This is a genomic window from Nocardia thraciensis (assembly GCF_054782435.1).
Genome location: NZ_BAAGSM010000014.1, coordinates 1 through 111,250 on the forward strand (window position 1 = coordinate 1; position 111,250 = coordinate 111,250).

The window sequence follows — 111,250 nt, forward strand, 5'->3', positions numbered from 1 at the left end:
CGCCGCACTCACCTGCTACAAGAAACTCACGAAGGCGAAATCAGCGACATGAGACACGGTCTTAGAGGACGGCGATCTGGTATGCGGACAAGTGCTAGAAGGCAGTGGTCGGGTGGTACAGATGTGCCGCGGTATCGGCCGTCGGACTCTTCTTCGCGGTCTGGCCGTTCGCGCCACCGCGTGTCCCACGCTGCCAGCAGTTGCTCTGGGTGACCCGGGCAAGCAATTGACGCATAGCTCGCAGTTTTGCCAGCGGCTCGGACCACTGGCGGGCTAACGTGCCCAAAGCGTCAATCGGCAGATGATACAAACAGCTGTCCCGTACAAGCGGAAACGGGGAATCGAATGGGACGGATCTACAATCCAATCCCCACCAGGTAGTTCTCCACATCGCGCTTCTTGCCCAGATTCGCGGGCCAGTCGTATGAGCCATCGCTGAGCCTCGCCACTACTGCGTTATGAAGCTCAGCGAATGGTTTCTGCCAGGGGGTTCGTTGCTGTGATATCTCCTTGAGCGCTTCGACCAGCTTGTCGATCAGGATTCTATTTTCAATATTCCAGTCTGGGCGATGCCTCATCAAGTCGTCCGGAGCGTTTGCATTATTCGCCCGGTATGAAACCTCGCGCCATGCGGTTAGATGCAATGAATGAACCTCGATTGCACGTCTCCGACTCTTGAGATACGCGTCCAAGTTAGTATCGATGGCCAGACTGCCAAAACTTCTGTGCATAAATACATCGGTGGGGAATCGACTACTCGACAGCGTGTAGAACTCCATCAAGGACCGTGCATGCACGTGAATGCTGTCCTGGATCATTGTGCCAACTTCGGGCAGTAGTTTGTTCGCATTGCCTTTGGCCGCCTCCGTACCTCCAGCGCCAACGGCGCTCCAGGCATAACCGGCCGTTGCCAAGCACCGGTAGTCGTAGATTACATGCAGAAAGGCGTCCTTGGGGTCTATTGCCATGTTCACATTATAGCCTTATCATACTTGCAAACCGGAACTCATTGGCGCACACTTCTGAAGAAGCTAATTGGAGCAACTACATATGAAATAATTCTACACACCGGCAACGAGGAGCCTCTACCACCTGGACGGTCCAGCACTTGCGGCAATTCCCCATCTCTATAGTGGAGTCATTGATACCGATGACGCTGTTCAGGCTGACGAGGATTTAGTCGAAGATGAAGTGATCCACAGAGATGGCCAAACATTAACCTTGTCTGAAATATACGCAGAAGCTCGACAGGTATTGTCTCAACCAGCATCCACAGACTCACCCATCTAGATTTTCGGCTCTTACAACCAGGCATGTCGGCATCACAATCTCAGCGCCTCCGCACTATTACGCGCTTACGCCCTTGCGCTATCCCGGTTCCATTTCCCCGTGCCCACAGAACGAGATTCGCAGCGATTCTGTCGTTATGTGTAATTGACCCTTCGGCAACGGCGAAACCGCGCAGCGCTTCGTCACGTTGGGCTACAATTGACAGCTTTTCTGCAAGCGGCGCCAGAAATGACTTCCACATGGTGTTTCGGAGTAGCAAGACGTGGTCGCGGAACCGCTCCACAAGTGCTTCTTCATCACTCGGTCCTATTGAAGTTTCGATCAGGAGCCGCAAAGCCCGCACATCGGGCTGAGCGTCGTAACAAACGACCGCATGGACATCCTCGAATCGGGGACCACGCCGATGCGCCACATGATCGTGACGCCACTCCAGAATCTCGTTGTGAAAATCGGATATGTGTGGATCGCCAGTTGCAGCGAATAGCGCCTCAAGGTCGATCTTACGCTTCTTATCGCCTTGCCCTACACGCACGTAACTGATGACAGCAGACTCCCAAAACGCTCTGCGAATAAAGGCAGTCGCTAGCGAGGCAGGAGTGCTGCGCCGTGCTTCGAGCGCTTGGCCCGACTGAATGAGATCAAACCAGGCAGAACCCCACTTGCGGAGCCTGTTGGCCTCGACAGTGGTCAGCGCTACATGTAACTCCTCGGACTCCATAGTTTTACATCCCAGCACATGCATGCCCCCGCCGCTACTCAATTTTGACACCACTGACGAGCGGGATGGCGGTATGTACGGATCACACACGAGGATCATCGCAGATCGCCGAAGAACCGGCCGTGAAAGTATTGATCCGAATGCGGATCACTTATTCGGCGGCCACGCTGCTGTATGCAGCACGCGAAATCCACTCGACGGTTTGGAGGTCGGGTTGTGGTGGAGACTCGGATCTCATTGCTACCATAAGGCATAACGCAGATATCATCAATCAAAGATAGTTCGCAGCAGATACTCAGCTGGTCAGCGACGGACCCGAGCGCCAAGAATCCGATGCGAGCAGTGAACACATTTTGTACTCGACGGATACGCGACGGTTGGGCTTGATACGCCATCACCTACTCAACCATCAGGTCCAAGCAATAAGTTATTCAATGACGTCGCTACGATTCTTCACTATGTCGGCTCCGCCGGTTCGGTGGGCCTGCGGCGACTACTTCATCCAGCCAGGCCAAGATCCGCGGCTTCGGTATTGTCCCGCAGCGCATCGCGCAGGCGGATCAACAGGCCGCCAGTCTGGTGGTAGTGATACGCCTGGTAGACCGAAGCCCATCTGCCGTACCGGGACGGCAGATGCGACCAAGGCACTGGGTGGGCGAACTTGAATCGGAGGGCATCGAGTGTGCGGCGCTTGCTATCCAGTTCGCGAGCACTGCGATCGCGGAGGCCGTGTCGGCTGCGGACATGTCCGAAGAACGGCACGAGGAGCCGCCACTCCGCATCGGTCAGGTCGGTGTGTGCTGGCCCGACGACGTACTCCCACGCGAACAGCAACTCGGCTGGCGTCAGCCTGCGGACAAGATCGTCAGCATTCGGTTGGCGGGTAGCGCCGGAGAGCATAGTGACCGGGAGCAGTTCGAAGTGGTTGGTCGCCCTGGCGAGCCCCTGCCAGTCAACGTTATCGCCGTGGGCTTCCAGCCAGGTTTCGGCGTCGAGGCGATCGTCCTCGCTCGGCCATTCCTCAAGACGACCGATCAGATCATGGAGCGTGGGGACGGCCGAGACGGCAGCGCGGCGGACGTCAAAGGCAATCTCCCACGGCTCCAAATCGGCAATGAGGCCGTCGACCGCGGCAGGTCGTTGACTCGGTTCGATCGGCCGCGCGGCATCGTCGAGGAACAATTGGTCGAGCACGGCGTCCGGACAGTGACGCAGTAGGTAGTCCTTGACTGCTTCCCGAAGTTCCGGCGTCCACGCCTGTACATCGAAGCCGACATCGCCCTCGTTGGCGACATTGTATCGGTAGATGTTGCCGAATTGTGGGTCGAGATGTCGTGCGAGGAGTTCGTATCTGGAGTATTCGTTGTCCATTCGTCTTTATTTTGACCGGATTTGGGAACCCGGTCAAGCTTTACCTTTGCGCGTGATGTTCGAGAAGGGACACAAGTGCCTCTTTGGCGGGTGCTTGTGCATCCTTCCCTATGGTTCTGTTTTAACTCTCTTCGTAGTTTCCATCAATAGGCTTTGCGAAGAAAGAGGCGTAGTTTCGTCACGACGCTTGTGTGACGTATTATCTACATTCCCTATTGATGTTCAACAGAGGTAATTATATAATTCAGACAGTAAACGGAGATCACATGTATGCCGCCAGCATCATCGAACTACAAAGCAACATCTATTGAAGCGAAGACCGTTCCAGAATTGGAGCAACACCTTCGGGGCATCAATCTCGATCAACGCCACATCACCGACGACGACCTCGGTGCGGACATCGACACTCGCGCCCTCTGGGCGGCAGATACCCTGCTGCACTACGCCAAGCGGGTTGGCGATACCCAGGAAATTGATACTGCCCTAGTTGACCTTGTCGCTGATCTACAGCACCTCACGCACGCACTAGGCAAAGACTTTCAAGCCATCCTCGCCGCGGCAGACCGACACGTCGAAGCCGAAGCAGCGGACGAGCGGTAGGGATTATCCGCTCCGGATTCCTCGGCGCGCGGAAAGCCGCCAGCGTTCCCGCGTGCCGGTTGAGCACCTGGTCGAGCGGCGTTCTAAACTGACCGCTCCGGCATTTCTGATGAAGACGAGGGGCGATACACATGGCGAAGAAGGTTACCGTCGAACTGATCGACGACTACGACGGCAAATCCAAGGCTGAGGAGACGGTGCGCTTCGGCGTCGACGGCGTTGAATACGAGATCGACTTGTCGATGAAGAACGCAGGCAAACTGCGTGAGGCGTTCGAGCAATGGACAGGTCCCGCCCGCAAGGTTGGTCGAATCCCGAGGGGCAAGAGCAAGATTAGCGGCCGCACCTCAGCCGACAAGGAGCAGACTGGCGCGATCCGGGATTGGGCCCGGAAGAACGGCTACGACGTGTCCAGCCGCGGCCGCATCTCGGCGGACGTCGTGGAGGCGTACAACAAGGCGAGCTAGCTGACCGTGACGCCAGGATTCCGCCCGGCGTGAAACAGCCGGCGGGATCGAGAGCCAGCCTGCTGGAGTCCGGCGCGAAGGGGTACCCGACTCCAGCAGGCTGGTTGCCCAGCACGGCGGAACTTCTTCGGTCCGGCCGTCAGGTATTCGGAGCGGGCAGACGCTTGGTTTGGCCGATTTCTACAGCTTCGTAAGTCCCTGGCCCGCCTTCACCACCAGGCCGATCTCCACCGCCCACCGCACCGCGGCCGGGATGGTGTCGATCTTCGGCTCGAACGCGTCCAGCTGGTCGACGGGCACCCAGGCGCAGTCCGAGTACTCGTCGTTCAGCTCGATGTCGCCGCCTGTGTACTCGGCGTAGAAGTGCGGCAGAATCATGCTGTTGCCGTCCTTCTTTTTGAACAGGACATTGTACGACAGGTCTTCGGCGATCGAGATCATGGCAGCTTTGCCGATCTCTTCTTCCTTTTCGCGGCGGATGGCATCGAGGATACTGCCGTCTGTGGTTTCCATCTTGCCGCCAATAAGCGAATAGACGCCGTCATAGTCGGCTTCGCCCTTACGGCGGGCCAGCAGAACGCTATTGGTTGCGGGGTCGACCACGACCAGCTTTTGGCAGTATTGGAAATGGGTGGTATCGCTCATGTTTCTCCTTGTGCAGTGAGGGGCTGTAGTTCTTTCGGCTGCGCGTCGCGGCTGCCGTCGACATACACCGTGACGCCGCTCATGTTGGCTTTGTAGCCCGCGCAGTAGACGTCGCGCACGTTGTCGGCCGTGGAGCCGATCGGCAGGTTGATCGTCTTAGAAATGGCCTCGTCGGTGTATTGCTGCAAGCTGGCTGCCATCGCTATATGCCCCGCCGGGCTAATTTCAGATGCAGAAGCCAAGATGTCATGAACTGGCTGTGAATGCGTCGAGGGGTCCGCGTAAATGGATTCCCGGTACCCATTTCGAACGATGCGCTCCAGCGCGGCACGCACCTCCATGTTCGCCGAGAAGGTATCGAAATGCGGCTCGATACCCGTCGAGGCGTCGATCACCAGCGCGCTGCGGCCGGTCGGCGGCAGGGCGATGGTCGACACGTGGCGCAGCATCCCTGTCGCCGCAACATGTTGAGACAGCTGGCGCCAGGCTGTGGCTGGTACCGTGCCCGATTCGAGCTGCCCGTACAGCCGCTCAAGATGCCCCGGCGTTTCCCGGTGACGGTTGCCGATCAGGCTGGTGCGCATGGCGTCGAACGGCCCGCGCTGTTCGGCCAGGCGCACCGACTCCTCCTTCGACGTGAAGTTGATGAAGGACAGTATGTCCGCCATCAGCGTGCGGGCCGCTTCGGAGTCGTACGGCAGGCCCGCCGCGCTGAGCGCGTCGGCCAGGCCGCAGAGGCCAATGCCGATCTTGCGCTTCTGGGCCAAGACGTGGCGAGCCCGCGGGCCCGCGAGCGTCCGCTGGCTGACCTCAAGGCTGTTGTCCAGGGCGCGGGTCAGCAGCCGGGTGGTGTCCGCCAGCTTCGGCGTGTCGATCGCCGCCTGCCCGAACCTGGCGGTGGCGACGAACTTTCGGATGTTGAGGTAGCCGAACTGGCAGGTCTCGCCCGCGATCAGGCCAACCTCGGCGCACGGCGCGGTCGTGGTGTACGCGCCCATGCCGGGCAAGGGGTTTCGGGCGTTCATCCGGTCGAGGAACACGATGCCCGGATCGGCGCAGGCCGCAGCGGTACTGCACAGCGTGTCGAACAGCTGGCGGGCATCGACCTGGCGGCCGTCGCGAAGTTCAACCTGCCCGCCGCGTTCCATCGCCTCCATGAAGCCGCGGTCGAGGTCAACCGAGATGTTGAACTTCCAATCGATGCCGTCCGACGCCGCGTCGACCTTGGCATGGATGAACTCATTGATCTTCGGATGGCGCACGCTCAGGATCGCCATGTTGCCGACCGGCCGATCCTCCCGGCCGCCCTCAGCGCTCTCCACCGCCACATCGTTGAGGAAACGCAGCGTGGCGACCGGGTCGTCGGTCTCATCGAGATTGAAGCCGGTGCCCATGCCTTGCTCGTGCAGCCGGATGATTTCGTCCTTGAGCTGCCGCGACCGGGCAGGATCGAAGTCGACGGTCGGCACCGTGCAGGCGGTGAGCGGCCGGTCCGGGTAGCGGCCAGCGTTGGTCATGACGGGCGTGCTCATCACGATCTCTGCGGCTGTGAGGGCCGAACCGAAAGCCTCAGCGAACTGCGCACCCGTCCGCCGATCTGAGAACTGCGTCTCCTGTCGAGCAAGCGTGTCCGTGACGCGCCGCACCATCGCGTCCGGCGTCTCCTCGACGCCAATGATTCTGCCTCTTCGAAGGACGTGCTCGGCCCGTGTGGACGGTACAAATTGCGGCATGGGGAGTGCTCATTCCTGCTGGTTCGCGACAGCACGAAACAGGAGCCTGGTCAGAACACCAGGCACCCGAGGAGCGCTGACTCGTTACTGAATTACCTAGGCGCGGCGGCGACCGGCGGTGTCGCCTGCCAGCGCTGAAGCTGTGTCGCACTGGCGAATTCGTCGGTGCTGCCGAGCACCTGGGCCTCAACCAGGTCGACGCCGAACGCGTCGGTGGACGCTTCGGTGACGGCGGCAATCATGGCCCTGGCGGTGTCGGCGATGGACTTCTTGTCGTCGACCGTCGTCCATCGCCCTACTGCCGGCACTTCGATCAGCCACCGGCTGCCGCAACAATGCACCCGGACGAGATACTGGCTCAGCGACATACGCTCCCCTCGCTCCGTGATGGGGCAGCTCGGCGCCAGGGACAAGCAAGCCAATTGCGCTGTCCCGAGCGGGCTTTCACCTGACGCCGAACTACTGCCTGTCGACGCTAAGACGGCTCGGTTCCGGGAAGCCAGCGTCTTGCACGGTCTTGCTCGGATTCGGCCAAAACTTCGGCGAGCGAGCAAGCTGGAGATAGCATCGGCCTACCGCGTGCCAGCGGCGACACACCATCTGGACAGGGGGCCTCCACCATGGATGACCTGACATTTCTGGGCAAAGCCGGTTCGCTCAACAAGGACTGCCCGACCGTCTACGCCACCGATCATGAGACGTTCGTGATCCAGGGCTGGCAGACCGACGAACCCGACACCATCGAAATCCCACACGTTCTTCTCGGGTTCATCGAGCAGGGAAGCTATGTCGGCGCGGTGCTGACCGACACCGGCCGGGGTACCTTCACACTGTCGGGTCGGGTGATCGCCGATCCGGAAACGCTCGGCCGGTTGGAGCTGGCCGAGGACGAGATGGCGATCGAAGTACCGGCGCTAGAGAGGACGTTCTTCGGTGCAGCTGCTGCCCGGTGACGAGTGGACCGACCTGTTTCAGCGGTGCACCGGCGAGGCGTTCCACCTGGAGGTCCGCGACGCCTACGCCGTGCCCGCTGAATCCGAACACTTCAGGCGGTTCCTCGACGGCGAGCCCGACGACTACGTGACCTTCCAACAGCCGTGGCTGACCCTGATGCGCGACGTCATCGCGAAAGGTGTTGCGGTACGGCGGATTCGGGTCGTGAGCGTGCCGCACAGCGACTACCACCGTTGGGTGCTGGTGGCGACGGCACCGTCAGTCGAAGCCGGTGAAGACATCCGGTACGTCCCGCGGCACGTGGCGGGCGAAGTGCCGCCCGACGACTGGTGGCTGTTCGACGACGAGCTGCTCGCCTTCAACCTGGTCGACACGAATGGCAAGCCAGCCGGGCTGGCCGTCACCACCGATCCGCAGCTCGTCGGTCACTGCCGCAGCGTGAAGCAGCGCCTGTGGGAGCTGGCGACCCCGTATGCCGACTACGCCGCGAACGCTGCCACGCACGCCGGTCAGTGACGGACTCGGTTCAACAAGCACGTGAAGCACTCGGCCTGCGGCTCAGGGAGATCCGGCGGGCGGCCGGGCTGAACGGTCGCCAGCTCGCCAGCCTGGCCGGCTGGCACGAGTCCAAGGTGTCGAAGATCGAATACGGCAAGATCAAGCCGTCCGACGCCGATCTGCGGGCCTATTGCACCCACACCGGCGCCCTCGACCAGCTGCCGGATCTGGCAGCGACCCTGCACCACATCGAGGCCGCCTACCTGGAATGGCGGCGCATCCTCAATACCGGCACCAAGCGCGTCCAGAACGAAACCGTCAAGCTGGCGCAGCAGACGAAGCTGATGCGTCTCTACCAGCCGATCATGGTGCCGGGCATCCTCCAGACAGCGGATTACGCCGCCACCGTTCTGCGCAAGAGCATCGACTTCTTCCACATCCCGGATGACCTGGAGCAAGGCGTCGCCAAACGGCTTGAGCGGCAACAAGTTCTCTACCACGGCAAGCGCCAGTTCCGAATCATCATGGGGGAGCAGGCACTGCACACCACCGTCGGCGGCGGCGACGTCATGGCCGGGCAACTGGACCGACTGATCGCCGTGATCGGATTGCCCCGCGTCCTGGTGGGTATCGTGCCTGCTGACGCCGAACTGACCATGGCCACAACCAATTTCGTCATCTACGACAACCGCATGGTTCTGGTCGAAGCGATTACGGCGGAGCTGACCATCACCCAGCCGCGAGAAATCGCGCAGTACGCCGAGGTGTTCGACACCCTCGCGCGCAGAGCGGTCTTCGGCGAGACTGCCCGCACCCTGATCGCCAAAGCGCTGGAACAGCGACGGTCACGACCCACTGGTGGACCGTGACCGCCCGTCACCAGTGATCAGGTGCTGGCCACCAGCTCCAGAAACTCGCGCACTTCGGGCACCGCCCGGTGCGGCCGCACGTCCTGCACGATGCTGTCGATGGTGGATTGCAGCCGCGTCGACGTCATGCTGGAGATCTGTTCGAAGTGGTCGATCAAGAGTTGGCAGCCCGTAGCGATCTCGCCCCCCTGAATATCGTTCTCGGCCAGCTTGATACGCCAACCGACGTTCTCCCGTGGCCAGGCAGCCGTGCCATCGACCGCCTCTTGCAGGTAGGCCGTCGCCGCACGGTGGTCGCCGATCCGCATGTATGACCATCCGGTCATGCCAGCCAACGCGGCCGGTGGCAGGTACACCCAGTCCGGGTCATGACCGCGCCCCGATTCGTAAGCGCGGTGCGCCCGGCTAATGGCGTTCACCATCGCACTGCTATCGCCTGTCGCGCTGTGGGCGCCCGCCTCGTAGATCGCGCCCACAGCGCGCAGCCTCGGGCCGCCATCACGGCGAGCAGCATTTTGCGCGGCCTCAGCGAGGTTGACGCCATCCACTGGACGTGCCTCTTTCGAAGGCTTGGATGGGCCGAAGCCGCCCTGAAAGCTCTGCATGCTGGCGTTGAGCAGGGCATGCGACGCGGCGATCCCGTCGTTCGCAGCTGCCGCCGTTTGGGCGGCTTCGGCGTAGTAACGCCGGGCCCGATCCAAATGGCCCGCATCGAAGTGCACCCACCCCGCCGCGGTCATCATTTCTGCAGCGGCGCTGGTGAGTGCCTGCCCAGCCGCTTCGGTGTAGCTGCCACTGTCGAGCAGCTGCTCGACGTAGCGCACTTCGTTGGCGGCCAGGCGGCACAGCCGGTCGCCACCAACGAGCAGATCGAGTTCGTGAATTTGGTTGGTACTGGCGGTAATCTCGGCAACCTCGGTGGCCCCGACATGGACGCTTCCGGTTGCTGAAGTTGCTGTAGCTGTGTGTCCCACGGTTCCTGCCGCCGTAGCAGTTCCGACCCCGAGGGCGCTGGCTCGTAGGAAATTGCGACGATTCACGTCCGCCTCCTCGTCCGACTCCACCACCAGTATGGCAAGCGGAACGCGAAGTGCCTTGGCGATACGGCGCAGCACCCGCACATCATGGATGGCGGCACCATCGTGTTCGAGCTGCGAAATGACCGGCTGCGTGTACCCGAGGATCGCGCCCAATTCAGCTTGCGTCATCCCGAGCGATTTCCGGATCCGGCGGATGACCTCGCCAGTTGTCATGTGCATGCTGCTGTCCCTGCTTCTTCAAGTGAACGTGCATTTGCAAGATCGTCTGGCCGCTCGGGACACGTTGCCAGGCAAAGGGTTTGGCCCTTTCTGGCACTTTATACGGTTTTCCGCATATTTCAGAGGTTTCGCGTATATGCGCCGGTAAAAGGCCTAAACCCCGCCTTACCGTCAAAGCCGCGCCCGCCATCGGGGCGCGCCTCCCCCTCGGCAGGCGCGCCGGTGGCCCTGACGAACCGAGGTCCCACCATGCACTCCCTGGCCATGCACCAGACCATCGCCCTGACCCAACAAGAAACCCATCTGGCGCCGGAGACGCCGTTCACCGTTGAGCGGGCCCACACCGTCATGCAGTTCCACGTGGCCTGCCGGGCGACGAAATGCCCGCGCAAGGCCGCCGCGCTCCAAGTTCTCGCCGATGCCGACCGCCTGGTGCCGTCGACGACCCACCCGCGGTGAGCGACATGAACGACCAGGCGGACCACGGCGTGCCAGAGGATGCGCCGTCCGGCACCAACGACTGCACGGCGGGCCCAGCCGATGCCGTAAGGAGGTCGGAGCCCGAACCCGGTGCGGCTCAGCCGATCCCGGAATGGGCGCCGCCCGAACCGTTGCCCTCCAGTGAGATGTTCCTGGCGACCTTCGCAGGCGCCCAGCCGGTAACGGCAGGCGACATCCTGAATCCGGCCTACGGCATGGTCGAGTGCCAGCGGGACTACCGGTTGGCCGTCGAGGTGCTGGCGGATACGGAGGCGGCCTACGGCGAATTGCAGGCCGCCGCCAAGACCCTGGTGTTGACGCAAGCGGACCTCGACATGCTGACGATCGTCATTGACGATGCCGTGCTGGCGCGGATTGCCTTGCAGCGCAAGGCATTGGCGCTGGCATCGTCGTCGATCCAGGCTCCGCTCGACCAGCCCCCGGAGGTGCCCACGCATACCGAGTCCGTTGGGGAGATCGCGGCCAAGCTGGCGGAGCTGTGGGAGCGGGCTGTCAGCAAGGGCGCGGATCCACAGGCCACGGCCACGGCCGAGGCGCACGAGTTGGCCGTGCTGTGCGACGGGTACGACTGCCTGGCCGCGGAGATCGAATCCGGCCAGCGAACGCTGCCGGGGATGTGATCCGGCATGCGGCCCGTCACCCCGCCTCGGCCTCCGCGGCGTCTCCGGCACATCCACATCGAGTCCGGCGCGTTGAAACTGGATTTCCAGGCTCCGGCCGAGCAGGCGCAACACGTTGCCGACGAGTTGGCGGGTGCCTTCGCCGACATGGAGCTGCGCGTCACAGTGGACGACGACGTACGGCCGGATCTACCGCCGTTGCCGTGCAGCGAGCTGTGGGACTGAGGCCCGGCCGGGCCCGCGCGCTTTTGTACAACCTTGTTTCTTCCCAACATATTTCGTGCGTTGCTGGCAACGCCACCTCCTGAAGGGATGCCCCATCCATGCCTGACGACCAGCAGGCCCCGTCCACCGACCGCCCTGTCCACCACGTCTTCTACGGCGCCGACCCAGAGCGACCCTTGGCCTTCACGCTGCCGCCGGTGGAGGCGACGCCGGAGACGCCGTTGCCGGATGCCGGAGCGTTTCTGCGAGTGTGCGCCGGGACAGAAGAACCGGGCACGGCCCTGTTCCGAGTGGCAGTGCAACTGGTCGGCAGCTGGCGGTATGTCCATGAGCAGCGGCCAAAGGACCCGAAGGATCTGGCCCAGCTCAACGAACAGCTCAACCTGACCACCTGGCTCATCGACCGTGAGGCGGGTGGTCACACCAAAGCTGTTGTGTACCAAGCAGATGCGCCACTGAGCCCCTCGAGGTACGGGCAGTGGGTGTCGTGGTTGGTCTGGAAGTACGTGCTGTATGCGCTGCGGCAGAACGATCCGAAGCACAGCGAGCGGGATGCCGCCGAACTCGGCTGGTGCATCGAATCGTTCAACGAGCTGGTGACGGCGGTACGGGATGGGCGGCTGCGGTTGCCACCGGAACAGGGGTCGGAGGGAGACGGGACGGAGTTTCCGCCGAGGCGGGTGTGGCCGGAGAGTCCGAACGGGAATGCCCGAGCGAATGGTTCGGCCCCGGCCGGTGGCTAGGCGATGCCGCCGCTGGTCTGGCTGGTGTGGTCCGCCTCGGTGGCTTTCGCCGCCGCGCTGGGCTTCCGCGTCGGGGTGTGGTGGCAGCGCATCCACCAGCCCGGCCAGCACGCCTTCCTCCCCGGTCAGCGTCACCGTGACGAAGCACGCACGGCTGCCGAGTCCCACGGCGGCGGGACGGAAGAGCCGACCGACCCGATCCCGCGACCGCCGGCCGCGCCCGGTGCTCACCGCTGGCCGAGCGGCGACGCCGACACCGAGGTCCTGCCCAAGCTCCAGGACATCCGGCCGCCGACGCGGCCGACGCCGATCCGCAAGCCGCCGTGGGTCGATCGCCCGCGGCGGCCGAGACATCGGCGGTGACGGTGATGCTGGTGTCCGAGCGGCCCGCCGAGCTACATCCGCTGACCCGCCTGACGACCTCGCTGCTGGCTTCCGCGCTGCGCCAGGCACTTCCGGCCACGGCGCTGCAGCACCTTCCCAGACTTCCTCGCCCAAGAGAGCCCATGCCATGAGCAGCAACAGCTTTGTCTCGGCGGACAGCCCGCTGGCCGAGCACATGTGCCAGGTGCAGCTGCTGGAACTGACGCGAACGCGGGCGTTCGAACTGCGCTACGCGCACCGCCATCACCATCCGGACGAGTGCCTCGTCCACCTGGCGGTGGCGATGTTCCTGCTGGACGTGGCGGACTGATTCGCGCCCGGTGCCCAGCCATCCCTATCTTCCACACCGAGACGAGAGCCCCATGTCTATGGCTGACTATCCCTGCCGCCTGATCCTGGTGCTGTACGCCACCGGCACCTACACGCTGGCGCATCTGGAAGCCACCATGGCCGACCTCGGCCTCACCTCGCGACGCACCGTCAAACCCCTCACCGACAGCACCCTCCACGAAAGACTGTCCGACCCTTACTACCTCGGGTACGTCGTCTACAAGGGCGAGATCTACCAAGGCCGCCACGAACCCATCGTCGGACAAGAACTGTTCGACCAAGTCCAAGACGTCCTCAACGCCCGAAGCGCCGCAGGCCAACGCGACCGCGTCCACCAGCACCACCTCAAAGGCGGACTGTTCTGCGGCCGCTGCCACCGCACCGGACGCACTGCCCGACTCATCTACACCGAAGTCACCGGCCGCGGCGGCCGATACGGATACTTCGTCTGCCGAGGCCGCCAAGAAGGACTCTGCGATCTGCCCTACCTGCGCGCCGAAGCCGTCGAAGACGCCATCGTCGAGTACTACCGCGAACTCCAACTACCCGACACCTTCATCACCGACGTCCGCGCACTCCTGGAAACCACACTCGGCAACGAACAAGCCGCCACCCGCACCATGCACCAAAGCCTCCAACGCAAGCTCAAAGAACTCGACACCCACGAAAACCGGCTGCTCGACCTCGCCACCCTCGACACCATGCCCACCGCCAAGATCCGCGCCAAACTCCTCCACATCTCCGCCGAACGCGAACGAGTCAACGCCCGACTCGCCACCACCGGAGCCGAACTCGGCATCGGCGCCGGAGTCCTCCGCGACGCCCTACACCTGCTCACCAACCCTTACCAGCTCTACGCCGACGCCAAGAACCCCGCACGCCGCCACCTCAACCAGACATTCTTCGAACGTTTCTACCTCGATGACACCCGAGTCGTCGAAGACCAGAAGACACCCCTGTTCCAGGAACTGGCCGAAGCCAAAGCCGTCCACCAGCAACGACAGACCACCACCGGAACCGGAATCGGCAAGATCAACGAACGTGCCAACCACACCAGGACACCCAGCCACAGAAACGCGAGAAGCCCCCGCGATGCGGAGGCTTCCAGTGTTCACCCAAAGTCGCCCACCTTGGCTGGCGTTCTTACGGACGCCGGTTCAAGTAAGGCAGCTATGGTCGGGGTGACAGGATTTGAACCTGCGACCACCCGCTCCCAAAGCGGGTGCGCTACCAAGCTGCGCTACACCCCGTTGCGGGGCGGTAGACGGCCCCTGCCGGAGCGGGCGACGGGAATCGAACCCGCACCATCAGCTTGGAAGGCTGAGGTTCTACCATTGAACTACGCCCGCACGCATACGACATCAATGGGATCGCCACTATGTCGTCTGCGCCTAGGACTGTACCGAACCTCGCTTCGGAAACGCCAATCGACGGCCCCGGGTGTCCCCGGTAGGCCGCCGCACCGGACACCCCTACGCCACGGCGTGGCGGCGCGCCGATCGCGCGGGCCGGTCTCGGCGCCGCTTCTCGGGCGGTGACGGTTCGCTCCGATTCCACTGCACACGGCGTGGCGGCGCGAACACGCTGAACACGCCGCCCGCGACACGCGGACAAAGGTGTAACACCGGCCGCTCTGCACCGATCTCACAACCGATCGCCATTCGCGAGATATCGGAACAGGTTGTAAAACACCATATTTCGGTGTCGAGTGGCTTGCTAGGATCCTTTTTGCCGGACGGGGGTTTCTGGAAAGGGGGCGGTGAGCGTGCATCGAGCAAGGTGTAGCGGACCGCATAGCAGTAAGCACGATCCGGAGGGCGTGACCGGCTGGGGAGCCGGCACTGACGGCGTTCGTGTGAGGTGAGCATCGATGCCCGCCGAACTCGAGACGCAGGCCATCGCGGCCACCACCCGGGACTGGGTCCGCGCCGTCTACAGCGGCAGCGGCCTGACCGTTTCACCGGAACATCTGGAACGGGTTTTCGCCGGGATCATCGACGAACTGCTGGATCTGGCAGGCTCGGAACCGTTTCCGGTCCCGGCCGCCCGGGCCATCGGCCGCCGGCTGGCCGAGACGCCGTTCGATCGCACCCGCATGCTGGCGCCGGCCACCCGCGCGCTGCTGGGCTTCGCCCCGGGTGAACCGGGCGCCCTGGTAGCGACCCGGTGGCCGTTCGTGGCCAGCCACGCCATCGACGCCTACGCCGAGGCGCTGCAGCAGCGGGCCCTGGCCCAGCAGGAGCGCAGCCTGACCGAGGCGGTGTCGGTGCGGGTGCAGGAGATCGCCGCGCTGCAGCACCGGCTGCGCCACGAGGCCACCCACGACGCGCTCACCGACCTGGCCAATCGGTCGCTGCTGCAGGAGCGGGTCCGGCTGATGGCGACCGACCGCTCCCGGGGAGTCGGGCTGCTGCTGATCGACCTGGACGACTTCAAGCAGATCAACGACGGCCACGGCCACGCGGTCGGCGACGAGGTGCTGGTGGAGATCTCCCGTCGGCTCCGCGCGACCTGCCCGGGAGACACGGTGGTCTGCCGATACGGGGGCGACGAGTTCGTCCTCGCGCTGCCCGCTGGCCGAAATACGCTGGGCGAGTTGGCGATGCGGATCCTGGGCACCCTGCAGAATCCGGTGCCCACCAGTTGCGGACCGGTGCCGGTATCGGCCAGCGTGGGCACCGCGTACTGCCCGCCCGGTCGCTCCTGCGACTTCTCCGACCTGTTGCGCAGCGCGGACCGGGCGATGTACTCGGCGAAGACGGCGGGCAAGCGCAGGTTCGCGCTGTCGGAACTCGACGACGAGGAGCCCGAGCCCGGCGGGTACGCACCCGCCAGGCTGGCCGACCTGGACGACTACGACACCACGCTGGCGGGCTGAGCCACCCGGGAGCGGCGCTCCGCGGCGCCCGATCGGCACGCCGGCGTCCGCGTACGCTGGTCGATGTGACAACGCTTCTGATCCTCGTGGTGCTCGTACTGGCGGTGTTTCTCGCCGTGACGTACTTCGGTCGCAACGCGCAACGCAACCGGCAGGCCACGCAGCTCGCCGATGCCAAGGCCGAGGCCCGCCGCCTCACCGAGCGCCTCGGCGGGCAGGTCTACAACCTGGTCGGCAGCAACGACGCGTCCAAACAGGCCCTGGCCGACGCGGGAGAGCGGCTGAACGCGGCCGGTTCACAGATCGACCAGGCCACGACGGTCGCGCAGGCCCGCCTGGCGAAGGAGACCGCGGTGGAGGGCCTGTACTACGTGCGGGCGGCCCGCACCGCGATGAACCTGGACCCGGGTCCGCCGGTGCCCGAACTCGACGGCCAGCGCTCGGCGGGCCAGGTCACCGAGGACCGCACGGTGGACTTCGAGGGCCGCCGGATCGAGGCGTCCCCGTCACCGTCGCCGCGGACGCCCAACTACTACCCCGGCGGCCGCGTCGCCGGGCGCCCCGTGCCCGCGGGCTGGTACTCCGAGCCGTGGTGGAAGACGGCGCTGGTGGCGGGCGCCTGGGGTATCGGTTCGGTGCTGCTGTTCGACGCCCTGTTCAGCGGCATGTCCGGGGTGGCGTACGGGGCCGCGGGATTCGAGAACGGTTACGGCGAAGGCTATGACGCGGGCTTGCAGGCCGGGCAGGACAGCGGCGATGCGGGTGGCGGCGACCAAGTCGGCGGCGATCCGGGCGGATTCGACGGCGGCGGCGGATTCGATATGGGCGGCGGATTCGACGGCGGCGGATTCTGAGCTGTCACCGACCCGAGCATCCGGCGGCTGAGGGCTACGGCGGCTGCTGAACCCGACAACTTCTCAGCCCGGCGGTCGGCAACCGCGACTTCCGACCTCCCGATGCTCCGCCGGATCAGCCGGGCTGACAGGTGGGGCACCAGAACAGGTTTCGGCCCTCCAGCACCGCGTGCAGCACCGTCGAACCGCAGACGCGACAGGGCTCCCCCGCGCGCCGGTAGACATAGGTGCGGGGTTTGCCGTCGGCGTATGACGGTGCGCCACGGTCGTGTTCGCGGCGCACGACCACGATCTTGCCGCGCCGCACCCCGACCCGCATGAGCTCGACCAGATCGGCCCACAGCTCGCCCCACTCGTCCGCGGTCAGGTCGCGGCCGCGGCGCTGCGGCGAGATACCGTGCCGGAACAGCAGTTCCGCGCGATAGACATTGCCGACGCCCGCGACCACGGCCTGATCCATCAGCAGCGCGGCCAGTGGCCGGGAAGAGCGCCGGATGCGCTCCCAGGCCCGGTCCGGATCGGCGTTGCGGCGCAACGGGTCCGGGCCCAGCCGCGCGGTCAGGGCAGACACCTCCGGATCGTGCAGCACCTCGCACGCGGTGGGACCGCGCAGGTCGGTGCCGTACGCCTCGGCGGTCCGGCCGCCGCCGACCATCCGCATCCGCACCTGCCCCACCGGATCACCCAGCGGCCCGGTCGATTCGGTGAACGTACCGTAGAGGCCCAGGTGCACGTGCACGACCAGCCCCGAGTCGTAGTGGTGCAGAAGGTGTTTGCCCCACGCCTCGGCCCGCACCAGAACGCGCCCGTCCACCAGCGCGGCACCGTCGGCGAAACGCCCCTGCGGGCTCGACACCCGCACGATTCCCCCGGCGAAACGTTTCTGATGCAGCTTCGCCAGCCGATGCAGCGTATGACCTTCCGGCATCTACTGTTTCCACCTCATCGAACGATATCGGCGCCGAGCCGAACCGGCCCGCGCTCAGCTGGGGACCGCGGGGGCCTCGCCGGTCTTCTCGTACTCGGCGAGAATGTCGATGCGGCGCTGGTGGCGGGCCTCGCCGGACCACGGGGTGGCCAGGAAGGCATCGACGATGGCGAGCGCGTCCTCGGTGCTGTGCATGCGGCCGCCGATGCCCATGAGCTGGGCGTTGTTGTGCTCGCGCGCCAAGCGGGCGGTCTCGACGCTCCAGGCCAGCGCGCAGCGGGCGCCGGGCACCTTGTTGGCGGCGATCTGCTCGCCGTTCCCGCTGCCGCCGAGCACGATGCCGAGGCTGCCCGGATCGGCGACGACGCGGCGCGCGGCATCGATGCAGAACGCGGGATAGTCGTCCGCGGCGTCGTACTCGCGGGCACCGCAGTCGACGACCTCGTGGCCCGCTCGCTGCAGGTGGTCCTTGACGTCGTTCTTCAGTTCGAAACCGGCATGGTCGGCACCCAGGTATACGCGCATGGCACGCATTGTGTCAGGCGCTCGGGGGCCGTTTCGCCCGGGGCCGAGGCATGCGCGCGGGCGGCGACAGCAGGGCGAGCGATCACTGCCTAGGGTTGCAGCTATGCAGCCCGAGGACAGAACGTCGCCTCCGACAGCGCATTCGGCGCCCGCGGCGGGCCCGCCCGACCGCGGTCTCACCGATATCCCCGACTGGAATCCGCAGGACGGACCGCCCGGCTGGGCGCCGCAGACGCCGTATTCGCCACCGCATCCGCCGGTGGTCCAGCAGATCCGCGGGCTGTCGCCGTTCGGCATGCCCGCCCGGCACAGCTGGGAGATTCCGCTGCTGGTGATCGTCATCGTGGTCACCGTCCTCGGCTATCTGCTCAGCCTGCTGCTGTTGTTGGTCGGCCGGATCAACGACTACATGCTCCTCCTGCTGGCCGCGCCGCTGCTGCTGTACCTCGGCCGCGGCCTGAACTACGCGATGCAGCGGGTCAACGCGGTGCAGATGTCGCCCACCCAGTTTCCCGAGGGTTATCGGATGGTGGTGGAGGCGGCGCAGCGCTTCGGGATGGCCACCGTCCCCGACGCCTTCGTCCTGATGGGCAGCGGTCAGATCAACGCCTTCGCCTCCGGGCACGGGTTCCGCCGCTACGTCGTCGTATACAGCGACATGTTCGAGGTGGGTGGGCGGGCCCGCGACCCCGACGCGCTGGCGTTCATCGTCGGCCACGAGGTCGGGCACATCGCGGCCGGGCACGTGTCCTACTGGCGGCAGCTGGGTATGTTCCTGGTGCCGTTCCTGCCGATCCTCGGCAATTCGCTGATCCGCAGCCAGGAGTACACCGCAGACAATCACGGCTACTGCAACCGGCACCTCGGCGCACCCGGGGCGATGCGGGTCCTGGCGGGCGGCAAATGGCTGCACCCGCTGGTCGGGTTCGACGAGATGGCCGACCGGGCGGCGCGGGAGAAGGGCTTCTTCGTCTGGATCGCCAATGCCATGTCCTCGCATCCGGTGCTGACCTGGCGCATGTGGGCCCTGCGCGACCGCAGCAGGCACGGCAAGCTGTTCTGGCGCCCGAGCGCCCCCGTCCCGCCGGGCAACCAGGGCCCGCCGCCGAGCTACCCGCCGATGAGCGGTCCGGGCTACACCCAGGGCCCACTGCCCGGCGGGCAGAGCTATCAGCCAGGCGCCCCGGGACAACCGCCGAGCGGGCAGGGCTACCAGCCAGGCGCACCCGGACAACCATCCAGCACACAGGACAAGTAGCAAGAAGTTTCGCCTGGGCGGTCGGTGCCCCGGGGTGCACCCGGGGCGTCGGCCCGCGACCTCAGTCGAATTCGGGGTCCTCGGTGCGGGTGCGCTTGAGTTCGAAGAAGTGCGGGTAGGAGGCGAGGGCTACCGCGCCGTCCCAGACCTTGCCCGCATCCTCACCGCGCGGGATGCGCGACAGCACCGGGCCGAAGAAGGCGACGTCGTTGATGTGGATGGTGGGCGTGCCGACGTCCTTGCCGACCTTGTCCATCCCGGCATGGTGGCTCTCGCGCAGGGCCGCGTCGTACTCGGTGCTGTCGGCCGCCGCGGCCAGCTCGGCGGGCAGGCCCAGCTCGGCCAGGGATTCGGCGATGACCACGGCCAGCCGCTCGCCCCGGTCCTCCTGCGGGTACTCGTCGCGGCGATTGTGGATGCGGGTGCCCATCGCGGTGTAGAGCGGGGCGAGCACCTTCTCGCCGTGCTGCTGGGCGGCGGCGATCGCCACCCGGACCGGCCCCCACGCGGACTTCATCAGCTCCACGTAGATCTCCGGCAGGTCGTCGCGGTCCTCGTTCAGCACCGCCAGGCTCATCACGTGGAAGCGGGTCTCGATATCGCGGACCTTCTCGACCTCGAGGATCCAGCGGGAGGTGATCCAGCACCACGGGCACAGCGGGTCGAACCAGAAGTCCACGCGGTCCCTGGCGCCGGACGGGGTGGTCGTCATATCGCTCACGTCGGAGTCCTCTCGGGAGGTCGGGGCAGCACCGCGTCGCGCAGGTGCCGTCGACACTCATCAACGACGGAAACTTCCGGATATTTCCCGACCCGGCCCGCCGCGGGCAGTAGGGTCGGAAATGACCTGGCCGCCGTTGTACGGAGGTTCTCATGAGCACAGATTCCAGGTTCGTCATCGTCGGCGGCGGGCTGGCCGCGGCCAAGCTCGCGGAGGCGTTGCGCGGCAACGATTTCGACGGCAGGCTCACGCTGATCAGCGCGGAGGAGCAGCTGCCCTACGAGCGGCCGCCGCTGTCGAAGGAACATCTGCTGGGCAAGCAGGCGCTGGCCGACTTCACCATCGATCCCGCCCAGTGGTATCGCGACCACCACGTCGAGATCATGCTCGGCACCACCGTGACCGCGATCGACCGAGCCTCGAAAACCGTTGCCCTGCCGGATGGTTCGACACTGCCCTACGACAAGCTGGCGCTGGCTACGGGATCGCGGCCGCGGCGCCTGCCGATCCCCGGCGCCGACGCCCAGGGCGTATACGAACTGCGCACCATCGAGCAGTCCGACGCCCTGATCGCACTGTTCGGCTCGGCTCGGCGCCTGGCGGTGATCGGTGCGGGCTGGATCGGCCTGGAGGTGACGGCGGCCGCTCGCGCCGCCGGTGTCGAGGTGACGGTGCTGGAGACCGAGCAGGCGCCGCTGCAGGCCGCGCTCGGGACCGAGATGGGCAAGGTATTCGCCGAGCTGCACCGCGCGCACGGCGTCGACCTGCGCTGCGGGGTCCGGGTCGCCGAGATCACCACCTCCGGCGGCAGGGCGACGGGGGTCCGGCTCGAGGACGACACGGTCGTCGAGGCCGACGCGGTGCTGCAATCGGTGGGCGCGCGGCCGAATATCGAGCTGGCCGCCGACGCGGGCCTCGCCGTGGCGAGCGGCGTGCTGGTGGACGAGAGCCTGGCGACCGGCGATCCGGATATCGTCGCGGTCGGCGACATCTCCGATCAGCAGCATCCGGTACTCGGGCAGCGCATCCGGGTCGAGCACTGGGCGAATGCGCTCAACCAACCGGCGGTGGCGGCGCTCACGATGCTCGGCAAGCCCGCCGCTTACGACCGGCTGCCGTACTTCTTCACCGACCAGTACGACCTGGGGATGGAGTACACCGGCTACGTCGCGCCGGGCGCGGCGGCGACCGTCGTGGTGCGCGGTGATACCGGCAAGCGCGAATTCGTGGCATTCTGGCTGGATTCCGGGAATCGGGTGCTGGCGGGCATGAACGTCAACATCTGGGATGTCACCGATCGGATCAAGCAGCTGATCACGGCCGGAGATCCGGTCGACCCGCAGCGCCTGGCCGACGCCTCGGCGCCGCTGTGAGCCGCCGACCGGCCGCACGATCGCCGTCTACGAGAACGACGAGATCAACACCCGCGCGCTGGCGGAGATGTTCCGGCACATCGTCGCGACCAATCGCGCGGGCGGATGGCGAAAGGTCAAGGCGCGGAACTGATCGTGGTGGACCCCGGCCAGGTGTTCCCCGTGATCAGTTCGTAGGCCTCCATGTACTTCCGCCGGGTGGCGGCGACGATGTCGGCGGGGATCTCGGGGCCCGGGGGTTCCTTGTCCCAGCCGGTCGAGGTCGCCCAGTCGCGCACGAACTGCTTGTCGAAGGAGTGCTGCGGGCGGCCCGGCTCCCATTCGGCGGCGGGCCAGTAGCGCGAGGAGTCGGAGGTCAGCACCTCGTCGCCGAGGGTGAGAACGTCACCGTCCCAGCCGAATTCGACCTTCGTATCGGCGATGATCACGCCGCGCTCGGCGGCGTAGGCGGCGCCGCGGGAGTACACATCGAGGGTGAGATCGCGCAGGCGCTCGGCGACCGCGCGGCCCTCCTGCCGCACCACGTCGTTGAAGGTGATCGGCTCGTCGTGCCCCTCGGACGCCTTGGTGGTGGGCGTGAAGATCGGCTCGGGCAACCTGTCGCCCTCGCGCAGCCCCGGCGGCAGCGCGATACCGGATACCGAGCCGGTGCGCTCGTACTCCTTCAGGCCCGAACCGGACAGGTACCCGCGGGCGATGCACTCGACCTGCACCATCTTCAGCGGCTTGACGCGCACCGCGCGCCCGGCGAATTCATCCGGCACATCCGTGGTCGACAGCACATGGTTGGGTACATCCGAGAAATACTCGAACCACCAGTTCGACAGCTGGGTCAGCAGCGCACCCTTGTCCGGAATCGGCGTGGACAGCACCACGTCGTAGACCGACACGCGGTCGGAGGCGACCAGGAGCAGCGACCCGCCGTCCTCGTACAGATCGCGCACCTTGCCGGAGTGGATGTGCTTCAACTGTCCTCCTCGTGACTGCGGGACGGCGGCGTGACCGACGCACAGCTTACCGACGTGGCATTGTGGGTTTGGCACAGCTCTCCGAACAGCGAAGGAGTCTCCTTGTCCGCACCGAACCTCACCCGCGAACAGGCGGTCGCGCGCGCCGCGACGATCAGCGTGGAGAACTATCGCGTCGAGCTCGACCTGACCGGTCAGCCCACGAGCACCGAGGCGGTAGCGGCGGAGACATTCCATTCGCGGTCCACTGTGACGTTCACGGCCACGCCCGGATCGCAGACGTTCGTCGACATCGTCGCGGCCGGGGTGCGATCGGCGGTGCTGAACGGCGTGGCGCTGGAGATCGGCGAGTACGACGAGTCCGAGGGGCTCACGCTGACCGGGCTCGCCGAGCACAACGAGCTGACCGTGGAGGCAGACTGTGCGTACTCACACACCGGCGAGGGCCTGCACCGCTTCGTCGACCCGACCGACGACAAGGTCTATTTGTACTCGCAGTTCGAAACCGCGGACGCCAAGCGGATGTTCGCCTGCTTCGACCAGCCCGACCTCAAGGCGACCTACGACATCACCGTCACCGCCCCGGAGGACTGGGAGGTCATCTCCAACGGCGCCGCGGTCGAAACACACCAGACCGGCACAGTGGTCCGGCACGTGTTCGACACCACGCCGCGCATGAGCACCTACCTGGTGGCGCTCATCGCGGGCCCGTACGCGAAGTGGACCGACACCTACACCGACGATCACGGCAGCATCCCGCTGGGCATCTACTGCCGGGCCTCGCTCGCCGAATTCATGGACGCGGAGCGGCTTTTCACCGAGACCAAGCAGGGCTTCGGCTTCTATCACCGCAATTTCGGCGTGCCGTACGCCTTCGGCAAGTACGACCAGCTGTTCGTGCCCGAATTCAACGCGGGCGCAATGGAGAACGCGGGCGCGGTCACCTTCCTCGAGGACTACGTGTTCCGCTCCAAGGTGACGCGCGCGTCCTATGAGCGCCGCTGCGAGACGGTGCTGCACGAGATGGCGCACATGTGGTTCGGCGACCTGGTCACCATGAAGTGGTGGGACGACCTATGGCTGAACGAGTCGTTCGCCACCTTCGCCTCGGTGCTGGCCATGACCTCGGCCACCGAATACTCCAGCGCCTGGACCACTTTCGCGAATGTGGAGAAGTCGTGGGCGTACCGGCAGGACCAGCTGCCGTCCACCCATCCCATCGCCGCCGACATCCCCGATCTGGCCGCGGTCGAGGTCAACTTCGACGGAATCACCTACGCCAAGGGCGCTTCGGTGCTCAAGCAGTTGGTGGCCTATGTCGGCCTGGAGCCGTTCCTGGCGGGCCTGCGCGACTACTTCGCCCAGCACGCCTACGGCAACGCTACCTTCGACGACCTGGTGGGTGCGCTCGAAAAGTCCTCCGGCCGTGACCTTTCCGACTGGGGCGCGCAGTGGCTCAAGACCACCGGGCTCAACACCCTGCGCCCGGACTTCGACGTGGACGCCGACGGGAAGTTCACCCGGTTCGCGGTGGTCCAGGAGGGCGCGGCGCCCGGCGCGGGCGAACGGCGCGTGCACCGGCTGGCCGTCGGCGTCTATGACGACCAGGACGGAAAGCTGGTGCGCACCAAGCGAGTCGAACTGGATCTCGACGCCGCGGAGAGCACCGAGGTGCCCGATCTCGTCGGTGTCGCGCGCGGCAAGCTGGTGCTGATCAACGACGACGACCTCACCTACTGCTCGCTGCGGCTGGATCCGGATTCGCTGGACACGGTGACGGCGCGCATCGCGGATATCGCCGAATCGCTGCCGCGCACGCTGTGCTGGTCGGCGGCGTGGGAGATGACCCGGCAGGCCGAGATGCGGGCCCGCGACTTCGTCGCGCTGGTGCAGCGCGGTATCGGCGCGGAGACCGAAATCGGTGTGGTGCAACGGATTCTGATGCAGGCCCACACCGCGCTGGCCAGCTACGCCGAGCCGGAGTGGGCCGCGCGGAACGGCTGGCCGGAATTCGCCGATCGCCTGCTGGAGCTGGCGCGCGCCGCGGCGCCGGGTTCGGATCACCAGCTGGCGTTCGTCAACGCCCTGACCGGCGCGCGGCTGTCGCCACAGCATGTCGAGGTGCTGGCTGCGCTGTACGAGAGCGGCGACCCGGACCGGGTGGGCCTCGCGGGCCTGGTGGTGGACACCGACCTGCGCTGGCGGCTGGTGCAGGCGCTGGCCAAGTCGGGGGCGATCGACGCCGACGACGACGCCACCCCGGTGATCGACGCCGAGCTGGATCGCGATCCCACCGCCGCCGGTCGCCGTCAGGCCGCCGCCGCGACCGCCGCCCGGCCGCAGGCGCCGGTGAAGCAGATCGCCTGGGAGACGGTGATGAACGACGATTCGGTCCCCAACATCACCGCCCGCGCCATCGTCGGCGGATTCGCCCCGGCTGGCCAGGCGGACCTGCTGGCTCCCTACGTCGAGCGCTATTTCGCCGATGTCCCCGCCGTGTGGGAGCGCCGCTCCAGCGAGGTCGCCCAGACCGTCGTCGTCGGCCTCTACCCGCACTGGGCCATCAGTGAGGAGGCGGTCGCCATCGCCGACAAATTCCTCGACGCCGACCACCCACCAGCCCTGCGCCGCCTGGTCACCGAGGGCAAGGCGGGCATCGAACGGTCCCTGCGCGCCAGGGCTTTCGACGCCGAATAACGTCTCGTCGGGGCCAAGGGGAAGGGCGTGCCCTTCAGGCGCTCTCCTCCCCTGGCCCGTCGAGCGGGCGCCCGGTGGCCCGGAGCAGGTGGTCGATGACCGGGCCCCGGACCTCTTGCGCGCCCTCGCCGTAGGTCCAGTCCGCATCGGTGGCCGTCAGCCGCATCCCGCGAACCCGTTGCGGCGCACCGTAGAACCGGCTGCCCAGCACCTGATCGAGCGCGACGACCACCCGCTCGGGCGGAGAGTGGAGGGTGCGGCCGACCGGGCGGGCGATGTCCTGGCCGTGAACGATGATGTCCACCAGCAGATCCGCCACGCCCGCCCCCGGCGCGCGGCGGTGCAGGTCGGCCCCTTCGCGCAGTTGGGCGATCAGCTCGGCGGGGGTGAAGCGCGCGGCGCGCTCGGTGGCCTGCACGGCGGTCATCCGGTTCCAGTCGAGCCTGGCGCGCACGATTCCGGCGATGGTGCCCCACAGCGTATCCCGGTTGGACATGGTGACGTGGGCGAGGACCTCGTGCACCGTCCAGCCGTCACACAGCGATCGCCGCGACCACTCGGATTCGGGCAGGCCGTCGAGATAGTCGGCGAGAGCGAGCCGTTCGGCGCACACCCACGTCCGGATCAGGTCTGGGTCCATGGTCGATCTCCCGGTCGTAGTCACACCGATACCGACGAGTCGGCCCCGCGAAACTCATCGCACCCGCCCGGCTCGCTGCTGTGGGCAGATCTGCTCACAGCAGCGCGGGGCGGATTTCGGGGGTGCGGTCGGGCACCGTGGGGTCATGGCTGACGACAACAAGACCCCGCTTTTCAGCTGGCGCGCCCGCGAGCAACTGCTCAGCCGCCGCGTCCTGGTGCTCGACGGGGGGCTCGACGACGACAACGGCACCCTGCTGGCGACGCAGCTGCTGACCTTGGCCGCCGAGGATCCCGACTCCGGCATCTCGCTGTGGATCCACTCCCCCGGCGGGTCGGTGCCGTCGATGCTCGCGATCCGCGACGTGATGCGGCTGGTGCCCTGCGACGTCTCGACGCTGGCACTCGGATTGGCCTGCAGCGCAGGACAATTCCTGCTCTCCGCGGGCGCCCGTGGCAAGCGGTTCGCGCTGCCGCACGCGCGGATCCTCATGCATCAGGGCTCGGCCGGTATCGGCGGCAGCGCCGGTGAGGTCGAGGTGCAGGCCGACGATCTGCGGCACACCGTCAACACCGTGCTCGGCCTGATCGCCGAGGACACCGGGCAGCCGTTCGAACGGGTCTACGAGGATTCGCTGCACGACCGCTGGTTCACGGCGGAACAGGCACGGGAGTACGGCTTCATCGACGGCATCGTCGACTCGTTCCACCAGGTGATCCCGGAGCGGCAGCGCGTGGGGATCACGGCATGAGCGGACAGGTCCGGAGGCGGCAACGGAGCGTAACCACGCACAGCCCCGCTGATGCCGCAAGACGACGCATGAGCATCCATTTCTCGCGCTTTCAGGAGGCCGCGGCATGACCAGCTACACGATTCCCAATGTCATCGCGCGGGATCCGCGCGGCGAGCGGATCATGGACGTCTACTCGCACCTGCTCACCGAGCGGATCGTCTACCTCGGCACCCCGATCGATTCCGGTGTCGCCAACGCGCTCATCGCGCAACTGCTGCACCTGGACGCCGAGAGCGCGGGCCAGGAGATCAACCTCTACATCAACAGCGAGGGCGGTGACCTGCCCGCCATGCTCGCCGTGTACGACACCATGCAGCACATCTCGTCGCCGGTGGCGACGACCTGCGTCGGCCAGGCCATCGGCGTGAGCGCGGTGTTGCTCGCGGGTGGCGCGCAGGGCCGCCGCAGCGCGCTGGGCCACGCCCGGATCGTCTTGCACCAGCCCGCCGCCAGCGGCCGGGGCGCCATCCCGGACCTGATCATCCAGGCCGACGAACTGGTGCGGATGCGCGCCGAGATCGAGGCCATCCTGTCCGAGCACACGGGTCAGGAGGTGGAAACGCTGCGGCACGACACCGACCGGGACCGAGTGTTCACCGCCCAGGCCGCGATCGACTACGGCCTGGTCGACAAGATCCTCGGGGCGCGCGGCTGACCCGTCGCGGCGGTATCGGAGGCGAATATCCTGTCGTACCCCGGCGATAGCCTGTGTGGTGTGGACGAGATCGACGGTGTGGAGATCATCGCCTTCGCGACTGCCGAGGCGTTCGACGAGTGGCTGGCCGAGCACCACACGCGCCGGGAGGGTGTGTGGATCAAGGCCGCCAAGAAGTCGTCCGGCCTGGCGACGATCACCTCGGACGAGATGGTCGACGCCGGGCTGTGCTACGGCTGGATCTCCGGGCAGCGGCGCGCGCTGGACGAGCGGTACTACCTGCAGAAGTACGTGCCGCGCCGTTCCCGGAGCCTCTGGTCGCAGGTGAACGTGGACAAGGTCGCGATGCTGATGTCCGCCGGGCGAATGCGCGAGCCGGGCCTGGCCGAGGTGCGCAAGGCGCAAGAGGACGGCCGGTGGGCGGCGGCTTACAAGTCGCAGAAAACGGCGACCGTACCGCCCGACCTAGCCACGGCACTGCGGTGCGCCCCGCAGGCCGCGGCCGCCTTCGAGGCACTGGACAAGACCGGACGCTACCGGGTGATCCTGCCGCTCCTACAGGCCCGCACGCCCGAGGCCAGGCAAACCCGGCTCAGCCAGGCCCTACGGGAGTTGATGGACGCGGCCACCCGATAGGGTCGTAGCGGTCGAGCAGCTCGAAAGAGATTGGCGCACCATGGAATCGGCGAACCCTCGAGCCGTCAGCGCCATGAGCACAGGGCCGCGCGGGCATCCTGGGGCGGGCCGATGCGGTGTGAACGCGCCAAGGTTGGCGCGCCGTGGAACCCGGCGAACGCTCAGGCCGCCAGGGCCATGAGCGTCGGGCCCGTGCCGCGCTCGGGCGCGGGACGGCCCGGGGCGTCGGCGCGGGTGAGGTCGAGCCGACGACGACGCTTCCCGGCCACCTCGATGAGGTCCGCGGGAACCGGCCCGCGTGCCCCCACGAACATGGTCGGCACGGCGCTGCGGCGCTGGGCGGCCGACCGGGCCAGGGCCAGCCGACGCTGGCGGCGCAATTCGCCGGCGACCTGCTCGGTGAGTCCGCCGAGCGAGGTGCCGAGCGCACCCGCCAGCGCGGCGATCATCTCGCTGGACGGCTCCTTGCGGCCGCGCTCCACCTCGGACAGGTACTGCGGCGAAACCCCCGCGCGCCCGGCGGTTTCCGCCAGCGTCTCGCTCTGGTCCTGCCGCAGCGAGCGCAACCGCTCCCCCAGCACCTCGCGCCACAGCGGCTCCCGAACCGTTTCGTCCGGCGCCTCGGGCGACCGGTCGTCGCGTCCGCCGGGGATCGAATGAAGTCGCGGCTGCTCGGTCATACCCCGAGCGTAAGGTCCGCCCACGCCATCGCGCCCCCTGATTCCGCTCAGAGCGTAATCAGCTGGGGCGGCCGATGGCGGCTGCCATCACGCGCACGGCCGAGACCAGGCCGTCGATCAGCTCGCCCTGCCGCATCGAGCTGAGCGCGGCCGTGACCCCGAGCTGGCAGATGCGATCGTTGACCCGGTCGGCGACCTCACGTCCGGAGCGGACCTCGACGGCCCGGTCGTTCGGCGAGACGGCGATGAGCACCGAACGCTCCGCTTCAGGGGTGTGCGGGAAGAGCGCGTCGGCGCCGCTCGCGGGCTCCGGGCGCAGGTCGCCGATGTACACCGTGAAGCGCACCTTGGTCGAGCGCGTGGCCTCGGTGAGCGTGTTGTCCATGATCAGCCGCTCGGTGTCGCTGAACGGCGCCTCCTTGAACACGTCGCCGGACTCGTGCACGCCGGAGACGCGCCCGCTGCTGGTGACGGCGTATCCGCGCGGCAGGTCGGCCTCGACCACCGCGGGCCAGTTAGAACTTGCCACTTGCCCGGCCTCCGATCAGATCCGACGCGGCGGATGCGATCGCCGCATGACTGCCATGCGATCCCGCGGAAATGTCGTGACCGAACTTGGTCACCTCGTCCGTCGCGCTCCACAGCACCGGGTCGGCGGTCCACTTGTCACCGAGGTTGTAGTGGACCGGCTTCTCCCCGGGCAGCGGCTTACCGAGATACGACAATCCGGCGATCACCGCGTAGATCACCAGCGGGATGCCGACGAAGATCAGCACTGTCTCGAGAATGCTCACAGCCCAACGGTAGACGATCCGCCCGACCGGATCGCAGACCGGTGAACGTGTCGCGGATCCCTCACACCAGCCAGGCTGCGGCATTCACCGGCAGCCGGTTGCCCACGAGCGGAGCACTGGACAGCAGCACCTCCCCAGGCGGCAGCGGAATCGGCTCGTCGGAGGCGTTGAGCGCGCAGACCAGGCCGCCCGACCGCCGGAAGGCCAGGCACCCCGGCGGGCTGCCGTACCAGTCGAGTTCGTCACCGGCGAACTCCGCACGCTCGGCTCGCAGGTCGATGGCCGCCCGGTACAGCGACAGCGTCGAGTCCAGCCGTTCGAGCTGCGCCTCCACGGTGTGATCGGACCATTCCGGCGGAATCGGCAACCACGGTGTGCCCGTGGTGAATCCGAACGGCGGCCGCTGGCCCTCCCACGGCAACGGCACCCGGCAGCCGTCGCGGCCGCGCTCGGTGTGCCCGGACCGCTCCCAGGCCGGATCCTGCAGCACCTCGTCGGGCAGGTCGTCCACATCGGGCAGCCCCAGCTCGGACCCGTTGTAGACGAAAACCGCTCCCGGAAGCGCCAATTCGAGCAGGATCATCGCCCGCGCCCGATCCACCCCGGCGCTGCCGCCGCCGTACCGGGTGACCTCGCGCTCGACGTCGTGATTGGACAGCGTCCAGGTGGCGCTGGCACCGACCGCCGTCACCGAGGTCAGCGAATTATCCACGGCGGCACGGATCTTCGCGGCGTCGAAGGGGGTCTCGGCGAGGCGGAAGTTGAAGGCGAGATGCAGTTCGTCGGGGCGCACGTATTCGCCGAAGCGGGTGTTGTCCTCCACCCACACCTCACCGATCGACACCGCGTCCGGGTACTCGTCGAACACCTTGCGCAGGCGGCGGTGGATCTCGTGCACGCCGGGGTTGTTGAAGCGCGGATCGTCGTCGTCGTGTTTGAGCATCCGAATGTCGACGCGTGCCATATCGGGCAGCCCGGGCGGCTTGGCCATGCCGTGCGCCACATCGATGCGGAAGCCGTCGACCCCGCGGTCGAGCCAGAAGCGCAGCGTCTGCTCGAAGTCGGCGGCGACCTCCGGATCGTCCCAGTTCAGGTCGGGCTGTTCGGGGGCGAAGAGGTGCAGGTACCACTGGCCCGGGGTGCCGTCGGGCTCGGTCACGCGGGTCCAGGCCGGACCGCCGAAGATGCTCGGCCAGTTGTTGGGCGGCTCGGCGCCGCCGGGGCCGCGGCCGTCGCGGAAGTGGTAGCGCGCGCGTTCGGGGCTGTCGGGCCCGGCGGCCAGTGCGGCGGCGAACCACGGATGCCGGTCGCTGGTGTGATTGGGCACCAGATCCATGGTGATCTTGATTTCCCGGTCGTGCGCCTCGGCGATCAACTCGTCGAACATGGCGAGATCGCCGAATACCGGGTCGATATCGCGCGGATCGCTGACGTCGTAGCCGCCGTCGACCATCGGCGAGCGCATCACCGGGCAGATCCACAGCGCGTCGACCCCGAGCAACTCCAGGTAACCGAGTCGATCCCGCAGGCCGCCGAGATCGCCGACGCCGTCGCCGGTCGAATCCGCGAACGAGCGCGGATAGATCTGGTAGAAGACCGCCGATCGCCACCACGGCACGGCCGCGGGGTCGGTGGACGCGGCCCGCTCCCCGGGGGATGAAGGTGTCACAACGGCTAATAGTGCCAAAGATTTCCGGTTAAAGCCGCCCCTCGACGGGCGTGTTGGCGAGAACTAGCTAACCTTCAGCAGGAATCGGACATCCTCCGGTCCGGGCGCGGTTTTGCGCCATGACCTCAGAACGGCGAATTGACCAGCGAATTCGCCGCCATCTCCAGGTAATCGAGCAGCGCGCGCCGGTGCTCGTCGTCGAGCACCTCCGGTTCGAGCTCGGCGACGGCGATCCGCATGCACCGCAGCCAGGCGTCGCGCTCGATCGGGCCGATGCGGAAGGGCATGTGCCGCATCCGCAGTCGCGGGTGCCCGCGCTCGTCGGAATAGGTGCGCGGCCCGCCCCAGTACTGCTCGAGGAACATGCGCAGCCGACGCTCCGCCGGGCCCAGATCCTCCTCGGGATAGAGCGGGCGGAGCACCTCGTCGCGGGCCACCTCCCGATAGAAGGCCGCCACCAAGCGCCGGAACGTCTCCGCGCCGCCGACCGCCTCGTAGAAAGATGTCGCCGTCTGCTCTCCGGAAGTCATAACACCGCCAGCATATCCGCGCCCCGTCCCGCTTCCCACCCGCCGCCGCCCGCCGACAAGCCGACCCGACATTCACATACCGCCCCCGGGTGTAACCCGGCGTTCACGAACACCACAGCAGGAATGTGTCAAATCAGCTGGCAATGGTGGCGGTTCCATGGTCAACTGATTGGCAGTGTCTGACTCGATACCACACGAACCGGACAAATCGAATTCGGGGTTTCCATGAAGCAGCGGCACGGCGCCCGGTCACACGAGGCGCGGACACACCGACAACTCCAGCCCGCCGACGTCCACAATCGTGGGTCGGGGGCTTCTCCGCTGCATGTCCTGTCCGATAAACGTTCCGCTCCCGGTGCGTATCCGCACCGCACCGTCGAACCCGTTCCGAGCGTCGCCACCTGGGTGAAGCGCCGGGTGTTGCTTCTGAACGCCACCTACGAGCCGCTCACCGCACTGTCCGCGCGCCGCGCCGTCGTGCTCCTGATCTGCGACAAGGCCGACGCCGTCCACCACAATCCCGACGGACCCGTGGTCCACTCCGCGGGCGCGTCTGTCGCCCTGCCCTCGGTGATCCGCCTGCGCAACTACGTCCGCGTGCCCTATCGCGCCCGGGTCCCGATGACCCGCGCGGCGCTGATGCACCGCGACCGCTACCGCTGCGCGTACTGCGGCGGCAAGGCCGAGACCATCGACCACGTGATCCCGCGCAGCCGCGGCGGGCCGCACACCTGGGAGAACTGCGTCGCCTCCTGCGCCCCCTGCAACCACCGCAAGGCCGACAAACTGCTGGCCGAGCTGGGCTGGACCCTGCACCACCCGATGGTCGCTCCGAAGGGTCCACACTGGCGCCTGCTGTCGACCACCTCCGACCTGGATCCGGTGTGGTTGCAGTACCTCGGCGAGGGCGCGGCGTAGGCGAGCGCCCCGCGATTCGGCGCATCCAGCAGCGAAACCAGTTGTCCCGCGCGCCCAGCCAGCTGTGCACGGCGCCAAGCCAGATGCCCACCGCGCGCCCAGCCAGGTGCTCGCCGCGCGCCAGGGCCCGGACGACCTGCTCCACAACGTTTTTCGTGACTAGTCGAAACAACATTGCACGATCGATCGACATGAGCACAACTTCTCGGCTCTCCGGCATCGGCCACCAATAGAGAGCATTGCTCTTGACAGGGGTTCGGTGGCCGGGCATGCTTGTCCGCAGGTTGAGAGCACCGCTCTCTATAGCGAGAGGAGCACACAGATGTCCGAGATACATGTTGTCACCGGAGCGGGGCCCGTCGGCACCACCGTCGCCGAGCAACTCGCTGCCGCGGGGAAGAGCGTCCGCATACTGACGCGGTCCGGGAGCGGTCCCGAGCACCCCCTGATCGAGCGTCGGCGCGTGGATGTCACTCGGCGCGAACAGCTTTCGGCGGCCGTCGACGGCGCGGCAGCGGTCTACCACTGCACACACGGGTCGAAGTACGCCGCGCGCACCTGGTGGGCCGAGTTGCCCGCGGCCGAGCAGATCGTGCTCGAGGTAGCCGGACAGGCCGGAGCCGTGGTCGTATTCCCGGAGAGCCTGTACTCCTACGGCCCGGTGACCCGACCGATGACCGAAACCATGCCTCGCACAGCAGATTTCGGTAAACCCGCCGTGCGGGTCGCGCTGCTGCGGGCGCGTGAGGCGTCACCGACGCCGACGGTCAGCGTCGCGGCCTCGGACTTCATCGGCCCGCACGTGCGGATGTCGCACGCCGGAGAGCGCATGGTCCCGAATATCCTGGCGGGCAAGACCATTCAGATCTTCGGCAAGCCCGACGTGCCACACTCGTTCACCTACATGCCCGACCTCGCCGCGGCGATGATCTCCGCCGCGGCGGACCGCACGTTGTGGAACTCCTTCCTGCACGCCCCGACCGCCCCCGCGGTGACGATGCGCGAACTCGTCGCCACCCTGGCGGCGGCAGCGGGGGTGCGCACACCGAAGGTTTTGGCGCTCCCCGGCTGGGTCCTCCGCACGGCCGGGCTCACCAACGGCATGATGCGCGAGCTGGCCGAGATGAACTACCAGTTCGAGCGCCCTTTCGAACTGGACTCCTCGGCCAGCGAGCACAGGCTCGGCCTGCACCCGACACCGCTGGACGAGGTGGCCCGCGGCACCGTTGCATGGTGGAAATCCGTTGTTGCCCAGGGAAATAACCAGCTCGCCGCATAAGCGACGCACCGGCGACAGCGTGGACGGCGGCGTAGCCATAAACCTCGGAATACAGGATTCCGGCCAAAGCAACCCGGAAATGAAGGGCGAACCATCACGCCGGAAATGAGGAGCGACCATCGCCCCGGATGCGAAGTGGGCAACGACCGCCCCGGATCGAAGGGGCGACCACCACCCCGAAAACAAAGAGCCAACACTCACCCCGGAAACGAACAGGCGACCACCACCCCGAAAACAAAGAGGCAACACTCACCCTGGAAACGAAGAGGCGACCACCACCCAGGAAGCGAACAGGCGACCGCTGCCCCGAGAGAGAAGGTGGGCCCTTCACCCGGGAGCAGAGGGCGACCATCGTGCCGGGAGTGGAAGGTGGACCGTGTTGGGATGACGGAAGGGCATGTGCGGCACCGGGAATCAAGCGGCCACCGGGGCACGGAGTCTGTGGCTGAGGCCGGGGCAAGGTTCCGGCCTTGCGTATTCCGAGGCCGGAAGACGTCATCCGGCTCAGAGGTGTTCGCTGGCCTGGATGGCCCAGGTGCCGGGCTCGAGGGCCTCGAAGATGTGCGGGCGGTCGCCCGGGTAGCAGATGTAGTCGCCGGGGCCGAGTTCGACCGGATCGGCGGCCGGGCCGACCAGGGCACGCCCGGCGGCGAGGATCAGATGCTCGACCTCACCGCGCGAATGGGGTTCGGATCGGCGCGGCTGACCGGGCTCGGCGGAGATCCGGTAGATGTCGCGGCGGGCGTTCGGCGGACTGGCCGCCAGCAGCGCCACCTGGTAGTCGGCTTGCGAGGAGGCCAACACCGGCCCCTCGCCCGCACGGATCACCTGCACCCGCGGGCGCGGCGGGTCGAGCAGGCGGGAGAACGGGATCCCCAGCGCCACGCACAGCGCCCACAGCGTCTCGATGCTCGGATTGCCGACGCCCGATTCCAATTGGGACAGTGTCGATTTCGCAACACCCGCGCGGCGCGCAACCTCGGTGAGCGACAGACCGACACGACCCCGCTCGCGGCGGAGGGCAGCGGCGATGGCCTCCTGCGGGGGCGCGGACTGGGCGGCGTCGGGCTCGGTCATGATGGCTTCAGACAGTACCTCGCGGCGAGATTGACGAGCCTACCCGATAGCGTTCAATATAGTAGTCGTGCGTTCGATATGGCGAACACTCGATCGGAGTGACCTCACCGGTATTGCGACCATCTGCCTGGCGGTCGTGGCCATCGGCGTGTCCTACGGCGCCTCGACCGTGACCTCCGGCATGCCCGCGTGGCTGCCACTGCTCCTCAGCGTCCTGGTGCTGGCCGGGGGCGCGGAATTCCTGTTCGTCGGGATCATCGCCGCCGGTGGCGGCCCGGTCGCCGCGGTGCTGGCCGGGCTGGTTGTCAACGCCCGCCACCTACCGTACGGATTGGCGGTGCCCGATGTGGTGGGCACCGGATGGCGTCGGCTGATCGGCACGCACGTCATGAACGACGAGTCGGTGGCGCTGGCCCTGGCCGAATCCGACCGCGACCGTCGCCGCGCCGCCTTCTGGCTGTGCGGACTCGGAGTCCTGCTGGCCTGGCCGCTGGGCGCCGTGCTCGGGGTCGCGATCGGCGCCGCGGTCCCCGACCCGAACCGGTTCGGCCTCGACGCGGTGTTCCCCGCGGTCTTAGTGGCGCTGGCCCTGCCCGCGATCCGCGGCGACCGGGCAACCCGGCAAGCGGCACTGGTGGGCGCGGCGGTGGCGGCGGGGACCACGCCCTTCCTCGGCGCCGGACTCCCGGTCCTGCTGGCCCTGCCCGCTGTGCTCCTCGCCCTGGGCCGCACCGGGGATACGACCGCCGATGCCGGACCGGACCGCGCGGACGCAGAGCCTTTTCGAGACGAGAGATCATGAACACCACCCTGATCGCAGGTGCGCTCGTCCTGGCGGTGGGCACCTATGCCATCCGCTTCGCGGGCCCGGTCCTGCGCCGCCGCATCACCTTTCCCCCGCGCGTCACCCAGTTGCTCGAGGTGGGCTCGGTGGTCCTGCTGGTCGCCCTCGCGGTCACCGAACTCGTCCCCGCCGGACACCGAGCCGGATTCGCCCTCCCCGCGGGCGTTCTCGTCGCCGTCGTCCTCGCCTGGCGCCGCGCCCCGCTGATCTTCGTCGCCTTCTCCGCAGCGGTCACCACCGCCCTGCTCCGCCTCCTCGGCGCCGCCTGAGCCGGTCAACCGGAGGCTCGGCCATGGTCTCGGCCTACACACGGCGGGGCCGATGCGGCACCGAGCCGGTATTGGTGCGGTTTTTGGCGCTTGACGTGTAATGCGTCGACGATTGCTCATGAACGACTGAGAGCGCTACCAACTCCGACGCACCTCGGCCTTGGGACCGGCCACCAAGCTCCTCGCGGGCACATCGTCGGACACGACCGCTCCCGCGGCGACCACCGCGTCATGGCCGATGCTGACGCCGGGCAGGATCGTCGCCCCGGCGCCGATCCACACGTTCTCCGCCACGTCGATCGGCGCACCGGTGAGGAATCGGCGCCGCTCCTCGGGATCCACCGGGTGGCCGACGGTGATGAAGGTGGCCTGCGGGCCGATCATCACGCCCCTGCCCAACCGGATCCCGGCGTAGTCCAGGAAGGTGCACCCCTGATTGATGAATACGCGCTCGGCCAGGTCCAGGCGAAGTCCGTGATCGGTGTAGAAGGGCGGGTAGATCGTGACGCCCGCCGGAAGCGGACGACCCAGGATCTGTTCGAACAGCGCCGCCTTACCCGGCTCGTCGTCGAAGGGCAGAACGTTGAGCCGGGAGGTCAACGCGGTGACCGCCACGACCCGTTCGTGCATCGCGGTGAACTCGGCGCCGAGAACCCGTTCGCCCTGGGCCAGGAGTTCGGCATCGTGAATCAGCATGAAGTTGTCGCTCGCCATCCCGTCATCCTTGCGCTCACCGGCCGCGCGGTGCTCAGCGGGGCATGAGGGGCATGCCGGGACCACGGCGTCGGGCGACCGAGCCGTAGCGGGCGTCGAGGCGCAGCCAGGTGCGCGCGGTGCGGACGCGGACGATCTCGGTAGGGGCGATACGGCGGGCGTCGGCCTTCTCGCCGGAGTGCGGGATGAAATCCATGGCGGTGAGGGTGAATACGACCCGCATCGGAACCTCGACCCGTTCATCGCCGCCGGTGACCGTGAGCACGGTCTGGTCCAGCAGCGAGACCGGCGGGCCGAGGCCGCTGCCGTGTTCGGCGGCCACCTCCTGGCCGCGTTCGGCGAGTTCTACCAGGCTGCGTGCGGGGACGTCGTCGACATGCACGAAGCCGGTCGTGGGAGGCAGCGCGGTACGCCACGAGGAATCCATCGAAAAGCCCAGGTCGATCGGGCCACCGGCGTCCGGGCCGGTCAGCCCGGACAGGAGCGTGTCTCCACCCACGGTCACATCGTCGACACCCAGCTCGGCGACCACCGTCCGGACCGCCAACACTTCGAAACCCGTTGCCGCCCAGGCCGATACATAACGATCGCCACGGCGCCGCAACCGGATCACGGCCGCCGGATCCAGCCGCGTCGCCCGTGCGGTGAAGGTCGCCAGATTCTCCCGTTCGGCCGGGTCGGGCACCCGCAGCGCCCGCTGATCGGAATGTTCGAACCCCGGCATCATCGCCCCGCCACCCACACCTTCCGCACCGCGCCCAACAGTCGCCATCGAGGGTGCCATCGTCGCAGACGTCACCCCCCACCGCCACGCACCGCCCATCGGCGACACCAACCCACTCGGTGAGTCAGGCGGCTTCGCAGCAAGGACCATTACTCCGACACCCTTAGCGCAGGCACTGGCGTCCGGTCAGTCGGACGCCCACGGATCGAGTACTCACGCGAGGGCCGTCACCAGGCACCAGTGGCGCCGATACTCGCGGCTCCGGGGGCGGTCAGTCGGCTTCGCAGTGGACCAAGCACCCTCCCCGCTGGACGAAGCACCTGCGGCCGAGGCCACTCGGTCGGCTTCCACTGAGCCGAGTATGGCTTCCGGGGTGTCAGTCGGCCTTCCATTGGGCCAGGTAATCGCGTTCGGGGGCGGTTAGGCGGCGTAAGCGCTGGGTGTCGATGTCGAAGGCGGCCAGTTGGGTGCTGGCGATCACCGCGGGAGGCGAGTCGAGGGCGGCGCCGTTCGCGCGCACCTCGTAGCCGATGGTGAAGTCGACCGCGCGCAGCTGATCGATCCACATCGCGATGTCCAGTGGTGTGTCCTCGTGGCGGAGCTGGCTCCGGTAGCGCACGTGCAGATCGGCGAGTACGCATCCGGAGCGCAATCCGGAGGTGGGACGGTCATCGAACAGCCACGGAATCCGCGCCTCCTCGAGCAACGTCACCATCCGGGCGTGGTTGATGTGTTGAAAGACGTCCATATCCGACCAGCGGACGTCGACCTTGGCATGAAAACGCTTGGGCAGCACGGTTGTACCGGTCGTTCTCGCGAGCCCGTTCACCGAACCGACACTCGTCACACTAACCTCCGATCGGATTGCCGTTCCGCCGCGACACTGCCTCCGGAACCGATTCAGCTATCCAGTATGCCGGGTACAGCAGGTGGCGCCGGATCGGGTCACGACTGCGCCAGTGGCGTCATGCCCGATCCGGGCCGGTCAGCGGGGTATCGGAGGGCTTTCTGTGAGTTGGCACAGCGGCCGCGTCGCCCCCTACCGGCCCCTACCGGCCCCTATCGGGGACCGGTAGGGGGATCGATAGGGGGCGGGCCTGGGGACCGGTGAAAGTCCGACAGGAGGTCGGAGACGCTTGGGGATCGATAAGGTGGTCGGGAGGTGGTTGGAGATCTGTGCGTATTCAGCGGACCTCGGCTTGGGCGCCTACGCCGCTGACCATGCTGCGGACCTGGCGGGCTGCTACCGACAGGGTTGCCAGGTCGTGGGTGCCGGATTCGAACAGCTCCGCCAGGGCGGCGCGGGCGCGGCCCAGGCGGGACTGGTTCTTCGACTCCCAGTAGGCGATCTTCTCTTCGGCCGTCTCCTCCGGATCGCCGCCGGACAGCACGTCCAGCGTCAGTGAGCGCAGTGAGCCGTACATGTCGTCGCGCAGCGCCAGTCGGGCCAGCGCGTGCCAGCGGTCGCCGCGCTCGAGGTGGCTGACCGCCTGCAGCAGCCAGTCGATCTTCAGGTGCTCGTTGAGCGCGTAGTACAGCGCGCCGACCTCCTCACCACTGCGGTCGGTGATGTCAGCGATATCCACGACATCCATCAGCGGGAACAGGTTGAGCAGCCCGAACACCTCGGTCGCGAGTGCCTCGGGAACGCCGCGGTCGATATGTTTCGCCGACTGCTCCTCGAGCGAATCGACGTGGTGCCCGCGCAGCCAGCCCGGCACCTTCGGCGCCAGCTCCCGCACCGCCCCGCTGTACCGATGGATTTCGGCACCGACCGCGATCGGCTGCGGTCGGTTGCTCAGCAGCCAGCGCGAGGCCCGGTCGAGGGTGCGTTTGGTCTCCAGCTCCAGATCGTCCTTCACCGCGGTGGAGATGTCGGCCGCGCGGATGCGGCTCCAGATCGACGACAGGTCGAAGATCTCGTTGGCCGCGGCGAACGCCCGCACGGCGTCGGTGGCGCTGGCACCGATCTCCTCGTTGAGCCGATGCGCGTAGGTGATCCCGCCGAGATCCACCATCTCGTTGATCACCATGGTGGTGACGATCTCGCGGCGCAGCCGATGCCGCTTGATCGCGGCGCCGAACCGCTCGCGCAGCGGCGTTGGGAAGTACCTCGGCAGCCGGGCCGAGAAGTACGCGCTGTCGGGCAGATCCGAATCGAGCAGATCGGTTTTCAGCGACAGCTTGGCGTGCGCCATCAGATTCGCCAGCTCCGGCGAGGTGAGCCCGGCACCGGCCTCGGAGCGCCGCTTGATCTCCGGATCCGACGGCAGCGCCTCCAACTCGCGGTCCAGCCCGCGGCGGGATTCGAGGTCGGCGATCAGGCGCTTCTGCACGTTCAGCATCCGCGGCGCCTCGGCCCGCGACATACCCATCAGGAAATTCTGCGAGACGTTGTCCTGCAGCACCATGTCCGAGACCTCGTCGGTCATCGAGGCCAGCAACGCATTGCGTTCGGCGGCGGGGAGTTCACCGGCGGAGACCACCCCGTCGATCAGCACTTTGATGTTGACCTCGTGGTCGGAGCAGTCGACACCCGCCGAGTTGTCCAGGGCGTCGGTGTTGCACTTACCGCCGCTGCGGCAGAACTCGATACGGCCCAGCGCGGTGAGGCCGAGGTTGCCGCCCTCCCCGATCACCTTGACCCGCAGACTGTTCGCATCGACCCGCACCGCGTCGTTGGACTTGTCGCCCACCTCGGCGTTCGATTCCGACGACGCCTTGATGTAGGTGCCGATGCCACCGTTCCACAGCAGCCCGACCGGCGCCCGCAGTATCGCCCGGATCAGCTCCGGCGGCGACAGCGACGTGACGTCGTCGTCCAGCCCGAGAGCGGCCCGGGCCTGCGGGCTGATCGGCACCGACTTGACGGTCCGATCCCACACTCCGCCGCCCGTGCTGATCAGCGACGTGTCGTAATCCCGCCACGAGGAGCGCGGCAGCGCGAACATACGCTCCCGCTCCGCAAACGACTGCGCCGCATCCGGATTCGGATCCAGGAAGATATGCCTATGGTCGAACGCGGCCACCAACCGAATGTGCTCCGACAACAACATCCCGTTACCGAACACATCACCCGACATATCACCGACACCCACCACAGTGAACTCCTGCGACTGCGTATCGACATCCATCTCGGCGAAATGCCGCTTCACCGACTCCCAAGCACCCTTGGCCGTGATCCCCATCGCCTTGTGGTCATAACCCACCGAACCACCCGACGCGAACGCATCACCGAGCCAGAACCCATACGACCTCGCCACCTCATTGGCGATATCGGAGAACGTCGCGGTCCCCTTGTCGGCAGCAACCACGAGATAGGTGTCGTCACCATCGCGACGGACCACTCGTGCGGGCGGCAACACCTGACCCGTCGCCTGATCCACGTTATCGGTCACATCCAGCAGGCCGGAAATAAACGTGCGATAGCACGCAACACCCTCCGCCTGCAGCGCCTGACGATCCGCCGCCGGATCACCGGTCGTCGCAGGCGGATGCTTCACCACGAATCCACCCTTGGCACCCACCGGCACGATCACCGCATTCTTCACCGCCTGCGCCTTCACCAAACCCAGGATCTCGGTACGGAAATCCTCCAGCCGATCCGACCACCGCAACCCGCCGCGCGCCACCGGACCGAACCGCAGATGCACACCCTCCACCCGAGGCGAATACACGAAGATCTCGAATTGCGGCCGCGGCTTGGGCAATTCGTCGATCTCACCCGGCTCGACCTTCAGCGACAGGTACTCGCGCGACGCGCCGTGCTCGTCGGTCCGGTAGTAGTTGGTGCGCAGCGTCGCCCGCATCAGGCTCAGAATGGCGCGCAGGATGCGGTCGGCATCCAGGCTCACCACCTCGTTGATGCGCTCGGCGACCGCGGCCTCCAGTTCCGCCGCGCGGTCGGGCGAGGCCGAATCCGGATCGAACAGCGCCGCGAAGAGGTCCACGAACAGCCGCGACGCATCGGGCGAAACCAGGAGCACCCGGGCGATATTGGCCTGACTGTAAGGAAAGTCGGCCTGCTGCAAGTACTTCGAGTACGCGCGCAGGATCGACACTGTGCGCCAGTCCAGGCCCGCACGCAGCACCAGCTCGTTCAGCGCGTCGGCCTCCGCGCGCCCGTACCACAGCGCGTCGAACGCGGCGGTGAACCGTTCGCGCAGCCCGCGCTCCTGCGCGTGGAGCGCGTCCAGCCGATCCGAGGTCTCCACCAGCTCGGCGTCCATGTTGCGGTCCAGCGACACTCGCAACAGGTCGGGCCGCGCCTGCAGGCCGAAGTCGTAGATCCAGACCTCGCGGCCGTTCTCGAACTGCAGCTTGTACGGCCGCTCGTCGACGACCTCCACGCCCAGGCTCTGCAGCAGCGGCAGCACCTGGCTCAGCGAGATGCCGCCACCGATGTAGAGGGTGAAACGCCATGAGCCGGGGGCGGATTCGGGACGCCGGTACAGGTGCTGGTCGATCTGGCCGGGCGCCAGCCGCTCCAGCCGCACGATATCTGCGAGGGCGCGACCGGCCCGGAAGTCCTCCTTGTAGGCGTCCGGCAGGGCGGAGGTATAACGCTGCACCACGGCCGGATCCAGCACCGTCGAGGCGGCGACCTCGTCGCGCAGGTGATCGTCCCAGGTGCGGCTGGCCTCGGCGAGCAGTGCCTGGATGCGCAGCCGGTTCGGCTCGGACACATCCACCGGCGTGCCCGGCTCCGGCAGGCGCACCGTGAAATACACGCTGGCGAGCTCGCTTTCGGAGACCCGGGCCGAGTAATCGATCGAGACGCCACCCAGCTCGCGCACCAGGATGTCCTGGATCTCCAGCCGGACCCGGGTGGTGTAGCGGTCACGCGGCAGATAGACCATGCAGGCCACGAATCTGCCGTAGGAATCCGAGCGCAGGAACAGCCGCACCTGCCGCCGCAACCCGACGTTGAGCACCGCACCGGCGGTGTGGCGCATCGTCTCCACGTCCGCGGAGAACAGCTCGGTGCGCGGGAAGGACTGGATCACCTCCAGCATCGCCTGCCCGGAATACGATTCCAGCTCGTGGCCGCTCTGCTCGACCACCGCGCGCACGCGCCGTTCGATCACCGGGATGTCGAGCACGTTCTCGTGCATCGCGGCGACGGTGAACACGCCGATGAACAGGTGCTCACCGGTGATCGCGCCACTGGTGTCGAATTCGGCGACGCCGACGAAGTACGGATACACCGAGCGATGTACGGTCGCCGGGACCAGCCCCTGGGTGAGCAGCAGCAGCGGGCGGTCGCCGCCGTCGACCGGGACGCGGAAGTCGGTGCCCACGTCCAGGCGCAGCACGCCGAGGCAACTGTCCGGATCCACAACGGATTTCGCCTGCACCCCGCCCGCGGCGGGGCGCTGGTAGCGCGCGTAGCCGAGCACGGTGAAATGTCCGTCCGCCAGCCAGCGCAACAGATTCGCGCAGTCGACGAGATCGGTCGGCGAGAACGGCGGGGTGCCCTCCTTGGCCGCGAGCTCGAGCATCTCGGCCAGCCCGTCCTGCACGCCGCGCATGGCCTTGGTGTCGCCGATGACCTGGCGCACGTCGGTGAGCACGTCGGAGACGCCGGTCTCGAGCTCGGCGAGCAGCGCGGGGCTGGTCGACGGGTGCAACTGCACGTGGATCCAGGATTCCCGCAGAGAGCCCGCGCCGTTGCCGGCGACCTCGTGCGGAACGGCCGATTCCAGAGCGCCCTCGGCGTCGCGGGTCGACTCGAGAATCGGGTGGATCACCTCGCTGATGCTGACGCCGTGCCGACTGAGATACGCCGTGACCGACTCCACCAGCAGCGGCATATCGTCGGTGACCATCTGCACGGCCGCCCCGAGACCGGCGCCGTCGTCCGGGTGGTACACCCGCACCCGCGCCTGCCCGGGCGGGCGGTGCATGCCCAGCTCGAGGTGTCGTCGGAACACGAGGCTCGAACCGCCCGTGATCGCGACGTCCACATCGCCGGCGTCCACGTGGCGGAAGTACGCCTCCTCGAGGTTCGCCAGTTCGCCGCGCAGCTGCGCCGGCAAACCAGCGGCCCACGCCGCGCTGGACATTTCGGACGAGACCGTCATTTTCTTCGCCAACTCCTCGGATTCGGTTCCGCAACAAAGTGACGCCGGAGTCGAGAGTAGCTGGACGCCCGAGGCGCCGCCGAGGAATCCTCCCAAACCGGCGGCGCCGCCGGACAGTCCGAACGGCACGGTTGGTACGACCGCACCAGCACGCCACCCGAACTTCCAGGTAGCGCGCGACAGACGTTGCGCCAGTTGTTATTTGACGCCCGTCCCACTATGACGAATCACACTGTTTGCTTGTCGATAACCCGCGAGTAACCGCGGCGCGGGCCCTAGTCGCGAGTGAGCTTGCGGTGGGTGACCCGGTGCGGACGTGCCGCCTCCGGCCCCAGCCGCTCGATCTTGTTGGCCTCGTAGGCCTCGAAGTTGCCCTCGAACCAGAACCAGGCGGCCTCGTTGTCGTCGTTGCCCTCCCACGCGAGGATGTGCGTGCAGGTGCGGTCGAGGAACCAGCGGTCGTGGGAGATGACCACCGAACAGCCCGCGAACTGCTCGAGCGCGTTCTCCAGCGACGACAGGGTCTCGACGTCGAGGTCGTTGGTGGGCTCGTCGAGCAGGATCAGGTTGCCGCCCTGCTTCAGCGTCATCGCCAGGTTCAGGCGGTTGCGCTCACCACCGGACAGCACACCCGCGGGCTTCTGCTGATCCGGGCCCTTGAAGCCGAAAGCGGACACATAAGCGCGTGACGGCATTTCCTGGCTGCCGACGTGGATGAAATCCAGTCCCTCGGAAACGACCTGCCACACCGTCTTGTTCGGGTCGATGCCCGCGCGGTTCTGGTCGACATAGCTCAGCTTGACCGTGTCGCCGATCTTCACCGTGCCGCTGTCGGCCTGCTCGAGCCCGACGATGGTCTTGAACAGCGTCGACTTGCCGACACCGTTGGGGCCGATGACGCCGACAATGCCATTGCGCGGCAACGTGAACGACAGATCCTTGATCAGCTGCCGGTCGCCGAAGCCCTTGTCGAGGTGCTCGACCTCGACGACCACATTGCCCAGGCGCGGACCGGCCGGAATCTGGATCTCCTCGAAGTCCAGCTTCCGCATCTTCTCGGCCTCGGCCGCCATCTCCTCGTACCGGCCGAGGCGGGCCTTGTTCTTGGCCTGCCGCGCCTTGGCGCCGGAACGCACCCACGCCAGCTCGTCCTTCAGCCGCTTCTGCAGCTTCTGGTCCTTCTTGCCCTGCACCTCCAGGCGCTCGGCCTTCTTTTCCAGGTAGGTGGAGTAGTTGCCCTCATAGGGGTAGGTGCGGCCGCGATCCAGCTCGAGGATCCAGCCCGCGACATTGTCGAGGAAGTACCGGTCGTGGGTCACGGCCAGAACGGCGCCCGCGTACTGGGCCAAGAACTGCTCCAGCCACAGCACCGACTCGGCGTCGAGATGGTTGGTGGGCTCGTCGAGCAGCAGCAGGTCGGGCTTGCTCAGCAGCAGCTTGCACAGCGCGACGCGGCGGCGCTCACCACCGGACAGGTTGGTGACCGGCTCCTCCGGCGGCGGGCAGCGCAGCGCGTCCATCGCCTGCTCCAGCTGGGAGTCGAGATCCCAGGCGTCGGCGTGGTCGAGGTCCTCCTGCAGCTTGCCCATCTCTTCCATGAGCTCGTCGGAGTAGTCGGTGGCCATCAGCTCGGCGATCTCGTTGAAGCGGTCCAGCTTCACCTTGATCTCGCCGAGGCCCTCCTCGACGTTGCCGCGAACCGTCTTCTCCTCGTTCAGGGGCGGCTCCTGCTGCAGGATGCCGACGGTCGCGCCGGGGGCGAGCCAGGCGTCGCCGTTGTTCGGCTGATCCAGCCCCGCCATGATCTTCAGCACGCTCGATTTACCGGCGCCGTTCGGACCGACCACGCCGATCTTGGCGCCGGGGAGGAAGTTCAAGTTCACGTCATCGAGGACGACCTTGTCTCCGTGCGCCTTGCGAACCTTGCGCATTTGGTAAATGAACTCTGCCATGTGCATCACCCTAGTAGTTCCGAAGCGATCGACTTTACCCGGCTGGCGAATTCCCCCAGGTAGTCAACGAGTTTGAGCGGCTCCGGCCCCCTGTCGGCCGGGGTCGGCCGGGGCGGCGGCGAGAGGCTCCCCGGCGACGGGCTCGACCGGTCCACCGTCGGCCGCAGGCTCAACGGCCGGGAACTCGGCGGAGTTCCCGGATCGGCGGCGCGTCACGGTGGCCGAGCAGCGGCCCAGATCCGGGCCGACCGCGCTGGCCCGCATCTCCAGATCGTGCCGCTCCGCCCCGTCCCGGGTGCGGTACTCGTTGGTGCGCAGCTGCCCGTAGGCGATGACCGGATCGCCCCGGCGCAGCGAGGCGTCCACGCCCTCGACCAGGCGCCGCCAGCAGCTGATCGTGATGAACAGGCTGCCGTTGTCGACCCATTCGCCGCGGTCGCGGTCGAAGCGCCGGGCGGTGCTGGCCACCCGGAAGGTGACCACCTGCTCCCCGCCGGGCAGGCTCCGCCGCACCGGATGCGTGACCACCGTGCCGATGACGGCCGTATTCGCCTCGTACATGATTCCACCCCTCGACAAGTCGGCCGAATCGGCCATTCGGACCCCGGCGACCTCGAATCCCGGCCGCCCCCTCCGTTCCGGAAGCACCTCCAGCCTGCTCGATCCGCCGCCCGCGCGACAGCCCGAATCCGGTTCTGGGGATGGAATTCCGGATTGTGAATACCCGATGTTCCGGTTGCTCGGGTCGCGCTACATCGTCGCCAGGTCCGTGTTGGCCCCGCACAGGACGATCACCGGCCGCTCCCCCGGCTCCGGCACGTACGCCCCGCTCTGGATCGCGGCCAGCGCCGTCGCGCCCGCCGGTTCCACCACGATCCGGAACTCCCGCCACAGGTATTCGCGCGCCATCGCGATCGCATCGTCGGTCACCAGCACCGAGCCCATCGAATACCGGGTCGCGACCTCCAGCGCGATATCGCCGATCCTGGTGGCGCCCAAGGCATCCGCGGCGATGCTGTTGACGTGCACGTCCACCGGTCGCCCCGCGGCCAGCGCGGCGTGCAGGGTGGGCGCGCCCTTCGGTTCGACGCCGACCACCCGCCCGCGCAGCCCCTGCGCCGCCGCGATCCCGGCGGCCAGCCCGCCGCCGCCCACGGCCACCAGCACCGGCGGCCGCCCGCGCACCTGCCGCTCGATCTCCAGCCCCACCACACCGGCCCCGGCCACCACGGCGGGCAGGTCGTAGGCGTGCAGCTGCAGCGCCCCGCGCTCGGCGACGAGGGCGTCGGCGAATCCCCTCGCATCGGCGTAAGTCGTTCCGTGCCACAGCACTTCGGCGCCGTAGGCCCACATCGCGGCCACCTTGGTGTGCGGCGCCGACTCCGGCACCACCACCGTGCACGCGCGGCCCTGCACGGCGCAGGCCAGCGCCGCGGCGATACCGGCGTTCCCGCCGGAGGCGATGACGACGCCGCGCCCGTCGTCGGGGACGTCCAGCAGCGCGTTCAGGCTGCCCCGCACCTTGAAGGTGCCGCCGTGCTGCAGGTACTCGAGCTTGAACGTCACCTTGACCGGCCCGTGCGGACCGGTCACCTCGGTGTGGAACACCGGCGTGACGCGGACCCGGCGGCCCAGGCGCAGCCGGGCGTTCCGCACGTCGGACCGGTACAGCCGCTTCACTTTTCGCGTCGGCGACGCCTCGGTCACGGCTTGACCTCCCGGTCCCGCCGCGCCAGCTCGGCGTACATGGCATTGTGCGCGGCGAGATCGGCGTCGTGATCGCGCTCGGCGGCCCGGTCCAGCCGCTTGGCCATCCGATCGTCGCTGCGCGACCACTGGATCAGCAGCGCCAGCATCACCAGCACCAGCGGAATTTCGCCGCTTGCCCAGGCCAAGCTGCCGCCGGTGCGCTGATCGCCGAGCAGATCGGTGTTCCAGTTCAGGCCCAGCGAGCGGTAGAACCAGGCGCCGAGCACGGTCGTCATGCTCATCAGCGCGACGCCGAAGAAGGCGTGGAACGGCAGCGAGCCGAACACCATGCCCACCTTGGTCAGCGGCTGCACCTGCCGCGGCTTGGGGTCGATGCCGAGCACCACCCAGTAGAACAGGTAGCCCGACAACAGGAAGTGCACGTTCATCGCCAGATGCGCGCCGTGCGAATCGACCACCGCGCCGAAGATGCCGCCCAGATACAGCGCGTAGAAGCCGATGACGAAGAACGCCGTCGCCACCGCGGGCTGGGTCATGAACCGCGACACCGGATTGTGCACGGCGGCGAGGATCCACTCGCGCGGTCCGGGCGCGGAATCGCGACCCGACGCGGGCAGCGCCCGCAGCGCCAGCAGGACCGGGCCGCCGAGGGCGAACAGGATCGGCGCCAGCATCGACAGCAGCATGTGCTGGGCCATATGCACGCTGAACATCGCCGGTGCGTACCGGCCCACCCCCGAGCTGGTGGCGAAAAGCAGTGTCGCGCAACCGGACAGCCACGCCGCCGTCCGGCCGACCGGCCAGGTGTCACCACGGGCGCGCAGCCGCCGCACCCCGCCGAGATAAAGCACAGCAAGCACGATGGCAAGGGTCCCGAAGATCAGGTCGAAGCGCCAGTCGAACAGGATCCGCGCGGCCGTCGGCGGCCCGGCCAGGTGGTATCCGAGCTCCACCTCGGCAGGCGACGGAATCTGTTTCAGGTCCGGCGGCGGGGTGCGGCCCAGGCCCACGGCGAGTCCGACGGTGGCCGCGAAGACCAGCGCCTCCACCCCGGCGTAGCGGATCAGCGCGGCGCGGTCGCGCGGGTCGGCCCGCAGCGCCGGGACCGCGATGCGCCGCTGGAAGAACCCGATCACGCCGAGCGCGCACAGCGCGACGGTCTTGGCGATCACCAACTGCCCGTAGGTGGTGGTGAACAGGTCGCCCCACGGCACGCGCACCCACGCGTTGATCACGCCACTCACCGCGACCACCGCGAACGCACCCGTCGCCACCAGCGAGTACCGATGCGCGGCCAGGCCCGTGTGGGTACCGCCGCGCACGGCGTAGGCGAGCACCGCGAACAGACCGCCCACCCACAGTGACATCGCCACCAGATGCAGGATCAGGCTGTTGGTGGCGACATCGTGCGAGCCGCCGGAAGAGGAGTGCCCGGTGAGCGCGACCGGCAGTAGGCACAGCACCGCCCAGCCGAACAGCGGCGGCGTCCAGCCCCAGCGCAGCGCGAGGCGGCACCCGACCGCGAGCGCCACCGCCATGCAAGCCGTTGCCCGCCAGGATCCCGCGACCTCGACCTGGGAGATGGAATGCCAGACCTGCTCCGGCCGCAGCACCGCGCGCACGGGTTGCCCGGTGGTGTCCGACAGCGTCAGCGGCACCAGCAGCAGCGCCGCGCCCGCCCACCCCAGCGCCGCGATCCCGGCCCGATGCAGCGCCCGGTACCCGCCCACGTCCAGCAGTCCACTACGCTGCGGCGGCGTGAGGAATGCCGCGAACAGCAGCGACCCGATCGCCACCGCCGCGCTCAGATCGGCGATCGCGCGGACCACCGGCAGACCGTAGGTGGTCAGCGGCCCCGGATCGGGAATGCCGAGCAGCGTCAGCGCCTGAGCTGCGGACAGGCTCACCACCAGGGGCGCGACGAGCGCGGCCAGCGCCGTGGCGACGGCGGTCAACACCGGGAGCATCGCCACCGACTCCGACCGCACGGCCTGGGAATCAGGTTCGGCGGACGGGTCCTGCGGCGACGACATGCGGCCCAGCCTAGTTCGATTCCCCCACCCCCGACCGCCCCGCCCCGACGCCCGCACCGGCCGCTGTGACGCTGCTGACATGCCCGCGAGTTGCCCGTCGGCTGCCGAGACCCCTTCTGGACGCTCGCTATACTGAACTCGCTGGACACCGTGCGGCGAACGCGGCATGGTGTGTGGTGCCTGCAATGCCTCCGTAGCTCAGTTGGATAGAGCAAGGGCCTTCTAATCCCTAGGTCGCAGGTTCGATTCCTGCCGGGGGCACATCGAACATGGGAACGGCACCGCCGCGCGCTGTGTGGCGTGGCGGTGTTGTTTTGTGTTGGCGGGTTGTGTGGTTGTTGCGGGTGAGCGGGATGACTACTGCATCGTGTGCGCTGCGGTGTGCGGCGGCGATGGTCTGGCTGGTGAGGGTGATGCGGTAGGTCACGCGGTTGTGGGTTTTGTTGTAGCGGATCTCCAGTCGTAGGGCTTCGAACAGCGCTCGGGCGAGGTGGTCGGGAAGTTGCTCCACCCTCGTGTACCCAGTCGGCAGGGAGTCAATCAGTGCCGGGTTCGGGGTGAGCATCTGTTCGGCTTCCAGCTCGGCGAGACGGTTGCGGAGCTGGGCTTGCTGGTCGCGGAGTTCAGCGCGACGTTCGTTGATGTCGCGGATGAGTTCCTGGTCGGGTTCGTCGACCAATTCGAGGCTGCGAATCAGCCGTTTGCCCTTGGTTTCGATGTCGGCGATATCGCGGTGCAGAGCGGCCAGTTGCTGGCAGCGGTCGCGGCGGGTTGTGGCATCGATGTCGCTGGTCGTGAGAAGGGTCCGGCGGTAGTCGCCGAAGACGTGCTGGTTGAGGAAGGTGTTGAGGTGTTCGGTCACGGCGTCTTCGCGGACGAAGAACGATCCGCCGGTGGGGTGCCCGTCGGGAATGTAGCCCTTCTTGGGGGCACACACGTAGTAGGCGGACACGCGGCGGGTTTTGCCGAACATGCGGCGGTCGCAGTGGTCGCAGCTCAGGTAGGAGCGGTACAGGTAGGAGCGTTTCGTTTGCGGGTGCGAGTTGAGCCCGGAGGTGCGCCGTGACGGGTCGCGGCGGGTGCGGCTTTGCTGCACGGCCAGGAAGGTCTCGATGGTGATGAGGGGGTCGTGGACGGGGCGTTCGGACCACACCCATTCGGTGGGTGGGTTGTATTTGCCGCCGTTGCTCTTGCGGGCCCGGCGGTTCCACACCATGTGGCCGGTGTACTTCGGGTTGCCCAGGATCTCGCGCACGTTGGAGATGGTCCAGCGGCCGACGGCTCGACCGGGATCGACCGGGACCGGGGGCGGATTCAGTGATAGGTCGAGGTTGAGACGGTCGGCGATGGCTTGGAACGACAGCCGTTCCTCGACCCGCCACTGGTAGATGCGCTGCACCACGGGTGCTTGGTCGGGGTGGGGTTCGAGCAGTGTCTTCTTCTGTCCTTTGGCGCGTTTGGCCGGGACCGGGTGGGGGGCGAGTTTGGCGCGGTAGCCGTAGCAGGCTTTGCCGACGTTGTACCCGGCTTCGGTGTGCACGGCGAACCCGTCCCAGGACTTCTCCAGCATCTCCAGCACGTAGAACTCGGCGATGCCCTGCTTCACCCGCCGCGTCAACACCTGGGTCGCGAGCTTCTCCTTGCGGCTACCAGGACGGGTGAGACGGAACGGTTCGTCGGCGGCCAGCAGCCGCACACCGGCGCGCTCGAGCCGATGCTCGATATCGGTGCCGGTGTGGGTGCGGCGGGCGATGCGTTCGATCGACTCGCACATGACGTAATCGAAACGGCGGTCGGGCCGTTCGGCCTCAGCGAGCAGATCCTGGATGCCGCCATCGCGTGGGACCGAGATGTCGAACTGTTCGTGACTGGCCGAATGCCCGCGATCGTCGAGATCCATTCGGCCGGATTCGACGTCCCAGAACGCGGCAGTAATGGCCCCACCGTCGGGCACCGCGAGTTGACTATTCGAATACTGGCGCGGGATCGACAGCGTCGGGTCCTGCAAGTCCGCGGTGGAGGTGCGGCCCGCGAACGCGATCCGATACGTCTCTCCTCCACCGTCGAGACGGGAGCGGGTTACGCCGCTTCGTCCTGCCCATTCGCGGAATTGCTCTGGGCCATTTGCCATTTGGTGACCTCCCACAGTACCCGCGCTTGCAGACCGGCAAGCATCTCGCCTTCCGATCCATCCGCGATCCGAATCTCGATGTCCGCGTCGGGAACTGCCGCATCGAAAGACGACGACCCAGTGACACTCCGGTTCAGCGAATCCAAATCGACCGGGGCCGAGGCGGATTCGCGCGACGTGTCAGCCATTGCCACTCCTTCCGGAACTGTCCGCGTCGATATCCCGATGACCGTGCCCGTACGCCGGTCTATCAACGCTCCCTACACATCGAGTCGTCAAGCGGACCTCCTCTGGTCTGTCCGGTAGCCCGGTGCCGGAGGCATCGGATCGGTTCCCCCAGCTGGCGGAGGTGCCCGGTCCCCGGCGGTACCGGGGCTCACGGTCGGCCGCTACGCCACCAGCGCACCAGGGCAAGGGTTCACCGTGCGAACCGCCGCGAAAATCGGCAATCGCCACCGTCGGGGGCCCGCAATGGCGGCCCTGTCACCGGGATGGCGACCCCGCCGCTGCCGACCGGGATTCGGCCGCAGCGACTCCATCCCGGATTCGGCCGGACCCGACAGTGGTTCGCGCACCCGCGCACCGATGCGCGGGTGCGCCCGTGCGGCTCATGCCGCCAGGTCCCCAGGATGCTTGCCAACCCACGGGTCCACGTCCGAGAATGAAGCCGATTCATCCTTGGGTTCCCGCTGAAGATGCCTCAGATTCCTTGAACCCGAACGCTTCTCATGCTTCTGCAGGATGATCACGTCTTCATGCGCTATCAGGTGGACCGGCAGCCCTGCGTGGCGGCGTTTGACGATGAAGTCGCGTTGGAAGAAGCTGCTGCGGGCGACGAGGTCGTTGTCCGTGAGTCGTCCCAGTAGTGCGACGCATCGCTCGACCGGGACGAGTCCGGCCAGCCCGCCGCAGGCGATGAGGTGCGAGGGTAGGTCGACCAGTTCGGAGTGCTGGCGCCAGGGCCGCGCGGTGATCACTACAAGTCCGCCGGGTTTCAGGAATTCGGCGGCGCCGGTGAGGATCTTGGTGAATCCGCTCAGCAGTCGGCCGATGCCGACGTTGGCGAGGTTGCCGCGGTCGAGGACGGCCCCGTACCGGTGGTCGAATTTGCGGACGGGTTCACCGGCGCCGACCTTCACGTGGCCGTGGACGGAGTCTCCGTACGGGGGCGAGGTGATCACTAAATCCACCTGACCGCGCAGTTCGGCGGGCAGGAGCGCGAGGAGTTTGCGGGCGTCGCCGGTGTAGACGGCGGCATCGAGATCGATGCCGGTTTCGCGGGCGAGTTCGATGTTGGCGCGGGCGAGGTCGGCCCAGCGGGTCTCGTATTCCACGCCGACCGCGCGGCGCCCGGCGTGGAGGGCCTCGACGAGGGTGGTGCCGATGCCGCACATGGGGTCGAGTACGAGGTCGCCGGGCTGGGTGTATGCCTCGATGGCGTGGGTGACGATGGCGGGCAGCATTTTCGCCGGGTGTTTGGTGCTGTCGGTGTGGTAGCGGCCGGAGCGTTGTTTCGCGGGTGCGGATTGGGCGGTCGCCCACACTGACACGGCGGGTGCGTCGCCGGTGGTGGGGGTGTCGGGGTGGTCGGGGGCGGCGGTCACGGTGAGGCCCCTTTCGTTCTTGGTGGGGTGGGTGGGTCCGGCATCGAGGTGCGGGTGCGGGCGGAGGCGAGTCACGCGGCGAGGTCGGCGGTGTCGCCGGGCTCGTAGGTGCATTTCATGAGCACGAGCACGTCGGTGTGCACGACGGCGTGGTGTGGCCGCCCGGTGACGTCGTCGGCAGCGTCAACGGTGGTGCTGTCGGCAACGGTGTCGCCGGTGATGGGTGCGGCGACGATGTGCTGGAGGAATAACAGGTCGGCGGCCTGGGCGGCGGTCACGACCGCGCCGGTGGGGTCGAGCAGCGTCCCGTCGGGGGTGTGGGTGCAGCGGGTGAATACGACGAGTAGTCCGCCGCCGGTCAGTCGTGCCGCGGCGAGGTCGGCGATCCGGGCGCCAGCCCCGGCGGGGTCGTCACAGTCCGGTAAGAGGCTGGCCAGGACGAGGGCGGAGTCCTCGGCCGCCGGGGGTGTGCCGCTGTCGCTGCCGGGGTGGTCGAGCAAGGCGTGCCGGTCGAGGCTGTCGATGACTGTGAGCGCGGCGTCGGAGCCGGCGGGCAGTACCCGCAGTCGTTTGCCGGTGGCGGGCAGGGCGAGCAGGACTTGGTCGCCGGGGCGGGAGAACTCGTGCACGGCGCGGGTGAGGAGCGGGTGCGGCCAGCGGCTGGTAGGCGGGATCGGGTCGGGTCCGGCTGCCCAGAGGGTCGACGGGATGTCGGCGGCCGGGGAGGCGGTGCGGTGGCGCGGGGCGCGGGCGGGCTGTGGCATGGGCGGTCGCTCCTGATCCGGTGGCGGGCAGAGAATGTGTGTGCTACCGATATCCGGTTTCAGGCCGCTTTTTCGGCACGCGGTCGGGACAATTTTTCGGGGCAGCAATACGGCGAGGGTGATCACGGATGGAACTGCGCCGTCGTCTCGGGTAGCACAGTAGGGTGCGGGGAGTTTTTTCGGATTTCTTTTGTAGCGGTTTCGCCGTCGCGGTGTCACGTCCGTGTAGCGCTCCGCCGGAAGCACACTGCCGATGACTATGCGCAGGTAAATAACACTTCTTGGTGAGGTGTGGTGTGTGGGCGCGGGCGGATGGGGACGGTGTTGTCGCGGTCGTGTGGCGTTCCAGTTGTGTGCGGTGTGGCGTTTGTGTGCGCTTTTTGTAGCGTTTGTGTAGCGCCCGTTCGTGTGTCCTTTCTCGGTCGGATTCATCCCCTATCGAGCAAAGGAGTCGAACAATGGATTCACGCGGCGGGTTTTATTCTCAGAGCTGGGATCGGCGTCGGCATTCGGCGTTGGATGCGGTGCGGGTGGCGTTCGATCGCCTCGCTGATCGGCCGGTGTTCGTGCCGCCGGACGCGGTGCCGGGGCTGGCCGAGCCGCTCACCTCATGGGGACGGTTCAAGGAGACACTGCTCGATCCGCAGTTGCCGCCCGCGACGGGCGACGCGGGGTGGGTGTGGCTGATCGAACGGTTCCGCAGCGACGTGGCGGACGCGGCGGTGGTGTGTGCCGGAACGGCGTGGCCGGTGCTGGTCTCGGTGGCGTCCTGGCTCACCGCGCGGTGCCCGGATGCTGCGGAGGATATCGACGCCGAGGTGGTGGCGGGTTTTCTGGCCGAGTTGCCACGTATCGACCTGCACCGGTCGCGTGTGGTGTACCGGCTGCGGTGGACGGTGTTTCGCCACGGGCTCGCCTACCTCAAACAGGAGCTCGAAGCGCCCGTACCGGTCGGCCTGATCGACGATCCGGACAGCATCGCGCTGCTGGACTCGCTGGGCACCCACGACAGCCCGGGGCAGCAGGAGCTCCGCGAGCAGTCGCTCGATCCGGAATCTCTGCTGGCCGTGGCGGTCGCCGAGGGGGTGATCAGCGACGAAGCCGCCGAGCTGATCGTGGCCACCCGGCTGCAGGGCCGGACGGTGACCGAGATCGCGGCCGAGCGGGACGAGCAGTACAAGCGATTGCACAGTGTTCGGCAGCGTGCCGAACGGCGACTGGCGGCGTGGTTGGCGGACCGCGTCGAGGAGATGGACCCGGCCCGCACCAGCGAGGTCGAAATCCATGCCCTGAGCGCGGCCGACGCACCGTCTCCGGAGCCCTGGATCGCGCCGCCGGAGAAAAAAGTTGGGCAGCGTGTGCCGAAAAGCGGCGGAAATTCCGGATATCGGTCACACGGGGTCGCACCAGACCCCCGCACGCCGTCGTCGCCTCCCGAGGAGGACCGCAAATGCGCATGACCCCGCCCCCTGTCTCGTGTCCTGGTCTCGCCCGGCCCGTAGAGGCCCGGCCGAGGCACCCCCGGCGTCATCCTGGCCGGTTTGTTGCTCGGCTGCTGTTCGTGGTGGCCGCGACCGCCGGTCTGGGCTGGGCGGTCGCTGGTGTGGCGGCGGCGGAGCCGGTGTCGGTTCTTGCGGTGGCGAAGTCGATCGGTGAGGTGCTCGACAACTTGCGGAACTGGCTGATTGGGATCCTGGCCGCCATCGCGACCGTGTGCTTGACCGTCGCCGGCGTCCGGTATCTGGTGTGTGCCGGTGATCCGAGCGAGGTCGAACGCGCCAAGACCGCACTGAAGGGTGCGGCGATCGGGTACGCGCTGGCGATGCTGGCGCCGGTCGTGGTCGAGGTCCTCAAGTCGATCGTCGGGGGCTGACCATGCCCAGCCCCCGCCTGTTCCCGCCCGCCCCGGGCAGGCATCGGCCGCTGTTGTGGCGGCTGATGTCGGTCCTGGTGGTGGTCGCGGCGGTGATTGGGCTCGGTGTCGGCGGCAGCCTGGTGGCTGCCGCCGACCCACCGGCCCCGCCTCCTCCGCCACCGGTCGCGACCACGCCGACAACGCCGCAGCCTGCTCCTACCGGGCCGACTCCCACTGCCCCAGCCACACCGGCAAACCCGGCCACACCGGCGATACCCACCACGCCATCGGCCCCGGGCAGTCCCTCACCGGCCAGCCCCGGCGGGACGGCCCCGGCCGAGCCGTCCGAGACCGCGGATCCCGAGTGCGGGGTCCGCAACATCTCCGGCTGCGTGGCGAAGGCGATCGACGGGTTCTTCCAGCGCCTGGTCGACTCCGCGCTGAACCCGCTGCTCGACCTGTTGTCGCGCACCCTGCTCACCACTCCCGAGCCCGGCGAACTGCCGCGGGTGGGTGAGTTGTGGCAGTCGTCGTGGCAGCTGGTCCTCGCGATGTACGGGCTGCTGGTGATGGCCGCCGGGGTCTTGCTGATGGTCCGCGAGACCCTGCAGGACCGGTGGTCACCGCGCGAGCTGGCGCCCCGGCTTGTCGTCGGCTTCCTCGCCGGGGCGATGAGCATGGTCATCGCGACCCAGGCGATCAGGTTCGCCAACGCCTTCGCCTACGCGCTAGCCGGAGACGGTGTCGACTCGGACTCCGCCACCACCGCGCTGCGCGAGCTGGCCGACACCGGCCCGGCCTCGGCGATCTTCCTCATCCTGCTGAAGGTCGCCCTCGAAGTGCTGCTACTCCTGCTACTCATCGCCTACGTCATCCGGGTCGCGATCACCGTGATCCTCGTCGTCGCCGCACCGCTGGCACTGATGTGCCACGCTCTGCCCGGCCTCGATCAGGTGGCTCGCTGGTGGTGGCGTGCGTTCGCGGCCTGCCTCGCGATCCAGGTGGTGCAGTCGCTGGTGCTGGTCACCAGCGTGCGGGTGTTCCTCACTCCCGGGGGCTGGAATATGTTCGGCCCCAACGCCGACGGCATCGTGAACCTGATCATCGGGCTCGCCCTGGTGGGGGTGCTGGTCAAGACCCCGTTCTGGCTGCTGGGCGCGCTGCGCATCAACCAGGGCCGCAGCTTTGCCGGATCGATCGCCCGCGGCTACCTCACCTACAAGACCTTCGGGCTGCTGCGCGGCGGGGAGAAGGCCGCCACGGCGGCGCTGAGCCGGGGCAAGTCCCGGCAGACCGCAGTGGGTGCTTCCCCGCCGCGGCCGGAACCAGATCCGTACGCACGAGCCCCGCGGGCGACCCGGGATGGGCAGTTGATGCTGCCGCTGAAGGGCGTGCGAAGCGTCAAGCGTCAGCAGCCGCCACCGCCACCGGCGACTCCGCCGAAACCGGCTGCTGACCGAGCCGGTGGTGAGCAACTGATGCTGCCGCTGCCGCAATGGCACCGCGTCGACCTCGGCCCCAAGCCCCGCCTGGGCCGCGACGGCCAATACCGGCTGCCGATCACGGTGACCAGAGTCCCCAAGACCCGGCACCCGGCCGCCCGCCCAGTCACGGCACCACGACCCGGCGTTGGGGCAGCACCGGTTCCGCCACCGCCGCGCCGGGGCCGCCAGCTGGCCCTGGACTTCCGGACCACCGACACCGATCCGGACCCATACACGACGGTCCGGCCCATGCGGGACGGGCAGTACCCACTGCCGATCCCCGTCCGCCGCCGCGTGAAAGCACCGCCACCCACACCGCCCGCTGCCGGTGCCGCACCGCCACCCCCACCCACACCGCCGGTGTCGCGGCCGTCGGGTCGGCAGTTGCATCTGCCGCTGCCTGACCTTCCTGTCAAACGCCGTCGCCGCCCCAGCGATCCGCCTCGAGGAGGCTCCCGATGACCAGCCCCGCCCCGACCCGCATTCCCGCCGACGTCGATCGCCCCGACCGTCTGATCGGCCCGTTCACCGCCCGCCAGCTCGCGATCCTGACCGCCCTCGGTGCGGTCGTGTATCTGGCGTGGATCGCCACCCGCACTGTGATCGCGCCGCCGGTGTTCGTGGCGGTCACGGTCCCGGTCGCGACCACGGTCGCGGTGCTCGCGCTGACCACCCGCCACGGCCTGTCCGGCGACCAGCTCCTGCTCGCCGCCGTCCGGCACCGGCTGCGTGCCCGGCACCTCGTCGCCGCGCCCGAGGGCTTGGCGAAGGTCCCCCGCTGGCTCGCCCGCGCCGCCCGGCGACCCACGCCCCCGGCGCCGAGGGCGCTGACCCGCGACACGATGCCGCTGCCGCGCTCCGTCACCGATGGCACCAGCGGCGAGGTCGGCGTGGTCGATCTCGGCCCGGACGGCCTCGCGGTGATCGCCGCGGTCGGCACCGTGAACCTCGCCCTGCACACCGCTGAGGAGCAGGACAGTCTCGTCGCGCAGCTCGGACATTGGCTGCACTCCCTGTCCCAGCCGGTGCAGATTCTCATCCGCTCGACCCGCCTGGACCTCACCGGGCATGTCACCGGCCTGCGCACCGCCGCGGAATCGATGTCGCCGGAGCTGGCGGTCGCCGCGACCGATCACGCGGATCATCTCGCGGGGTTGGCGAGCGAGGAGCAGCTGCTTCGCCGCCAGGTGTTGCTGGTGTGGCGCGAGGCGCCCGACCTGGCCACTGCGTCCGCGGGCGGCGGGCTGGGTGGGCCGTCGGCTACCGCGCTGGCCGCATCGGTGCTGGGCGGACGGCGCCGCGCTCGCCGTCACCTGACCGCGGCGGCGCGGCGGGCCGCGGAGTCCCGGCTGCTGTGGCGGGTGCACGAGGCCAGCGAACTGCTCGCCCCGCTCGGAGTGACGGTCACCGCGCTCGACCATGCGCAGGCCACCGCGGTCCTGACCAGCGCGACCCATCCCGGCCGGTTGATCCCCGAGACCGCCGACACCGCCGCACCCACGGCAGTTGTCACCACCAGTGGCGGCGACGAGAGCGAGCGTCTCGGAGATTGGGTCGGCGCCGATGGAGGGCCCGGCATCGATCCCACCGACAGCACGCCGGTCTCCGGACAGGCTGAAACGCGCCGCCGCCGGTGGCGCCTCCGCCGCTCTCCGGCCGGGGATGCGGGCGCGTTCGCACCGCATGCGGTGACGATCGGCGCCCGGCATGTCGAGGTGGACTCGGCGTGGGTGGCCACGCTCGCGGTGACCGGATACCCGCGGGAGGTCGGCCCGGCGTGGCTGGCGCCGCTGCTGTCGCACCCCGGCCGGATCGACGTCGCCGTCCACGTCGAACCGGTCGATTCCGTCACCGCTGCGGCACGCCTGCGCAAGCAGCTGGCCCGCATGGAGTCGTCCCGCGCGCACGACGCCGGCCGAGGCCGTCTCGCCGACCCGCAGGTCGACGTCGCCGTCGAGGACGCCGCCGACCTGTCCGCGCGAGTCGCCCGTGGGCACGGCCGCCTTTTCCGCACCGCGATCTACCTCACCGTGCACGCCGATTCCGAAGAGGAACTGGGCGAACAGGTCGCGGCGGTGCGGGCGTTGGCGGCGAGCCTGCTGATCGACACCAGCCCGCTGACCTACCGTGCCGCCGAGGGCTGGGCCGCGACCCTGCCCCTCGGGCTGGATCCGGTGCGGCTGCGGCGCACCTTCGACACCGACGCCCTCGCCGCGGCGTTCCCGTTCACCTCCCCGCAGCTCACGGTCGGTGACCCGGCCGAGATCACCCGCCCCACCGGGGTCCTGCTCGGCCGCGACGCGGGCGGCGGGCTGATGTTCTGGGACCGGTTCGCCGACACCGTCGACAACCACAACCAGGTGGTACTCGGACGGTCGGGCTCCGGTAAGTCCTACCTGCTGAAGGCGGACCTGCTGCGGTCGCTGTACCGCGGGATCGAAGGCATCGTCATCGACCCCGAGGACGAATACCGGCGCCTCGTCGACGCCGTCGGCGGCACCTACCTCCATTTGGGTGCACCGGGCGTGCGGCTCAACCCGTTCGACCTGGAAATCCACACCCGCCCTGACGGCCGCCGTGCCGCGCCCCCGGACGCGCTGACGCGGCGGAAGTTGTTCCTGCACACGGTGATCGGGGTGCTGCTCGGGGAGCAGACTCCCGCGCAGCGGGCAGTGCTCGACACCGCGCTGACCGCCGCCTACGCCGTGGCGGGGATCACCGACGACCCCGCTACCTGGGGCAATACGGCACCGACGTTGAGTGTGCTGCGGGACCAGCTCATCGAGTGCGGTAGCCCGGTCGGCGGCGAACTCGCCGCCGGGCTGGCGCCGTTCACCGGTGCGGGGGCGTTCGCCGGGCTCCTGGATGGGCCGACCACCACCGTGCCCGACGGTGGGCTGGTGGTGTTCTCGCTGCGGGAGCTGCCCGAGGAGCTGAAACCCGCCGGGATCCTCCTCGCCCTGGACGCCACCTGGCGGCGCGTCGCCAACCCCGCTACCCGCCGTCCCCGCCTGGTGGTGGTGCACGAGGCATGGCTGCTGATGCGGCACACCATCGGCGCGGAGTTCCTGCTCAAGGCAGCGAAGTCGTTCCGGAAGCTGTGGGCCGGATTAACGATCGAGACCCAGGACTGCGCCGATGTGCTGTCCACCAAGATCGGCAAGGCCATTGTCTCCAACGCCGCCACCCAGATCCTGCTGCGGCAAGCCCCGCAGGCCATCGACGAGGTCGCGGCAGCGTTCAAACTGTCCGACGGCGAACGCGCCCTGCTGCTGTCCGCACGCCGCGGGCTCGGCCTCTTGTCGACCGGCAGCCACCGGGCCGTATTCGCGGCCTTCGCCTCGGAACTCGAACACGGCCTGATCACCAGCGACCCCCGCGAGCTCGCCGCAACCAGCAGCGAGGGCCGTATCGCCGGTGCCGACGCCGATGTCGATGACGACGGGTGCGTAGCCCTGCCCGAGAACACCACGACCGATATCGGTCTCGGCGCGGCCATTTCCGGCAGCGACGACGACCACGAGACCGACGGCAGCGAGGACGAAAGCCCCGACCTCGAGGACGAGGACGACGAGGGTGAGGGGTTTGTCGAGCTGCCGGAGGCAGAGTGATGTCGCCGTACTGGCTTGCTGAACACGACGGCTACCTGGGGTTGTGCCGGTGGTGCGGCAAACGGTCGTTCGATACCCGCAAGCACGTCAAGAAGTATGCGCGGCACCGCTACCCCGGCAGCGGGCTGCGCGCCTACCGGTGCCGCCACGACCGCCGGTTCTGGCACGTCGGCCACCTCGCCCCCGCAGTGAAGTCCGGCCGCCTGTCCCGCGACGCCTTCTACGCCACCACCCCGTACCCGGACGGGGCGCAACCCGAATACGCAGACACCGATCGGAGGTGGGCAGCATGATCGCAGCCCCCGACCCGCACCACAGCCTGCTCGGCACCCTCCTGCTCGACCCCGGCCAGCTGTGGCGCGAGATCACCGCCACCACCGCCGGACTGCTCGGATCCGGCCCCGCGCTCACCACTCTCGCCGTCGCCGGCGCGATCGTGCTCGCGGCCGGTGGGCTCGCCCGAGCCCGCCGACGCCGGCGGGCCCGCGGCATCGCGCGGGAGGTCACCGTGCTCGTGCCGCCCACCGTGGACGCGAAGGGTGCGCGTGGATTGTGGGCGCACCTGACCGGGCTGCTCGGCCCGGCCTGGAAACGGGCACTGTTCGGGCAACCGCACGTCGCATTCGAGTACAGCGTCACCCCGGAGGCGGGGGCGGTGATCCGGATCTGGGTGCCCGGCACGGTGCCGCCAGGGCTGGTCGAACGCGCCGTCACCTCCGCGTGGCCGGGCGCGCGCACCCGCACCACCAGCCCGGCCGGGCCGCCCCTGCCCGCCCCGGCCGCCGGGATGCAGCGCGTAGTCGCCGGGGGCGAGTTACGGCTGGGCCGCCGCGAAAGCCTCCCGATCCAGGCCGAACCCCTCGGCGGCGACCCCATCCGCGACCTCCTCACCGCCGCCGAAGATCTCGATACCGGGCAAGCCGCCTGCGTGCAGATCCTCGCCCGCCCGGTCACCGGCCGCCGCGTCCGCCGCACCGCCAAGCACCCCGGCCTCGGCATACTCGGACTTCTCGGATCGGTCACGTCCGAACTGCTCGACCTGGTCACACCCGGCCCGGCCCGACGCACACACCGCCCCACCCAGCACACCCCGCACGCACCGGGTGATCGGCAGGCCGCGCTGGAATACTCGGCGGCGGCGCGGGCCGAGGCAGCGAAATCCCGTGGCGCGCACTGGGAAACCCGAGTCCGCTACGCCGCCTCCGTGGATGTGGCCGTCGGCGCCGACCCCGACGCCCTCCGTGTTGCGCGCGCTGTGGCGCGCGGGCGGGCACATGCGCTGGCGACGGTATTCGGGGCGTTCAGCGACCACAACTACTACCGCCGCAAGCGCCGCCCGCTCATTGCTCGCGCACTCGGACAACGGCGGCTCGGCCGCGGAGACCTGCTGTCGATCCCGGAACTGGCCGCGATCGCCCGGCTCCCCCTCGACAGCGATCTACCCGGCCTGGACCGGGCCGGTGCCCGCGCTCTCGCCCCCGCCGCGGTCATCCCGGCTGGGGGTGAGCACACCAAACCGCTGGGTGTGGCCGACTCCGGTGGTGAGCGGCCGGTCGCGGTGCGGGTCGCTGACGGCCGCCATCATTTCCACGTGCTGGGCCCGACCGGCACCGGGAAGTCGAATCTGTTGGGGCAGTGGATCCTCGACGACGTCGACGCCGGCCGCGGCGTGGTGGTTGTCGACCCCAAGGGCGACCTCGTCGCCGACATTCTGGCAAGGCTGCCACGCTGCGCGGCCGACCGGATCGTGCTGTTCGACTCCTACTCGCGCGCCAACCCGCCGTGCGTGAACCCCCTGGACACCGATCCCGCGACCGCGGACCTGGCGGTGGACAACCTGGTCACCATCTTCCGCCGCATCTACTCCCAGCACTGGGGCCCGCGCACCGACGACCTGCTGCGCTCGAGCCTGTTCACCCTCTGCACCCAGCCCAGCACCGCGACCCTCGCCGACGTGCCGCGCCTGTTGACCGAACCCGCCTACCGCGCCCGCCTCACCAGTGGTGTCACCGACCCGGAGGCCCGCGGGTTCTGGACCTGGTACGAAGCACTGTCCGACGCCGGGCGCAGCGAAGTCAACGGGCCCCTGCTGAACAAGCTGCGGCCGTTGTTGATGGGGCGCCCGTTCGTGCGTAATGCGATCGCCGCTGGCCGCTCCACCGTCGACCTCGCCGACGTCCTCGACCACGGCGGCATCTGCCTGGCCCGCCTAGCCAAAGGCGCCCTCGGCGAAGAGACCGTCCGATTGATCGGGTCTCTGCTCGTGGCACGCACCTGGCATACCGCCGCTGCCCGCGCGCGCACCCCGTCCGAGCAGCGTGCCGACGCGTCGCTGATTCTCGATGAGGCCCACAACTTCCTCAACCTGTCCACCCCGGTCGAGGACATGCTCGCCGAAGCCCGCGGACTGCGACTGTCGCTGGTGCTGGCGCATCAGAACCTCGGACAGCTGCCGAAAGAGTTGCGGGACGGGATCTCGGCCAACGCCCGCAACAAGCTGATCTTCTCCGCCTCGCCCGAGGATGCGAAGGATCTCGCCCGGCACACCCAGCCCTGGCTCGGTGAGCACGACCTGACCCACCTCGACGCCTTCCACGCCGCCGCCCGCCTCCTCGTGAACGGGCAGCAGGCCCCGCCGTTCACCGTGGCCACCCGCAAACTGCCGCCCGCGATCCCCGGCCGCGCCCGCGAACTCCGCGCCGCCGCCCGCGCCCGCCTCAACCCACCCACCGCCACCGAGACCCCCGGCCCCGGCACGCCGCCGCAACCCCGCGAGCCCCGGCCACCGGCCCGCGACCCACGCCGGTAACCACCCAACCCGGAACGCGCTGTAGACGCGCGTATTCGGTTGCCGTTCAACGATTCCCGGTTGTCATCCCGTGAAGAGAGGTGGTGTCGGCGATGCCCGACTTCGCGCCGCCGCTTCGGCAGAAAGACCTGCGGGCCACCCGGCACCGCAAACCCGACCCGCCCGATCTCCCCGACCTCGCCGTCCGATTGACCCCGCGGGACCGGTGGCTGTTGCGGATGCTGTACGAGCACCGGGTCCTGACCAGCCACCAGATCGCCGACCTCGCCTTCGGCACGCCCCGCGTCGCCCGCCGCCGTCTGCTCGATCTCTACCGGTACGGGGTCATCTCCCGCTTCACGCCCTACCGGCATTCGGGCACCTGGCCCGCCCACTACATCCTCGCCCCCGCCGGGGCCCAGGTCCTCGCCGCTGAGGAGGGCCTCGATGTCACCGCGCTGCGGTGGCGCTACGACCGTGCGATCGCGGTCGCCGCCGGAATCCAGCTCGCCCACGCCGTCGGCGTCGGCACCTGGTTCATCGCCCTGGTCCGCCACGCCCGCCGCCACCGCGACCGCGAACTGCAGGCATGGTGGTCCCAGACCCGCTGCCAACGCCTGTGGGGCGACCTCGTCCGGCCCGACGCCTACGGCCGCTGGACCGCCGACGGTGCGGGGATCGAGTTCTTCCTCGAATACGACCTCGGCACCGAGAGCCTCACCCAGGTCACCCGCAAACTCGACGGCTACGCACGCCTCGCCGATGCCACCGCCATCACCACCCCGATCCTGCTGTGGCTACCCACCCACCACCGCGAAACCCATGCCCGCGAGCAGCTCCGCACCGCCTGGCGCACGCTCGCTGACCCCACCACCGTCCCGGTCGCCACCGCCGCCGCCGACCTCCTCGACCACTCGGCTGCCGAACCGAGCCCCGCCGATACCGTCTGGCAGCCCCTCGACACCACCGGCACCGACCGCCTCGCCCTGCACCAACTCCCCGCCGCCTGGCCCCGCTACACCCCGCCCGCGGCACATGCCCCCAGCACCAGCGCTGCCGCCGACCCCGCCGATGGGACGGCGCCGCCGACGGTCCTGCCCGCGCCCGCACCCAACCCACCGTCCGAGGCGGGTGAGTCGTGATGCTGACCAAAGCGCTCAGTGTCAGCGGTGCCGCGGTGGTGTTCTGCTCGGTCGTTATCGCCGCGGTCGTCGCCACCGTCGTCGTGTTCGACCGCAGCCTTCCCGTCCCCGGGCCCGCGCCCGGCGGCGGCAGCACGCCGAGCCCGGAAGCCGTCACCGACATCCCGCCCGAACAGCTGGTGCTCTATCAACAGGCCGCTCCCGTCTGTCCCGGCCTGGACTGGTCGATCCTCGCCGGGATCGGCAAGATCGAGACCGACCACGGTCGCTCCGAACTCCCCGGTGTGCATTCCGGCGAGAACAGCGCGGGCGCCGCCGGACCCATGCAGTTCCTCGCCCCCACCTTCGACAGCGTCACCTCCCGCCACCCACTACCGGCAGGCGGCGCGAACCCGCCCTCGCGCTACAACCCCAGCGACGCCATCCACACCGCCGCCCACTACCTGTGCGACTCCGGCGCACCCGGCGACCTCCACTCCGCGATCTTCGCCTACAACCACGCCGACTGGTACGTGGATCAAGTTCTCGACCAGGCCGCCCGCTACCGCCTCACGCCACCGCCGGGCAGCGACGACTGCCGTGCTCAGCAGGCCGCCAGTCCCGCCGCGCTACAAATGATCTCGCTCGCCTGCGCGCAGCTCGGGCAACCCTACGTATGGGGCGGCGACGGCCCCAGCGAGGGCGGCTGGGACTGCTCCGGACTCACCAAAGCCGCCTACGCCACCGTCGGCATCGAGCTGCCCCGCACCACGCACGAGCAAATTCACATCGGCCCACGCATTTCCGAAGACCAACTCCAACCGGGAGATCTCGTGTTCTACGGCACCGACGCCGACGTGCATCATGTCGGCCTTTATCTCGGCGGCGGGAAAAAAGTGCACGCCCCGACATTCGGAATGCCTGTCCAGGTGGGTGATCTCCGATACCCGGGAGATGACTATTACGGGGCGACCCGTCCCGCCGCAATTCCGCCCTCGACGCCGGGTGCCAATCCGCAAACCTGACCCCGAATTCAGGATCTCGCCTCGACAGTAGCACCTCGAATACACAGAAGAAGGAGTCCCGCCATGGCCACCACCGCCCGGAAAACGATCAGCGCGCTCGTCGACTCCCCGTACCAGCCGACCGGCAGCACGCACCTCGCCCACCACATCGAACAGACAGAGATCCCCCTTGCCGCAACCCGAGCTGACTGCCGACACCAAGACACCCTCTGCCTCGACTGCGTCGCACTGTGGCTCCAGGACCACCTGTTCACCGAACCACTCCCGTGGGACAGCACCCACCCCACCGACACCGACACATAGACCCCCGCGCAGGACAATCGGGCCGCGGTGGAAAAGCAAACCGCGAAAAGCCCGCGAAACCCGGACCGGAATTCCGGTGTGTTCCTTCTCGAGCCAAGTCGGCCTGTGTTGATGAAAGGCCGCCGGTCAGTCAGGGGAATCGGTGCCACGCCAGGGCCGCCCGCCCCACCACCGTTCCCCGTTGTGGCACTCAGGACACCGCGGGTACCACTCATTGTGGACCACCAACATCGCGGCCAGCACGGCCGACTCGATCGGGCCGGGCCTGTCGACGGAGTGACCCCCGAGCGGTGCCTGCATCAGACGCTCCGCGACTCGAGCTCGACGGCAGACGCGGACCCGCAACCATCGCCGGTGCGCGACCCACACCATGAGCGGACGTCCGGAGTTGTCGCGGTGATGGTCTGCGGTCATGATAATCACCTCAATTCGGACTCATGGACATAGCATCTCCGTCGCGGAATACGAGAATCCCGAGAGGTGCTGATGCCGTGTCCTGGACAGGACGGCCCACCGGTGACGCAAGACCATCATTCCAAGAATCCGGGAGCCACATACATGGACGCTCGATACCGCGTGAATGTCAAGCCGATACCGCTGGATTCGGTCAACTTCGCTTGTGCATCGCATTTCATCCACAAGACAAATGTCTTGTTTCATGATCCGCTTGACATCGACGGGTATATCGAGCGTCCATAGATGCGGGCACCCTGCAATCCGGGAAACGCAACAATCCCGGGGGGTGCCCGTCCCGGCCGGGACATGACGAACCGAAACCACCATCAATACGCATGGGAGACGTCATGTCCATCACAACCGAAAACACCGGAAACAACACACGCAGCGCCACCGAAGACGCCCTGTGGACCGCCTTGCACACCACCGGGGACACCCCGGTCACTGCCGCGGCACTGGCCGAACAGTCCGGGATCGGTGCCTCCACCGCCCGCAAAATCCTGGCCCGCTGGGCGATCGACGGCATCACCGTGCGCCACGACGACGGCAACCCACGCGCCGCCGTCCGCTGGACCCTCGCCACCACCGTCCCGGACACAGCGTCTGCATCGGACACAGTCGACGCCGCCGCCGACACCGGCACCACGACGCCAGCCGACACCGGGTCCGCCAACACCCCGGCTGCGCCCGACCCCACGACACCGCAGCCGCCCGACACCGACACCGACACACTCACCAGCGAGAACCCGGACACACCAGAAGGCGCCGCCGATGGCGATCCGGAACCGGTCGCGCCGCCTGACACAGCCGCCGAACCCGACGGGGACGCGCCCGCCAAGCCGGACAAGCTGCCACCCGGCGCGCTCCGCGGCATGGTCGAGGACCACCTGCGCGACCACCCGAGCGAGGAGTTCACCCCGCACCAGATCGGCAAAGCCCTCGGCCATTCCAGCGGCGCGGTCCACAACGCGCTCGTCCGCCTCAGCGATACCGGTGCCGCCGAGAAGACCAGCGACGCCCCCAAGAAATTCACCCTCGCCGCACAAACCGAATCCTAACCATCCCCCGGCCCCACAGGGGATCGTGCGGCCCCCGGTCCTCCCGGTGCGCGTTCCCCTGCCCGGCCATCTGGCCGAGGCCAACCCGATCAACAAGGGAAGACCGATGAACTCGACAAACGACATCGACAGCCACGACACCGGCAGCGCAGCCGAACCCATCCACGACGACCGCACATCCGACACCCGTCCCCAGAAGTGCTGGGGGCCATACCGCGACACGACGATTCACGACGAAGAGGGCGCGGTGAAACACGGCGCGAGTCTCAGCAGCTGGACCTACGTACCGGTCCAGCTCCGCGACTACCAGGGCACACCCGACCCGGTACTCGTGAAACCGCGCCACCGGTGCAACCACGGCGTCACCATCTGCCGCGACTGCGCCGACAGCTGGGCGCTGGACCACATCATCCACTACGAACGCACCAAGGCAGGCCGCCAGCTCCTCGACCAGGTCAACACCGACCAGAAACAACGGGCGACAACACCGAACCAGCCCACCGAAACCACCCCCGGCAGCGACACGGCGACCACCGGCTCCCCGGAACATCGCCCGCCCTCACCCGGCCTCGAGGCCGACAACCCGCACGCCCGCGGCGAACGCTGAGCGACAGGTGGGAATCGGCCGGAGCACCGTTGCGGCGCCCCGCAATCCACCGCCCGGATAGACCCCATAGATGGGCCTGAACCGCGGCGAAACCTCCTGACGGAAGGACTATCGATGGACCCCGAACCTCGGCCGTACCTGGTGCGGATCGAACCGGTCCCCGACTGGGACGACACCCTGTACGACGTTTTCGCGATCACGATCGACGGCCGGAAAGTACCGATAGGCAAGGTAGTCACCGACGACGGCCAGTTCTGGCGGCGGCTCGACACCACCACCCACCAGCCGACCGGCGACGAATACAGCACCGCCGACCAGGCCGCCGACGCCCTGGCGGACGCCGCCTACACCGCATGGAAGAAGGCGTGGGACGGCATCCCACACACCACCGACACTGCCGAGTAGATCGGTACCCCCGGCCCGGTGACCTGATCGGTCACCGGGCCCCATCGCGTCTATCTGTTCGCGGGTTACCCGCAGGTCGGAGGACCTGTTCGAGCGGCCGGAACAACAACCGTGCAAACCACGGCACTTCGGCCCTGAGAACCCCGATTCACCGTCATGGCCCGTCACGGCACGGGTGCGCCGTCACCTCACCGACCCGAGAGTCTCCCGCGCGGGTTGCCGCCATTTCCCGAGAAAAACCAAAAATTTCTGGTGCTCGGCTGCCGAATTCGGGCCCGAAATCCGGATTAGGGAGGTGCGCGGAATCTACACCCCGCGCCCCAGGAAGAACCACCCTTTCCGGAGGCTCGCCGTGCCACTCACCCCCCGCCACCCCTCGCGAACCATCCACCTCACCGCAACCGGTCCCTCACCCCGTCGCCGCATATCCGCTGTCGCCAGCGCCGCCTGCGCCACCACCATCGCCCTCGCTGCCACCGCCGCCACCGCCGGTGTGGCAGCCGCCGACCCCAACCCCGCTGCGCCGGGATGTCCGCGCTGGACGGCGCTGCTGGTGCCAGGCACCGGGGAAACCCACCCGGCCGCCGACCCCACCCACACCGTCGGGATGCTGGCCCCGATCGGGGACGGCCTGCGCGCCCGCTACGGGCCCGACATCGACGTCCGCACCGTCGGCTACACCGCTGCCCCCGCCCCCTACGCACCCTCGGAAACCGCCGGGGTGCAAGCCCTCACGTCCACCCTGAGCGGCTTGTGTGAGTCCACCCGCGTGGTGATGGCCGGATACAGCCAGGGCGCCGACGTCGTCGGCGACACCACCGCCGCGATCGGGCACGGGCAAGGCCCGCTGCCCGCCGACCGCGTCGTCGCGGTCGGGTTGATCTCCGACCCACGCCGCGACCCCAGCACCCCGCAACTCGGTCCCGCCGTAGCCGGTGAGGGCATGGCCGGGCCCCGAGCCCAGGACTTCGGGGCACTCGCCGGCCGAGTCCGCACCGTATGCGCCGAGGGCGACATCTACTGCGCCACCTCACCCGACGCGTCACCCGCCTTGGCGGCGGTCGGGCGCGCGTTCACCGGCAACCCCACCCTCCTCGACGACGACCCCAGCCAAGACTCCGCGGCCTCGACCGGGACACCAGGCAGCCTGGATCCGTCGTCGGTGACCCGGCAGGTCGTCAACGTCCTCGCCGGTCTCGCCGGATTCACCGCCAACGTGCCCGCGATCGTGGGCGACCTCGCGCAGCTACCGCCGCTCATCGCGGTCGGCGACATCCCCGGCCTGCACCGGGTATCCGGGGACCTCAACAACCTGTTCAACCCATTGGTACGGATGGCCGACAAGGCCGACCTGCACCTCGTCGCGCGAGCCCTGTCCATGGCCGCACCCCTCGACACGTCCGGCTGGACCGCGGTCGCGGCACAGATCGTCGACATCCTCGCCAACGTGGACGTCGGCCGCGTCGCCACCGACATCGGGCAGGCACAGGAAATCGCCTGGCGCGCAGTCGAAAAACTCACGATCGGGGACCCGATCGGCGGCGGCCTCGAACTCGTCGGGTTCATCCCGGTCGCCGCCGACCTCGCCGCCGCCACGGCCTCGGCGTTGTCCGGCGACGCCGGCGCGCAGCTGTCCGGACTCGCGCAAACCTTCACCGGCAGCACCGATCCCGCCACCGCCGCACTCACCGACCTCGCTCGCCAAGGCGGGGACGCCGCACAGTTCGCGGCCAGCGGAGTGCACCAGAACGGCTACAGCGATGCCGTCCGCCAGGTGCTCGAGTGGCTGACCAGCCAGCTCGACGGCGCCCGGTAAACCCGCCCACACACGCCCACAGCGCAGTGCAGGGCCAGGCCCGCGAAACCTGTTGCCCTGCACCTTCAATGAAGGGAGTTCGCGATGATCGGAACCACGCGCGCCGCGATCGTACTACTGGCCGCCGGGCTGAGCCTGGGCCTCGGCGCCGGGACCGCCTCGGCCGGATGGTGGAACCCCGACGGCTCCTACACCTGGGACGACGGATCCCGGACCGAACCCGACGGCAGCCACACCCCGTCACCACGCGCCAGCCGCCCCTGCTGCATGGACCCCAACTGCAACGCCACCCCCATCGGCCCCTGCGACCCGCACAACCTTCCGGCACAACAGCACTGACCGCACCACCCCACAAATGGCAGAGCCGCCAGGCTGGAATACTGGCGGCTTCGCCATGGCTGTGCGCTAGCGAATGTCCTTGGCAGCGTCCACGCCGCAGACGCTGGATCGGGCAGTGAAAGACCGAGCCGTGGTCGACTGGCGACACGGCCCGGTCCCGCACGTGTCCCGCGGGCGTGCGAGACACGACCAGCATAGCGATCTGTCAGCAATCCTCCGGTGATTCGGTAAAGACCACAGGGCTCGTCTGGTGGCACAGAGGTGCGCCGCCGTCGGCAACCGGAGCGGCTCGTGGTGCTCGGCGGTTACCGGCGGCGGCTGTACCCGAGAAAGTGCGCGGCGGACACCCCGCCGAGCACCATCCAGTATTCGGAACCGTCCACATTTCGGACGGGCTTGCGGATCAGGCCGCAGTCCGGGCGCCTGGCTCGCGGCGTGGTCGAGCCCGAAGCGCGGACGAAGGGCTCGGCGGCCCCGAGCGGCGGTTCAGACGGCGGGATTCGCCCATCGCTCGGCGGCGGAGAGTGGGAGGGGGCCGATATCGTCGCCGGTGGCCTGCTGGTGTCCGTTCGGGGTGATCAGCGAGGCCACCCATCCGGCCGGTTGGGTGTAGTGGAGCAGCAGGTCTACTCCCGGGGTGCGTTCGAGTCGGTCGGCGGCGTCGTGCTGGGCCGTCGTGAGACCCAGGAGCATGTCCGGAGTGAGGTCGGTCATCGCGCGTTGCCTCCGTTTTCCTGATGGCGATCTTGCCCGGGCGTGGGCCGGGGCCGATGGACTACCTTCGGTGGTCGGCCACGGCAGTCGGTCATGGTTCGAATACGTCTGGGGCGGACCGGAATTCGATCGGTTTACTCAAGGAGAACCCGGCGATCATGTCGGCCCTCCCGTGGTCGGCTCGGTCGCCGTCAACACCGCGTCGGTGACCGGCCGCTCCGTGACCGATGCGGCGAGGTGGACCTCGAGTTCGTCGGCGGTGAAGAGGCCGGCCTCGAGGATGTCTGTGCGGTACTGCGCTATCCGCCGCACTTCCTCATCGAGGTCGGTGGCGGCGAACTCCAGCGGTGAATAATCGGGAGGGCACGGGTGCGGCCTGCACACAGCTCGGTGGTGATCGTGGTGGCTCGTTCGGTGAGCGCGACGACGCGGTGCAGGACATCACGCTGCAGTTCCCGCATCCGGTACACCACGCGATCGCGTTGCACGGTCAGGAAATGCTGCATCCGCAGGTCCCAGTCGACCGGATCGATGGCGGCATCGGCCGTCGCCAACGCCCACGGGTGCGTGAAATACGTGGCGCCGCAGTGTGTTTGCACTGTGCAGACGGTGATCGCGTTGTCGGTGTAGACACGTAGGACCCGGCCGGGGGCGTCCGGGGCGTGGCGGGGTGCCACCTCGTCACCGGCGCGAACTGGGCATTCGGTGTCCCCGGGCCATGCCGCCTGGGTCGGTGTTGACTGGTTCGTCATCGCAGGAAGTCCTCTCGAGTACAGGAGCGTCGGTGGTGTTGCGGGTGCGGCGCTTCGGGCGGTGGGTCCGTCCCGGATTCAGTTGGCGTTCGGGTCGGAGGGCGGGTAGGTGACGGTGGGCGCGGTGGCGCGTATCGCGTCGGGGTCGAGGTTGGTGCTGGTGATCAGCAGGATGTCCATGTCGGCGGCGAGGTCGTCGCTGGTGAACTCGGTGTCGGTGTCGGCGTGTGCCCACGCCCATTCGGCGACCACTTTCTCTTGTTCGGCTCGGGAGGCGAGCGCTGCGTCCGGCCCGACCGGCTGGGCTGTACGCCCGCTGTCGAGGGCCTGCCAGCAGGCGTGTAGGTAGACATCGGCGTGGCGAGCACCCGCGCGCGTTCGCAGTGCCGCACGAACGCGGTGCGGGCCACCGGGTCGTCCGGGGAGAAGTCGGTGGCCCGGCGGGCGCGGGCGGTCAGGATGTCGGCGGCCGTGCGGAGCTGGCCGGGCGGTGTCCGGTCGTCGGGGCCGGTGGTTGCGTCGTCGGTCATCGCACGAGTCCCTTCGGGAGGCGGGGCCGGTTCACCAGGAGTTCTCCTCGGGTGGCGGATGCTGGTGGATCGGGTAGCCGAGTGCGATCAGCCGGTCGAGGTCGATCACCGGCTGCATCTCGGCCCAGCGCAGGCGCCGCCAGAACCAGCCGCACCGGCACATCGCCGATGCCAGCTCCGACCCGTCGCGATGGGCGGGGTCGGCGCACCCGAACGGCGCGCCTTCCCAGCAGCCGAACGGCGGGCAGTCGATCACGACATCGTCGGCGGGCACGGCCGGACCCACCGCGGCATTCCTCGCGTGGGACCAGGTCGGCACCGTCCCGTCCGCGGCCACCAGCCCGCGTTCGGAGGTCTCGATCCACTGGTGCGCCAGCCACGCCCGCCGTTTCGCCTCGGTCATGGTGTCGGCGTCGATCACGTAGCAGGACGGGTTCACACCCTCGTGCCGTCCGGAACCGGCCACCCAGACCGTCCACACCCGCCGGGCGGCGGCGTCTGCCTGATAGTCGGCCTGCCGGGTCATGACCGCGCCTCCGCCTGTGTCCATGCGGTCGGGAGTGGCCCGCCTGCCTCGATAGCGTCGACCAGGTGCCCGGCCGCTTCCGCGATCGCGGCGTACAGGTCGTCGCGCCGCTGGTAGTAGGTGGTGCCGACCTCGGGGTGGGCGCGGTAGTCGGTCTCGTCCTGGTCGTCGAGGCCGTATTCGCGGCACACCGTCCGATACAACTCGCGCTCGTCCCGGCGTTTGTGGTGGAAGTCGGCCAGCCACCGATCGGCGTCGACCGGCGTCCCCGCATTCCCGGCAGGTGCCAGGGCCGCGGCTGTGGGGGCCGGTACGGCGAGGTGGACCGCGAGCTCGTCGGCGGTGAACAGTCCGGCGGCCTCGACGGCGGTCGCGCAGTACTCGGCCAGTTGGCGGAGTTCGCCGTCGAGTTCGGTGGCGGTGAACTCGGTCGGCGGATGGTCGGCACTGTCGGTGGCGTCGGCCCACGGGTCGGGGATATGCCCGGTGCGGAGCGTGGTCACGATCGTCTCGGCGTGGCGGACCAGCGTGATCGCCTGCTGAACGACTTGGCGTTGCCGCTGCTGCATCCGGCGGAGCACGCGCTGGCGTTGCCCGTCGCGGAATCGCTGCATCCGCAGTTCCCACTCGGCCGTGTCGTGGTCGGGATCGGCGGGAACCAGATGCGACGGGTACGTGAGAATCCGTGCGCCGTCCGGTGTTTGCACGGCGCACTCGGTGATCTCGTCATCATCGAGGACAGCCAGCACCCGCCCCGCCGGTAGGTGCGGCGCATGCCGGAGCACCACCTCGTCACCGATCCGGACGGGGCAATCGAGGCTACCGGCGGGCATCGGATCGGCCGCCGGGCCGTGCGGTGTGGTCTCGGGTGTTGTGTTCGTCATGACGAGCGCTCTTTCCCTGTCCGGGTGTGCCGAATTCGGTTGGTGCTGTGGCTGTCCCGGCCGCTCCGTCGTGTGCGCGGGGCCGGGGTGGTGCAGTCGTCGCAGACGCCGATCAGGCGGTTGAGGATCAGGTTCTGTGCCGGGATGGTGACGGTTGTGACTTTCCGGCATTTCTCGCAATATCCAATGGTGCGCACGGTCGGTAATCCTTTCTCGTGCAGCTCGTTTCGATCGTTCGCGGCGAATATCGGGGTGAAGCCGCACGCCGGGCTATTGCCGGTCTGCGCGCGCGGCGGTGTGCAGGTCGAGACGGAACACCCCGTACGCCGTGCGGGTCATTCCGGCGATGTCGGGTGAGCGCAGGTCGGTGTTCCACTGGGCGAGGTCGCCGGCGAGGCTCGTATCGCAGATCTCGGCGCCGGTGCCGTCGCGTACCGCGGTGAGGTCGAGTCCGCCGTAGGCGGCCCAGTCGAACTCGGCGGACCGAGCGTGCGGGTGTCGGTCGCGAATCGCGGCGGTGATCGCGGCAACCAGCAGCTCGGTGATCCGCCGTTCGCGGTCGGCACCACCGGGCATCGCGTGCGCTGCGGCCAGCAGCGGTGCAGGCGATGCGGTGGCCGGACTGGCCGGGCCTGGGTGGGGTGTGGGACCGGTGGGTGTCATGGCTGGCTGGCTCCTTTCGTGCAGGTGGTCCAGGCGGCCGGAGGTCGGCCTCCGGCCGTGAGGTGGGTGTCGAGGGCGGCCATGAGGTCGCTGGCCTGCTGGTACAACTCGGCGAGCCGGTCGTGGTGATCGGCCGCTTCGTCGGCCGGGACGACCCGGTCCTCGTCGGCGGTGTAGTGCGCGATCTCGGTGGCGATATCGCCTTGCAGCGCACGGAAACCGGCGAGCAGCTCGTCGGGATCGTCGCCGCCGGATACCGATGCTGGGACTATCGGCGCGGTGCCGGGGATGTGCCGCTGTTTTCTGCCCGGTGGCGGGATGTGCGGGCGGATCCGCGGGCGTGCCCCGGTCCCCGCCGCAGGCGCGGCCGGTCGACCCGCCGGTGGTGTGGGTGGGGCAGGCGGGGACGGGCAGGTCCCCGCGTCTCGGTCGATGAACCAGAGTTCTCCGCCGACACGGGCGGTCGGTCCGCCGGAATGGCTGGCTCGGGGCTTGTCTCCGGCGGTGAGCTGGGTGGCGGTGCGGGGGAATCCCAGGGCGCGCGGGTGTGTGGTCTCGGGGGTGAGGGGCCGCGCGATCCATCCGCCGACGATGACGTAGATGCCTTCGGAGTCCTGTCGTACGAGTGCCATCGGAGCCTCACTCCTCGGTGTCGGTTGCCGGTCGGGTGGGGGCGGGGTAGCGCCACAGGAACCGCCCGGCCGGGGTCGGGTACATGTGCACCGGCCCGGACCGCAGGCGCGGCGGGGTGGGTCCGTCGTAGGCGTGCCGTACCGCGTCGGGGGTGGCGTGGCCGGTTTGGGTGGTCAGCTGGCAGGCGCCGCTGTCGATGTAGTTCGTGTGGCAGCCGCACAGGTCCCCGGCGCTGCCGCAGTTCGCGCACACTTGGCGGCATCGGCTACCGCGCGCGGCGCGACAGGTGAACCGCAGCCGTTCCTTGCCGTGCGTGTCTGTCATCAGTTCGGCGTAATGGCTATGGGGGACAACGATGCTCGCGTGGCAGGGCCGGGTGAATCGGCCGCCGGTCGTGGAGACGATTTCCATGCTGATGATGTCGTCGGGGTCGGTGTCGTGGTCCTCGTACGAGGTCATGTCGTAGATCTCGTGTTCACCGAACCAGTCCCCCACCTGGAGGTCACTGACACGGACACGGGTACCGATCTCGTAGCGGCGGGGTGTGGCGCGGAACATGCGAACCTCCCTGGTTTCCAACGGTTTCCGCACCGGGGCCGTGTGGCACGCGGCCCTGGTGCGGTGGTCAGGCGGCGCGGACGGCGGTGGTGGCGGCGCGGGCGATGGCGGCGGCGGTGGCGGCGGGGTCGGTCATCACGTGCACAGTGGCCCCCGCGAGCGGGTCGCGGCGGTAGCTGTCGGGGGTCAGCCACAGCACCGCGCAGCCGGACGCGCGGAGCCGGTCGATGCGCTGCTGCCCCTGGTCGCGGTGATCGTCGTGGTACTTGCCGTCGGAAATGATCACCAGCAGGCGGGTGTTTTCCGGCCGGGACAGCCCGAGGGCGCCGTCGAGTGCGTCGATCGCGCCGTCGATGTTGTGGTCACCGGCGGGGCAGGTGAAGTCGGTGACCCGGGCGGGTGCGGTGCCCGGGTAGGTGATCGCCTTGACCCGCTCGCCGAAGGTCACTGTGGCGGTGGCGGCGGGCATGGTGGCCAGTTCGGCGGCTTGGGCGATGATCCATGCGGCCGATGCGACCGGGGCGGCGTAGCTGCTCATCGATCCGGAGATGTCGCAGGCGATGCCGACCCGCAACGGTGGGATCGGGGTCGCGCGGCGGGTGGTGCGGGTGAACGGTTCGGCGGTCGGGATCGCCCCGGCGGCGCGCTGCGCTTCCCGCACCATCGCCCCGCGCATCCGCAACCGGCCCGGTGGCAGCGCCGAGGTGGTTTTCACCATGGCGCGTTCACGCTGGCTGGCGGTATTCAACGCGCGGGCCAGGACACGGGCGGCGGTGCGTTCGTCGGCGCGGGGTGGACGGGTGCGCCGCGCCGACGCGGTGGTGGGGCCGCCGCTGCCGAACACGCGCCGGGCTGTGCGTTGTGTGGTGGCGGTGTGCTGTGCGGCGGCGCGTGCCGCTGCCCGCGCGAGGTCGGCGGGGTCGTCCGGAACCTGTTGCGCGGCAACCGCGTTGGCGATATTCGTGACGGTTGCGCCGATCGCGGCCGACAGTATCGAGTGCGGGTCGGGATCGGCGTGCGGGTCGGGGCCGACGATATCGAGCCATTGCTGCCCGAGTTCGAGCATGGTTGCGCCGTCGTTGTCGGCAACGGTCTGCGCTTTCTGCCAAATCGCCTGCAACTGTGTCAGTTTCGCGGCACCGAGCACCGTTTCGATAGCGGCGGCGGCCGGGGCGCATTCCCCGGGTTCGAGGATGCCGCCGTCCACCCGGCCCAGCAGCAGGGCGGCGTTCTGGGCGGCGGCGTACGGCGTGGGCGGGATCTGCGCGGCGGCGGAGGCGCCGCCGTTGTCGCCGATCACGATCTCGGTCGCCGAGGCGCGCAGCCAATGGCGGTCGTCGGGGCGGCGGCGGATGTGGGCGGCCTCGATCCGGGACTCTTCGAGCAGCATGGCGGCCTCGACCACGGCCGGGTTCGCCAACGGGGGCGGGTCCCAGCGGCTGTGCTGGGCGTGGCCGCATTCGTGGGTGAACGCACCCCACACGGCGGCGTAGCGGGCGCGGTCGCTGGCGCGGTCCGGTTGCGCGGTGGCCGGGTCGATACCCAGGCGGGTGCCGTCGATTTCGATCGCGGCACTGTGCGGGAAGAACACCGCCGGGTGCCCGTGCGCCGCGCCGGGCGCGATGGTGACGATCACGTCGTCCCGGTCGGCGATCGGCGGGGCCTCCTCGGTCAACGCGGCCGACAGCGCCTCCCACCCCCGGGCGGCGGGCGGCACGGCCGGGGTGGCGGTCGGGTCGGCGATCACGTGGCTACACATCACGGAATTCCTTTCCAGGACAGCCGCACCCGGTGCGCGGGTAACGGGGCTGTTAGAGGCGGGGGCCGAGGGTGAGGGGCTGGTATTCGGTGCCGAACACGGTTTTGACCACGGTGACGACGACGGGGCGGTCGTCTTCGGGGGCGTTGCCGATCAGGTTCGCGGCGGCCGTCGCTACGTCGGTAGCGGTGGCGATCTTCTGGAACGCCAGCAGTTCCCGCAGTTGCGGAGCCCACCCGATCTCCCCCTGAGTGCGGCGGGTCGCGAGGTTGCGGGCCACTTTCACCGCACGGGGGTCGACCCCCAACTGCCCGGCCAGGTCGTAGTCGCTGCCGACCTGCACCTGAAACGCGAACCGGGACGCCAACGCATCGGACAGGATCGCGCCGTGCACGCCGGGGTTGTGTCCCGCGACAACGAAGAACCCGGGTTCGGCGGTGACGATTTCGCCGCTGTTGGCTTTGATCGCGATCTCTTTGCGGCCGTCCATCGCGCCGTAGATGCACGACAGCACGGTCGGCGGAATCAGCGTCGCGTCGTCGACGAACAGCACCCGGCCCTCGCGCATCGCCCGCACCAGCGGCCCGTGCACGAACGCGAACGTGCCGTCCGGGTTTTGGGTGTACTCGCCGACGAAATCGGCGACCGTGGTGTCGCAATCGCCCTGCACGGTCAGCAAATCGCCGTAAGCAGCCTCGATCAGTGACGTTTTGCCGGTGCCGGGCGGGCCGTACAAAAGCACCGGGACCTCGGCGGCGCGCATCGTTTGCAGGACCTCCACATCCGAACGGCCCGCCAGCTTCCGCACGTGGTACGCCTGCCCGTTCGGCCGCGTCACGGTCGCGCCCGGCGCAGCGGGCACCGGCGCCGCAGCGGGTTTCCGGGTGCTGTTGCGGGTGCGGGTGGCTGCCCGCGTGGCTGCCGGTTTCGGGGCGGCGGCGGCCGATTTCGCGGGGGTGGGCGCGGCCGGTGGCCGGGTGGGGGCGGGTGCCCCGGCCGCTGCGGCGGCGGTGTCACCGGTGGCGCGGTAGCGGCCCGGTTTGGCGTTGGTCTGTTCGGCCTGCCCGGCCCCGGTGAGCCGTTTCAGCGCGTTACCGATCGCCCCGGACGAATGCCCGGTCAGATTCGCGATCTGGCGCGGCGTGTAATCGGTGCCGGGGTTGTCGGCCAGTACGCGCGCCACCATGCGGCGCAATTCACCATTGCCGAGCCGGGTACCGGACGCGGCGGGGGCGGGTGTCGAGCTCATCGGGGGCCTTCCTTTCAGCAGATCAGGCAGCGGGCGGGGCGGGGCGGTCAGTCGGGCAGCTGACTACGCAGCGGTTCGGGCGCGGTATTCGCGACGTGCACGCCCCCGGCCGTGGCGGGCGGGTAGCGGCGCAGGGCGTGCACCGCGCCGTGGGCGTACGCGGCCAGGTGGTCGGTACCGGCGACCACATGCAGGCGCGGGGTATGCGGCCACGTGCCGTTCCCGCCGGGGTGATGCGCCACGATGTACAGCTCCTCCCCGTCGTCGTAGTCGCTGCACGCGCAGAACGGCGGGGTCGTGTAAATGACGAACTGGCTACCGTTACCGGTGTTCTTCGCCTCGTAGATCGGGACCAGCGCGTCCGTGTCGGCGGCGGGGGCGGGGTGTGCAGTCATCGCGGGACTCCTACCGGGTCAGCAATCGGGGCCGGGGTGTGGTTGAGGGCCGGGCGGGGCGGGCATGTGCGGCCCGCCCCGGAACGTGCGGCGTGGCCGGGGGTGGTCACAGCCCGTGCCGCTGGGTGGGTTGCGGGTAGCTGTCCCAATCGAACGGGCCGTCGTGCTGCCAGATCACCGCTCCAGTTGCGGTGTCCCACGTGGCGCGGCCCACCGTGTTGCCGTCATCGAGCGCCCAGAAATCGACCGCGAAGTCGTCACGCCCGACGCATGCCACGTTCGCGTGGAATTCGCACGCGGTGCCGCCTTCTTCGGTGGATTCCCGGACCTGGTCTTCCGCGTGGCCGCGCGCCGCGTCCAGCGTTTCGAACGGAACCTCGTCGTACGTTGTCCGTTCGCCATCCGGGGTGACACCGGAAAGCGAAACAACATACACCCAGTAGTTCGGCGATGCGGTGTCAGCGGCGGCGTTCATGATCGTCTCCAATCGGTTGCGTTCGATGCGGTGGCGGGACGGCTATGGGTGGATCCTGGCATACGGGTGGCGCGGCCGTCATTCGGGATTCGGATTGCTTCCCGTTTTTCGGGAACACATCGACGTTATCTCGATATGTCACCCGAATTCAAGCTATTCGCGACAACTTTTTCGCCGAATTTCCGTGAATTCACGGGCAACGCAGCGCACAAACAAGCAGGTCGCCGCGCTGAAGGTGTTTGCAGTTCAGGGGAATGGGCCGCGGGCTGGCGAAAATGAATAGATGAATAACGACGGAGACAGAAAGCGAAACACCCGACGAGCACCCCGCGCGTAGCCTTGACACCCTCCGGATCCGGTCACGGTCCGCCCTGCCCGCCGCACCGCCAATCTATGTCTCCATGCCCTGGGGGCAGTGGTAGCCTGGGCAACCCAGAGGGCGAAAAGGCGGTTTTGAGCTGGGGTTATGCCGAACTGACCCGGTCCTGTTAAGCGGACCCCCGTCGGGACCTCCGGGTGGTCCCCCGGATGGAGCGCCTGCTGGCGACCAGGCTCCCCTGGTGCGTCGCGGGCGGCAGTTCACCCTGGAGTCCACGTCCAGAGCATTCGGGGATTGTCGACGGCGCGCACATAAAATGACCATCGCGGAAAATGACTTAACCGTCACTTTCTGTGGCGATATTCATTCGGATCAAGTATTCCAGGGTAATTCTATCGCGCAATACGCTGCAGGCTAGCCGGTCATGACGTTTTCCGGGACGGCACTACAGCGGAGGCCGGGGCCTTGCTGCTTCGGCGGGACACGGGTTGCGTAACATGAGACTCATCTCTTTCTCCCGATGGAGGGGCGCCGGCTTTGCAGAGATGTAGAACACCGAGTCCAGATCTCTCCCGGCCTGGTTTCTGGGGCTTTCTGCTGGTGTTGTGTTATTCATTGCTGCTGTCTCCGGGTGCGCGGGTACGGCTCTCTGGTGTTCTGTTCGGGTTCTGCTCCTATTTCTGCGAGGCGGCGGGTCAGGAGTGTCAAGGTGCGTTCGGCGGCGGCGGGTTCTCCGAGGCGGGTGTGGAGGCGGAGAATTGCCTGCCAGAGTTGTTCATCGTGGGGGTTGTGGCGTGCCACGTTTTCGAGCAGTTCGAGGGCGCGTCGGGGATCATTGTCGGCGTAGTGGTGACCAAGGGCGATGTGCGCGTTGACGGTGTCGCGGCGGGCAGCTTCGCGGATTTCCTCGATCCACGTCGCGTGAAGGTCGGCGGCCAGCACCCTGCCGCGTGTGGTGTCGGCGATGTCGCGGCGGGCAGCGAGACGGTCGGCGTCGGTGGTGGCGGCCCAGCGGGCCGAAACCGCGGCGGTGAAGCTCCAGTAGTCGACGGTGACCCGCGCCGGGTCGAGGCGGTACCGGAGCCGGTCGGTGGCGAGGATGTCGGTCAGGCCGCCGTCGGTCGCCGCGGCCAGGTCGGCGCGCAGCCGCCCGCGCACGGTGCGGATCGTGTTGGCGGGGTCGCGGAGGTTCTGGTCGCTCCACAGTGTCTCCACCAGTGTCTGGCGGGTCATACCGTCCGGGTGCGCGGCTAGCGCCATCAGCAGATCGCGGCTGCGTTCCCTCAGCAGGCCGGTGATATCCACACCCTCGTGTCCGGGTTCGTCCGGGCCGGGTTCATCCCCCCGCTGAGGAGGCCGCCAGGTGACGCGCAGCGGCCCGAACATCTCGATGACGAGCATCCCCGCCCTGGCACCGGGGTCGCCCGTGACCGTGCCGTGCAGCGGCCTTGGCGGGCGCGCCGACTCGGCGACCGGATCCGGCCCAACGTGACCACTGGCTGGCGCGGCATGTGCCTCTCGCAAGGAGGTTTCCGGTGCCGTGTCGGTGTCATCGGCCGCGTAAGGCAACTGAAGCGGTGGGGGGTCGACGGGTGCCGGTGGCGGGCAGCACTCCGATCCGGGCGGATCGGACTGAGCCAGCGCTTCGCGGTCGGCGGCCACCGGAACCGTCCCGGTCGTGTCCGCGACGGCGTCGGTGGTGTCCCGGTGGGTGGTGGGGACGCTGAGCCGGTATACCGCCGGATCCTGCGCGCGGGTACACCCGGCGGTCCGGCCTCGCCACCACGGTCGACGACGCCCCGACGGCCGCGGCAGGGGTGGCACACACTCGGCGAGTACCTCCGCCAGTTGCACGTACATGTCCTCGGCGATATCCCGGGCTGCCGACCGCACGGGGTTGCGATCGAAGCGGGGCCGGGGACGGCTGTGCAGGACAGCGGTCGCGGCGCGCCGATCCACGGGGAGCTGCCCGAGAATCGGCACCCCGAGATGATCGGCGAACCCGGGGTGACCGCCGATGAGGATCACCGCGTGGGTATCGGCGTGCTCGGTGATCTCGCTGATTCGGCGGCTGGCCAGCTCCGGGTCGGCGAGGTCGGCGCGCACGACGACCACGAGGACATCGGGGCCCGCAGTCAGCGGCGAGGCAGGCGAGTCGGGGTTGGTTTTGCCACAGTCGGCGAACACCACCAGATCCGACAACCCGGCCTCGCTGGTGTCGGTGACCGTCATCGGCGCCGACAACGTCGCACACACATCCTGCGGGCTCGACGGCGCGGCCAGGTACAGCACCCCCGACGGCAATACCTGCACGTGATCGAGCACGCGGACGGTGGCCGGCGAATCCGGCGTCCCATGGGCCGCGGACGCGGCGAGGCTGGCCAAACCGAGGCCAGGATCGGCGCCCGTGACCTCCGCGAGGCGGCCGCCGGCGGGATTGGCCTCGACCACCACGGCGGGCTCGGGGCCCGGCCACGCGGCAGCAAGAGCAACTGCGGTTGTGGTCACCCCGGTCTGGGAACCGAGGCCGGTGAGTGCGATCAGCACGATCACCACCCCCTTCTCGTGAACGGAACTTCGTTGATGATTGATGGATGAGATAGCTGTAGATGGCGCACCGGCTGGTGCGTGGCCTACTCGGGCGTGATAGCGGTGATCACCGCGCGCCCGTCCACATGTGTGGTCGAGATCCGTTGCCGCCATGTGACTTCCGGTTCGCCAGGGCGGAACTCGGTGACCTCGACCGCGGACAGGCCCGCAGCGAGGGCCCGGGTCCGCGCACAGTAGGTGGTGCCGGCGGGGATGGAGTCGATGCCCACCTGGATCTCGGAGGCGGCCGGTATCGCCGAACCCGCCGCGACGACCTCGCGAGCCAGGTGTGCGTCACGGGCGTGGTAATAGGCGGCCTCGAACACAGCGACGGCGTCCTCACCAGCGCCCGGCATCGGCGGGCGGGCCCCGGCCAGCACCGCAGCAGCCTCGACCGCACCGGGCCCGCAGCCCACCGCATTCCCGGTCACACGAATGGAAGCGTCGGGCCGCCCGGTCGGCGCCGATGTCGTCGCCGTCACCGGTGCGGCATTGATCGACGAGGGCTCCTGGCCGGGCCGGATGAGCATCACGAGGGAGACGACGGCTGCCACGGCCACCGCAGCAGCCGACAGAAGTCGCACCGTCCGGAAGTCGCGGCGCGCCCGCCGGTCATGCTCACGCAACGATCCGTGCCGTCGCGGATCCAGCCGACGGTGCACCGGACTGATCCTCGTCGTGGACAGCCACGCCGCCAATTCCCCTGTGCGGCTGCGCCGTTGGCCCTGCACACCGTTGGCTTTCACGGGTGTCTCGATGTCCATCACCAGTCACCTCCCGCCATTCACCCGACCGGCAGACCGGACTGCAGCAGCACCGATTCCACGGCCTGTGCGATCTGCGGCACGATCTCTCCAGCCATCGCCGCCACCGGCTCGGGCACCTCGACCGGCAGGTCCAGCGGGACGGGGTCGGGCAGCACGGCCGCGACGTGCTCCCATTCCGACGGCATCGGCGCGGGCTCGTCCTCGCCGGTGACTCCCAGAACGGTGTCGGAGGCCGCGCTGGACAATCCGGCCTGATCAAGAACCGACGCGGCCTCGTCGGTCAGGAAGTCGTTCCAGTGGCGTTCCTGCGCGGCCACCTCGACCGGCAGCCACTCCGGTCGCGGCACCTCGACTCCGCCCAGGCGCACCACGTCGTGCTCGGGAACCGGGCTCAGCGGATCGTCGACGAACCCCTCGTCGACGGCGGTGATGTCGCTGTCAGCGGATGATTCCGGGCCGGGCCGCCCGGACGACGGCGAAGCCACGAAGATCTCCACGGCAACCTGACCCGCGGCCGACTGTGCAGTGGTTGATTGCTCGACAGCCGGAGGAGAGATGGCCAGCGATTCGGGCTCGGTCTCCAGTGTGCTGGCCCGAGACTCGTCGAGGTTCGGATCAGGGACCGGTCGGCTGATCGGAGCGGAATCTACCGGGCCGATCGGCAGCACAGGCGCAGTCACACCCGCTTGACCCGGCTGCGGCGGCGGGCTCACGCCCGGCTGACCGGCCGGACCCGCGTACGCGACCGGAAGTGCGAACATCAGCGCGGCCAGCGGCGCGATCGCGGCACCCAGCATCCGCCACCCGACACCAAGTCCGGGTAGCCAGCCGTGACGGCGAGGCACGCCGGGTCTTGGCGAGGCCGGGACCGTACCGGCGATCGCGGTGCCTCGCAACGACGTCCACATCGCGCCCTCGTGCAGCGCGTGCACGTGTACCGGACGAACCCGCAGGCCCCGCGTGTCGAGGTAGTCGGCGATCACGTTCACCCGCTCGACCACCGGCCATGCCACCCGCAACGGTGCGACAGCGGCCACCACCGCCCCATCCGCGTGGGGCGGCACCGACACCGGCATCTCGCAGTCCAGCCGGGTCACCGACTCGCACCCCAGCACCCGCCTGCCCCGCATCCAGACCACCCAGATACTCACCGTCGTGTGCCGGCCGTCGGCCGCCTCCACGGCCGCGGCCAGCGCGGTCCTGACTACACGATCGGAATCGGAACGGTTCTCGACATACACACTCATGGCACATCCCTCGCTTCCTGTTCGGTCACGACCGGGCGGCCACTGCTCCCACCTGGCGTGAGATACGTCACTCCAAGCTAGGCGGATTTTGCGATGTTTTCAAGATGAAAAGTCTGAGAATCTGGTGGTACTGTATTTGTTGCGAACATTTCAGGGACTTCAGTACAGTTTTCATGTAGCATTCAGTGACATGGGAGCCCACGACGAGTACTTCGCCCGGGTAGTGCGTGAGCGGCGCAAACAGCGGGGGCTGACAATGCCGGAGGTCCACGACCTCGGCGGCCCCGCGGTTCAGGCCCAGAGTTACGCCGAGCGTGGCGAGTTGCCGGAGAATGTGCGGCCCAGCACCTTCCGCAAGTTCGACACCGGTCTCGGCTGGGTTCCCGGGTCGGCCCGAGCCGCCTACTACGAAGGCCGCGAACCGCGCGTGGTCGACAGCGATGGCCGACAGCCCTTCGAGCTCGGCGCGACGAGCACGTCGCTAGATCTCGAGCAGCTGCTCCCGCTGTTGGAGGCGCAGCGCATGCTGCATACCGCTGCGGTCGCCGAGCTACCCGACGCGATCGCCCGCCTCGACGAGGCTGTCAGCGGCATCATCGGCCCGTTCGTCACCGACATCCTCGAACGCAACCGCGGCACCCAGGTGCACCCCCTGGTCGAGATCGCCTTCGGCGAGGCGCTGGCCGTCCCGGTCTCCCCGGACGACCCCCAGGCTGCCGAGCGACTGTACCGGCGCTGGCTGATCGACCGTGCCGACGACCTCGACGACACGCTCCGGCAGGAATTCGAACAGCGATACCAATCACGAGCGAGCCGATAGCTCCGGTGAGCCGGTGTGACAGCACCCGCCGCGGACGATCGAGCACCGGTGATCGACAGGCGGTGCAGTGCCGGATGGAGATCTTGTGGGATGCTGAGAACTACGGTCCGGCTCGACACCAACGACCAGGCACAGCGGGGTGTTTCAATTGAGCGCTTCCCACGACAACGCCGAAATATCGGCTCGGCAGACTGCCGTACGCGAGGCGGCCGCGCCGTACTCGGTGGCGTTCCTGACCGTCTACGACGTCTGGGTCATCCGGCTCAGCAACCGATATGGATGGCGCTGCGACGCGCACACCATGCTCGAGCCCTACCATCAGCACGTCGGACAGCGGCACCTCGAGGTCGGTCCCGGCTCGGGCTGGTACCTGTCCCACACACGGTTCCCGGACGGGCCAGCGCAGATCACCCTGATGGACCTGAACCCGACGCCCCTGGCGTTCACCGCGCGGCGGCTGCGCAAGGCGGGACATTCCGTGGACGAGGTTGTCGGAAGCGTTCTCGATCCGGTGCCGGCCGCAGCGGGAATCGGATACGACTCGATCGGCCTCAACTTCGTAATGCACTGCATCCCAGGAAATTTCACCGAGAAAGGCGCCGCGTTCCGACACCTGGCAAAGGTACTCGCCGATAACGGCGTGCTGTTCGGGTCCACCATCCTCGGCCGCGACCGCACACCGCGGACCCTGTTCGGGCGATTCCTCACCACCGCATACAGCAGGGCGGGCGCGTTCAATAACAGCGACGACGACCGCGATGATCTCGAGGCAGCGCTGGACGCCGCGTTCGACGAGCACACCGTCACCGACGTCGGTGACGTAACGCTATTCTCCGCGCGCCGACCACGGCGGAAAACGTTGACTGAAACCGATTAGTCCGGCTCACCCGCGCAACTTCCCCTACTGAGAGCTCTGGGCAACAAAGGTCTGTACACCGAGCGTATCCCGCTCGCAGGTTGCTCCCAGCGTCTCTGCCGTGGACGACGAGACTGGCTCAACAACCGATTCGAGATTCGTGTGAGTACGCATTGGCCAAATAAATGCCGGTGGCTCTTTCGAGCGGGAAGCCGACGGCTACACGGGCGAATGCGTCACACCAACCTCGAACGTTACAACTGGCACACGGCCGATCAAGAGAGCTTCTCTTCGACCTCGATGTAGAACTCCAGCAGCTTGATTAGCTCGTGGGCCTGAGCGGGATCGAGAAAAAGATCGATGGTCGTGGATGGTTCTCGGCTTCCAGCCTGGTGAGCGTTGATGGACACCTTGCGGCCACGAGGCAGTACCCCACTGTCTCGGGTGCTGGCGCTTCCGCTGCTGATCTTCGTCGGCGCAGATTGGAAAACGTACATGTTGAGGTCCTTGATCTGCTGCTCACCGACGAGCACTTCCCATCCAGACACGCCTTCGGGACTGTGGCAGACCCAGGAGGCCCCCGCACCGACCGCGGCCCCGTGCGACTGACACAAAGCCACCTCCATCGGGAAGCTGGCCCACCCGCCGACCTTGTCGGGATCGAGGTTCCGAACAGTTGCGGCACCGTTCGAACAGTCTTTTACCTGGCAGGACATGCACAGATTCTCGTTACCGAATGTATGCTCAACGAGAGCCAATTGGGACTAATAGCGAGTACTCCATGCTCTTGACTGCCCGTTCCTATCGTGCTCAAAAGGTAGCTGGCTCTTCCTTCCTGAGGTGGGGGTGGGTGAGTCCGCCGCCGATGAGGAGCATGCGTAGTCAGTAGTCGCGGTTGCGGAAGCTGGCGGGCGATGCGGCGGTGGAGTTCGACAAGTGACCAGGTGTCGGCAACTTCTGAAGACTGACCCCTTAGCGAATTCGCATGGGGGTCAGCCTTCGCGAGTTGTTGACACCAGGGAATTCGGCGGCCGGGAGATCGAAGATGCGTAGATGTGGATGCGTCATCCGATCCCGCCATGATCGTCATACTGCCGTGCTGCGGACAAGGCGGAGCGGGAACCCTGCTGGTTTGATGGTGATTTGCTCGGCAACGTCGAGTTCGTAGCCGGGGTCGGTGTGGAGGTCGTACTGGTGGAGGATGTGGGCGAGGGTGAGCAGGATTTCGTGGTAGGCGAATTGTCGGCCGAGGCAGGCTCGGTGTCCGGTGCCGAAGGGTTTGTACACCTGCTGCCGGCCGAGTTCGCGGTGCCGTTCCGGCAACCACCGGTCCGGGTCGAACCGGTCGGCGTCCGGCCCCCATGTCGAGGGGTCGCGGTGCGCGTGCAGGGTGAGGACGAGTACCCAATCACCTTGCCGGAAGCGGTATTTCCCGTCGCCGATGGTGACGTCGTGGCGAGCTTCCCGGAAATAGCCGGGTGCGATCGGCCACAGCCGCAGTGTTTCGTCCACCACTCGCCGCAGGTACCGCAGCCTCGCCACGTCCTCGTAGGCGATCGCTGGCCGGCCGGGCCCTGGGAAGCGCTCACGGACCTCGGTGCGAGCCTGTGCGGCGATGTCGGGGTGGCGGGCGAGTTCGTAGAGGGCGAACGCGAGTGCGCCGGCGCTGGTTTCGTGTCCGGCGACGAGGAAGGTGAGGATCTGGTTGCGAATATTGTTGGCGTCCAGTCGTTCTCCGGTGTCGGGGTCCGCGGTGGTGAGCATGCGGTCGAGCAGGTCGGTGTGTTCGCCGACGGTGCCGCTGGCCTGCCGGGCTGCGATGACGTCGTCGACGGTGCGGTGCATGAACGCGATGTCTCGGCGATGCTGGTGGGCTGCGCGCCGCCCCAGAGTCTTCTGCAGTAGCGGTGGGAGGTTGGCGTTGCGGTTGATGTAGGTCAGCCCGCGCAGCATGGCCTCGACGAACGGGTGCGGTTGGTCGGAGGGGCGGGAGAACGAGTCGAACGAGAACGCGAATCCGGTGCGGGCGATGATCTCCAGGGTGAGCCGGTTCATTTCTTCGGCCACGTCGATCCACCGCTCGTCGCCCCAGGTATCCAGGAGTTCGCCGATGGTGCCGGTCATGGTGTGGTGGTAGGAGCGCATGGACGCCTGGGTGAAGGCGGGAGCGAGGATGTTGTGGGCTTTGGCCCAGTTCGGCTCGTGGTTGTAGGCGGTGAACAGCCCGTCGCGGGCGACGGGGCGGATCTTTTTGAACAGCACTCCGACGTGTTTGGTCCAGGCGCGTTCGTCGTTGATCTCGGCGATGAGGTCGGCGCCGGAGACGACGATCATCGGCCAGGTGACGATGCGCCGCTCGAAGATCGGCCCCAGCTGCTGTGCGTCCCGCAGTGAGGTCTGGGTCGGTTTGGCCAGGTTCATGGTGAGCAGATCCCCGAGCACCGGCAGCCGCCACCGCGGATGAGGCAGCCGCGAACCCGGGCCGGAGATCAGAGTGGGGCTCATCGCCATGGGTGGTCTCCTGCTAGTCGCGGTCAATGTCATGCGGACGGTGGGTGCCATCGGCTGCGGCGAGGCGGCGGGCGTGTGGCCACACCTTGGCGAGGTCGAGTAGTTGCCGGAGGTCGGAGGTGAGGTCACGCGCGCCGAGACGGATGGGCTGCAGCGTCGGGTTTGCCGGGGTGGCGGGGATGTGGCCCGCGTTCTTGGCGTCGATGGCCTTGGCGACGGTCACAGCGTAGGGCAGCGTGCCTGCCGATTCGGCCGGGTCGATGTCCGGGTCGCCGCCGTAGCGGCGGAGGTGCAGGAGGCTGTCGCGGATTTCGATGATCATCCGGTGCAGCCGGGTGGCGGGCTCGACCCGCCCGCGATCGTCGAGAGGTCCGAGGACGATTTCGGGGACGCTGGCGGTGAGGTCACGCCACACCGGCTGTAGGCGCCGGCAGTAGCGGCCGGTGCGGTCCCAGCCGGTTCGGGTGAGGATCGTGCTGACCAGCGGCACCGCCACCACGGCCCCGGCGCTCACGGTGGCCAGGAAGAAGATCCAGCCTTTGCGGCTCATGTCCGGATCTTGCGCGGGTCGATCGTGCATGACCTCGAACGCGGTCAGGATCGGCGTGGCCACGGAATCCAGTCCGATCGCGAGCGCGATGCCGAGCACCCCGAGCGACAGGACGCGTTCACGCCAGGTCGCCTCACCGCGTAGTTCGCGGATGCTGACGCGGCCGACCACCATCGCGGCCGCTCCGATCGGCGCGTAGAACGCCATCCACGCGATCACTGCGGGCCATCCCATGTGCTGGTCGATCAGCTGCCCTGCGTGCCGGGCAGGGGTACCGGCGGCCAGGATGACGACGGTCGCGACGACGGCGACGAGATCGTAGCCGCGTTGGCGGCGCCAGGTAGTACCCGGATCCGCGCCGTCCCATAGCTTCGCGATGCCGTAGATGGCGGAGACGCTCAGCAGGATCGAGCCGAACGACAACTGCCTGCACAGCTGCACCACATCCGTGTCGCTGGCGAACCACACGATCTTCGTCACGAGGTGCTCAAGCCATGCCTCCCGCAGCAGGAAACCGGAAAGACCGGCCAGCAGTGCCCGGTTGATAAGCCGGTCGATGATCTTGTCGTGAAGTAGCCACCATCGTCCCGCAGTAATGACGACGACAGCGGCCAGTGCCGGCCAGGCGATCCAGCCGGGAATCGGCGAGGTCATCGGTTCATCGGTGCCGGCCGAGGAAGAATGTCGACCGAAACCGTGACGGTGAGCGCCGCGGCAAGGTGGCCTCGACCATGACCAAACCCGCAAAGGTCTCGGCGTCGCGTTCACGGGCAGTCCCGTAGTCCTGGCGGCGCAGCACGTGGCGGATCGAGGCCGGATCCAGGTCGGGCATCAGCGCCTGCAGCGGCAGATCATCGGCCGGGCCGACCGGTGTGCTCGATCCGTGGCCCAGCAGCATGTGTCCGATTTCGTGGGCGAGGATGTGGTCGGCGTGCCATTCGGTGGCCGCACCGATCATGATGATGTCGTCGTGCTCGCGGGCGATCCACAAGCCGCTTCCGGTGCCGCACCCGGTGCCCGACAACGCATTCGGATCGATCGGGCACACCGTGATCGGCCGCTGCCGATACTCCGCGACCTGCGCGACGTACTCGTGGGGATCCCACGGCCAAGGGACCGGCACGAGCTGAGCGGTGTCCTGGACCTGTGCTGCCTGACTAGTCACGAGCTCCCCTCCCATCCGGGCTACGTCGAGCGGGTGGTTGTCGTCCATTTTGTGGCACGCATTGTTTCCGTACGGAACAGTCTATTCTTGCTGGTCAAGTGGTACCGGATTCTTGGTCCGGTAGCTTCGACAGCTCCCTCGCAAGGGCATCGACATCCACCTCGTCACCCCGCAGAACCAGATGCTGCACACCCGCATCGCGTGCGGCCGACAGCAGCCGCAGCTGCCGGTCGATCGCCATCGCCTCGTCTTCCGGGCCAGTCAGATACTCCGCCCGCACATGGAAGTGCCGCGCCAACGCCCCCAGCAGCTCCGTGTCGGTGCTGAGAACTGCGTGCGGATCACCGCGTAACGCCGTGATCGTCTCCGATGGCACGGTTCTGCCCAGCGCCGCACCGATAGTGGCAGCGACATCCTCCACGCGCGGCTCCGGCTCGCCCCGAGCATGAAACGTGCTGAACAACCGGTTCACCCGCACTGGCAGGTCAATCACCTCGTCGGTCATGACTCTCCTTACTCCGCCGAATCACCAACTCCCACAAACCCCATCGACAACACCCGGGCACAGCGCAGTCCGCACCAGCTGGCAGAAGTCAACCGGACGGACCGGTCGCCAGCTGATCAGCCGCGCGAGCTCGACGGTGTGCCAGTCGACAGCCCGGTTCGCGCGGCAGCATGCGACCGCCGGATTGTCGGGCTGGATGTCCAGCTCCATTGCGATGTGCGCGAGCGGGCTGAGGACGTCGCCGTCGACGAATGCGCTCGCGGCATGCACGACCGCCACCCCCGCGTCGATCCCCGCGCTGGCACGGGCCTTGCCTGCCAGCCAGATCGCCTTCTCGGCAGCGCTCAGGTGCGCTGTCGACGGCTCGCCCGGCTGATAGAGCCGGTCCTCGTCGTGGAAACGGCGACACACCACGGGCCGCCCGCGGCGATCGCAGACCGCGTACGAGCCCTCGAAGTCGTCGCCAGCCGCGGACAACTCGATCACCGCCCCGAGACCATGGCCGCCGACTGAATCTCGCCCGACCAGCGGTCGAACTCCGTCGCGTACATGGCGTCGACATCGATATCGAGCTGACGAACCAGCTCAGACTTGACCTTCCCCCACATAGAACCCACAAGACCGTGGTCGACCGCCCACCCATTCACTTCCCCGAGCGTGTGCATCCTTCGCAAGACCGCGGCGTCACACGCCACCATCTCCGCAGCGCGTTCCCACTGCTGTCTGGCGATACTCGCTACCATCACGCCCTCCCGTCCGTTCGAGTGATGGACGGCGTGACTTCGGTCGCTCAAGATCATCATCAGGCGGAGGAGGGCGCTCCGACCGGCGGCTCCGACTCCACTTCCGAATATACGCAGATCAAGACCCCAATGCCCAGAGTGTGGCACGGCATCGATCCGGATCCATGTCGGTATTCGCACGGCATCGATGCCGCGCGCCACACCGCCGAGACCGCACCCAGGCCGACGGGACGGAGTCCGCCCCGGAGCTGCCACCGGTGACAACAACCGGAAACCCCGCTCCAGCCAGCCGGGTCACCCAGTCTGGGAACTCATCAACCGGGGTTCGTTCGTTTGATCGCTACGGCGGCGAGGATGAGGCGGGCTGCCGCTGGCTCCGGAACGGGCCCGGGGCGATCCGGGCGCCATTCCGGCCGGCGTGTCTATGGACCACAGTCCTGTTCTTGCGGCAAGCCCGCGCACTACGGAGATGCCGGTGAGATGTGCGGCTGGCAGCGGTGTTCGATCGCGATGGCCAGAGCATTTGCTGGTCGGCCACCGGCGTCGGCAGTACGCCAGCGGCACGGAGTCGGCGCTGAGATGCGCGCCGAGACCGCCGAAGATCTGAAAGAACAGGACCCGGGGGCGGTGTGGTCATTGATGTGGAAGACGGCTCGGGCGCCGTCGTTTCCGCTGTCCGCGTGTGGTTCATCGGGCACCGAACCTCGGCGCGTACGGTGGGACCCAGCCCGGGTCGGTGTCGACCCACACCACCGGCGCGGCGATCGACCCGTCACCGATGCGTTCCCACAGCCGCTCCCAGCGCGTGCCGTACAAGCGCTGCATGGTGACCGAGTCCGCGAACAGCATGGTCGGCGGCCGAGCGAAGGGCCGATAGCCGGTATCGTGCCAATGGTCGATGCAGGGCAGTGACCAGCCGTGGCGACGGCCCACCACGACGTCGGCGGCGGGCACCCAGAGACGCCGAGACGACCCGGTAAGCACTTTGTAGACGTGACGGCGGTCGACCCCCGCCCGTGCCGCGAGTTCACGTAGACCGAGGTACCGATACACACCGGAATCGAGCGGATGAGGTTGCGGGCGGGCATATTTCATCGTTTCCCGGTCGCTCCCTCGAGGATGTATCCGAAGTGGCGGGCGATGTGTTCGCAGATCGCGTCGACCGCGGCCTGCGCCCCGTTGCGGCGCGTGTCGGTCACGTCGCTGTCGATAGCGTCGAGAGCATTGAAGGCGTCGCGGACAGGCAGATTCAGGTCACCGGGAGCGCCGTCGCGGGCATACAGGGCGCTCCAGCGCCACGGCTCGCGCAGCGGGATTCCGTTGCGGCCCTTCTTATATCCGACCACCGCCATATATGGGCCGGATCTGAACCCGATCGCGCGAAGATCGTCCTCCGCACAGAGCGGCGGCGGATCAGTGCCGAGCACGTGAAACCGGGCCACGACTTCCGGGCGGAAGAATAACCGCAGCGCCTCTGTGAACTCGCCGTGGTTGTCAGCAGTATCTGCCATAGCCATTAGCCCTCCTCCTATTACGTCGGTTTGTTCGAGGTGCCCGCATGCGAGATGCCGTCGTTCACGGGGGCGAGCACTTCCCGGCGGATGTCGTTTCCGGTAGATCCCCCTTCGGGGGCTCGCCCGGCCGACCCGCCTGCGTATTGTCGTATCCCGCCAGTGGCCGGATCGGGCGTGGATTCCGTGACGCCTTCACCCGGGTTAGGGCGTCCGCAGCAAGATCGCATCAGCAGCCGTCATGTTCGGGTGCCGTGTGCCACCGGGTCGGGGGACGGTTTGCTGATACCGCCGCCGTCGTCCCACCGCGGGCAGTAGCGGCACCACGGCCGTACACGATGGTGAAACCAGTAGCCGTAGACCGTCGCGAACAGATAGGCGGTCATGGCGAGATTCGACGGCAGGCGTGGGATTCCCAGCCATCCGGAACCGAGTGACACCACGATCAGGGTGGCGACGCATACCGAATTTCCGCGCCAGGTTTGCGTTCGATGAACGAACCAGAGTACAGGGTGGAGTCGTTCGGCCCGGATCGGCGCATCCTCGGGAACCTCATTCATGCAACGCACGCAGATGCGCGTCAATCCGGTGTGCAGCAGGAAGATCAGATAGACGGCGCCGAGCAGGAATGTGGCGGCAAGATCGGCGGCAGCTGCCCATCTGGACTCGGGAAACACATACGAAAGCAGCCGTACTCCGAGCGCCGGGATCAGCAGTGCCGGCAACATGTGCGCCAGCCACAGCAAGGCTCGACCGCGCGGAGTATCGTCGCTGTTGAAAGCCTCTATGGCCGAAGTCAATTCAGCTCTCCCTGACGACGCGCCACAGGTCTGCGATTCTCCGACTGGGCAGTGGGTTTGCTCCCTCGCCGAGGTCGACACCACCCCAGATCCCCGACCGCGCACCCATTTGGAGTGCTTCCTGCGCACAGTGTCGCCGGACTGGGCACTCCGTCCGGCAGATCTTCACTGCACGTTGGACCTCGCGGCGGCGCAGTTCGCCCCGCTGATCCGGGAACCATGTGTTGGGTGCGTACTTGCGGCATGCCGCGCGCAGCCTCCACTCGCTCAACCCCTTTTCCCCTTTCGTCTTCTCGGGCTTGCTATTTCGGGTCACTCTCCGTGCTTCGCTGCTTCCTGATCGGCAGCAGATTCGGCGGCCTCGCCAACCTGTCTGGGCGGCCCGTATGGCTCGGTGAGCAGCTGTAGGGCGGCCAGATGGACCGGGCAGTCGCCGGGCGGATCGTCGCCATGGATTCGGAGCAAATGTTCCGCTCGCTGCGGGGTCAGCCCGATCACTCGGGCGTGGCACAGCCACTCGGCGAGGACCCCGTCGGCGTGGACGAACAGGTTGGACTCCACCGGACATCACCCCTGTCTGCGTGGCTGGCTGTCATCGCGGTGGGCGGGGCGGACGTTGACCGCTTTCGGGCCTCGGCGGCCGATTTCCACCTCGTAGGAGACCCGCATGCCGGTCTGTATCCAGGTGACGTCCTTGTTCTCGATTCCCGAGAAGTGCACGAACAAATTCGGCCCGTGGAGCACGGCGATGAATCCGTAGCCGCGCTTCTTGTCGAACCACTTCACAATTCCTTCAGCCATTCCTATTCCCTGTGATTTCTGCGTTGTCTGGCATGCGTTGGGTGCGGTGCTGATCTCGTTGATTCAGCACCGAGCAGCGCGTATCGGGGGGCTATCGGGCGCTGCGGCCGGATTCCCACCACGCGCGGCAGCGGGAGGCGAGCGCGGTGTGCAGGTCGTGCCACCGGGTGCCGGTGCGGTGATGTAGGGCGAGAACGACCTGGTCGTGGACGTCGATCCGGACGTCGGTGAACTCGAACCGGATCGTTGCTCGCGGTGCCGTGTACGGGAACGGATCGTTGAACCAGTAGGCGGTCAAACTCTCGACGAACACCTGCCCGAGATAACACGCGAACCGTACGACAGCGTCATCCCCGGGTACTGCGGATGTGCCCGGCGGGAAACGTTGCAGCAGTGCGTGTTCGGCAGTGCGCAGTCCCGCGGTGGAGTACTTGTCCGCCACCATTGCCGGGACGTCGTGAGTGAAGAATTCGCGGAGCCGCTCGTCCTTGTCGGTCGACCATTCCAGCCAGGCCGGGTCGAGCTGGCAGTCCATCGGCGACCGCGTGTGCATGTCGGTCACGGCCACCTCGCCCAGTTGCCCGCGGTGACGATGGCGTCGACCACGGTGTCGAACGGCGGCCGGGCGCCGCCCGCGATGGGTGGCTGGAGCCAGCACCGTTTCTCGTTGCCCGGTGTCGGCAGCTCGATATTCCTGCCGGGAAGTACGGCGGCGGCACCAAATCGGCACAGATTCACCCCTACCTCGACGCTGTACGGAGTGTGCGCTGGGGGATCGGTCAGGAATACCCACATCGCATGGTCGACCGAATAGACCGGCACGCATTGCTCCCGCAACAGTGTTCTGGCCCGTGCGCCAACAGATTTCGGAACGATGACCGCCCACAACCGGCCGGTACCCATGTGGATGGCACCCGTGGCAGGATCACGGAAAGCGTTGAGTTCGAACAGATCCCGGTACACGTTGCAGCGTTGCTCGATCATCAGGTCGACGTCAGTGCTCGTGGCTGAGATGGCCGCGATAGTGGTGGGCATGATCTCTCCTTTGTTGAATTGATCGTGATTCCTCGCCTTGTCGGCGTGGCCGGTCCCCGACGCTCCGAATGGGGCATCAACGGCTGCTCCTCGTTCGAGTGGTCGGCGGTCGTCGCGTTCCGGAGCTACTGCCAGAGGCTCTGACAGGGCAGCTGCGGCATCCAGGTCCGCACGTGGTCGTCGATGGTGATCTGGGCCAGATAGGCGGCGGCAGCAGCGAAGGCTTCCGCCACACGCCGGTCGGCCCGGTAATGCAATGGCGCGCCGTCGTCGAGTTGCACGGTCAGATGGCATTCCATGACAGGTCACTCCCGTCGCCTCCGCTGCGGCTGTGCCGCATCCGGATCGGTCGGTGAGGCCGTACAATGAGGCCAGCACCGCAGGGGGTGCATCGTCCACACGTCCACCTCGCTGCGCAGGGCGTCGACCCAACCAGCGACGTGGATCAGTGACGGCACCGCCACCGCGGTAATCCGCGATGGCCGCAAGGTCGCGATGAGGAGCGGGAACGATGTGTCGGAGTAGGCGCATTCGATCCCACGCAGGTCGAAGCCATGGTCCGGCGCCCACCGGCGGATCTCCCGGACGCAGTCCTCGGCGGCCACGCCGGCCAGGTCGGCGCGCACTATCCCGTACATCAACCGCGTCAGTCCCACAACGCATCACCGCCCACACCGACGTGGTCGCCCGCGCGGAGCACCTGCCCCTGCCTTGCTGCGGTGGCAGGGCCCGATCGGCCGGTGATGTTGTGCGCCGAGTGCCGTGGCCAGCGCATGAATGGCTCCAGCGTCACAATCTCGACGTGGTACCGGATCTCGACCAACCAGCCGGTCACATGCAGCACCGACGGCACCACCAACGTCTCGATCCGGTCCTCGCCGAGCGTCGCCACTAGCGGTCCGAAGCAGGCGTCATCGGGTGCGGTCAACACGCCGCGCAGGGTCCAGTGCCGGGCGGCAGCCAGCTCGCGGATCCGTGCGACGTGTTCGTCGGTCACGTTGCTTGAGATGTCCTGTCGCACAATCGCAAAGGCACGGTTCACCATGCACCCCCGGCGGCGATCTGTTGATGAGCTCGAATCGCATGGGTCATTTCCGTCCATGCCGCCACCAGCGGCAACGCACACCAGGTCAGCGTTCCGCCCTCTCGCGGCCGCATTCGCCCGTACCGCCCAAGAGGCACCAGAGCAGCCGGTAACAGGTCTTGTTCGTGTTCACGGCGCTCGACGACCTCGACCACGAGCTCGTCCGACCGCGTGATCAGCAGTCGTATCCACAGCTCGCCAAATGCCTCGCTCGCCAACTGGTCGAGCGCCGCTGCGGTGCGGGTATAGATCGGATACTCACGACTCGTCCGGTACCGCACGGCCTCCAACGCCTCATCGAGCAGCGCGCCAACCACGACGTCCACCGGGGCGACCATGTCGCGCAGCCCCGCCCGCGTCAGGCTCTCGTGTACGTGCAGCCGGGCGATCGACTGTCCGGGGTGCGACACCGGGCACCGGAAACCGTCCAGCTCCGTCATACCGGCGTCATGCGATGGGTCGGCCCCTCGCTCGCGCCGGCGGAGCACGACCGGCCCCTCTCGGTGATCCAGCGACCATACCCGTACCGCCGGATCCATCGCCCACAACCGTTGCACCAGAACCCTTCTCGGCCCGGGTACCGCGTCCAAGTGCATCCGCGACGGAACCACCAGATCGCGGCACTCGCCTCGTTCGATCTCGTTGGCGAGCACCCACAACGAACCCGTCGCCGTCCCCGCATCGCGGTATGCCCGCCCCAAGCAGAAGCCCTCCGCGAACGCGAACACGTCCAGCTGGCGCTCCGCCTCGACCACGTCGAGCAGCAGCTCCTCGCGGATGTACCCCAGCATCAGCCGCCGAGGATTCATCGCGGCCCCCTGGATGTGCGCCTCGGAAACCGCCATTGCCACAACGTGTTTCGCTCCGGAACCACAGGAGGAATCTCGCACTCGACCGCAAGGTACTGGCCGAACTCCCGAAGCGTCAGCCCTAGCGCCTCTGCTCCCTCGCGAATAACGTTCCACGCCAAGTCATCTGGTGGAGGTTCATGCTGTAGCGCTTCAGCCGCTCGGATCGCTGATATCGCTTTTGCGGTGGAGATTGTGCGGCCTGGCAGCCACAACGGCGACCAGCGGCCGTGGCCGACGTACTGCGCCGATAGGCGGTCAGACGCATCCATCCCCGAGACGAGCTGCATGGCTATCACCCGCTTGTCGCTGGTCGCAGGGCCGGATTAGTCCTGCGGCGAACGTCCGTCACCTCGCCCACCGGCGTGACGGCCGACACATCGGACTATATGTTGGTAAATAACACCACGCAAGTGCTGTAGGAAATGACTACGGTACTTACCGGAGATATGCTGGTGAAGATCGCGCGTGTACGGTACATCCACCAGGCTGGGAAGGAAGGGCTCCGATGCCACCAATCTCGTCAGTAGCCGCCAAGTGGGAGATCGTTGCCATCTGTCGTGACCGGCGCGAAGAACTCGGCATGACCGGGCCGGACCTGGCACGCGCCGCTGGCGTCGTGGGCACCTTCTGGTCGAGGTTCGAAAACGAGAAGAAGCTGGTCAAGCCGGAGCGATTTCTGCAGGTACTCGAAGCGCTCCAGTTCCCCGATGACAAGCGGGAGCATCTGCTGAAGTTGCGGGAATACGCGATGGGCAGCGGATGGTGGGCCGCCTATAGCAAGGTCTTCTCCGCGCAGCACATCAACGAGTTCGGTCTCGAATACGGTGCCGAAGAGGTACGAACCTACGAAAGCCTGCTCATCCCGGGATTGCTTCAGACAGAGACGTACGTGCGGGCGCTTATAGAGGCCGATCAGATCGGGATCCCGGCCAGGGAGGTCAACCGCCGGATCTCAGCGCGGATGAAGCGCCAAGAGCGACTGTTCGACGATGACCCGCTTCGCCTCGTCGCAGTGGTCAGTCAAGCCGCTATCGAGCAACAGTTCGGCGGGCCGGGAGTGCTCCGCGACCAGCTTCAATACCTGGCCAGGACCATCAGGGAGAACCGGGCGACGATCGACTTCAGGATCGTTCCGTTCACGAGTGAGAAGGGGCCGATTCTGGGTGGTTGCACCTTCCATGTCCTGGAGTTCACCAGCGCGCAGCTCGGACCACTCGCCTGGTTCGAGTCACCGCTAGAAGCGAAGATGATCGAAGACCCCGACAAGGTCTTGGACCTCAGTCGATCGTTCGAGCATGTGCAGGGACAGGCTCTCACACCTGACGAGTCCCTCGCGTTGATCGAAGAATCCGCAGGTAGACTTGAGGTTTCCGTTGAGTAGGATGATCTATATGGGCACTGCAAGTAACTATGGGCGGCACTGGTTCAAGTCGTCGTTCTCGCGCGACACGTCCAGCTGTGTCGTCGTGAGTCTTGGCTGGGTTAAGTCGTCGTTCTCGCGCGACTCGTCCAACTGTGTCGTGGTCCGCCAGGACGCGGACACCGTGCTCATACGCGACGACAAGTACCAGGGTGATCCGGCCGACGAGCCGATCATCGCCGTCCCTGCTGCGGCCTGGCCCGAGTTCCTTGCGGTTGTCGCAGCCGAAGAGAGCCTCGAAGGCCCGCTCGACGGAATGCCGGCCATCATCCGTGAGGCCGACGGCACAACTACGCTTCGCGACTCCCGCAATCAGGCGCTGTCATTCACGATCGGCGAGTGGGTCGCCTTTACCAAGGGTGTGCAGGCCGGAGAATTTTCGCCCGCTGCCGCCTAGACGTCGCCCCTTTGCGCAGCAGCCGAGGCGTCAGTGGGGGCGTTGTCGCCCGGCCGCTGGTCGGAACTCCGCAGCGGAACGTCTACGTAGGCTTTAGGTCTCGAACACGTGGAACGAATGCGTAACCGTCGGCGACGGTTGGGAGGCATGTGTACAGGAATGACGGGTTTGCCTGTGCGCGGCGAGCGCTCGACGAGTGTGGATGTGTAAGTGTCACATCGTTTATCTCGCCAGAGGTTGTGAATACTGTTGCAGTCGAGGCGGTTCGGTTGGCTGACACCATCGCCGTTCGTCGCGACCTCACGCTGGCGGAGACCGATTCGACGCCGCGGCGGATGTGGAACGCCACGCGCGCACGAATCGCTGAGTACGGCACAGTGATTCCGTCCGCTTACCGGTCCTCGGCGGTGATTGATGCGGTCTCGCGCATAGCTGGTGAGCAGGTGTTCGCCTGTCCCTACGAGCCGGAGCAGTTCGTGATCACCCGGTTGGAGCGACCCGAGGATACGCACGGATGGCATTGGGACGACTACAGTTTCGCACTCGTATGGGTCGCGGAGTGTCCTCCAGTCGTGGACGGTGGGTTCGTCGAGTGTGTTCCGCACACGGTGTGGGACAAGCATCGCCCTGACGTGGATGGGATTCTGCGGGACCGTGCGGTTCATCGGCTCGAGGTGGGTGCGGGCGAGGTGTATCTGATGCGGACGAAGACCACCCTGCACCGTGTGCATCCGATCCGGCGGGGCCGGCGGACGATCGTGAATATGGCGTTCGCGGCGGCGGGTGAATTGTGCGCGGAGGTGTCGCACGAGACGATGGATGCTCTGTGGTCGACTGCCGGGACCGAGTGAACGGAGCTGGCTGGGTGGAACGTGTGGAGTTGACGTCGGTGGATGGCCTCGAGCTGGAGGCCGTGGTGCATCCGGCGGAGGCGTCGCCGGTGCGCGGGTCGGTGTTGCTGGCGCATGGGATCACCGTGGACCTGGATGAGGGCGGCGGGATGTTCGTGCGGCTGGCCGAGCGGTTGGCGGCGGCGGGGTTCGATGTGGTGCGGTTCTCGTTCCGTGGGCACGGTGCCAGCGGGGGGACGCAACGCGGTGTGACGATCGCGGGAGAGTGCTTGGATCTGCAGGCCGCGGTCGAGTTGGTGCACCGCCGGTGTGCCGGTCCGTTATCGGTCGTCGCTGCCAGCTTCGGTGCGGTGCCTACCCTGTTGTCGTTGCGGTGGCTCGAGGAAGGGCTACATCGGCTGGTGCTGTGGAACCCGGTGCTCGACCTGCGGCACACATTCCTGGAACCAGAGTTGCCTTGGGGTGTAGAGAATTTCGGTCCGATTCCGCAGAAGCAGTTGCAGGACAAGGGTTTTCTCGTTGTGGATGGCGAGTTCGAGTTGGGGCGTGTGCTGTTCGGCGAGTTCGAGCACTACCGGCCGGCGGACTACTTTCCGTCCAGCCAGGTTCCGGCGTTGATTGTGCACGGTGACCAGGACGGCGCGGTCTCGTATCCCATTGCCGCTGAGGCGGCGTGGAAGCGACCGGGCACCCGGCTGCACACCGTCGTGGGTTCCGACCATGGGTTCGATTCCCGCGAGCGCGAAGACGAGGCGATCGCGGTGACAGCCGGGTGGCTGGTTGAGCAGTCACCGACGGTGTCATGAACCTGGCCGATCTGTACGGGGAGGTGCAGTTCGGTGCCGGTGCCGTTATCGGTGAGCAGTGCGTGCTCGGGTATCCGAAGGAGGCCAGGATCCGCGACGCGCAACGCGGCACCCGGTCACCGGGCGAACGAGTGGTGGTGGGCGAGGGCTGCTTGTTGTTCAACCAGATCATCGTCCACGAGGGCACCGTGCTGGGCGCGGAGTGCGTGGTGGAGGACCGCGCGCGGATCGGCTACGGATGCGTGATCGGCGCCCGCTCCCGCGTAGCGCACGGCGCGTATGTCTGCGACCGCGTGCACGTCGGCGAGGATGCCTGTGTGGCCGGGTTCGTCTGCGACGCAACGGTCATCGGCGACAGGTCCACGGTGATGGGCGATTTGGTGCACGAGTACACACGTCCGGATCTGGGGTGGTGGGGTGTCGATGAGGCACCACCGGTGGTCGAGGCGGATTCAGTGGTCGGGTTCGGAGCGCGGGTAGTCGGTGGTGTGCGGATCGGGCCGCGCAGCTACGTGGCGGCGGGAGCGGTCGTGACCAAAGATGTTCCGCCTGAGCACATCGTGACCGGAATCAATGTCCACACGCCGATTGATCGCTGGCCCGGTCAGCGGCTCGCCGCGCTGATCGGCCAGTGGACCTCACGCGTCCGACGGTAGCCAGAGGTCCGTCTGCGACGAAGTCGGAGTCCTCGGTATCGCTGCCGGCGTCGGTCTTCGGCCGCTGCGTCACCAGAGGCGGTTCGAACGCCAGGGCGGTGAGCCGGGGCGGGAACCGTGCGCGAACGTCCGTGCGCGGGTGCGGAAGGTAGGTGGCGGGGAGGAATTCGTCGATGGGAACGATGGCGTCGGTGAGCCCGGCGGCCAGCAGCATCGTCAGGGCGGGACGGGTGAGCAGATAGGCGAAGCTGCAGTGGCTGTAGCCGGGGCGAACGAACCCCGGCACCGGGGCGGGCAGGTCGGGCTCGATCCGATAGCGGCCGAGATACAGCAGATCGAACCACGCGCCATGCTCGGCGAGTCGGCCGAGCCCGGCAGCGAGGTCGCCAGCGACGCCGGGGTCGAGGACGGCGTCGTCTTCGAGGATGAGGATGTAGGGGGCGGTGGTGTGTTCGGCGGCATGTGCCCAGCATGCGAGATGCGCTAACGTGCAGCCGATTTCGCCGTATTTGAGGGGGCGGTTCCACCAGGGGTTGCCGGAGTCGATGCGCCAGTCGAACAGTTTGATCCCGGCGGCGTGCAGACCCTCGAGGGTGAGTTGGTGTCCGTCGATGACGGTGTCGAGGTCGGAGGTGTAGGTGGGATTCAGGCCGGCCGGGAGGCGGGCGTGGATCCAGGCGCGGCGGTCGGTGCGGCGGGGCAGGTTGATGATGTAGGTGGCGATGGCCGGGTCGGTCACCGGTGTTGTCCTGCCGGGCGGTGGCGGTCGGTGAAGCGTTTGGTGTTGTCGACGACGACCGACCAGTTCTCGCCGATGCCTCGGGAGAGTAGCAGCAGCGGCTCGACGGTGGTGAGGTCGGCGATGTCGGTGATGCCGCCGATGCGGCGGGCTTCGGTGACGAGCACGAAGTCGTCGTCGCCGAGACGGCCGGTGAGGTATTCGGCGTTGCGGGGCCCGCATTCGTTGTCGAGGAGGCAGCGGGCGGCGCCGAGGACGCCGAGGGTGAGGCAGCCGCCGAGCAGAAAGACCGTGGTGCCGCGCAGGGTCAGGCGGGTAAACACGGCGAGGTCTTCGATGAGTTCGCCGCGCGGGGTCCAGCGTGGGGGCAGGGTGAGGTTGTCGAGATCGGGGACGACGAGAGGGTCGTCCTGGCCGAGGGGATGGGGTTCGAAGTGGAAGGGCAGCTGAGGGACGAACTCCCGGTATTTGGCGTTCCAGGGTGGGCCGCCGATCACGATCAGAACATCGGCGTGGGTGTCGTAGTGCTCCGACGGTGCGAAATCGCGGACGACGACCGTCGGTGCCTCCTGCGCGAGGCGGGTGCGGACGAAGATGAGGGTGTCCAGGTCGGCGAACTTCGCGTATCGCAGATAGTTCCGGTCCGCCGGTGAGGCGTACTCGGGCCGCTCGTCCCCGGGGATTTCCGAACACACGATGTCCACGCGAGCGTCCGGGCGCAGCCGCCAGAAGCTGCGCAACACGGTCGCCGCCAGGTCGAGCGCTTCGGTCGACGGTGGCTGATGGCCGTGCTGCGGAGGCGTCGGCGATGCGGTGTCAGCGGCCGGAACAGGTGTGGTGAGCAGCAGGTAGGCGAGTGTGTCGAGGGCGCGTGCGGAGTGCCGGCGCACGGTTTTGGAGGCGCATTTCTGATGGGCGGCCAGGGACTCCTGCCGGTCGGTGAGGGTAGTGAAATGGTGGTCGGCGTGGAGGTTGAAATCCACTCGGGCGTAGAGGCGTTCGTCGTCGGACAGCTGGTCGATTGCGCTGCGGATCGTGGCGGCCACGGCGGCGATCTGTTCCGGGGAGCCGGGCGTGCAGCTGCGGTCGCGGCACAAGTAGGCCCGGACCTGGTCGTCCAGCGCGTTCAACAACGCGGTCGGCCGCGCCAGCGCGTGGCCCTGGCGCAGCTTGGTCAAGCACCCCTTTACGTGATCAATGGGCGGCGGCGAGCTGAGCACCATCTGTCCACAATATGTCCAGTCTCTCCTCTGGCGACATCGAGATATGCCCGGCGCCGCTGCTCGATGTCCAACATGTGGCCATCGCCGGGTGGTCGCTGTCCACGAATACGACAGGTAGACGGGATAGCCCGCGCAGGCCACGCGGGGAAGACTCGGGATGTCCACCGCCTGAAATATGTTCGGAGGGAGGGAAATCCATGGATGACGAGACTGCGGTCGCCGCGGTGACGGAGTACGAATCGCCGGAGGTCGAGACCAAGCTGCTCATCAGCCGCCAATGCAACTGACAGCTGCAGTGGGTCGGGTACCGACGATGCCGCGGTGCCCGGCTCTGCTGAGGACTGTCGTCGAAGGGAGAACCGGGGGAAATGCTGATCTTGTATGCAGGTGACCTGCACTTTTCGGGTTGGTCGATGCGCGGGCGAATCGCCGTGCGCGAGAAGGATATTCCCTTCGACGAGCGGCGCATCGAACTGGACTGGCCCACCACCGAAACCCCCGAGGGCGTTCTGACGGTCGACGATGTCCCCGAGGAACGCGAGGCCCACATCGGTTGCCAAGCCCGGTTCGCCGACCTCGCCGCCCGCGACCCCGAAAACGCGCTCGCGGGATCGGTGGTGCGCATGCTGCCGCGGGTTCCGGTCCTGGTCGACACCGAGACCGGTGCTGTGGCGTCGGACGTGGTGGCGATGGCGGAGTACCTCGACGAGATCGTGCCCGAGTCGGGGAGCCGGCTGATGGGCTCCACCCCGGCTCACCGCGCTGTGGTTCGGTCGGTGTGCGCGTGGGCTTCGCACGACCTGTCCCGGTTGATCGACGACGCCCCATACGCGATATCGCTTCGCCCGCAACCACCCTCACATCTGGATCCCGCCGCGGTCGAGCAGGCGCGGTGGGTATGCGACGTCGTGGCCGGGCTGCTGGACACCTACGGCGGGCCCTATGCGATCAGTGAGTTCAGCCTGGTCGATGTCATGCTGTCGACCAACTTCCAGCAGATCACCGGCCTCGGCATGCCGATCACCGATCCCCGTGTCGCCGAGTACGCCGAACGCCTGCTGCAGCGTGCTTCGGTGCGCGATCACCTCGACCAGGCTCGCGCCGTGTACCGGGCGATCGACGAGGCCGAATCCGGGAGCCCGCAATGGATCCTGCGGCACTACCGGTACAACCCGGCACAGAAACTGTTGCACGACTGGCAAACCGACACCTGCGTGCGGCTGCGCAACCCTACCGCCGAACGCATCGTCGACCTCGCCTACACCGGCCACACCATCGACCAGATCGCCCAGACCATCGCCCGCGAGTACGGCGCGTCCCCCGAACGGGTGACCGTCGACGTCCTCGGACTGCTGGACCGGCTGGCGCCCCGACACGAGAAGAGAGCCGCGTGATGACCACCGCCACAATGGGCACGCTCACCGACCGCCTGCGCTACCGCCGAGACCTCGGATTACTGTTCGACCCTTCCTCCGGCGCCTTCCACCGATTACGCAACACGGTCGCCCGGCAGATGGTCGACCAGATCTACGACGGCGCCGACCACCAAAACGTCGTCCACGCCGTCGCCGACCGCTATCACACCGACCCCACTCGCGTCGCCGCCGACCTCGACACCCTCCTCACAACCCTGACAGCGCCGCCCCAGCAGCCACCGGTGCAGGGCGGGTCATTGCTGGAGATCGACAAACGGTTCGACACCCGGCTCGATTTCCCGCTGCGGCTCGAGATAGAGCTGACCGCGGTCTGCAACTGGAACTGCGGCTTCTGCTACAACGTGTGGAAGATCGACCCCGCGATGTCCGACAGCGAGATCCGCCGCGCAGTCCGTAACCTGCCGGAGAAACACATCCGGACCGATCTCGCGACGTCGATCCTTGATGAATGCGCCGACCGGGGTTGCTTCGTCATCCGCTACAGCGGCGGAGAGACGCTGCTGCATCCGGACGCGATGGAGATCTTCGAGCACGGCGGCCGACTCGGCCTGTACCAGGTGGTATTCACCAACGGGCACTTCATCACCGCCGACCGCGCAGCCCGCCTCGCCGCCGCGAACGTGCGCTGCGCGCTGGTGTCCATCCACGGCGACCGCGACCAGCACAACCAGCTCACCGGCCACCCCCGCGCCTACGACAAAGCCGTCACCGCCATGCGGCTGCTGCTCGACGCCGGCATCAGCGTGGTTGCCGAACTCACCCTCGTCCAGGACAACGTGCCCGGCGCGCTCGACGTCATCCGCGACGCCTACCAGCTCGGGGTCCGCGAGTTCGGCGTCATGCGCTACGTGCCCACCGGCCGCAACGACGACCGCTATGGCGTCCCCGTCTCGGTGACTCTGCCGCTCATGCGCGACATCGACCACCTGACCGCCACCGAATGCCCCGGCATGACCGTCGCCTGGCCGTGCGCGCAGAAACTGTGCACCAGCGACACCGACACCCCGCTGCGCTCCGACGACCCCACCCTCGGCCTGCGGTTCTCCCAACTATCCGGCCACTGCGAATCCGGCATGGTGTGGGCCAGCGTCAGCTACGACGGCCAGTTGCGCAACTGCCCGCATAGCAACGTCTACTTCGGTCGCCTCACCGACCATCCCGTCGCCGATCTGTGGCCGGCCCTTACCGACCGCGTGCACGCTGCCGTCACCACTCGCGCCAGCTGCGCGGGCTGCGCCGTGGCCGATGCGTGCCGCGGAGGTTGTCACTTGTCCAGTTTCTTCGCTCCGAAAACCGTTACCGGCCTGGGAATTCCGGGCATGCCCGCCACGAGTTCGACCGAGATCGGAGGATAAGGTAGCCCGATGGCCGATGACGCAGCCGTTCACCCAGGATCCGGGTCGATTCTGTCCATGCAGGACGCGATCCTTCGACTGCAAACCTATTGGGCCGGTCACGGTTGCGTGATCGCGCAACCGTTCAACACCGAAGTCGGTGCGGGAACGATGAATCCGGCCACCTTGCTCAGCGTGCTCGGCCCCGAACCGTGGCGCGTGGCGTACGTCGAACCGTCGGTGCGACCCGACGACAGCCGCTACGGCGAGAACCCCAACCGGCTGCAGACCCACACCCAGTTCCAGGTCATCATCAAACCCGAACCCGGCAACCCTCAAGAGCTCTACCTCGGCTCCCTCGCAGCGCTCGGCATCGACCTCGACGCCCACGATGTCCGGTTCGTCGAGGACAACTGGGCCCAGCCCGCCATCGGCGCCTGGGGCCTCGGCTGGGAGGTGTGGCTCGATGGCATGGAGATCACCCAGTTCACCTACTTCCAGCAAGTCGGCGGCCAGAACCTCGACCCTATCCCCGTCGAGATCACCTACGGCCTCGAACGCATCCTCATGGCCGTGCAGAAGGTCACCCACTTCAAAGACCTCCTGTACGCGCCCGGCGTCACCTACGGCGAATTCCTCGGCCAATCCGAATACGAGATGTCGCGCTACTACCTCGATGACGCCGACATCGACGCCACCCGCACCCTGCTCGACACCTATTCCCGCGAAGCCGACCGCCTCATCGAACGACGCCTGCCCATCCCGGCGCACACGTTCGTGCTGAAAAGCTCGCACACGTTCAACGTCCTCGATGCCCGCGGCGCCATCTCCACCACCGAACGCGCCAAATGGTTCCAAACCATGCGCACCCAAGCCCGCGCCGTCGCCACCCTGTGGACCGAACTCCGCGCCGAAGCCGGCCACCCCCGCGGCCTCACCACACCGCTACCGGCGGCAACTCCGGCCGTGAACCCGGCCACCCTGCCCGCCACGGGTGGCCTGCTGGTGTTCGAGATCGGCACGGAAGAACTCCCGCCCCACGTCGTCGACGCCACCGCCGCCGCGGTCGAACAGGAACTGACCCGGCTACTCGCCGACACCGAACTCCCGCACGGCCCGATCCGCGTCGACGCCACACCCCGCCGCCTCGTCATCCACATCAGCGACATCGCCGACCGCGAACCCGACGGAACCCAGACCCGCCGAGGCCCGAAAACCAGCACCGCCTACACCGACGACGGCACCCCCACGCGTGCGCTGGAGGGGTTCCTCCGCGCCCAAGACAGCACCGAGCAAGACCTGATCCGCATCGATGTCAACGGCACCGAACACGTTGCCGTGCAACAGATCCGACACGGACGCACCGCACCCGACATCCTCACCACCATCCTCACCCAACTGGTCGCAGGCTTGCGGGCGGACAAGAACATGCGCTGGAACGACCCGGCACTCACGTTCAGCCGCCCCATCCGCTGGCTCCTCGCCCTCCTCGACGACACCGTCCTCCCCATCACCACCGGAGCACTCGCCGCCGACCGCGTCACTCGCAGTCATCGCCACGCCGAGCACCCGGAGCCTGGCATCGACGCTGCCGCCGACTACGACCAGATAATCCGCGGTGAAGGAATCCTCACCGACCGAAACGAGCGCCGCGCCAACGTGATCCAGCAGGCAACCTCGCTCGCCGCCACCCACCAGGGCACGATCGATATCGACGCCGAGGCCGGTCTCATCGACGAAATCACGAACCTGGTGGAGACCCCGGTCGGGATCCTCGGCCGCTTCGACGAGAAGTATCTGCGGCTGCCCGAGCAGATCCTGACCACTGTCATGCGCAAACATCAGCGCTACTTGCCCGTTCGCGGCGCCAACGGCCAGCTGCTGCCGCTGTTCGTGACCCTGGCCAACGGTAGCTGTGACGCCGAGACCGTCCGTGAGGGCAACGAGAACGTGCTGCGCGCCCGCTTCGAGGACGCGGCGTTCTTCTGGAATACCGACCTGCAGACCACGCCCGAGCAGTTCCGCTCCCAACTGTCCGGGCTCACGTTCGAAAACCGGCTCGGTTCGATGGCCGAACGCGCCCACCGCATCGCCGCCGCCAGCCGAGACCTCGCCGGACGAATCACCCTGTCTCCCAACGAATCCACAATCCTGGAGCGGGCGGGCGAGCTGGTGAAGTTCGACCTCGCCACGCAGATGGTCATCGAAATGACCTCCCTCGCCGGCACCATGGCCCGCGAATACGCCCGCAAAGCAGGCGAACCCGACACGGTCGCCGACGCCTTGTTCGACGCCGAGCTGCCGCGCCACCACAACGACCGCCTCCCAGCCACCGTGCCCGGTGCGCTACTGGCCCTCGCCGACCGCTTCGACCTGCTCGTCGCCATGCTCGCCATCGGCGCCAAACTCACCGGCACCTCCGACCCCTACGGCCTGCGCCGCGCCGCCCTCGGCATCGTCCGCATCCTCCGCGAAACTCCACAACTAGAGGCCATCACCTACCGCGACGGACTCACCACCGCCGCGCACCAGCTGCGCGAACAGGGCATCACCGTCGACAACGCCGTACTCGACACCGCCGAAGAGCTACTCGTCACCCGCTACGAACAGCGACTGCGCGACGAAAACATCCCCGTCGCCCTGATCGACGCCACCCGGCCAGCCGCCATCAACCCCCGACGAGCGGATCAGCTGCGTGCCGACATCGAGCAAGCACGAGGCGCGACGCCACACGAACTCGCCGAGATCGTCGAAGGGCTCCAGCGCATCACACGAATCCTGCCACCCGAAACCCCTGCAACCGTCGATGCCGACCAGCTCACCGAACCAGCCGAGCAGAACCTGGTCGCGGCGCTCAAGAATCTCGATCACACTCAGGGCCTGTCCCTGACCGCCTGGACGCGGGCCGCCCAGCCACTGGCGAACGCGCTCCGGGCCTTCTTCGACGAGATCCTCGTCATGAGCGACGACCCTGCCACCCGCACCGCGCGCCTTGGCCTGCTCACCGCCATCCTCCACGCAGCACCCTTCGACATCGACTGGAAAGCACTGCATCAGTTGCGATCCGAGGCAACCGACCTCACTACAGCAGACGGCACTGTGCTCGAACCGGCCCGGCAGTTCTGATATCGGCACCCCGGGAGCTGTTCGGCACGCCGTCGATCGCCGGAACGTACGAACCGGTGGCGGGCGGCATGGACGGGGTGGTGCTCAACTCCACGCCCACGGAAATTTGGTCCAGCCGGGTGGTGCCGAGTTTCGCGACCAAGCGGTGCCCAGGTTGGCGACCAGAACCAAACAAATCGGCAAATCGGTTGCCGCCGGTGTCGGCGCTGCTTATCGTGGCCGGGCAACGTATCCCGTTGTCTCCATCTCTTTTTCGCAACCTCAGCCGTGCGGGGTGACGGCTGGCGTTGGGCGCTCCCGGAGTGCGCAGCCATGACGATTCCCTCCACTTCGATCCTGCCCGGTCGCCGCATTCTCATTCGGCAGGTCGCGACAGCAGCCGCCGTGCTCGCCGCGGTTTTCGCCGCCACGATTCCCGCGGCCGCGGCTCCGTCTTCGGTTGCGGCGCCGCCGAATTCGAGTGTGACCTCGGCGCCGCCCTCACCGACAGGCACCACCGTGCGCCCGGTGCCACCGACCACCAGCACGGGCGACGGCGTAAACAGCCGCGACGGCTACTCGCTGATCCTCGAGGTCCCGCCGACCGCGGTGCAGGGCACGACGATCGCTGTGCACGGCGGAAACTGGCTGTGCGGCAAGGTGACCGTCAGACCGAGCTGGGCCGCCTCCGCCACCACGGTGACCGTCACGAACTACAAGTTCGACACGACCGTCACCGTGCCCGCCGACCCTGAACCGGGCAAGTCAGCCCTGACCGCCACCTGCACCGCGAACAGCTCGATCACCTCGACGACGTCGGTCACCGTGCTCGCGAGTCGGAAGGTGACCACCGACCCGATCGCGAACTCCGAGCCCGAGGCAGTCAATCCCGCGCCACCCACAAACCCCGCCGCGGACGCACAGGCTCCGGAGAACAAATCCGGGACAACGCCTGTCGGTGCGCTCGTCGTGACGGCCGCCCTGATCCTCGCCGCGATCGTGGGTGCCGTCCTGCTACTCGGACGCCGCACACCCGCACCGGAGTCCCCCGCCCCGAGCAGCAGCCGTGTCCCCGGGCCCGCGCCGTTCCGCAGTAGTGAGCCCGACACCGCACAGGCCAGCGCCCCGGCAGCCAGCCGCCAGCACTCGGGTCGCGTACCCGACGTGCAGATCCGCGTCCATCAGGACCGCAGCCCCCGCCTGCACATCCGGACC

Annotated in this window: 117 protein-coding genes, 3 tRNA genes and 1 pseudogene (1 of these 121 cut by a window edge); 50 read left to right on the top strand and 71 right to left on the bottom strand. The window is 67.7% G+C overall.

Annotated elements, in window-relative coordinates:
• Positions 1–356: 356 nt before the first annotated feature.
• From ACYVLQ_RS07150 to ACYVLQ_RS07160, 3 genes are all read right to left on the bottom strand, one after another.
• Positions 357–968: a hypothetical protein gene (locus ACYVLQ_RS07150; RefSeq protein ID WP_460696592.1), complete on the bottom strand. Its 612-nt coding sequence runs from the start codon at positions 966–968 to the stop codon at positions 357–359.
• A 362-nt stretch (positions 969–1,330) separates the two neighbouring features.
• Entirely contained in the window at positions 1,331–2,008 is a 678-nt protein-coding gene (locus tag ACYVLQ_RS07155) for a hypothetical protein (RefSeq protein WP_460696593.1), read from the bottom strand.
• A gap of 498 nt (positions 2,009–2,506) precedes the next feature.
• Positions 2,507–3,379, bottom strand: a complete 873-nt coding sequence (locus ACYVLQ_RS07160) for a transposase (protein ID WP_460696594.1) — start codon at positions 3,377–3,379, stop codon at positions 2,507–2,509.
• 270 nt (positions 3,380–3,649) lie between these two features.
• On the opposite strand from ACYVLQ_RS07160, the gene ACYVLQ_RS07165 reads away from it, so the two are divergent.
• Together ACYVLQ_RS07165 and ACYVLQ_RS07170 are read left to right on the top strand one after the other, a co-directional pair.
• Complete coding sequence (locus ACYVLQ_RS07165; RefSeq protein WP_460696595.1) at positions 3,650–3,979, top strand: hypothetical protein; 330 nt, start codon at positions 3,650–3,652, stop codon at positions 3,977–3,979.
• 131 nt (positions 3,980–4,110) lie between these two features.
• Complete coding sequence (locus ACYVLQ_RS07170) at positions 4,111–4,446, top strand: histone-like nucleoid-structuring protein Lsr2 (protein ID WP_460696596.1); 336 nt, start codon at positions 4,111–4,113, stop codon at positions 4,444–4,446.
• Between the two features lie 180 nt (positions 4,447–4,626).
• Here ACYVLQ_RS07170 and ACYVLQ_RS07175 read toward each other — a convergent pair whose 3' ends face one another.
• The 3 genes from ACYVLQ_RS07175 to ACYVLQ_RS07185 form a co-directional block, all read right to left on the bottom strand.
• A complete protein-coding gene (locus tag ACYVLQ_RS07175; RefSeq protein WP_460696597.1) occupies positions 4,627–5,091 on the bottom strand; it encodes an NUDIX hydrolase in 465 nt (154 codons plus the stop codon).
• Complete coding sequence (locus ACYVLQ_RS07180; protein ID WP_460696598.1) at positions 5,088–6,824, bottom strand: ribonucleotide reductase N-terminal alpha domain-containing protein; 1,737 nt, start codon at positions 6,822–6,824, stop codon at positions 5,088–5,090. The genes ACYVLQ_RS07175 and ACYVLQ_RS07180 overlap by 4 nt, the downstream gene beginning before the upstream one ends.
• A 92-nt stretch (positions 6,825–6,916) precedes the next feature.
• Positions 6,917–7,192 carry a hypothetical protein gene (locus tag ACYVLQ_RS07185; RefSeq protein ID WP_460696599.1) on the bottom strand — a complete coding sequence of 92 codons (276 nt, stop codon included), beginning with the start codon at positions 7,190–7,192 and terminating at the stop codon, positions 6,917–6,919.
• Between the two features lie 252 nt (positions 7,193–7,444).
• Here ACYVLQ_RS07185 and ACYVLQ_RS07190 point away from each other — a divergent pair, with 252 nt between their 5' ends.
• The 3 genes from ACYVLQ_RS07190 to ACYVLQ_RS07200 are packed head-to-tail and all read left to right on the top strand — an operon-like array spanning position 7,445 to position 9,145.
• A complete protein-coding gene (locus tag ACYVLQ_RS07190) occupies positions 7,445–7,777 on the top strand; it encodes a hypothetical protein (RefSeq protein ID WP_460696600.1) in 333 nt (110 codons plus the stop codon).
• A complete protein-coding gene (locus tag ACYVLQ_RS07195; RefSeq protein ID WP_460696601.1) occupies positions 7,758–8,294 on the top strand; it encodes a DUF6879 family protein in 537 nt (178 codons plus the stop codon). The genes ACYVLQ_RS07190 and ACYVLQ_RS07195 overlap by 20 nt, the downstream gene beginning before the upstream one ends.
• Positions 8,291–9,145: a helix-turn-helix domain-containing protein gene (locus tag ACYVLQ_RS07200; protein ID WP_460696602.1), complete on the top strand. Its 855-nt coding sequence runs from the start codon at positions 8,291–8,293 to the stop codon at positions 9,143–9,145. Before ACYVLQ_RS07195 ends, ACYVLQ_RS07200 begins: the two co-directional genes overlap by 4 nt.
• Before the next feature lie 17 nt (positions 9,146–9,162).
• Here ACYVLQ_RS07200 and ACYVLQ_RS07205 read toward each other — a convergent pair whose 3' ends face one another.
• Positions 9,163–10,398: a helix-turn-helix domain-containing protein gene (locus ACYVLQ_RS07205; protein WP_460696603.1), complete on the bottom strand. Its 1,236-nt coding sequence runs from the start codon at positions 10,396–10,398 to the stop codon at positions 9,163–9,165.
• Between the two features lie 255 nt (positions 10,399–10,653).
• Between ACYVLQ_RS07205 and ACYVLQ_RS07210 the strand changes: the two genes are divergently transcribed.
• From ACYVLQ_RS07210 to ACYVLQ_RS07240, 7 genes and pseudogenes are all read left to right on the top strand, one after another.
• Positions 10,654–10,863, top strand: a complete 210-nt coding sequence (locus ACYVLQ_RS07210; protein ID WP_460696604.1) for a hypothetical protein — start codon at positions 10,654–10,656, stop codon at positions 10,861–10,863.
• A 5-nt stretch (positions 10,864–10,868) separates the two neighbouring features.
• Entirely contained in the window at positions 10,869–11,525 is a 657-nt protein-coding gene (locus tag ACYVLQ_RS07215; protein ID WP_460696605.1) for a hypothetical protein, read from the top strand.
• Between the two features lie 6 nt (positions 11,526–11,531).
• Complete coding sequence (locus ACYVLQ_RS07220) at positions 11,532–11,750, top strand: hypothetical protein (RefSeq protein ID WP_460696606.1); 219 nt, start codon at positions 11,532–11,534, stop codon at positions 11,748–11,750.
• A 98-nt stretch (positions 11,751–11,848) separates the two neighbouring features.
• Complete coding sequence (locus ACYVLQ_RS07225; protein ID WP_460696607.1) at positions 11,849–12,493, top strand: hypothetical protein; 645 nt, start codon at positions 11,849–11,851, stop codon at positions 12,491–12,493.
• 3 nt (positions 12,494–12,496) lie between these two features.
• Positions 12,497–12,856, top strand: a complete 360-nt coding sequence (locus tag ACYVLQ_RS07230; protein WP_460696608.1) for a hypothetical protein — start codon at positions 12,497–12,499, stop codon at positions 12,854–12,856.
• Between the two features lie 148 nt (positions 12,857–13,004).
• Positions 13,005–13,187 carry a hypothetical protein gene (locus tag ACYVLQ_RS07235; protein ID WP_460696609.1) on the top strand — a complete coding sequence of 61 codons (183 nt, stop codon included), beginning with the start codon at positions 13,005–13,007 and terminating at the stop codon, positions 13,185–13,187.
• A 58-nt stretch (positions 13,188–13,245) separates the two neighbouring features.
• A pseudogene (locus ACYVLQ_RS07240) lies at positions 13,246–13,728 on the top strand (recombinase family protein); the annotation flags it as partial.
• A 21-nt stretch (positions 13,729–13,749) separates the two neighbouring features.
• Here the strand turns inward: ACYVLQ_RS07240 and ACYVLQ_RS07245 are convergent.
• The 4 genes from ACYVLQ_RS07245 to ACYVLQ_RS07260 form a co-directional block, all read right to left on the bottom strand.
• On the bottom strand, positions 13,750–13,944 hold the full coding sequence (locus tag ACYVLQ_RS07245) for a hypothetical protein (protein ID WP_460696610.1): 195 nt from the start codon (positions 13,942–13,944) through the stop codon (positions 13,750–13,752).
• 87 nt (positions 13,945–14,031) lie between these two features.
• Positions 14,032–14,259 carry a hypothetical protein gene (locus tag ACYVLQ_RS07250; RefSeq protein WP_460696611.1) on the bottom strand — a complete coding sequence of 76 codons (228 nt, stop codon included), beginning with the start codon at positions 14,257–14,259 and terminating at the stop codon, positions 14,032–14,034.
• 121 nt (positions 14,260–14,380) lie between these two features.
• Positions 14,381–14,457: transfer RNA gene (locus ACYVLQ_RS07255), tRNA-Pro, on the bottom strand.
• Between the two features lie 28 nt (positions 14,458–14,485).
• Positions 14,486–14,556, bottom strand: a tRNA-Gly gene (locus ACYVLQ_RS07260).
• Positions 14,557–15,077: 521 nt separating this feature from the next.
• Between ACYVLQ_RS07260 and ACYVLQ_RS07265 the strand changes: the two genes are divergently transcribed.
• Both ACYVLQ_RS07265 and ACYVLQ_RS07270 read left to right on the top strand, forming a co-directional pair.
• Positions 15,078–16,085 (top strand): diguanylate cyclase domain-containing protein, encoded by a 1,008-nt coding sequence (locus tag ACYVLQ_RS07265; protein ID WP_460696612.1) that lies wholly within the window; start codon positions 15,078–15,080, stop codon positions 16,083–16,085.
• Positions 16,086–16,150: 65 nt separating this feature from the next.
• Positions 16,151–16,939, top strand: coding sequence for a DUF1542 domain-containing protein (locus tag ACYVLQ_RS07270; protein ID WP_460696613.1), 789 nt, complete (start codon positions 16,151–16,153; stop codon positions 16,937–16,939).
• A gap of 115 nt (positions 16,940–17,054) precedes the next feature.
• Here the strand turns inward: ACYVLQ_RS07270 and ACYVLQ_RS07275 are convergent, their stop codons facing one another.
• The gene (locus ACYVLQ_RS07275; protein ID WP_460696614.1) at positions 17,055–17,867 is read right to left on the bottom strand and encodes an Fpg/Nei family DNA glycosylase; all 813 of its coding nucleotides are present in this window, start codon (positions 17,865–17,867) and stop codon (positions 17,055–17,057) included.
• A gap of 54 nt (positions 17,868–17,921) precedes the next feature.
• Positions 17,922–18,392 (bottom strand): ribose-5-phosphate isomerase, encoded by a 471-nt coding sequence (locus ACYVLQ_RS07280; RefSeq protein WP_460696615.1) that lies wholly within the window; start codon positions 18,390–18,392, stop codon positions 17,922–17,924.
• A gap of 103 nt (positions 18,393–18,495) precedes the next feature.
• Here ACYVLQ_RS07280 and ACYVLQ_RS07285 point away from each other — a divergent pair, with 103 nt between their 5' ends.
• Complete coding sequence (locus tag ACYVLQ_RS07285) at positions 18,496–19,650, top strand: M48 family metallopeptidase (RefSeq protein WP_460696616.1); 1,155 nt, start codon at positions 18,496–18,498, stop codon at positions 19,648–19,650.
• Positions 19,651–19,711: 61 nt separating this feature from the next.
• On the opposite strand, the gene ACYVLQ_RS07290 is transcribed toward ACYVLQ_RS07285, so the two are convergent.
• The gene (locus tag ACYVLQ_RS07290; RefSeq protein ID WP_460696721.1) at positions 19,712–20,362 is read right to left on the bottom strand and encodes a mycothiol-dependent nitroreductase Rv2466c family protein; all 651 of its coding nucleotides are present in this window, start codon (positions 20,360–20,362) and stop codon (positions 19,712–19,714) included.
• 161 nt (positions 20,363–20,523) lie between these two features.
• Here ACYVLQ_RS07290 and ACYVLQ_RS07295 point away from each other — a divergent pair, with 161 nt between their 5' ends.
• Positions 20,524–21,744 carry an NAD(P)/FAD-dependent oxidoreductase gene (locus tag ACYVLQ_RS07295; RefSeq protein ID WP_460696617.1) on the top strand — a complete coding sequence of 407 codons (1,221 nt, stop codon included), beginning with the start codon at positions 20,524–20,526 and terminating at the stop codon, positions 21,742–21,744.
• 116 nt (positions 21,745–21,860) lie between these two features.
• On the opposite strand, the gene ACYVLQ_RS07300 is transcribed toward ACYVLQ_RS07295, so the two are convergent.
• Positions 21,861–22,712 carry a phosphoribosylaminoimidazolesuccinocarboxamide synthase gene (locus ACYVLQ_RS07300; RefSeq protein WP_460696618.1) on the bottom strand — a complete coding sequence of 284 codons (852 nt, stop codon included), beginning with the start codon at positions 22,710–22,712 and terminating at the stop codon, positions 21,861–21,863.
• A 102-nt stretch (positions 22,713–22,814) separates the two neighbouring features.
• On the opposite strand from ACYVLQ_RS07300, the gene pepN reads away from it, so the two are divergent.
• On the top strand, positions 22,815–25,409 hold the full coding sequence (gene pepN, locus ACYVLQ_RS07305) for an aminopeptidase N (RefSeq protein ID WP_460696619.1): 2,595 nt from the start codon (positions 22,815–22,817) through the stop codon (positions 25,407–25,409).
• A gap of 34 nt (positions 25,410–25,443) precedes the next feature.
• On the opposite strand, the gene ACYVLQ_RS07310 is transcribed toward pepN, so the two are convergent.
• Positions 25,444–26,049, bottom strand: a complete 606-nt coding sequence (locus tag ACYVLQ_RS07310) for a maleylpyruvate isomerase family mycothiol-dependent enzyme (protein ID WP_460696620.1) — start codon at positions 26,047–26,049, stop codon at positions 25,444–25,446.
• A gap of 145 nt (positions 26,050–26,194) precedes the next feature.
• Between ACYVLQ_RS07310 and ACYVLQ_RS07315 the strand changes: the two genes are divergently transcribed.
• The 3 genes from ACYVLQ_RS07315 to ACYVLQ_RS07325 all read left to right on the top strand — a co-directional run bounded on the left by ACYVLQ_RS07315 (position 26,195) and on the right by ACYVLQ_RS07325 (position 28,133).
• Positions 26,195–26,800, top strand: a complete 606-nt coding sequence (locus tag ACYVLQ_RS07315; RefSeq protein ID WP_460696621.1) for a ClpP family protease — start codon at positions 26,195–26,197, stop codon at positions 26,798–26,800.
• A gap of 106 nt (positions 26,801–26,906) precedes the next feature.
• On the top strand, positions 26,907–27,497 hold the full coding sequence (locus ACYVLQ_RS07320) for a ClpP family protease (protein WP_068023943.1): 591 nt from the start codon (positions 26,907–26,909) through the stop codon (positions 27,495–27,497).
• Between the two features lie 60 nt (positions 27,498–27,557).
• Positions 27,558–28,133 carry a YdeI/OmpD-associated family protein gene (locus ACYVLQ_RS07325; RefSeq protein ID WP_460696622.1) on the top strand — a complete coding sequence of 192 codons (576 nt, stop codon included), beginning with the start codon at positions 27,558–27,560 and terminating at the stop codon, positions 28,131–28,133.
• A gap of 161 nt (positions 28,134–28,294) precedes the next feature.
• Here the strand turns inward: ACYVLQ_RS07325 and ACYVLQ_RS07330 are convergent, their stop codons facing one another.
• The 5 genes from ACYVLQ_RS07330 to ACYVLQ_RS07350 form a co-directional block, all read right to left on the bottom strand.
• Complete coding sequence (locus ACYVLQ_RS07330) at positions 28,295–28,813, bottom strand: helix-turn-helix domain-containing protein (protein ID WP_460696623.1); 519 nt, start codon at positions 28,811–28,813, stop codon at positions 28,295–28,297.
• Between the two features lie 58 nt (positions 28,814–28,871).
• Positions 28,872–29,342: a DUF5130 domain-containing protein gene (locus tag ACYVLQ_RS07335; RefSeq protein ID WP_460696624.1), complete on the bottom strand. Its 471-nt coding sequence runs from the start codon at positions 29,340–29,342 to the stop codon at positions 28,872–28,874.
• Entirely contained in the window at positions 29,329–29,607 is a 279-nt protein-coding gene (gene ctaJ, locus ACYVLQ_RS07340; RefSeq protein WP_460696625.1) for an aa3-type cytochrome oxidase subunit CtaJ, read from the bottom strand. The genes ACYVLQ_RS07335 and ctaJ overlap by 14 nt, the downstream gene beginning before the upstream one ends.
• A 61-nt stretch (positions 29,608–29,668) precedes the next feature.
• Entirely contained in the window at positions 29,669–31,276 is a 1,608-nt protein-coding gene (locus tag ACYVLQ_RS07345) for a glycoside hydrolase family 13 protein (RefSeq protein WP_460696626.1), read from the bottom strand.
• Between the two features lie 125 nt (positions 31,277–31,401).
• Positions 31,402–31,806, bottom strand: coding sequence for a globin (locus ACYVLQ_RS07350; protein ID WP_460696627.1), 405 nt, complete (start codon positions 31,804–31,806; stop codon positions 31,402–31,404).
• Positions 31,807–32,031: 225 nt separating this feature from the next.
• Here ACYVLQ_RS07350 and ACYVLQ_RS07355 point away from each other — a divergent pair, with 225 nt between their 5' ends.
• A complete protein-coding gene (locus ACYVLQ_RS07355; protein WP_460696628.1) occupies positions 32,032–32,724 on the top strand; it encodes an HNH endonuclease in 693 nt (230 codons plus the stop codon).
• A 322-nt stretch (positions 32,725–33,046) separates the two neighbouring features.
• Positions 33,047–34,003 carry an NAD-dependent epimerase/dehydratase family protein gene (locus tag ACYVLQ_RS07360; RefSeq protein ID WP_460696629.1) on the top strand — a complete coding sequence of 319 codons (957 nt, stop codon included), beginning with the start codon at positions 33,047–33,049 and terminating at the stop codon, positions 34,001–34,003.
• Positions 34,004–34,507: 504 nt separating this feature from the next.
• On the opposite strand, the gene ACYVLQ_RS07365 is transcribed toward ACYVLQ_RS07360, so the two are convergent.
• The gene (locus tag ACYVLQ_RS07365; protein WP_460696630.1) at positions 34,508–35,080 is read right to left on the bottom strand and encodes a helix-turn-helix domain-containing protein; all 573 of its coding nucleotides are present in this window, start codon (positions 35,078–35,080) and stop codon (positions 34,508–34,510) included.
• A 67-nt stretch (positions 35,081–35,147) separates the two neighbouring features.
• Here ACYVLQ_RS07365 and ACYVLQ_RS07370 point away from each other — a divergent pair, with 67 nt between their 5' ends.
• Entirely contained in the window at positions 35,148–35,882 is a 735-nt protein-coding gene (locus ACYVLQ_RS07370) for an AzlC family ABC transporter permease (protein ID WP_460696631.1), read from the top strand.
• A complete protein-coding gene (locus ACYVLQ_RS07375; RefSeq protein ID WP_460696632.1) occupies positions 35,879–36,193 on the top strand; it encodes an AzlD domain-containing protein in 315 nt (104 codons plus the stop codon). Before ACYVLQ_RS07370 ends, ACYVLQ_RS07375 begins: the two co-directional genes overlap by 4 nt.
• Before the next feature lie 135 nt (positions 36,194–36,328).
• Here the strand turns inward: ACYVLQ_RS07375 and ACYVLQ_RS07380 are convergent, their stop codons facing one another.
• The 8 genes from ACYVLQ_RS07380 to ACYVLQ_RS07415 all read right to left on the bottom strand — a co-directional run bounded on the left by ACYVLQ_RS07380 (position 36,329) and on the right by ACYVLQ_RS07415 (position 49,409).
• Positions 36,329–36,907, bottom strand: a complete 579-nt coding sequence (locus ACYVLQ_RS07380) for a DapH/DapD/GlmU-related protein (RefSeq protein WP_460696633.1) — start codon at positions 36,905–36,907, stop codon at positions 36,329–36,331.
• Positions 36,908–36,941: 34 nt separating this feature from the next.
• Positions 36,942–37,631, bottom strand: coding sequence for a hypothetical protein (locus ACYVLQ_RS07385; protein ID WP_460696722.1), 690 nt, complete (start codon positions 37,629–37,631; stop codon positions 36,942–36,944).
• Between the two features lie 376 nt (positions 37,632–38,007).
• Positions 38,008–38,460 carry an acyl-CoA thioesterase gene (locus ACYVLQ_RS07390; protein WP_460696723.1) on the bottom strand — a complete coding sequence of 151 codons (453 nt, stop codon included), beginning with the start codon at positions 38,458–38,460 and terminating at the stop codon, positions 38,008–38,010.
• 355 nt (positions 38,461–38,815) lie between these two features.
• The gene (locus ACYVLQ_RS07395; RefSeq protein WP_460696634.1) at positions 38,816–43,714 is read right to left on the bottom strand and encodes an NAD-glutamate dehydrogenase; all 4,899 of its coding nucleotides are present in this window, start codon (positions 43,712–43,714) and stop codon (positions 38,816–38,818) included.
• A gap of 275 nt (positions 43,715–43,989) precedes the next feature.
• Positions 43,990–45,666, bottom strand: a complete 1,677-nt coding sequence (gene ettA, locus ACYVLQ_RS07400; protein ID WP_460696635.1) for an energy-dependent translational throttle protein EttA — start codon at positions 45,664–45,666, stop codon at positions 43,990–43,992.
• A gap of 63 nt (positions 45,667–45,729) precedes the next feature.
• Positions 45,730–46,227 carry a single-stranded DNA-binding protein gene (gene ssb / locus ACYVLQ_RS07405; protein ID WP_460696636.1) on the bottom strand — a complete coding sequence of 166 codons (498 nt, stop codon included), beginning with the start codon at positions 46,225–46,227 and terminating at the stop codon, positions 45,730–45,732.
• A gap of 189 nt (positions 46,228–46,416) precedes the next feature.
• A complete protein-coding gene (locus ACYVLQ_RS07410) occupies positions 46,417–47,373 on the bottom strand; it encodes a serine/threonine dehydratase (protein ID WP_460696637.1) in 957 nt (318 codons plus the stop codon).
• Positions 47,370–49,409 (bottom strand): cytochrome c oxidase assembly protein, encoded by a 2,040-nt coding sequence (locus ACYVLQ_RS07415; protein ID WP_460696638.1) that lies wholly within the window; start codon positions 49,407–49,409, stop codon positions 47,370–47,372. Before ACYVLQ_RS07415 ends, ACYVLQ_RS07410 begins: the two co-directional genes overlap by 4 nt.
• 187 nt (positions 49,410–49,596) lie before the next feature.
• On the opposite strand from ACYVLQ_RS07415, the gene ACYVLQ_RS07420 reads away from it, so the two are divergent.
• Positions 49,597–49,670: transfer RNA gene (locus ACYVLQ_RS07420), tRNA-Arg, on the top strand.
• Here the strand turns inward: ACYVLQ_RS07420 and ACYVLQ_RS07425 are convergent.
• The 4 genes from ACYVLQ_RS07425 to ACYVLQ_RS07440 all read right to left on the bottom strand — a co-directional run bounded on the left by ACYVLQ_RS07425 (position 49,639) and on the right by ACYVLQ_RS07440 (position 53,908).
• Positions 49,639–51,363 (bottom strand): recombinase family protein, encoded by a 1,725-nt coding sequence (locus ACYVLQ_RS07425; RefSeq protein ID WP_460696639.1) that lies wholly within the window; start codon positions 51,361–51,363, stop codon positions 49,639–49,641. The genes ACYVLQ_RS07420 and ACYVLQ_RS07425 overlap by 32 nt on opposite strands.
• A gap of 125 nt (positions 51,364–51,488) precedes the next feature.
• Positions 51,489–51,728 (bottom strand): hypothetical protein, encoded by a 240-nt coding sequence (locus ACYVLQ_RS07430; protein WP_460696640.1) that lies wholly within the window; start codon positions 51,726–51,728, stop codon positions 51,489–51,491.
• 420 nt (positions 51,729–52,148) lie between these two features.
• On the bottom strand, positions 52,149–53,258 hold the full coding sequence (locus tag ACYVLQ_RS07435) for a TRM11 family SAM-dependent methyltransferase (protein ID WP_460696641.1): 1,110 nt from the start codon (positions 53,256–53,258) through the stop codon (positions 52,149–52,151).
• Positions 53,216–53,908, bottom strand: coding sequence for a hypothetical protein (locus ACYVLQ_RS07440; protein WP_460696642.1), 693 nt, complete (start codon positions 53,906–53,908; stop codon positions 53,216–53,218). Before ACYVLQ_RS07440 ends, ACYVLQ_RS07435 begins: the two co-directional genes overlap by 43 nt.
• Before the next feature lie 458 nt (positions 53,909–54,366).
• Here ACYVLQ_RS07440 and ACYVLQ_RS07445 point away from each other — a divergent pair, with 458 nt between their 5' ends.
• From ACYVLQ_RS07445 to ACYVLQ_RS07510, 14 genes are all read left to right on the top strand, one after another.
• Positions 54,367–55,368 carry a sigma-70 RNA polymerase sigma factor region 4 domain-containing protein gene (locus ACYVLQ_RS07445; RefSeq protein WP_460696643.1) on the top strand — a complete coding sequence of 334 codons (1,002 nt, stop codon included), beginning with the start codon at positions 54,367–54,369 and terminating at the stop codon, positions 55,366–55,368.
• A gap of 101 nt (positions 55,369–55,469) precedes the next feature.
• Entirely contained in the window at positions 55,470–55,781 is a 312-nt protein-coding gene (locus tag ACYVLQ_RS07450) for a pilin (RefSeq protein ID WP_460696644.1), read from the top strand.
• 2 nt (positions 55,782–55,783) lie between these two features.
• Positions 55,784–57,709, top strand: coding sequence for a hypothetical protein (locus ACYVLQ_RS07455; protein ID WP_460696645.1), 1,926 nt, complete (start codon positions 55,784–55,786; stop codon positions 57,707–57,709).
• On the top strand, positions 57,706–60,858 hold the full coding sequence (locus tag ACYVLQ_RS07460) for a TraG/VirB4 family ATPase (protein ID WP_460696646.1): 3,153 nt from the start codon (positions 57,706–57,708) through the stop codon (positions 60,856–60,858). Before ACYVLQ_RS07455 ends, ACYVLQ_RS07460 begins: the two co-directional genes overlap by 4 nt.
• A complete protein-coding gene (locus tag ACYVLQ_RS07465; protein WP_460696647.1) occupies positions 60,855–61,151 on the top strand; it encodes a hypothetical protein in 297 nt (98 codons plus the stop codon). The genes ACYVLQ_RS07460 and ACYVLQ_RS07465 overlap by 4 nt, the downstream gene beginning before the upstream one ends.
• Entirely contained in the window at positions 61,148–63,667 is a 2,520-nt protein-coding gene (locus ACYVLQ_RS07470; protein ID WP_460696648.1) for a type IV secretory system conjugative DNA transfer family protein, read from the top strand. Before ACYVLQ_RS07465 ends, ACYVLQ_RS07470 begins: the two co-directional genes overlap by 4 nt.
• 92 nt (positions 63,668–63,759) lie before the next feature.
• A complete protein-coding gene (locus tag ACYVLQ_RS07475; RefSeq protein WP_460696649.1) occupies positions 63,760–64,788 on the top strand; it encodes a replication-relaxation family protein in 1,029 nt (342 codons plus the stop codon).
• The gene (locus ACYVLQ_RS07480) at positions 64,788–65,792 is read left to right on the top strand and encodes a C40 family peptidase (protein WP_460696650.1); all 1,005 of its coding nucleotides are present in this window, start codon (positions 64,788–64,790) and stop codon (positions 65,790–65,792) included. The genes ACYVLQ_RS07475 and ACYVLQ_RS07480 overlap by 1 nt, the downstream gene beginning before the upstream one ends.
• Before the next feature lie 63 nt (positions 65,793–65,855).
• Positions 65,856–66,095, top strand: coding sequence for a hypothetical protein (locus ACYVLQ_RS07485; protein WP_460696651.1), 240 nt, complete (start codon positions 65,856–65,858; stop codon positions 66,093–66,095).
• Positions 66,096–66,898: 803 nt separating this feature from the next.
• A complete protein-coding gene (locus tag ACYVLQ_RS07490; protein ID WP_460696652.1) occupies positions 66,899–67,609 on the top strand; it encodes a hypothetical protein in 711 nt (236 codons plus the stop codon).
• Between the two features lie 106 nt (positions 67,610–67,715).
• A complete protein-coding gene (locus ACYVLQ_RS07495; RefSeq protein WP_460696653.1) occupies positions 67,716–68,216 on the top strand; it encodes a hypothetical protein in 501 nt (166 codons plus the stop codon).
• A gap of 114 nt (positions 68,217–68,330) precedes the next feature.
• Positions 68,331–68,621, top strand: coding sequence for a hypothetical protein (locus ACYVLQ_RS07500; protein ID WP_460696654.1), 291 nt, complete (start codon positions 68,331–68,333; stop codon positions 68,619–68,621).
• 352 nt (positions 68,622–68,973) lie between these two features.
• Complete coding sequence (locus ACYVLQ_RS07505; protein ID WP_460696655.1) at positions 68,974–70,437, top strand: cutinase family protein; 1,464 nt, start codon at positions 68,974–68,976, stop codon at positions 70,435–70,437.
• A gap of 84 nt (positions 70,438–70,521) precedes the next feature.
• Positions 70,522–70,776: a hypothetical protein gene (locus tag ACYVLQ_RS07510; protein WP_460696656.1), complete on the top strand. Its 255-nt coding sequence runs from the start codon at positions 70,522–70,524 to the stop codon at positions 70,774–70,776.
• A gap of 486 nt (positions 70,777–71,262) precedes the next feature.
• Here the strand turns inward: ACYVLQ_RS07510 and ACYVLQ_RS07515 are convergent, their stop codons facing one another.
• From ACYVLQ_RS07515 to ACYVLQ_RS07590, 16 genes are all read right to left on the bottom strand, one after another.
• On the bottom strand, positions 71,263–71,490 hold the full coding sequence (locus ACYVLQ_RS07515; RefSeq protein WP_460696657.1) for a hypothetical protein: 228 nt from the start codon (positions 71,488–71,490) through the stop codon (positions 71,263–71,265).
• 156 nt (positions 71,491–71,646) lie between these two features.
• On the bottom strand, positions 71,647–71,802 hold the full coding sequence (locus ACYVLQ_RS07520) for a hypothetical protein (RefSeq protein ID WP_460696658.1): 156 nt from the start codon (positions 71,800–71,802) through the stop codon (positions 71,647–71,649).
• Positions 71,790–72,242, bottom strand: a complete 453-nt coding sequence (locus tag ACYVLQ_RS07525; RefSeq protein ID WP_460696659.1) for a hypothetical protein — start codon at positions 72,240–72,242, stop codon at positions 71,790–71,792. Before ACYVLQ_RS07525 ends, ACYVLQ_RS07520 begins: the two co-directional genes overlap by 13 nt.
• Positions 72,243–72,320: 78 nt before the next feature.
• Entirely contained in the window at positions 72,321–72,494 is a 174-nt protein-coding gene (locus tag ACYVLQ_RS07530) for a hypothetical protein (protein WP_460696660.1), read from the bottom strand.
• 309 nt (positions 72,495–72,803) lie between these two features.
• Complete coding sequence (locus tag ACYVLQ_RS07535; RefSeq protein WP_460696661.1) at positions 72,804–73,322, bottom strand: hypothetical protein; 519 nt, start codon at positions 73,320–73,322, stop codon at positions 72,804–72,806.
• Positions 73,295–74,182 (bottom strand): hypothetical protein, encoded by an 888-nt coding sequence (locus ACYVLQ_RS07540; protein WP_460696662.1) that lies wholly within the window; start codon positions 74,180–74,182, stop codon positions 73,295–73,297. The genes ACYVLQ_RS07535 and ACYVLQ_RS07540 overlap by 28 nt, the downstream gene beginning before the upstream one ends.
• A gap of 270 nt (positions 74,183–74,452) precedes the next feature.
• Complete coding sequence (locus ACYVLQ_RS07545) at positions 74,453–74,845, bottom strand: hypothetical protein (RefSeq protein ID WP_460696663.1); 393 nt, start codon at positions 74,843–74,845, stop codon at positions 74,453–74,455.
• Entirely contained in the window at positions 74,842–75,477 is a 636-nt protein-coding gene (locus ACYVLQ_RS07550; RefSeq protein ID WP_460696664.1) for a hypothetical protein, read from the bottom strand. The genes ACYVLQ_RS07545 and ACYVLQ_RS07550 overlap by 4 nt, the downstream gene beginning before the upstream one ends.
• Before the next feature lie 7 nt (positions 75,478–75,484).
• On the bottom strand, positions 75,485–76,036 hold the full coding sequence (locus tag ACYVLQ_RS07555) for a hypothetical protein (RefSeq protein WP_460696665.1): 552 nt from the start codon (positions 76,034–76,036) through the stop codon (positions 75,485–75,487).
• 67 nt (positions 76,037–76,103) lie between these two features.
• Positions 76,104–77,795: a VWA domain-containing protein gene (locus tag ACYVLQ_RS07560; protein WP_460696666.1), complete on the bottom strand. Its 1,692-nt coding sequence runs from the start codon at positions 77,793–77,795 to the stop codon at positions 76,104–76,106.
• 52 nt (positions 77,796–77,847) lie between these two features.
• Complete coding sequence (locus ACYVLQ_RS07565; protein ID WP_460696667.1) at positions 77,848–79,044, bottom strand: AAA family ATPase; 1,197 nt, start codon at positions 79,042–79,044, stop codon at positions 77,848–77,850.
• A gap of 47 nt (positions 79,045–79,091) precedes the next feature.
• Positions 79,092–79,439, bottom strand: a complete 348-nt coding sequence (locus tag ACYVLQ_RS07570) for a hypothetical protein (protein ID WP_460696668.1) — start codon at positions 79,437–79,439, stop codon at positions 79,092–79,094.
• Positions 79,440–79,545: 106 nt separating this feature from the next.
• Positions 79,546–79,914, bottom strand: coding sequence for a hypothetical protein (locus tag ACYVLQ_RS07575; protein WP_460696669.1), 369 nt, complete (start codon positions 79,912–79,914; stop codon positions 79,546–79,548).
• A 931-nt stretch (positions 79,915–80,845) separates the two neighbouring features.
• Complete coding sequence (locus ACYVLQ_RS07580; RefSeq protein WP_460696670.1) at positions 80,846–82,786, bottom strand: AfsR/SARP family transcriptional regulator; 1,941 nt, start codon at positions 82,784–82,786, stop codon at positions 80,846–80,848.
• A gap of 80 nt (positions 82,787–82,866) precedes the next feature.
• Positions 82,867–83,586, bottom strand: a complete 720-nt coding sequence (locus tag ACYVLQ_RS07585; protein WP_460696671.1) for a hypothetical protein — start codon at positions 83,584–83,586, stop codon at positions 82,867–82,869.
• Between the two features lie 20 nt (positions 83,587–83,606).
• Positions 83,607–84,836 (bottom strand): hypothetical protein, encoded by a 1,230-nt coding sequence (locus ACYVLQ_RS07590; protein WP_460696672.1) that lies wholly within the window; start codon positions 84,834–84,836, stop codon positions 83,607–83,609.
• A 190-nt stretch (positions 84,837–85,026) separates the two neighbouring features.
• Here ACYVLQ_RS07590 and ACYVLQ_RS07595 point away from each other — a divergent pair, with 190 nt between their 5' ends.
• Both ACYVLQ_RS07595 and ACYVLQ_RS07600 read left to right on the top strand, forming a co-directional pair.
• On the top strand, positions 85,027–85,656 hold the full coding sequence (locus ACYVLQ_RS07595; RefSeq protein ID WP_460696673.1) for a hypothetical protein: 630 nt from the start codon (positions 85,027–85,029) through the stop codon (positions 85,654–85,656).
• A 148-nt stretch (positions 85,657–85,804) separates the two neighbouring features.
• A complete protein-coding gene (locus tag ACYVLQ_RS07600) occupies positions 85,805–86,533 on the top strand; it encodes a class I SAM-dependent methyltransferase (protein ID WP_460696674.1) in 729 nt (242 codons plus the stop codon).
• A 254-nt stretch (positions 86,534–86,787) separates the two neighbouring features.
• Here the strand turns inward: ACYVLQ_RS07600 and ACYVLQ_RS07605 are convergent, their stop codons facing one another.
• The 19 genes from ACYVLQ_RS07605 to ACYVLQ_RS07695 form a co-directional block, all read right to left on the bottom strand.
• Positions 86,788–87,228, bottom strand: a complete 441-nt coding sequence (locus ACYVLQ_RS07605; RefSeq protein WP_460696675.1) for a hypothetical protein — start codon at positions 87,226–87,228, stop codon at positions 86,788–86,790.
• 370 nt (positions 87,229–87,598) lie between these two features.
• Positions 87,599–89,023 carry a cytochrome P450 gene (locus ACYVLQ_RS07610; RefSeq protein ID WP_460696676.1) on the bottom strand — a complete coding sequence of 475 codons (1,425 nt, stop codon included), beginning with the start codon at positions 89,021–89,023 and terminating at the stop codon, positions 87,599–87,601.
• A 13-nt stretch (positions 89,024–89,036) separates the two neighbouring features.
• The gene (locus ACYVLQ_RS07615; RefSeq protein ID WP_460696677.1) at positions 89,037–90,341 is read right to left on the bottom strand and encodes an MAB_1171c family putative transporter; all 1,305 of its coding nucleotides are present in this window, start codon (positions 90,339–90,341) and stop codon (positions 89,037–89,039) included.
• Positions 90,232–90,738, bottom strand: coding sequence for a hypothetical protein (locus ACYVLQ_RS07620; protein ID WP_460696678.1), 507 nt, complete (start codon positions 90,736–90,738; stop codon positions 90,232–90,234). The genes ACYVLQ_RS07615 and ACYVLQ_RS07620 overlap by 110 nt, the downstream gene beginning before the upstream one ends.
• A gap of 94 nt (positions 90,739–90,832) precedes the next feature.
• Positions 90,833–91,243: a hypothetical protein gene (locus tag ACYVLQ_RS07625; RefSeq protein WP_460696679.1), complete on the bottom strand. Its 411-nt coding sequence runs from the start codon at positions 91,241–91,243 to the stop codon at positions 90,833–90,835.
• A gap of 21 nt (positions 91,244–91,264) precedes the next feature.
• A complete protein-coding gene (locus ACYVLQ_RS07630) occupies positions 91,265–91,729 on the bottom strand; it encodes a hypothetical protein (RefSeq protein ID WP_460696680.1) in 465 nt (154 codons plus the stop codon).
• Positions 91,726–92,046 (bottom strand): hypothetical protein, encoded by a 321-nt coding sequence (locus ACYVLQ_RS07635; protein ID WP_460696681.1) that lies wholly within the window; start codon positions 92,044–92,046, stop codon positions 91,726–91,728. The genes ACYVLQ_RS07630 and ACYVLQ_RS07635 overlap by 4 nt, the downstream gene beginning before the upstream one ends.
• Positions 92,047–92,673: 627 nt before the next feature.
• On the bottom strand, positions 92,674–93,081 hold the full coding sequence (locus ACYVLQ_RS07640; protein ID WP_460696682.1) for a hypothetical protein: 408 nt from the start codon (positions 93,079–93,081) through the stop codon (positions 92,674–92,676).
• Entirely contained in the window at positions 93,078–93,497 is a 420-nt protein-coding gene (locus tag ACYVLQ_RS07645; protein ID WP_460696683.1) for a hypothetical protein, read from the bottom strand. The genes ACYVLQ_RS07640 and ACYVLQ_RS07645 overlap by 4 nt, the downstream gene beginning before the upstream one ends.
• A 239-nt stretch (positions 93,498–93,736) precedes the next feature.
• Positions 93,737–94,243 carry a hypothetical protein gene (locus ACYVLQ_RS07650; protein WP_460696684.1) on the bottom strand — a complete coding sequence of 169 codons (507 nt, stop codon included), beginning with the start codon at positions 94,241–94,243 and terminating at the stop codon, positions 93,737–93,739.
• Between the two features lie 55 nt (positions 94,244–94,298).
• Entirely contained in the window at positions 94,299–94,613 is a 315-nt protein-coding gene (locus ACYVLQ_RS07655; protein ID WP_460696685.1) for a WhiB family transcriptional regulator, read from the bottom strand.
• Positions 94,610–94,858, bottom strand: coding sequence for a hypothetical protein (locus tag ACYVLQ_RS07660; RefSeq protein WP_460696686.1), 249 nt, complete (start codon positions 94,856–94,858; stop codon positions 94,610–94,612). Before ACYVLQ_RS07660 ends, ACYVLQ_RS07655 begins: the two co-directional genes overlap by 4 nt.
• A gap of 6 nt (positions 94,859–94,864) precedes the next feature.
• Positions 94,865–95,098: a cold-shock protein gene (locus ACYVLQ_RS07665; protein ID WP_460696687.1), complete on the bottom strand. Its 234-nt coding sequence runs from the start codon at positions 95,096–95,098 to the stop codon at positions 94,865–94,867.
• Positions 95,099–95,189: 91 nt separating this feature from the next.
• Positions 95,190–95,660: a hypothetical protein gene (locus ACYVLQ_RS07670; RefSeq protein WP_460696688.1), complete on the bottom strand. Its 471-nt coding sequence runs from the start codon at positions 95,658–95,660 to the stop codon at positions 95,190–95,192.
• Positions 95,657–96,133, bottom strand: coding sequence for a hypothetical protein (locus tag ACYVLQ_RS07675; protein ID WP_460696689.1), 477 nt, complete (start codon positions 96,131–96,133; stop codon positions 95,657–95,659). The genes ACYVLQ_RS07670 and ACYVLQ_RS07675 overlap by 4 nt, the downstream gene beginning before the upstream one ends.
• A 125-nt stretch (positions 96,134–96,258) precedes the next feature.
• The gene (locus tag ACYVLQ_RS07680) at positions 96,259–96,432 is read right to left on the bottom strand and encodes a hypothetical protein (RefSeq protein ID WP_460696690.1); all 174 of its coding nucleotides are present in this window, start codon (positions 96,430–96,432) and stop codon (positions 96,259–96,261) included.
• Positions 96,433–96,438: 6 nt separating this feature from the next.
• A complete protein-coding gene (locus ACYVLQ_RS07685) occupies positions 96,439–96,789 on the bottom strand; it encodes a hypothetical protein (RefSeq protein ID WP_460696691.1) in 351 nt (116 codons plus the stop codon).
• Positions 96,780–97,130 carry a hypothetical protein gene (locus ACYVLQ_RS07690; protein ID WP_460696692.1) on the bottom strand — a complete coding sequence of 117 codons (351 nt, stop codon included), beginning with the start codon at positions 97,128–97,130 and terminating at the stop codon, positions 96,780–96,782. Before ACYVLQ_RS07690 ends, ACYVLQ_RS07685 begins: the two co-directional genes overlap by 10 nt.
• A gap of 41 nt (positions 97,131–97,171) precedes the next feature.
• A complete protein-coding gene (locus tag ACYVLQ_RS07695) occupies positions 97,172–98,062 on the bottom strand; it encodes a hypothetical protein (RefSeq protein ID WP_460696693.1) in 891 nt (296 codons plus the stop codon).
• A gap of 511 nt (positions 98,063–98,573) precedes the next feature.
• On the opposite strand from ACYVLQ_RS07695, the gene ACYVLQ_RS07700 reads away from it, so the two are divergent.
• The 5 genes from ACYVLQ_RS07700 to ACYVLQ_RS07720 all read left to right on the top strand — a co-directional run bounded on the left by ACYVLQ_RS07700 (position 98,574) and on the right by ACYVLQ_RS07720 (position 102,198).
• The gene (locus ACYVLQ_RS07700; RefSeq protein ID WP_460696694.1) at positions 98,574–99,449 is read left to right on the top strand and encodes a Scr1 family TA system antitoxin-like transcriptional regulator; all 876 of its coding nucleotides are present in this window, start codon (positions 98,574–98,576) and stop codon (positions 99,447–99,449) included.
• A gap of 10 nt (positions 99,450–99,459) precedes the next feature.
• Positions 99,460–99,885: a DUF397 domain-containing protein gene (locus ACYVLQ_RS07705; protein ID WP_460696695.1), complete on the top strand. Its 426-nt coding sequence runs from the start codon at positions 99,460–99,462 to the stop codon at positions 99,883–99,885.
• Positions 99,886–100,034: 149 nt separating this feature from the next.
• Positions 100,035–100,736 (top strand): HalD/BesD family halogenase, encoded by a 702-nt coding sequence (locus tag ACYVLQ_RS07710; protein WP_460696696.1) that lies wholly within the window; start codon positions 100,035–100,037, stop codon positions 100,734–100,736.
• A 23-nt stretch (positions 100,737–100,759) separates the two neighbouring features.
• A complete protein-coding gene (locus ACYVLQ_RS07715) occupies positions 100,760–101,542 on the top strand; it encodes an alpha/beta hydrolase (RefSeq protein WP_460696697.1) in 783 nt (260 codons plus the stop codon).
• Positions 101,539–102,198, top strand: a complete 660-nt coding sequence (locus ACYVLQ_RS07720) for an acyltransferase (RefSeq protein ID WP_460696698.1) — start codon at positions 101,539–101,541, stop codon at positions 102,196–102,198. Before ACYVLQ_RS07715 ends, ACYVLQ_RS07720 begins: the two co-directional genes overlap by 4 nt.
• Here ACYVLQ_RS07720 and ACYVLQ_RS07725 read toward each other — a convergent pair.
• Together ACYVLQ_RS07725 and ACYVLQ_RS07730 are read right to left on the bottom strand one after the other, a co-directional pair.
• On the bottom strand, positions 102,113–102,937 hold the full coding sequence (locus ACYVLQ_RS07725; protein WP_460696699.1) for a glycosyltransferase family 25 protein: 825 nt from the start codon (positions 102,935–102,937) through the stop codon (positions 102,113–102,115). The two genes, ACYVLQ_RS07720 and ACYVLQ_RS07725, sit on opposite strands and share 86 nt — an antisense overlap.
• Positions 102,934–104,115: a hypothetical protein gene (locus ACYVLQ_RS07730; protein WP_460696700.1), complete on the bottom strand. Its 1,182-nt coding sequence runs from the start codon at positions 104,113–104,115 to the stop codon at positions 102,934–102,936. The genes ACYVLQ_RS07725 and ACYVLQ_RS07730 overlap by 4 nt, the downstream gene beginning before the upstream one ends.
• A 413-nt stretch (positions 104,116–104,528) precedes the next feature.
• On the opposite strand from ACYVLQ_RS07730, the gene ACYVLQ_RS07735 reads away from it, so the two are divergent.
• The 4 genes from ACYVLQ_RS07735 to ACYVLQ_RS07750 form a co-directional block, all read left to right on the top strand.
• Positions 104,529–105,554, top strand: coding sequence for a PqqD family peptide modification chaperone (locus tag ACYVLQ_RS07735; protein WP_460696701.1), 1,026 nt, complete (start codon positions 104,529–104,531; stop codon positions 105,552–105,554).
• Positions 105,554–106,951, top strand: a complete 1,398-nt coding sequence (locus ACYVLQ_RS07740) for a radical SAM protein (RefSeq protein ID WP_460696702.1) — start codon at positions 105,554–105,556, stop codon at positions 106,949–106,951. The genes ACYVLQ_RS07735 and ACYVLQ_RS07740 overlap by 1 nt, the downstream gene beginning before the upstream one ends.
• 9 nt (positions 106,952–106,960) lie before the next feature.
• Complete coding sequence (locus ACYVLQ_RS07745; RefSeq protein WP_460696703.1) at positions 106,961–110,056, top strand: glycine--tRNA ligase; 3,096 nt, start codon at positions 106,961–106,963, stop codon at positions 110,054–110,056.
• A 312-nt stretch (positions 110,057–110,368) separates the two neighbouring features.
• A protein-coding gene (locus ACYVLQ_RS07750) for a hypothetical protein (RefSeq protein WP_460696704.1) crosses the window boundary here: on the top strand, positions 110,369–111,250 show its 5' portion. It continues 81 nt past the right edge of the window; the window shows 882 of its 963 coding nt (coding positions 1–882); the start codon lies at positions 110,369–110,371; its stop codon lies off the right edge, out of view.

What these genes read in the sequence shown, in the direction of transcription:
- ACYVLQ_RS07150 (WP_460696592.1), bottom strand. Translation starts at nt 968, where the DNA reads ATGGCAATAGACCCCAAGGACGCCTTTCTGCATGTAATCTACGACTAC.
- ACYVLQ_RS07155 (WP_460696593.1), bottom strand. Translation starts at nt 2,008, where the DNA reads ATGGAGTCCGAGGAGTTACATGTAGCGCTGACCACTGTCGAGGCCAAC.
- ACYVLQ_RS07160 (WP_460696594.1), bottom strand. Translation starts at nt 3,379, where the DNA reads ATGGACAACGAATACTCCAGATACGAACTCCTCGCACGACATCTCGAC.
- ACYVLQ_RS07165 (WP_460696595.1), top strand. Translation starts at nt 3,650, where the DNA reads ATGCCGCCAGCATCATCGAACTACAAAGCAACATCTATTGAAGCGAAG.
- ACYVLQ_RS07170 (WP_460696596.1), top strand. Translation starts at nt 4,111, where the DNA reads ATGGCGAAGAAGGTTACCGTCGAACTGATCGACGACTACGACGGCAAA.
- ACYVLQ_RS07175 (WP_460696597.1), bottom strand. Translation starts at nt 5,091, where the DNA reads ATGAGCGATACCACCCATTTCCAATACTGCCAAAAGCTGGTCGTGGTC.
- ACYVLQ_RS07180 (WP_460696598.1), bottom strand. Translation starts at nt 6,824, where the DNA reads ATGCCGCAATTTGTACCGTCCACACGGGCCGAGCACGTCCTTCGAAGA.
- ACYVLQ_RS07185 (WP_460696599.1), bottom strand. Translation starts at nt 7,192, where the DNA reads ATGTCGCTGAGCCAGTATCTCGTCCGGGTGCATTGTTGCGGCAGCCGG.
- ACYVLQ_RS07190 (WP_460696600.1), top strand. Translation starts at nt 7,445, where the DNA reads ATGGATGACCTGACATTTCTGGGCAAAGCCGGTTCGCTCAACAAGGAC.
- ACYVLQ_RS07205 (WP_460696603.1), bottom strand. Translation starts at nt 10,398, where the DNA reads ATGACAACTGGCGAGGTCATCCGCCGGATCCGGAAATCGCTCGGGATG.
- ACYVLQ_RS07210 (WP_460696604.1), top strand. Translation starts at nt 10,654, where the DNA reads ATGCACTCCCTGGCCATGCACCAGACCATCGCCCTGACCCAACAAGAA.
- ACYVLQ_RS07215 (WP_460696605.1), top strand. Translation starts at nt 10,869, where the DNA reads ATGAACGACCAGGCGGACCACGGCGTGCCAGAGGATGCGCCGTCCGGC.
- ACYVLQ_RS07220 (WP_460696606.1), top strand. Translation starts at nt 11,532, where the DNA reads ATGCGGCCCGTCACCCCGCCTCGGCCTCCGCGGCGTCTCCGGCACATC.
- ACYVLQ_RS07225 (WP_460696607.1), top strand. Translation starts at nt 11,849, where the DNA reads ATGCCTGACGACCAGCAGGCCCCGTCCACCGACCGCCCTGTCCACCAC.
- ACYVLQ_RS07230 (WP_460696608.1), top strand. Translation starts at nt 12,497, where the DNA reads ATGCCGCCGCTGGTCTGGCTGGTGTGGTCCGCCTCGGTGGCTTTCGCC.
- ACYVLQ_RS07235 (WP_460696609.1), top strand. Translation starts at nt 13,005, where the DNA reads ATGAGCAGCAACAGCTTTGTCTCGGCGGACAGCCCGCTGGCCGAGCAC.
- ACYVLQ_RS07265 (WP_460696612.1), top strand. Translation starts at nt 15,078, where the DNA reads ATGCCCGCCGAACTCGAGACGCAGGCCATCGCGGCCACCACCCGGGAC.
- ACYVLQ_RS07275 (WP_460696614.1), bottom strand. Translation starts at nt 17,867, where the DNA reads ATGCCGGAAGGTCATACGCTGCATCGGCTGGCGAAGCTGCATCAGAAA.
- ACYVLQ_RS07280 (WP_460696615.1), bottom strand. Translation starts at nt 18,392, where the DNA reads ATGCGCGTATACCTGGGTGCCGACCATGCCGGTTTCGAACTGAAGAAC.
- ACYVLQ_RS07285 (WP_460696616.1), top strand. Translation starts at nt 18,496, where the DNA reads ATGCAGCCCGAGGACAGAACGTCGCCTCCGACAGCGCATTCGGCGCCC.
- ACYVLQ_RS07290 (WP_460696721.1), bottom strand. Translation starts at nt 20,362, where the DNA reads ATGACGACCACCCCGTCCGGCGCCAGGGACCGCGTGGACTTCTGGTTC.
- ACYVLQ_RS07295 (WP_460696617.1), top strand. Translation starts at nt 20,524, where the DNA reads ATGAGCACAGATTCCAGGTTCGTCATCGTCGGCGGCGGGCTGGCCGCG.
- ACYVLQ_RS07310 (WP_460696620.1), bottom strand. Translation starts at nt 26,049, where the DNA reads ATGGACCCAGACCTGATCCGGACGTGGGTGTGCGCCGAACGGCTCGCT.
- ACYVLQ_RS07315 (WP_460696621.1), top strand. Translation starts at nt 26,195, where the DNA reads ATGGCTGACGACAACAAGACCCCGCTTTTCAGCTGGCGCGCCCGCGAG.
- ACYVLQ_RS07320 (WP_068023943.1), top strand. Translation starts at nt 26,907, where the DNA reads ATGACCAGCTACACGATTCCCAATGTCATCGCGCGGGATCCGCGCGGC.
- ACYVLQ_RS07330 (WP_460696623.1), bottom strand. Translation starts at nt 28,813, where the DNA reads ATGACCGAGCAGCCGCGACTTCATTCGATCCCCGGCGGACGCGACGAC.
- ACYVLQ_RS07350 (WP_460696627.1), bottom strand. Translation starts at nt 31,806, where the DNA reads ATGACTTCCGGAGAGCAGACGGCGACATCTTTCTACGAGGCGGTCGGC.
- ACYVLQ_RS07355 (WP_460696628.1), top strand. Translation starts at nt 32,032, where the DNA reads ATGAAGCAGCGGCACGGCGCCCGGTCACACGAGGCGCGGACACACCGA.
- ACYVLQ_RS07360 (WP_460696629.1), top strand. Translation starts at nt 33,047, where the DNA reads ATGTCCGAGATACATGTTGTCACCGGAGCGGGGCCCGTCGGCACCACC.
- ACYVLQ_RS07365 (WP_460696630.1), bottom strand. Translation starts at nt 35,080, where the DNA reads ATGACCGAGCCCGACGCCGCCCAGTCCGCGCCCCCGCAGGAGGCCATC.
- ACYVLQ_RS07375 (WP_460696632.1), top strand. Translation starts at nt 35,879, where the DNA reads ATGAACACCACCCTGATCGCAGGTGCGCTCGTCCTGGCGGTGGGCACC.
- ACYVLQ_RS07380 (WP_460696633.1), bottom strand. Translation starts at nt 36,907, where the DNA reads ATGGCGAGCGACAACTTCATGCTGATTCACGATGCCGAACTCCTGGCC.
- ACYVLQ_RS07385 (WP_460696722.1), bottom strand. Translation starts at nt 37,631, where the DNA reads ATGCCGGGGTTCGAACATTCCGATCAGCGGGCGCTGCGGGTGCCCGAC.
- ACYVLQ_RS07395 (WP_460696634.1), bottom strand. Translation starts at nt 43,714, where the DNA reads ATGACGGTCTCGTCCGAAATGTCCAGCGCGGCGTGGGCCGCTGGTTTG.
- ettA (WP_460696635.1), bottom strand. Translation starts at nt 45,666, where the DNA reads ATGGCAGAGTTCATTTACCAAATGCGCAAGGTTCGCAAGGCGCACGGA.
- ssb (WP_460696636.1), bottom strand. Translation starts at nt 46,227, where the DNA reads ATGTACGAGGCGAATACGGCCGTCATCGGCACGGTGGTCACGCATCCG.
- ACYVLQ_RS07415 (WP_460696638.1), bottom strand. Translation starts at nt 49,409, where the DNA reads ATGTCGTCGCCGCAGGACCCGTCCGCCGAACCTGATTCCCAGGCCGTG.
- ACYVLQ_RS07430 (WP_460696640.1), bottom strand. Translation starts at nt 51,728, where the DNA reads ATGGCTGACACGTCGCGCGAATCCGCCTCGGCCCCGGTCGATTTGGAT.
- ACYVLQ_RS07435 (WP_460696641.1), bottom strand. Translation starts at nt 53,258, where the DNA reads ATGCACCTACGAGCCCGGCGACACCGCCGACCTCGCCGCGTGACTCGC.
- ACYVLQ_RS07440 (WP_460696642.1), bottom strand. Translation starts at nt 53,908, where the DNA reads ATGCCACAGCCCGCCCGCGCCCCGCGCCACCGCACCGCCTCCCCGGCC.
- ACYVLQ_RS07445 (WP_460696643.1), top strand. Translation starts at nt 54,367, where the DNA reads ATGGATTCACGCGGCGGGTTTTATTCTCAGAGCTGGGATCGGCGTCGG.
- ACYVLQ_RS07455 (WP_460696645.1), top strand. Translation starts at nt 55,784, where the DNA reads ATGCCCAGCCCCCGCCTGTTCCCGCCCGCCCCGGGCAGGCATCGGCCG.
- ACYVLQ_RS07460 (WP_460696646.1), top strand. Translation starts at nt 57,706, where the DNA reads ATGACCAGCCCCGCCCCGACCCGCATTCCCGCCGACGTCGATCGCCCC.
- ACYVLQ_RS07470 (WP_460696648.1), top strand. Translation starts at nt 61,148, where the DNA reads ATGATCGCAGCCCCCGACCCGCACCACAGCCTGCTCGGCACCCTCCTG.
- ACYVLQ_RS07475 (WP_460696649.1), top strand. Translation starts at nt 63,760, where the DNA reads ATGCCCGACTTCGCGCCGCCGCTTCGGCAGAAAGACCTGCGGGCCACC.
- ACYVLQ_RS07480 (WP_460696650.1), top strand. Translation starts at nt 64,788, where the DNA reads ATGCTGACCAAAGCGCTCAGTGTCAGCGGTGCCGCGGTGGTGTTCTGC.
- ACYVLQ_RS07485 (WP_460696651.1), top strand. Translation starts at nt 65,856, where the DNA reads ATGGCCACCACCGCCCGGAAAACGATCAGCGCGCTCGTCGACTCCCCG.
- ACYVLQ_RS07490 (WP_460696652.1), top strand. Translation starts at nt 66,899, where the DNA reads ATGTCCATCACAACCGAAAACACCGGAAACAACACACGCAGCGCCACC.
- ACYVLQ_RS07495 (WP_460696653.1), top strand. Translation starts at nt 67,716, where the DNA reads ATGAACTCGACAAACGACATCGACAGCCACGACACCGGCAGCGCAGCC.
- ACYVLQ_RS07500 (WP_460696654.1), top strand. Translation starts at nt 68,331, where the DNA reads ATGGACCCCGAACCTCGGCCGTACCTGGTGCGGATCGAACCGGTCCCC.
- ACYVLQ_RS07510 (WP_460696656.1), top strand. Translation starts at nt 70,522, where the DNA reads ATGATCGGAACCACGCGCGCCGCGATCGTACTACTGGCCGCCGGGCTG.
- ACYVLQ_RS07515 (WP_460696657.1), bottom strand. Translation starts at nt 71,490, where the DNA reads ATGACCGACCTCACTCCGGACATGCTCCTGGGTCTCACGACGGCCCAG.
- ACYVLQ_RS07525 (WP_460696659.1), bottom strand. Translation starts at nt 72,242, where the DNA reads ATGACGAACCAGTCAACACCGACCCAGGCGGCATGGCCCGGGGACACC.
- ACYVLQ_RS07535 (WP_460696661.1), bottom strand. Translation starts at nt 73,322, where the DNA reads ATGGACACAGGCGGAGGCGCGGTCATGACCCGGCAGGCCGACTATCAG.
- ACYVLQ_RS07540 (WP_460696662.1), bottom strand. Translation starts at nt 74,182, where the DNA reads ATGACGAACACAACACCCGAGACCACACCGCACGGCCCGGCGGCCGAT.
- ACYVLQ_RS07545 (WP_460696663.1), bottom strand. Translation starts at nt 74,845, where the DNA reads ATGACACCCACCGGTCCCACACCCCACCCAGGCCCGGCCAGTCCGGCC.
- ACYVLQ_RS07550 (WP_460696664.1), bottom strand. Translation starts at nt 75,477, where the DNA reads ATGGCACTCGTACGACAGGACTCCGAAGGCATCTACGTCATCGTCGGC.
- ACYVLQ_RS07555 (WP_460696665.1), bottom strand. Translation starts at nt 76,036, where the DNA reads ATGTTCCGCGCCACACCCCGCCGCTACGAGATCGGTACCCGTGTCCGT.
- ACYVLQ_RS07560 (WP_460696666.1), bottom strand. Translation starts at nt 77,795, where the DNA reads ATGTGTAGCCACGTGATCGCCGACCCGACCGCCACCCCGGCCGTGCCG.
- ACYVLQ_RS07565 (WP_460696667.1), bottom strand. Translation starts at nt 79,044, where the DNA reads ATGAGCTCGACACCCGCCCCCGCCGCGTCCGGTACCCGGCTCGGCAAT.
- ACYVLQ_RS07570 (WP_460696668.1), bottom strand. Translation starts at nt 79,439, where the DNA reads ATGACTGCACACCCCGCCCCCGCCGCCGACACGGACGCGCTGGTCCCG.
- ACYVLQ_RS07575 (WP_460696669.1), bottom strand. Translation starts at nt 79,914, where the DNA reads ATGAACGCCGCCGCTGACACCGCATCGCCGAACTACTGGGTGTATGTT.
- ACYVLQ_RS07585 (WP_460696671.1), bottom strand. Translation starts at nt 83,586, where the DNA reads ATGGACATCGAGACACCCGTGAAAGCCAACGGTGTGCAGGGCCAACGG.
- ACYVLQ_RS07590 (WP_460696672.1), bottom strand. Translation starts at nt 84,836, where the DNA reads ATGAGTGTGTATGTCGAGAACCGTTCCGATTCCGATCGTGTAGTCAGG.
- ACYVLQ_RS07595 (WP_460696673.1), top strand. Translation starts at nt 85,027, where the DNA reads ATGGGAGCCCACGACGAGTACTTCGCCCGGGTAGTGCGTGAGCGGCGC.
- ACYVLQ_RS07605 (WP_460696675.1), bottom strand. Translation starts at nt 87,228, where the DNA reads ATGTCCTGCCAGGTAAAAGACTGTTCGAACGGTGCCGCAACTGTTCGG.
- ACYVLQ_RS07610 (WP_460696676.1), bottom strand. Translation starts at nt 89,023, where the DNA reads ATGGCGATGAGCCCCACTCTGATCTCCGGCCCGGGTTCGCGGCTGCCT.
- ACYVLQ_RS07625 (WP_460696679.1), bottom strand. Translation starts at nt 91,243, where the DNA reads ATGACCGACGAGGTGATTGACCTGCCAGTGCGGGTGAACCGGTTGTTC.
- ACYVLQ_RS07635 (WP_460696681.1), bottom strand. Translation starts at nt 92,046, where the DNA reads ATGATGATCTTGAGCGACCGAAGTCACGCCGTCCATCACTCGAACGGA.
- ACYVLQ_RS07640 (WP_460696682.1), bottom strand. Translation starts at nt 93,081, where the DNA reads ATGAAATATGCCCGCCCGCAACCTCATCCGCTCGATTCCGGTGTGTAT.
- ACYVLQ_RS07645 (WP_460696683.1), bottom strand. Translation starts at nt 93,497, where the DNA reads ATGGCAGATACTGCTGACAACCACGGCGAGTTCACAGAGGCGCTGCGG.
- ACYVLQ_RS07665 (WP_460696687.1), bottom strand. Translation starts at nt 95,098, where the DNA reads ATGGCTGAAGGAATTGTGAAGTGGTTCGACAAGAAGCGCGGCTACGGA.
- ACYVLQ_RS07675 (WP_460696689.1), bottom strand. Translation starts at nt 96,133, where the DNA reads ATGCCCACCACTATCGCGGCCATCTCAGCCACGAGCACTGACGTCGAC.
- ACYVLQ_RS07680 (WP_460696690.1), bottom strand. Translation starts at nt 96,432, where the DNA reads ATGGAATGCCATCTGACCGTGCAACTCGACGACGGCGCGCCATTGCAT.
- ACYVLQ_RS07695 (WP_460696693.1), bottom strand. Translation starts at nt 98,062, where the DNA reads ATGGCGGTTTCCGAGGCGCACATCCAGGGGGCCGCGATGAATCCTCGG.
- ACYVLQ_RS07700 (WP_460696694.1), top strand. Translation starts at nt 98,574, where the DNA reads ATGCCACCAATCTCGTCAGTAGCCGCCAAGTGGGAGATCGTTGCCATC.
- ACYVLQ_RS07705 (WP_460696695.1), top strand. Translation starts at nt 99,460, where the DNA reads ATGGGCACTGCAAGTAACTATGGGCGGCACTGGTTCAAGTCGTCGTTC.
- ACYVLQ_RS07720 (WP_460696698.1), top strand. Translation starts at nt 101,539, where the DNA reads ATGAACCTGGCCGATCTGTACGGGGAGGTGCAGTTCGGTGCCGGTGCC.
- ACYVLQ_RS07735 (WP_460696701.1), top strand. Translation starts at nt 104,529, where the DNA reads ATGCTGATCTTGTATGCAGGTGACCTGCACTTTTCGGGTTGGTCGATG.
- ACYVLQ_RS07740 (WP_460696702.1), top strand. Translation starts at nt 105,554, where the DNA reads ATGACCACCGCCACAATGGGCACGCTCACCGACCGCCTGCGCTACCGC.
- ACYVLQ_RS07745 (WP_460696703.1), top strand. Translation starts at nt 106,961, where the DNA reads ATGGCCGATGACGCAGCCGTTCACCCAGGATCCGGGTCGATTCTGTCC.